Source organism: Mariprofundus sp. NF (assembly GCF_013387455.1).
Taxonomy (GTDB): domain Bacteria; phylum Pseudomonadota; class Zetaproteobacteria; order Mariprofundales; family Mariprofundaceae; genus Mariprofundus.
Window position 1 is genome coordinate 229,973 of the sequence record NZ_VWNC01000003.1, and the last position, 83,800, is coordinate 313,772.

Here is an 83,800-nt window from a genome sequence, read left to right on the forward strand (position 1 = left end):
CCTTCAGTCAAATAGCTATAACCCTGACTCCTCACTGAATCGGCCATTATTCTTCTTATGTTCATTTCGTCTCTCGGACTTATTCGCACATAGAGGTTAGAGCGTGAAATCCTGCGCTTAGAATCCTTCGGGTCTCGCCAAACATTCTTCTGCAAAACAAAACCTTGATCTCTGCTAACTCGTATCGATTGAGTCCATATCTTCCCATCAGGTTGAGTTTGTATCGGTATATGTCTCGAATTCTTCTCTGGCAGATGCCACCACCCTTTTGGAAGTTGATCCGGGACTCTCACGAAAAATGATTTTACATCCTTACTTTTGCCTGCAGCAGCCGCAATCATCTTCAGGTCAGAAGCAACTTTCTCCCATGCACCCTTAATAATCTGTTCACTATCGCGTGCCAGCAGGTCTTTCTGATAACTCGATTCAAACCGTTTGATCCAGAAGTCATCAATCTCTTTCCAAAGACTGGCTTCAAGTTTCTTGCCTATGTGTTCAGGATTATACCCTTTGGCTTTGACCAGTTCATAATACATCTTCGTTTTAATCGGATAATATTTGCCGCTTGCTGTGGCCAGTGTGAATGCCTCATCCGGCGAGGCGGTACTGTAATCGTATCTGCCACCGCGATGATGTTTGAATCGCTCATAAATCGCAGACTCCATGGATGGGATAAAGATAATATCACGTATGGCCTCTAATGAAACTTGATAGAGTTTTACTGAAGATACAAAAAAGACAAATGAAGCGGGATAGGTTTTTTCCATGAATTTATCCACCAGCTTTCCAACTTGCCAGTCATACACTTCTGCCAGTGCTTCTGAATCTTGGGCATGAAATAGAAGATCCACTATTTTAATCGCTGTGAGTGTATCCTTCACAGTATCAAAGAGCGCTAGTTTCTCCTCCAATAGGCCACCTATAATATCGGTCGTGAGTCCGGTTCGGCTGGCAACTTCATCGACAAGTTCCTGATTGGTCGCTTCAACATTCAGATTATCCGCAACCGATGGCACGGGAGCTAGAAACATCCCTGAGGCCAATAATAGTGATGCTGAATAAATACTCAGGCGACTGTTTTTCATCTCGAACTCCTTAGTTGATTTTGGCTGCCACAATACGGGCAAAGTGTTTTGCCATATCTTCGCTGGGAGAGGAGTTGGTGTTGATTTTACCCGACAAGTCCATACTCACATGGAAACCCTTCCTGTAGAATCGGATAAATATTGTTCGATTCTTACCCCTGCCATCTGATTTAATCACTGCCATGTTGTTCTCACTCATGAACTGAAAACCGGATTTCTCCACGCTGTATTGCATGGATTTTTTCTCACGAGCTTCATCTGGCGTTGGACTGATTCGGATATCCAGCTTAACCATTGAAATCTTCCGTTTTGGCTCTTTGGGGTCTTTCCAATAAATACTCGTGTCGCCCTGTTTCACAAAACCTGAATCCCTGCTAATGAAAAAGAACTGTTTCCAGACAGTGCTCTTAGGGTTCATGCGTGCAGCCGCCGTGCTGGTCCAGCTCCCTGTAGGAGAGAACCACCACCCCTTCGGCAGGTCATCTGGCACATGCAGAAAGAAGTTTGCAATATCATTGCTCTTGCCGGCAGCAGCTTTGATCGCTTTCAGTTCAGGCCCCATTTTGGCCCATGCATCATGGATGATCTGCTCTTTTTCCTGCTTGAACAGTTCCTGCTGATATTGCGTCTCCAGTCGCTGCACCCAAAAAGCATCAATCTGTTTCCACAGGGCATCTTCGAGTTTCTTACCTATATGTTTGGGATCGTACCCTTTGGCTTTGACCAGCTCGTCATGCATTTTCTGTTTGGCCGGAAAATATTTACCTCTGGCCGTAGCCTCATCAAAGGCCTCATCGGGCGAGGCATAGCGGAAATCGAGTGCACCACCTCGGGCGGTTTTGAATCGATCATAGATGGCTGCTTCCATTGATGGGATGAAGATGTAGTCCCGGATGGCTTCCAGGGCGTCCTTGTAGAGTTTCACCGCCCCGAAAAACGAGGTCATGGAGCCGGGCAGTATCTTACCGACAAATTTGTCCACATATGCATCCATTTCACGGGTAATCAACTCGGTCAGCACTTCAGCATCCTGAGCACTAAACAGCATATCAACGAGTTTAACGGCGGTGATGGTGTCCTTGATATTGCCAAACAGGTCCGGACTCTCTTTCAGCAATCTGTCCAACACATCAAAACCGAGTCCGGTCTGGCGCTCCACTTCAGCAATGACTTCCTGATTGCCCGGTTCAATATCGCCTTCAGCAGATTGTGCAGAGACAGGTATGAAAAGCAGCCCTGAAAGAAGGATTGGGTATAAAAAAGTTCTCAAATGCCACTTCAGCTTCATCGATAAAACCTCCCTCAGTCGATCTTATCCTCCCGAAATCCGGTACGGTGGAACAGAAGATTATACTTATTGCCAAGAATCAAATCAATTGAGGTGGAAAGCGTATGATGCTTAAGATTTCCCGTGCGGCTGGTTTATGCAACCATAGCGCCCATGAGATATGAAAAAAGTATACGCATCCTGCACATCCTTCTGCTACTGACAGTGCTCAGCCAACTTGCAACCGAGTTGTTCATGCAGGTACCCAAACCGGGGGAGGCAGCTGATCACTTCGCGCTCTTCCTCTTTTCGATCCACTGGGTCATCGGCTTCTTCGTAGTGATCATCTGCCTCGCCTATCTTATGCTGGTTATGGACAAAGTGGAGCATCGCAATCGCCTCTTCCCATGGCTGGAGAAGGATCTGCGTGCGTCTCTACTCATAGAAGCCAAGCGCGACATACCCGGCTGGCTTAAGGGCAAGCTCCCTTCTCCTGATCAGGCTCACTTGATTGCAGGCACAGTGCACGGCTTGGGGCTACTGCTGGCAACAGCATTGGGCATGACCGGTGTAATCATCTATCTCGGCATCAAACATGACGGCAGTATGCCACCGGCCATTCGCGCCATCAGAGAGATTCATGAGGTGTTGGGTATCATGCTCTGGCTGTTTATTGTGGGCCACCTGCTAATGGCTACGCTGCATCAGATCAAAGGACACCGCGTATTGCAGAACATGTTTACAAAAAACGGGGACAGTTAAACGCCCCCCTTTCGCATCAGAGTCGCTGGCGGAGCATAAAAAATGCAGGTGAAAGGGTTCGATCAAGCAGTGGTGATGCCATAATAAGGCTGCCGTAAGCCTCACCCTGTCGGTTCATCGTCTCTACCTCACCCTGCCAGGGGTTATTATCCGCAATGCTTTTGATGACATCATCAACCCAGCCAGAAGACGCCTCTGCAGCAATCTCTGAGAGATGTTTGCCAACCACATCACTGGAATCGAATCCGCTCTGCTCAACATAGGCGGGATTGGCATATTCAATCACCCCTTCAGCACTGAGAATCAGTAGCGGCTCACTGCTCTGTTCGCTGGCCTGCGAGGTGAGATAGATATCGGCCAGACAGTTCTCCTGATCACGATTAAGCTTTCGCCATTTGAAGAAGAGGTAACCGGCAAGCAGGGTGAAGGCGATAAGTAGAAGTAAAAACAGCCTGTGCTGGACGACAAGGCGCTCCTGAAGCAGTGCATGCACCCGCTCATCACAAACCGCTGCCGATCTCATCGCTTCAGCAAAAAGTTCTCCATCAACCATCGAATAGCTGAATGACTGGTAGCCGTCACCCGCCAGCTCCGGCTGCAGATGCGAATCCAGATGCTCAACCATCGTTGCCAGTAGCTCAATGCTACTGATCAGCTCTTCATCACTGATCTGCTCAACTTCAACATTGCTCAGCGTGACTGAACCCATCGTTGTGGTTCCCTTCTGCAGGCTGCTCACATTCGATTTTAATTTCAGCATGGAAGCAAAATAGCCATCGACAAACTCGATAACACGGTCATGAGCTGTCTCAAGCTCTTCCTGATCCCGCTGCACGGTGTGCAGATCTTTAAGCCCCTTATCAATCTGAAAAAGGAGTAGATTGGCATGTTCGAGATCAACCCTGATCTCCATAGCAAGATCGAGAAGCGGCACCTCTTCAACCGTCTGTCGGTTCCATGAAAAGAAGGAGAATGCAATCACTGCAATGGCCAGCATCGAAGGGGCCATCAGCATGGCTCCGGCATGTTTACTCAGTTTAGTCCAGGTTGAAAAAAGTGAATGCATCAGAGCTCCCTAGACCGCTTTCTTATCGCTGCTATCGTCAGGCAGACCCTGATCACTGAACAGCTCTTCAATATCGACCCTCTCGCCCTCATCAAACATCTGATTATCATCATCACCGCTCTCTTCCGCAGCTCTGGCCTGCTCAATATCCACCACGCTCATGCCCAGTTCACGCAGTTCCACGGCAAACTGTGGATTGGAAGAGACTGCTCCCCAGAGCGCATCCACAGGTATCGCAAAGGCAAGCACCATATTTTTGGCAATGACATCGGCGACCGGAAGACTCAGACCAACGGCAGAGACCTCACCGAAAATATCTCCGGAACGCAGTGTTGTAATCGTTTCACCATCACGAACAACCGTAGCTTCACCCTTGGCGAGCAGAAACAGGTAGTAGTTAAACTCACCCTTTTTAATCAGGGCAGCTCCGGGTTCAACCTCCATCACAGTAGATTGATCAGCCAGGCTATGGCGCGTTTCAACAGGAAGTGACTGGAACAGAGAGTGGCCTGTAATCAGGCTACTTAACTCATTCATCGATGTTTCAGCATGCACAATGCGCATCCATTTGGCATCATCACAGCGGGTGATCGATTTGTGATGGGTTGCCCCATCCATCAACAGAAAAATAGCGATGGCGAGGTAGTAGGAGTTGACCAGTATGCCAAATAGTGCGGCGAATACGAAGATACTCAGCCAACGCAGGATATTGGAGTCCGCTTCCTGTTTAAGATAGGTAAAAAACATGCCGATAGCCGGAACAAAAACCAGCGAAGCAAAAGAGAGTTCAATATTAAATCCGAGCTTATAGGCGCCGAATGCGGTAAAGATACCGCCTCCCACCAGCTTGAGAATAAACAGCCGGTCATGCCTGGAGACACCGGAGATATGTTCTTTGGAGAGAAGATCCATTATAGCACCACTACACTTCCATTTTTCAGCCAGCGCTTAGATGTTCATAAACCTGGCTGCAGCTCATTGCGGCGAAGCTACACCCTGAGCAGGCGTTGCAACTGTGGTATCGGTCACAATGATTGATCCGACCATACCTGCATGACCCGAGCCACAAAACTCACCGCATATAACATCAAAGCGCCCCGCCTTGATCGGAGCGAATTCAATCGTCTTGAATTCACCAACCTTAATCCTGTTCTGCAGCCTCAGTTCGCGCACAATAATGGCGTGCTTCATATCCAGTGTGGCCAGATGCAGGCGGTAGGTTACCCCCTTCTCCAGCTCCAGCGTGTATTTGCCCCAATCATAATTCTTGGCCAGCAGATAGATATCGGAGCCAGCCGGCGGATGCACTACAGGCAGTTCATTCTCTACACGTACAGTGTAGCTATTCACCATCTGCTTCACCTTCTCCTGAAAACCAACCAGATCTGCGCGGGTAATCTTCTCTTTGGTGACGATAATATCCGGCTGACTGTTCTTCATATTCAGATAAACAGGTACAACGATTGCTACGGCAAAAACAATGGTTACCAGAAGCAGTTTATAGTTAAGCCCTTTTTTCACAGTTGTTTCACTCATTTCAGGTCAGATCCTTTTTCGATATTGGCTGCAAACTACTATGTAACAGAAGAAAGATAAAAAGAATAAGCTGATCATGCTTTACCGATCAACTTAATCAAAATAACATGCGCGATCCTACAGCGATTAACCCATACTCAACAACAGGATGTGATTAACGATGGCAGAAACCAAGAACAAACCACCAGTATCTCAAAAAATGCTCATTCTGGTACTCATCGGCCTCGTACTTACTCTGGGTGGTGGCGCTTCTGTCATGCTCTATCTGGGTGCATTTAAGGATCCTGAGGTCTATCGCTCGGTTACCCAAGAGTACCATTTTGCCTATATCAGCCATAAAGGTCCCTACACCAACATCGACCCCATTCTGGAAGAGGTCGCCAAACAGCTAAAAGAGTCCGATATTCAAGCTGTTACGCCATGTGCAATGTTTATGGATAGTGTCTCAGCCGTACAGGAGGCGGACCGCCAGAGCAAAATCGGTTATCTGGTCCAGCGCAACGACTATATTGCTGCCCCTCTTGAGCAGATGAGCATCCCGTCACGCGAAGTGGTCGTAGCCACATTTGAGGGTGGCACGCTGCTTGGTTCCCATAAAGCTTATACAGGCATGCGCGACTGGGCTCGGGCCAACGGCTACCAGCTGATGCTGCCAGCCTTTGAGATCTATCACCCGGAAGGCAAGGTAGAGTATCAGCTGCCTATCCAGAAGAAGCAGTACTGATCAGATCAAACTCTTTTCACTAAAGCGTTAATCCTAGAACAAACAGTAACGCATTAGATCTATTTAGATTCCGATGCGTCAGTAATAATTAGCCTGGGATATGAGAAATCAGGTAGTAGAGAAACCAGCCAAATACGATAGCAGTCAGCCCAAGGCCAGCTAAAATCTTCTTCTTCTCTTTGGCCTTCTCTTCTCTGTTCAGGTCGTTCATTTTCTAATCTCCTCTATTATATGTTGGTATAAAACTGTCTATCAGTGAAGGCTGACGCGTTTAAGCTTCAGATCCTGCGGCACCTTTTGCATTAACTCTTTAGACAAAACTTTAGCATCGCCAATTTCAACAGCCGTCAGGCGGGGTGCCACAGTCTTCAGACGTGTTTCAGCAAATCGCTCACCAAGTGTAGTCGCGGTCCAGAACCATGCCATCGCTTTAACATGGTCAACAGGTGTGCCATCGCCATGCACATACATCTCACCAAGATGATACATCGCCTTGGGATGGCCACCTAAAGAGGCTTTTTCCAACAACTGAAATGCCTTGTCGAAATCCTGTGTTACGCCCTCACCGCGCGCATAATAGAGCCCCAGCAGATACTGTGCAGGTCTGTTACCCTGTTCAGCTGCCTGCTGAAAAAGCGCAGCAGCAGCGCCATGTTCACCTTGGCTGGCAAGAACAAGCCCTTGGTCTGCAATCGCCTCACCGGGGTCATTCACACCTGTCACTTGTGGTGCAACAGGTACAACAGGGGCATCGGAACCACATGAGATCAGGGCAAAACAGACAAGCATGAGTGCAATTTTTTTAAACATCATTTCTCCATTGGAAGCGACGAACTAAATGCAACAGACAGATTCATTTGATTGAGGCAGAATTAAGCCACTTACGCAGTGCAATAGCAATATCATCAGGTTCAGTATGATGACTCATTATATCAAGAATTTTACCTTCACTGTTAATCAAGAAAAGCATACTGGTATGGATCATCTCGTAACCCTTGCTACCCTCAGTCACCTGTTTGAAGAACTCTGCATCATATCCGCCAGCTGTACGCTTAATCTCTTCTGGTGAACCGGTAAGGCCAGTGATATTGGGGTGAAAGAAGGCAACATATTTCGCAAGGTGTTCTGCACTATCACGCTCAGGATCAACAGTAACAAACAACACTTTAACCTGAGCAGCCTCTTCTTTAAGGCTACGCAGTGCATTGGCCACGTTATTCATTGTCGCAGGGCAGATATCAGGGCAGTGCGTATAACCAAAAAACAGCAGCACGGCTTTACCTTTAAAGTCAGAGAGCGATACGGGGCCATTGATCGATTGCAGGGTGAAATCTTTAGCATCGGATTGTGGCTCTGAACTACATCCAGAAATCAGTAGTAGAGCAACCGCAACAACGCGTGTTAGCTTTTTATAAAGTAATGATATATCCACGCGCCGAATACTAGCACAGCAACATTAAAGTGGGATAAGTTTTACAGCTTGAATTCAGATCGAGTCGATGATCATGATTCCAAAAAGCAGAATCAGGTAGATGATAGAGAATGCAAACACACGCATATCACTATCACGTTCTGAACGGTAGAAACGAACTGCCGTAAACAGGAACATAGAGCTGAGCATAATAGATGCAGCAAGATAGATAGAACCGGCAATATCAAAATACCATGGTGTCATGGCCACAGGAATCAGTGCAATGGTATAGAGAAGGATGCGGAGCTTGGTGGCATAAACACCACAGGCAACCGGAATCACCGGCACATTGGCACGCGCATACTCCTCGCGATATTTCAGTGCCAGAGCCAGCGCATGCGGCTGCTGCCAGACCACCATAATCGCAAACAGTACCCAGCCAGCTGCACCCAACTCATTGGTTACAGCTGCATAACCCACCATCGGAGGTACAGCACCGGCAATACCACCGAACTGATTCGCCCAGGGAGTCCTGCGTTTCATCCACATGGTGTAAACACCGACATAACCAATAACACCTACTGCAGTTACAGCAGCAGTAAGAGGGTTTACTGTCCAGGCCATCAATGCCAGTGAAGAAGTGGTCAGTAGCATCGCCACAATAAACACACGGTTTGCCGATACAGCACCGGCAGCAAGAGCGCGGTTACTGGTGCGCTTCATCAACTTATCAATGTCGCGATCATAATGGTTATTGAGCATGCAGGAGCCGGCAGTTGCCAGACCAAGCGTCAGAAAGGTCCAACCGATCAGATGCCAGTGTGGCATAACACCATGATTACCGAAGTATATGCCGGTCAAAGCAGCAACAAGAGTCAGGCCGACAATGCCCGGTTTAGACATTGAGACATAGTCCGAAATAACGGAACGGGTAGAAATCTGCTGTTCAGCTAATGATTGACTCATTGGTATAAACCCTCTCCTTGTTTAAACCTGATAAACAAGCCGCTAGCGACCCGCTTACCGCGTTTAAGCAGATAAAAAAGTGACCCCCCGAAGGGGGCCACCATTCATCTTTCTACTTAGTGATGCCCGGAAGTGCCAGGGTGTGGCTCAAACTCAGGCTTAGGATTGTCGATGAAGTTGTATGGATGCCAACCTTCAGGACAAATTACAGGTGTTGGGAAGTTACCCTGACCTGGAATGATAGCAGTAGCTGTGAATTCCAGAGACTGAGAACCCCAAGGGTTCGCAGAGGTAGCTTTCTCACCAGCAATCGCACCATGCAGCCAAACAACGATCATCAGCAGAGCTGATACGAAAGTGATGTAGATACCGATGGTTGACCAGTGCTGAGCACTTACGATGAGCTCGTTATCAGCGTACATCTGGTAGTCCATGTAACGACGTGGCATACCTTCCATACCAGCGAAGTAGAGTGGACCCATCACGATGTTCATACCGATGAAGAAACCAGCAGCAGTCAGCTTAGTCATCAGGCTGTTGCACATACGACCGGTCAGTTTAGGGAACCAGAAGAATACGCCAGCGAAGATCGCCATACCGCCGGATACTGCCATCACATAGTGGAAGTGAGACATGATCACGTAGGAATCGGAGATACCATAATCGATAGCAGAAAGTGCATTTGGAATACCAGTCAACGCGCCGATAATCAGCATGAAGAAAGCACCAACAGCCCACCACATAGGACCAGTGTAGCGAATCGCGCCACGGTACATAGTACCAGTGAGTGACAGCATCAACAGGCCGAATGGCAGAGAGATCAGCAGGGTTGTGAATGTCTGCAGCAGACGCAGCCAGTCAGGCAGACCTGCAACGTATGCGTGATGCACCCAAACGTCAGAAGATACTGGAATGAACGCGATAACAGCCCATACAGTAGCTTTGTAGTTGAATACGTCGTTGCGTGCAGATACAGCGAAGATCTCGAACATAATACCCATAAATGGCAGCAGAATTACATATACAGCTGGATGTGAGTAGAACCAGAAGAGGTTCTGATACAGCAGCACGTCGCCACCAACTTCAGGATTGTAGAATCCGAAGCCGAGGTATTTGTCCAGAGAGAGCAGCAGTACAGATGCAGCCAGTACTGGTACGAAGATCAGCTGAATAACGTTTGCAGTGAATACACACCATACAGTCAAAGGCATCTGGAACCAGCCCATGCCTTTGCAACGCATGAATGCAACAGTACAAGCCAGGTTAACCGCACCGAATACAGAAGACATACCCAGGATGATTACTACTGAAGAGTAGAGTGCAGTGTTACCTACAGCGTCAGTCAGTGAGTAAGGCGGGTAACCAGTCCACATGCCGTTGTATGAATCTGGAATAACCAGGTTCAGCAGAGCAAGCAGGATACCAGACCACAGCAGCCATACAGACATCGCATTCACACGTGGGAACGCCATATCTTTACCGCCAACCATAATAGGCACAGCCCAGTTAGCTACGAAGCCCAGCAGGGCAGGAATCTGGAAGCCCAGAATCATTACGGCACCGTGCATAGTCAGCCACAGGTTGTAGATATCACCATTGTCTGTGATATCCGGACCTACGGAGCCCAGCTCGATACGCATTGCAGTTGCAGCAAGACCTGCAACAACGAAAGATGCGATCGCACCAATCAGGTACCATACACCGATGACCTTATGGTCAAGGGTGAATACCCATTCTTTTACTGTTTTTGGCTGACCCGGCTTACCGTCCGGCTCATGTCCCATAAAACCACTCATAAGTTTTCCTCCTCTATTATTTTAAATTAAATCTGGTCAGCAGCAGTTGCAGCTTTTGCAACGCCGGTTACAGACGGAATAGATGCAGTCTGCTCAGCAACGTACGCATCATAATCAGCAGCAGACTTCACAATGATCTTACCGTACATGCCAGAGTGCATAGTACCGCAGTACTCACGACAGGTCGCAACAGACTCGCCAACCTGATCAGGCATGAACCACTGCCAGGTAATACGACCAGGCATCAGATCCTCAGTTACACGGTAACGAGTCATGTAGTGAGAGTGCAGCACATCGTCAGAAACCATGCGCATTACAACAGGAGTGCCCTGTTTAACTACAAGTTCGTTGTCAGTGTCGATGCCATTGACATCTACATAGTTCCAGTTCCACATAGAACCGGTCAGTTTCACTTCAACAGCGTTGGTAGGAACTTCACGGTAGTGGTTGTGCAGGTCGAAACCTTTCACATACAGGAACAGATCGTCGCCCAAAAACAGCATACAAGGGAGAACAACCCAGCCGATTTTAGCCTGGTTGGTAAGCGTAGGCAGTTTGCCGCGCTCGCCGTGGCCTTTACGTACGTACATAACCATGAACGCAACAGTAATAACAGCAAAGACAATACCGAGAACGGTGATATCCAGCATGGTCTCGTGCCAAACAGCGTCCCAGTGCTCGTGTGGAGTCCAGCCGTTGTAGTCAGCACGATGCGCAGGTGCAGCTTGGAATGCATGCGCCAGTGACGGTATCAGAGGCAGTGCAAGCATTGCCGCCATCACTTTATGCATAAGTGATTTAAATTTCATGTTTTACCCTCCTAAATTTCATATACGAAAAACTTCCAACAATCAGTGATAACCCGAAGATCAGTGCGCCAGCGGCGACGAAAAGCGGGATGTTGACTGTGTATTTACCATCTTTGTAGTTATAGCTGTAACAGGCTCCTACAACAAAATCGATTACATTTGCTGCAGCAATTTTCTCACCCATGGCCTTGGTAATCGCCAGCTCCATATCCAACGGCGTAATCGTGCCACCATACAGGTAACGAGTTACCCGCCCTTTCGGGGACAGCATGATATATACGTTGGGATGCAGGAACATGGCATCACGTGGAGACCAGAAGAAATTAAAACCCATGGAACCCGTAAGTTTCAGGATGTTTTCCTTCTCCCTCATGGTGGTGATTTTCCACCCGTCAGGAAGGTTTCCTTCAAACCCAGCCTCCTTCATGAAGTTCGCAATCGTTGTAGGTGTATCGTTATGGTCGAATGAAACTGTCAGTACATTGTAGTCCTGACCCATCTCCCAGCGGTTTACACCCTTCAGTGTTTCAGCAAGGTTTTTATTGATCACTGAGCAGGCACCATCACAGGTGTAGTAGCTAAATGCCAATATCAACGGCTTACCTATCAACGAACCAAGCTTAAAGTCTGCTCCGCTCTTATCCTGGAGGACAAAATCGTAATCTACTTTTTCACCCAAGAACTTGATCTCTTCGATCTTGAGTATACTTGGATCAACCACTGAATCTTTGGTCACATTACCGTAAGCGGCATATGCACCATTTGCGAACCCCAGCAAAGCAACAGCAGAAACCACCATGGCCGCAGCCAGCTTGCGCAGGCTCAACCATGATGATTTCACTGTGTATGAGGAGGTATGATTCAATTTATTACAGCCAGTATCTACGTTGCTTACCAGAAATAAACCTGGAGCAGTACCCAGAAACCAAGAACGTTCACGAAGTGAACATACATGGTCATAGAACGGGTGTATGAAAAGCTCAAACGGCCTTTAAACGCAGACGGAACACAAGTCAGCATAACCAGAACACCCATGACCAGGTGAGCCATGTGAATACCGGTGAAGCCATACAGTGATGTTGCAAATGCATTCACACCGATGGTGAAGCCCTGTGCAGCCAGATCAGACCAAGAGCCGATCAGCATGTAGGCAAACACGATCCAGATTGCTACTGAGATAAGAGTCCAGGTAGCGAAGCCGGAAGCATCACCATTGATCTCTTTCTTACGTGCAATACCGATTGTGAAGCTCGACACCATCAGGATAAGTGTAGAAATTACCGCTTCGTTAGCGCCAATGTTTGCAGGTGTGCCTTCAGGTGGCCATACAGGTGCGCCCAGACGAGCAACCCAGTAACCAGCAAGAACGCCGCCGATGGTCATGATTTCAGTACCGATGAACATGAACATAGCCGATGGAGACCAGTTCTCGTCGTCAATCACGCCGATGGTTTCAGCCGCCCAGCCAAGACCACCCATAATTGTCATGCCGGCACCTACTGCCAGAATAACCAGTGCCGCAGTGTCCATGTGATAGACGAACTGCGCCATGAAAGCCAATGGTAAAAACAGACCTGCACCGAAACCTACAAGTAACGGATTAGGACTGGTATGCCAATGGGCCGTATAATGTTTTATCTCTTCACTCATTTATACCCTCCTCGTATTGTTAAGCCAAAGCTTAAGTTACTACATATAGTAGTCGTAACATAAGTGGTCGGCATTCTGCATATCTGAAATAGGCATATCAAGTACAATTTTAAATAAAATTTAATGTTTGTTCATGTTGGGTTCATCTTAAATCGCGATCAATAAACATGCATTGTAAACACACCCACAATAAAGCCATGGGAATCTGCATAGTTACAAGATCGAGTACTTTTAAAGCATAAGAGAATCATGAACCACAACAAGTGCCATAAGAGATTGTTATAGGGGCATCATGACAGTTTATTTAATATAGATAGTGCGGAAACAGAGCGTAAAAGAGTCAGAAATCATCTATTTCAATGATAGGTTTGACCGCCATAGGGCGAATAGGTGCATCAGAGAGCACCTTCTCTACAGCCACCTCATCACAATCGGCAAAACGGGCACAGTGCACACAGACCGTCCACACCTTATGAGGCAGGCTCTCTTTCGAAACCACCCGATAACCGAGCTTAAGAAAGAAGCCGGTAACATAGGTCAGAGCAAACAGCTTGGCGACACCAAGACCCAGAGCCCACTGCTCACACCCCTCAACCAGCAGTCGACCCACACCATGCTTCTGGAATTCAGGATCAACCACCAGCGAGCGCACCTCGGCAAGGTTTTCCCCATAGATATGAACACAGACCACACCAGCCAGCTGACCATCATACTCAGCCACCAGAAACTCCTGCAGGTGCTGAAAGATATTATCCCTGTCACGAGCTAATATAATATCCTTTTCGGCAAACGGCTTAAGCAGATGATCAATGGCCTCCACGTCACCAGCGGCAGCACTGCGAACAGATATCTTATGTGTCATAGTGCCCTCACCGCCCTGCCACGTGCCAGCATGATTTCAGCATGGCGGGATGACTCATCATCAATGCCACCAAGCATGCGGGAGATCTCCTGCAGGCGTTGATCCGCCTCCACGGCTCTAAGCTGCGTTACCGTCCGCCCCTCTTGCTCATGTTTGCTGATAACAACCTGATGATTGGCGCAGGATGCAACCTGTGGCAGATGCGAAATAACCAGCACCTGTCGCTCACTGCCCATTGCCGCCAGCAGCTCACCCACACACCACGCTGTTTCACCACCAATACCGGTATCCACCTCATCAAAGACGGCGATATGGGGCATATCTGAGAGCAACCCGCACCCCTTCAGAGCCAGAACAAGACGGGAGAGCTCACCACCGGATGCGACAGCAGCCAGATCACGCCATGGCTCACCGGGATTGGACATCACCTGCATGGTCACACTATCCCATCCATCCACACCCCATGCAGTCTCCTGCTGTGCATTGGCAGTGACACTGAAACGAATCTGCATACCGGCAAGAGACAAACGATCCATAAATGGCCGCAGCGCATCACTAAGCTCAGCACCACAAGCAGTGCGCGCCTCTGTCAGCGCCTGAGCAGCCTTAACAAATTGATTTTTAGCTTCATCCAGAGCTTTGCTTAAAGAGGCTTCATCCCAACCAGCAGTATCAAGCTGTGAGAGCTGCTCCTGCCACTGCTCTATTAATAGAATAAGTCCATCTTCATCGGTGCCATGTCGCCGTTTTGCTTCAAAGAGCTGCATCAACCGCTCTTCATTGCGGCGCAACTGAGCCTCATCAAACGAATCATCCAGCAGTGCACTCAATTCAGGTGTCAACTCACCCAGCAGGGCATCAATCTGGTCGATAAGCTCCGCCGCTGTTCTCAGACCGGCATGATAGGGCGCTGCGGCTGCCACTTCATGGCCAGCTTTGGCAACCAACTGACGTGCACTTGGCTCCGCCTCATCCAGAAGCTGTAGCGCCTGATTGGCAGAGTGCTGAATCTGAGCATGATGCCGCCCCGCCTCGACCTCAGCCTGCAAGGCATCACCAATCCCTGGCTCCAGCTCCAGAAGCTGCAGGGCCTTTAACTGCTCACGCATCCATGCGGCCTGCTGCTCGCTCTGCCCACGTTCAGACTGGAGATCATGAAGGCGGCTCTTCATCTGCCGCCACTGCTCACAGGCAACTTTCACAGCCTGCCGCAGCTGATCACTCACTCTGGCATCCAACAGCGAGCGCTGAAATCCCGGCTGCATCAGAATTTGATGTTCATGCTGACCGTGCAGATCCAGACAGATCGCGCCCAGTTGCTGAAGCAGCTTCAACGCTACCGGGGTACCATTAATATAAGCGCGTGAGCGGCCATCTCTGCTGATCAGCCGCCGCAGTATCAGTTCATCCTCAAGCTCAATCTCCTGCTCATCAAGCAGTGCATTGATTCTGACATCCTCACCATCCCAGATGGCAATCACTTCGGCCTTCTCCGCCCCGTGACGCACCCAGTCGGAACTGGCACGAGCCCCAAACACCGCCCCCAGTGCATCCACCAGCATCGACTTACCGGCTCCGGTTTCACCGGTAAACACGGTCATGCCCGACTCCAGCTCAAGCTGGGCCTTCTCAATCAGTGCGAATTGTTTAACCGTAAGCGAGGTTAGCATTAGGGGCCCTCGTTAGCGCGTCTCAACCTGACCAGCCCACTTCAGTTTGGTCCTGAGTACTTCGTAGTAGTGATGGCGGTCAGGCAGATAAACCAGTGAGATATAGCCATTTTTACGCACCACAATGCGATCATTCTGCTCCAGTCGAAGCATCTCTATGCCATCAAGATTAAGCGCTGCGCCCTGAGATGAAGACTCAACCAGATGCAGTTCGATCTGTTCATCAGCCGGGATCACAACCGGACGATTAGAGAGTGTGTGCGGACAGACTGGAACTACACTGATCGCGTCAACAGCTGGATGAACGATAGGGCCACCCGCCGAAAGCGCATAGGCAGTGGAACCGGCAGGTGTGGCCAGAATCAGACCGTCACCACGCATACGGAATACAAAGCGCTCATTCACACACATCTCAAAACCGATCATGCCACCGCGACGTTCAAGCACGACATCATTCATCGCCCTGCTGCTCATCAATTTTTCACTACCGCGCCACACCTCGGCATGAAGGCTGAAATGGCGCGTGGTTTTCAGGTTGCCGGCAAGAATCTGTTCCACCACATCAAACATATGACCAACTGGCGTATCCGTAAGAAAGCCAAGGCGTCCGAGATTAATACCTAGAATAGGTGTTTCCGAACCAATAAAATCACGCGCAGCGTGCAGCAATGTGCCATCACCACCAAGCACAATCATCAACTCAACCTTGTCAGGCATCTCAGCAACCGGCAGACGATCACAGCCTGTCGCGCAACCTATACAGGTCTCCAGCTTTTGATCGACAAAGACCGTACAGTCCCGCTCAACCAGCCAGCGATGCAACTCACAGAGCAGTGCGCAGGCACGTGCATCATTCGGCTTGATGCTGATGCCGATACGATTCACTTGGCAGCCCCTACCCATTTTTCAGGCTGGGTATGACATAAAAAACATTTATCCACCTTCGTATGTTTTGCAGACTGGGGATAAACACCCTCAGCGCCATGGCAGCTCATACAAGCGGCTCTTGATGTGGAAGTGCGGTGGGCCTCATCATCGGGAACAGGTGTGGTTTTGCGCTCACTTGTGCCCAGCACCAGTGCCAGCACTACGGCAGCTACCATGCCGAGAAAAAACAGGTCTCGTTTACCCGGTTTCCAGGAACCCTTTTGCTGATTTGCCATTCCATCTCCCCGTAGAGGTACAGATTTATCACTGTCTTTGCCGCTTTGGCAAGATCAGAGCAATACTTAACCATCTGCAACGCCGATTCCACCAGCAATTTATCCACTACCGTCATTCATCACAATTACCTCACAAAGGAAAGGGGCAAAAACTGCCGCCATCAACTTTTTATTTATGGCGCTGACTGCTAGGTTGTCGCATAGAGTGTACCGGCAAGGTGCACAAACCGAAGTTTTGAAGTAGAGGATATGACATGAACGTTGATCAACATTTAAAAGTTGCACAGTGGCACATCGAACAGGCTCGCCTGCACGCCACATCACAGCACGCCTGTGGCTGCCCTGCCAACGAGCACTACCAGAAAATCATTGATGAAGTTGAAGCCGGCGCAAAAATCGAAGAAGAACTGGTCTGCTCAACAGAGAAGTAACGCGACGCTAAATCGCTTTCAAAGCCGCCCCGCAAGGGCGGCTTTTTTTATCCCCTTTTAGCCATTTTTCTACCCCAACAAGCAGGCTAATCCGCCACCAACGCACACCTCCACCGCCTCAAATTCCAATCCCCTCAAAAATTAGCACGCTTCTTGCTAACTTATGATAAAAGTAAAACGCCCATCTTATTAGAAGGGCGATGAATCATAAGACGTCTTGTGGGAGGTTACTGTGGATATTGCAACTCTAATCGGCATTGTAGTCGCATTCGGCCTGGTGGTCAGTGCCATTGGTGGGGGTATCTCAAGCTTTATTGACCCCCCTTCTATGCTTATTGTTATTGGCGGTACGGTCGGCGTACTGCTGGTTGGATATCCGCTTAAAAACTGTATCGGTGTTATCGGCGTGGTCATGAAAACCTTCATGTACAAAGTCGACACAGGCTCTGAAGTGATTACCAAACTGGTAGAACTTGCGCAGATCGTGCGCAAAGACGGAATTTTGGCGCTTGAGAGTGAAGTGAAAACCATCGACAACGCATTCATGGCCAAAGGCCTGCAGATGGCCATTGACGGGCAGGAGCCCTCAGCCATCGAAGATATTCTCTACATGGAGATGGATAAGGTTTCCGAACGTCACTCCAGAGGTGCAGATATGTTCACCTCCCTTGGCACCTACGCCCCATCAATGGGTATGATCGGCACACTGGTAGGCCTGGTTTTGATGCTGCAGAACATGAGCGACCCCTCATCGATCGGCCCCTCCATGTCCATCGCTCTGCTGACAACATTTTATGGTGCCCTGATGGCTAACATTCTTTTCCTGCCCATGGCCGGTAAGCTCAAGACACGCAGTAAAGAGGAGCTTCTGATTCATGAGATTGTGCTGGTTGGCATTCAGTCACTGGTTATCGGTGAGAACCCCCGCATCATGGAGTCCAAACTACTGGGTTATCTGCCTCCGAAAGAACGCATCTCCTCCTTCGATTAAGAGTGCCAACGGAAACCACAAGCCATGGCTAAAGATAAAAAACCGGCACCTCTGCCCTTTCCCTCGGATCCGGGCGCCGCTCTGTTTCTGGAACTGATGATGCAGATGCTGGCCTTCTTTATTCTGCTCACCTCCTACGCGGTAATTGTGGAGGATAAACGTCTGGCCGCCATGGGCTCACTGGCCGGCACCTTTAACCCGATGCCGCGCGGCGCCAATCTCTCTGATGGGGAAGGCCCCGCACTGCCAACCCGTGATATTGTCGATGGCTCCACAGCCCCCAAGAGGACCGCCAAAGAATTGACAGATATCTCCAGAGATCTCGGCATGGAGGACTCTGTGCAGGTGCTGCCGCTGGATCAGGATACCGTTAAAGTACGCTTCGATGAACATATCGCTTTTACCTCAGGCGGCGTTGAGTTGGCACCTGAGGCCATGCCGCTGATTGATCAGCTGGCAAGCAGCTTCAAAAAACCGGAAGTCATTGAAATACAGATCGAAGGCCATACCGATGACACACCACTGCGTGGCGGCAGCTACCCCTCCAACTGGGAGCTCTCAGCAGCACGTGCAATGAGTGTATTCCATGCATTCGCAGAGCGAGGTGTACCTGCTGGCCGTATGACTGCAGCAGGCATGGGTGACAAACACCCTATAAAGGATCGACCGGATTTAAGCAGGCGCGTTGATATTACCCTTAAATTCCGACCTGTTACAGATGACTCCCCGGTCCAGAAGGGCAACATCCAGCAGCTGCAACGTCCGGCAATTGCACCACCACGGAGCTCCTTCTAATGGCCCGCAAGAAGAAGTGGCCGGTAGTATACCAGCCCAATACAGAAGCGTGGATGACCACCTTTGCCGATCTGGTCAGTCTGATGCTTACTTTTTTCATCCTGCTGATCTCAATGTCCACGATGGATAAAACGGGCCTTGCCGATATTGAATCCTCATTCACAAAAGCAGTTTCTGTACTTAATGCCGGCTCAAAAACTGAACTGCAGATCATGCCTCCTATCTCGATGCAGAAACTGGTCTCTGCCAAAGAGCTGATGCTGGCGATGCGCCAGAACAGTAAAGCCATGCTGCAGAACAGCACCCTTGAACACAAAGTTAAAGGTGTGATTATCAAGGATCGCCTCTACCTTCGCATTCCTGACACCACGCTGTTTGAGAAGGGCTCAGCCGAACTCAAAGAGGATCATATTGAAGCACTGAAAAAACTGGCGCAAATGTTGGCTATCACCCCCGGAAGCATCCGCGTTCAGGGTCACACCAATGAGAATCTGGACCTGGCTGACAGTCAGTTTGCAGACCCCTGGACGCTCTCACTGGCCAGAGCGGCATCAGTCTTGCATATACTCGAAGATGAAGGGGTCAATCCAAACCGGCTATCGATGGTCGGTTACGGACCTTCGCTGCCGATTTCTACTGAGGCGACCCCCTTCGGGCGCAGTAAAAATCGGCGTGTAGAGATTATGGTTTACAAATAATGGGCGTACCTATCAGTACAACCACACGATGAACGTGGAGGAGCAGCATGGCAGATAAAGAGGAAAAGAAAGAGGAAGGCAAACCATCAGGTGGCGGACTGCTGCCGATCATCAATCTTGTGCTTCTGGTGCTGGTGCTTGCCGTCGGTGGTTTTATCGCATGGAAAATGATCAGTATGGAGTCTGCACCGTCCAGTAGTGATCAAACAGCCGTTGAGCAGACCGATAATACCACAATCCCTGAGGCTGAGGATGATAGTGATGAGCCACCGGTGCTGATCGATATTGAAAACATTACGGTCAATCTTGCCGATACCGACCAGAGTCGTTTTTTGCGCACACAGATCAAACTGGAAGTGCGTAACGAAGCGGCGAAAATGAAGGTTGATGAGAGCATGGTTAAAATCAACGATATGATCATTACCATTCTGGCCAGTAAAACATTTGATCAGATCAGAACACCACAGGGGAAATATGCTCTGAAAGAGGATCTGATCTACCGCATGAACCGGATTGTCGGCGGCAAACCGATCAAAAACCTCTACTTCACCGATTTTGTGTCGCAGTAATGGAAACCACGGTTAAACGAGGTCTGGCATGAGTGAACCCATTCTTGCACCGGAGGAGATCGAGGCGCTGATGGCAGAGGTCGGGACATCTGAACATGCTGATGCGATGTTTGCCGCCCTTCCTCCGATCAAACAACCTGAACAGGTTGAAAAATTCTTCTTCGCAGGCAGTGATGAGGATAGCCCTGAGCGCTACCCGATGTTCGTCAACCTTCAGGAGCGGCTCACCGAGATGCTTGATGAGCAGTGGAAAGAGCTGTTCAGACGTGATATTTCGGTACATGTTCAGGAACTTGCAAGCACCGTTTACAGAGATCTGATTACCACCGATACACCTCAGGTCTATTTCGTATTCGAAGTTGAAGGCAATGGCAGAATGATGGTCACCTTCGATACGGCTACGATTGTCGCCTTCGTTGATGCCATGCTCGGTGGCGATGGCGAGTCCAGTGAGAATCCACAAACCCTATCTCCTGTAGAACTCAGGTTGAGCCAACGTATCGCCGAAAAGATCGGCAACACCCTGAGTAATCTATGGAAACCTGTTCAGCCACTAACATTTGAAATTTATAAGCTGGACTACGATCCACAGTTTCTGGCTGTCACCAGCGCCATGGAGAAGTGTTTCTCAACCAACTTTGATGTAAAAATAAGTGAATCCCAGATTGGCAAGCTAGGCATCCATTATCCACGACCATTCCTCGAGCCAATGCTGGAAAATCTACGTGTAACTGTAAGTGATGAACCGACAGAAACGGATACAGAGTGGACCGATGCCCTGATGGATCGCCTCTCAAGCACACCTGCCTCCCTGCGTTTTGAACTGGATCGTTGCCAGATCAATATCGGCACATTTCTGGCACTGAAACCGGGCGATTTTTTGCCCATCAAAACCAAAGCCAACGACCCCTGTAAGCTGTGGATCGAAGATATCCCCATTTTCAAGGCCAGCCCCGGTGAATCCGATGGTGCACTGGCTGCAGAACTCATTGAACCCATTCACTCCGGAGGCATGTCATGACTGATCAACCACTCACTGCAGATGCAGACAACGCTCAAAAAGCCAACCTTGAGGCCATTATGCATGTGCCGCTTGAGATCAGTGTGGAACTCGGACGCATTCAACTGCCGTTGCATGTCATTGCCCGCATGAACAGAGGCATGGTGATTGAGATGAACAAGGATGCCAATGCAGAGGTGCAGATCCTGGCCAACGGCAGCATCTTCGCAAAAGGTGAGGTTGTTTCGACCGGTGATAAACTTGGCGTACGCATCACCGAAATTGTTCCCGCCTCTGCCCGTATCGACACGCTCTCCTGATTCGGTAACGGCTGAAGCGTGGATACAAACCTCCTTTCGATGGTCTTACAATCGCTGCTGGCTTTAGCAGCGGTTCTCGGTCTGTTTGCCCTGATGGTTTGGGGCATGAAACGTTTTCAACTGCATACAGGCGGCCCGGTTCAGCGTGACTTCAAGGTTGTTCAGCGTATCCATATCGACAATAAAAACAGCATCATCGAGGTGCGTCATCGCGGTGTTCACTATCTGCTCGGCCTCTCCCCCGGCGGCATGACCCAGTTGAGAGCCGAAGATGCCCTGCCTGCAAGCAGCCAGAACAACGAATCCACTGTTGAGAAGAAGGTTTCATGAAAAAAGAGCTGTTGCTACTGCCGCTTATTGTTGCTGCACTGATTCTCCCTAATCTGGTCAACGCTGCCGATATTCCAACCCTCTCCTTAAGCCTTGGTGAGGCAGAGGATCCTGATGCATGGTTTACCGGACTGAAAATCATCGCACTGATGACAGTGCTGACACTGGCTCCCTCTATTCTGGTCATGATGACATCTTTTACCCGAGTTCTGATTGTGTTTGCCTTTCTGCGTCAGGCGCTCGGCACCCAGCAATCGCCACCTAATCAGATTCTCGTTGGTCTGGCTCTTTTTCTCACCCTGTTCATTATGATGCCGGTGTGGCAAAAAATTGACACTACGGCTCTGACCCCCTACCTCAATGAAGAGATCAATCAATCCGTTGCTGTGGAGCGTGGCATAGCACCGCTGCACAATTTCATGATGAATCAAACCCGAGAAGATGACCTGATCCTGTTTCTCAATGCGGCCAAGCTGGAGAAACCGGAAAAGGTAGAGGATATGCCTCTGCACGTTCTGATTCCCTCTTTCGTGATCAGTGAACTGCGCACCGCCTTTGAGATCGGCTTTCTTATCTACATTCCATTTGTTGTACTCGATCTGATTGTGGCCAGTGTATTGATGAGTATGGGTATGATGATGCTGCCCCCCATCATGATCTCATTGCCGCTGAAAATTATCCTATTCGTGTTGGTGGATGGCTGGCACCTGATTACCGCCAACCTGCTGGCAAGCTTCAAATTCTAACCTCTGGAACCAGCATTACCTAACCATAGAACAGTATTTCAGCTTTGGCCCCAGCCTTGCTTTTAAAGTTTATTATGGGACCCGATTCAGTTATTCAGATAGGAAGTGAGGCCATCAAGATGGTGCTGCTAATTGCAATGCCAATGCTTGGCGTGGCACTGGTTGTCGGTATTGCTATCTCCCTGTTTCAGGCCGTGACTCAGATTCAGGAGATGACGCTGACCTTTGTGCCCAAGATCATTGCGGTATTTGTAGCGATTATCATTGCTGCCCCCTGGATGACGGAGAGAATGGTCACCTTCACGCAAAATCTATTTGCCATGATTCCGACGCTCACAAACTGATCGGGCTTTAACGATGAATCTTCCATGGCCTGAAATCGAACAGATTACCGTCGGCCTGCTCATTCTTCTGCGCGTAGGTGCTCTGGTAATCTTCTTGCCTGTGCTTGGTCATCAACTGGTGCCCCAGCAGGTAAAAGTCGGTCTGATCGTACTACTGAGCATTATCATCTATCCGGTTGTCTCAGGCGGTGTGACGCTGATTCCACTTGATCCTGTCGCTTTCGCTGCTATTGCCATTCAGGAGATTCTGATTGCCGGAGCCATTGCCCTGTTCGGACAGCTGATCTTTGCATCAGCACAATTTGCCGGCCAGCTCATCAGCTTCCAGATGGGTATGACCGTAGCCAATGTTTTTGACCCAACCACCCACAGCCAGCAGTCGGTCATCGGCCAGATGGCCATGACACTGGCCATGCTGTTATGGGTGACAGTCGGTGCTCACTACATCTTCATCAGTGCCTTGATTGAATCCTTCCAGCTCTTCCCCATTGATCAGCCATGGTCATTTCCCGGCCTGCTTGCACTCACCGATGCCGCAGCAGCGATGTTTGTGCTCTCCCTGAAGATTGCAGCCCCGATCATGTTACTACTCACCTTTGTCTACATCGCATTGGGTCTGGTCTCGCGTGCCGTACCACAGATTCAGGTCTTCTTCGTCAGCTTTCCGCTTACCGTCGGTCTGGGCCTTTTCGCCTTCGCTCTCGGCATGCCCGCCTTTATCTATCTGATGCACAACGCCTATGAGTCACTCTCCATGCAGATACCCATGTTTTTGCGCCACCTGAGCGGCGTGTAAGGGCCCCCTGATGGCTGACGAACAGGATAAGAGTCAACAAACAGAGGAGGCATCTCCGAAGAAGATCGAAGATGCCCGCAAAAAAGGTCAGGTACCCAACAGCAAAGAGCCATCCACTGCCATTACCTTTCTCACGCTCAGCCTGATCGTTGTCACCGGGCTCGGTAGTTTTCTGGGTAACGCCATGATGGAGATGATGACATTTCACCTGTCGGGAAAATCACACCTTGAAGCAACAGGTGAAGGGGTGCAGACACTGCTGATTATGGCCGGCGCTGATATTGCGACCATTGTACTTCCCATTGCCATCCCCATTGTGATGCTTGGTGTTCTGGTCACCTTCATGGTTGCAGGCCCTGTATTCACCTTTGAAACGATGAAACCGAAGCTGGAGAAGATAAGCCCGATGAAGGGTTTTAAACGCCTCTTCTCCACCAAATCACTGGCTGAATTTATTAAATCAGTTCTCAAGATGGTCGTCATCGGCTTTACCTGTGCGACTGTGGTCAAAGGGTTATTCGACGAAATCCAGCGCTCCTCATTCAAAGACCCTGAAGTGATCGCAGCACTGGCTATCGATGGAGGCATCCAGATTGTGACGCTGGCCGCCATTATTTTCTTCTTCATCGCACTTGCCGACGTGCTCTACCAGCGCTGGGAACATATGAAATCGATGAAGATGTCCAAGAAGGAGATCCGTGACGAGCACAAAGATCAGGAGGGTGATCCGCAGCTGAAATCGAAGATCCGCCAGATCCAGATGCAGCAGGCCCATAATCGCATGATGTCCGATGTTCCCAGTGCTGACGTGGTTATTACCAACCCGACTCGCCTTGCCATTGCCCTCTCATATAAACCCGGAGAACCCGGTGCACCGAAGGTTCTGGCCATGGGTAAAGGCCACATCGCCGCAAAAATCAGAGAAATCGCACAGGAAAATCACATTCCGATGCGCGAAAACAAGCCTTTGGCAAGATCCTTGTTTAAGCAGGTAAAGGTCGGTGATGAAATACCAGAGGAGATGTTTGAAGCCGTCGCCATTCTGCTAGCGGAAATTTTCCGTCTGAAGCAGCCATATTGAGACGTTTGAGACAAACAGAGGAGAGAGAAAACGCATGCAGAAAACAGCAGCATTAACATTACAGAAGATCGGCAGGCAGCCAGACCTGCTGCTGGCCATCGGCGTGCTCGGCATTCTTCTGGTGATGATGGTGCCGATGCCGCTCTGGTTGATGGACGTTCTGCTGGCCGCCAACATCACCATCGGCATCCTGATTCTGCTCACCTCTATCTATGTACTGAAGCCACTTGAGTTCTCTGTTTTTCCATCGCTGCTGCTCCTGACCACCCTCTTCAGGCTATCACTGAACGTTGCCACAACACGACTGATTCTACTGCACGGACAGGAGGGACCTGCCGCTGCAGGCCATGTTATTGAAGGCTTTGGCCACTTTGTCGTCGGTGGTAACACAGTCGTCGGCCTGATCATTTTCATCATCCTTGTGCTCATCAACTTTGTCGTCATCTCCAAAGGCTCCACACGTATTGCCGAAGTGGCAGCCCGCTTCACGCTTGATGCCATGCCCGGCAAACAGATGGCCATTGATGCGGATATGAATGCCGGTCTGATCAATGAGGCGGAAGCGCGTCAGCGGCGTGAGAATGTAGCTCGCGAGGCAGAGTTCTACGGCGCCATGGATGGTGCCTCCAAGTTTGTACGTGGCGATGCAGTTGCCGGTCTGATCATCACCATGATCAACCTGATTGGTGGCCTGATTATCGGTGTTATGCAGCAGGGCATGGATGTCTCCGATGCCATGGCGGTATTCAGCCTTTTGACGGTAGGTGACGGTCTGGTGTCACAAATCCCCGCCCTGGTGATCTCCACAGCGGCAGGTATCATCATTACCCGCGCCAGTAGCAGCAAGGCGCTGCCATTCGAACTTAAAACACAGTTCACCAACCATCCCAAGGTACACTTTGTGACAAGTGGCGCCCTGCTGATGATGAGTCTGGTACCCGGCTTGCCATTTCTGCCATTTCTCATCCTTGCCCTCGGGCTCGGTGCCAGTGGCTGGTATCTGCATCTTGGGCAGCAGCAGCGAGAACTGATGCCGGTGGCTGAAGAGGTCACCGAGGTTGCAGAGCCTTCAGCTGAACAGGTGCTTGATGAGTTGCTCGTTGAAGACCCTATCCGGCTTGAGATCGGCTATGGCCTGATCGACATGGTGGAGAACAGTCGCGAAGGCAATCTTCTTGAGCGCATGAAAAAGGTACGTCGCCAGATCACTCAGGAGATCGGTTTTGTACTACCGCCGGTGCATATCAAGGATAACCTGCAACTGGGCGTATCCGATTATCAGATTCTCATTCGTGGCGCAGTGGTCGGCAAAGGTGAGGTTCGCCCACGCAACCTGTTGGCACTGGAGAGCCAGATTACCGGTCCGGCCGTTGAAGGCATCGCCACTCAGGAACCAGCCTTTGGTCTGCCAGCGGTATGGATTTCAGAAGATAAACGGCAGCAGGCTGAACTCTCCGGTTATACCGTGGTTGAGCCATCCACCGTTATTATCACCCACCTGACTGAACTGCTACGCTCACAGGCTTCTGAGATGCTTGATCGCACTCAGGTGCATGAACTGCTTGATAAATTTTCACAGCGGCATCCGAAAGTGGTGGAAGAGATCGTACCGGCACAGGTATCGGTTGGTCTGCTGCAGAATGTACTGCAACAGCTGCTGGCCGAGTGGGTGCCGATCCGCGACCTGATGATCATCCTCGAATCACTCTCCGATAGTTCCGGCGGCAATAACACGCTGGATGATATGATTGAGAAGGTACGTGTGCGTCTGGGTCGCACCATCACCCAGCGCTATCTCAATGCCCAGGGTGAGCTCAACGTATTCATGCTTGATGGCGAGCTGGAGCAGCGCATGACTGAGCGTGTCATGCAGCAGCCCGGCTGGTCGCTGCCACTGGATATGGCTGAATGGCAGCGTTTCATCTCACGTCTGAATGAGATCACCATGCAGTATGATGTGGATATCCCGGTGCTTCTGACCACGCCTCAGATCCGCTCCCACCTCTCCCAGTCACTGCGTAAGGTGATGACCCGGATCGTTGTACTCTCGATTACCGAAATCCCGCCACAGACCAATGTCCAGTCGCTGGCAAAAGTGAGCCTCTACGATGCGAATTAAGGTTTTCTCCGCCCCTCACCTGCATGAGGCACTGGCCAAGGTGCGCCAGAATATGGGCCCTGAGGCGCTGATTCTTGACCGTCAACAGACCACCGATGCTGCAGGCGGAACACTCTGGCATGTGCATGCGGCACTCGACAATGTGCCACCACCGGCAAAAGAGAGGGTTGAGCTGAAAAAAACGCCCACTGAGAGCGCGCCACAACTGAACCATGCTGATGCCACCATCAAACGGCTTGAACGGCTTGTTGAAGGATTGAGCAACAAGGAGGCTGCAACGCTGCGTACAACCCTGCCAACAGCCAAAGATCAGGAGTCCTTTGATCAGCTGACCCGGCTCGGCGTATCTGCCTCTCACGCTTTTGATATGGCCAATGACTTCTCACATCACAATGCGATCAGCTTTAAAGCCCTGCGCTGGGGTAAGCGTATCAATCCCGAGGAGCAGAACAGCTCCATCCTCTTCACCGGCCCCACCGGCAGCGGTAAAACCACGCTGATCGCCAAGCTGGCTGCCCACTACAGCCTTAAAGGTGTTCGCGTTGCTCTGGTCAGCACAGATACAGAACGTATGGGTGGGCTGGAGATGCTTAAGAGCTACGCCAACACCCTCGGCATCCCCTTTTTCGCTGTTAGAAAAGCAGCCGATATTGAAAAAGTACTACAAAAATCACAATCGGCACAACTCCTGCTAATAGACACTGAAGGTTGGAGTCCACGCCGCGATGTGTGCCTCAAAAGACAAGCGCCTCTGTGGGAGGCATTGAACTGTACACGTCGCATTATGGTTATTCCGGCTAATATGGATGAGGAGGATGGCATGCAGCAACTAACCCATCATGGGAGAACAGCCCTGACGGATATCGCCTTCACCAAACTCGATGAGACCCGTACGCCCGGTAAAGTGGTCAACTGGTCTGTCGCTGGTGATCTGCCGATGAGTTACTGCAGTTTCGGCCCTGAAGTCCCTGAACAGATGGGCTGGCTTACAGCGCAGGCACTGACCACCCTGCTCGGAAAAAATGAGAGGGGCATGGCGGCATGAACGCTCCTGGACTCAAAAGCGCAAGCCCACGTGTCATCTCGGTCAGTAGTGGCAAAGGTGGCGTTGGTAAAACATTCATGACAGTTCACCTGGCTGCACAGGCGGCTCGCAATGGTTTGAAGGTACTGGTCATCGATGCAGATCTGGGACTGGCCAATGTTGATGTGATGCTCGGCATTCACACCACCGGTACGATTCGTGATCTGCTTGCTGATGGTGCTGTTCTTGACGATCTGATTGTTCACTGCCCTCAGGGTTTTGACGTTCTACCAGGTGGCAGCGGCATCTATGAGCTGACCAGCCTTAATACCGGGGAGCAGCAGCTGATTCTTGATACGCTGCGTGATGCAGGCCATCTCTACGACCTGATCCTGATCGATACAGCTGCTGGCATTGGTGACAATGTGCTCTATTTCGCATCGGCTTCAGAGACAGCGCTTGTGGTACTCACCCCTGATCCGACATCACTGACTGATGCCTATGCACTGATTAAAGTATTATCCCAGCAGCGCGATGTGCGCCGCTTTATGGTACTGGTCAATCAGACCGATGAGCTCGAAGGTCATATCACCTTTAAACGCCTGCTCTCTGTGACTGACCGCTACCTTGACGTCTATCTCGATTTTGTCGGTTATGTGCCGCAGCACCCATCTGTACGCAAAGCGATCCAGCAGCAGCGTCTGCTGACCGATATGGACAGCGCTGTCGGCCCGCATCTGAACAAACTTTTCGACAAACTACTGGATCGTCCGCGTGACAACTCACGCTCCAGCGGTCTGCAATTTTTCTGGGAGCATTCACTGGCTTCAACGCTGGATGATAACAGCAGCGAAACAGTGCAGGCACAGGGAGTCTCACAATGAAACCGGCTCACGCCGCCACCTCCGGAGCCCTGATCGGGTTGATGCTCGGTATCGCTATCTGTCTGATTCAGGCGATCCCCATCCCCGATGCACTGTTGCGCATCGCCATTCTCACATTTGTCGGCGCCTGGATGGGAATCCTGCTGGCCTGGCTGAATCAACTGCTGCCGAATAAATCAGATCATGACAACGGACATCGAGACTCAGGAATATGACTGCCAATCCACAATATGCGCACATGGCTGCTCCTACTCCGGATGAACTGCTGGAGGAGTATCTACCTCTGGTGCGTTACCATGCCGATCAGTTGATGCGCCGTACGCCCGACTCCATTGAGCTGGATGATCTGATCAATGCAGGTGTTCTCGGACTACTCGATGGTGCCCAGCGCTTTGATCATAGTCGCGAAGTTCAATTCAAAACATTTGTATCCTATCGTGTACGGGGTGCCATGATCGATTACCTGCGTGCCTTTGACTGGATGCCACGTGGCCTGCGCGATCATGCCAAAGAGATGCAGGCTGCATTTCATGAGCTTGAGCAGCAGTACGGCAGACCCGCAGATGAGATAGAGATTGCCAAACATCTCGGCATTACACTCGATGAGTATCGCCAGCGTCTGAATCAGGTGCGCAGTATGTCTGTGGTTCACTTTGATGATCTGCCTATTACCGGCAATCAGGATGAGGATCTGAGCATTCTTGAGACCCTTTCAGGCGACCCCATGCTGATGCCTGAAGCGCAAAACAGTATGTTACAGTTTGTCGGCATGCTGGCTGAGGCGATCTCAGCACTGCCCGCCCGTGAAAATGTCCTGATCACCCTCTACTACTATGAAGAGCTGACCATGAAAGAGATTGCTCTGATTCTGGGACTAACCGAGTCACGCGTGTCGCAACTTCATTCACAGATGGTACTGCGCTTGCGTAGCCTGATGAATCTCGATTAGGACCTGAAAACAATGGAATCGACAATATCCAGTATCATGAGTGACAATGGACAGATGATTGGACTGCTTATCGACATTGCCGTCATTGCCGGGCTATTTGCACTATGGCTGGTCTGGTACCGAAACGGCAATCGCCAGAAAAAACTCGAACAGCTATTGGGCGAGACAGCGCACCAGCTTGATGAGGCCACTCAGCATCTGAATCAGGCGACCTTGATGATTGAGCAGCTCAAACGCCAGGAAGAGAAACCCCGGACAGAAGAACTCGCCGCCAGAAAAGAACCAGCGCCGAAAACGGTTCGCAAATCCCCGGCCAGAGCGCAGGAACCAGCTGCCAAGCTGCCACCGGAAAACAGTACTCAGGCAACCATGGTGTTGCGCATGCACCGCGAAGGCGAAAAACCGGAAGCCATTGCCGACCGGCTCGATATCCCGCTGGCGCAGGTTAAGCTGCTATTGAAGCTCTATGCCTCTAAATCTGCGACATAAGTTTCCATGATGACAACGTTTCATATGCATAGTTTATACCGGGGCAGGCTTTCGCTTTGAATTCAGCCCACGTCTCCGATTCAGCGGCAGTACTGCTTACTGACAGTAACTCCACAATTATCCGTATCAATCCGGCTTTTACTGCTTTAACAGGATTTACAGCTGATGATGTGGTGGGGCAAAGCTCAGAAAAAATCTATCTACTGGCAGAGAATGAGCCCTCACACAGCTCCGTAGAGCTGGAAGCCCTCAAACATCACGGCATCTGGAGTGGCGCGATCAGCCTGAAACATGCCAATGGTGAGATCATTGTCGGAGTGCAGACCACTGTCTCCATCGAAAATGCGCAGGGCGAGATATCTCACTTCATCCACATCATTCAACCGCCTGAAGTCACGGCAAAGGAGTATCATCAGAAGACGCAGATGCCTAATCGCCAGCTGTTTAAAGAGGTGTTGTCACAGGAGCTTAAAAATGCCCAGCGCAAGAAAACCAAGCTTGGCGTGCTGCTGATTGATGTCGATCACTTTAAGGTGATTAACAATTTCCTCGGCTTTGAAAAAGGTGATGAACTGCTGCAGATGATATCCGAACGGCTAAATGAGCAACTGCGCGGGAATGATCTACTGGCCAGCCTTGGCAGTAACCAGTTTGCCGTACTACTGCCCGAGCTGGCTCATCCTGAAGATGCAAGCACCGTCACCCGCAAGTTGATGCAAACACTGGAGAGCCCGTTTCATGTTGGTGGACAGGATGTTGTCGTCACCTTGAGTACCGGTATCGTCATCTTCCCCGGTGATGGCGAAGATAGCGAATCACTGCTGCAACACGCTGAAAAGTCGATGTACAACGTTAAAGCCGAAGGCCGTAACGGTTATCAATTCTTCGAAGCATCCATTCAGAACTCTGCACTCAATCGTCTAAGCATGGAGAGTGAGATGCGCAAGGCGATCGAACGCGAAGAGTTTGTGCTCTTTTATCAGCCCCAGATCGATATCGAGAGCGGACTGGTTGTCGGCATGGAGTCGCTGATCCGCTGGATGCACCCTGAAAAAGGTATGGTCCCCCCCTTCCACTTTATTCCGATTGCTGAAGAGACCGGTCTGATCGGCCCGATTGGCGAGTGGGTCATTTATGAGGCCTGTCGTCAGACCAAAGCCTGGCAGGAGGCTGGTGTGGGCGGCCTGAAAATCGCCGTCAATCTCTCAGGTCGCCAGTTCACCGACAGGCAACTTCTTGAGAAGATCGCCAAAACGCTTGAGCAGACCGGCCTGATGCCGGGCGACCTTGAACTGGAGATCACCGAAAGCACCATCATGAATGATATCGAAAGTACCATTAAGGTGCTGGAGAAACTCTCGGAGATGGGCATGGCACTGGCCATTGATGATTTCGGCACCGGCTACTCATCACTGAGTTACCTCAAACGCTTCCCCATCAATAAGCTGAAAATCGACAAATCCTTTATCGATGATGTGATCACCAGCGAGGACGATGCAACCATCGTTGCGGCCATTATCGGCCTCTCCCACAACCTCAAACTCAATGTCATCTGCGAAGGCGTGGAAGATGTTGATCAGCTCAACTGGCTGAAAGAGAATAAGTGCAATGAGATCCAAGGGTACTACTTCAGCAAGCCGCTTCCAGCCGATGAGTTCGAAGCCTTCGTCCGCGAAAGAAACGGCCTCTAAACACCCGCACCATTAACGGCTTCTAACGGCCCAGGGTGTGTGAAAACACAGGATTGAGGTCAGGGTTCATCTATTCATTTTACATTTAACAAGTAATTCGACATAAACTAGCTTATGGTAGATTGGAAGCCTGTTTCTATCGACAACGTAACCATTTGGACAAAATTTATATTTCTGCTCGTGTCTAAGGGGTTCTTCAGCAGAATCAAATATCATATTGAAATCACGAGGATCATCTCCGACTAATCCCAGCCTCATGCCCAAGGTCTTGGAACGAACCAACTGTCCTTGATCGTCTTTTGTTAAACCTTGGCCCAAATGCCAAGAGTTCCAGTATTGGGAGTTAGAAGCAGCACACCCTGACAACAGAAGAAGAATGAATGAATGACAATAATACTTTCACTACTTCACCTCCTTTCTAATCATTGACTGGTGTGAGTGTCCGCTTTGGATGAAGCAGTCATTCGACAGATGCCAAGCTAATCGGACAGGAACGATCTGTCTGTCCCCCGAATGGGGGACAAATCAGCAGCAATCAACATCTCACAAACAGGAAAAATTGTTCACTGCAAAGCGGAAAAATGTTCCCCTTTGTCTATATGGAACATTTCTCCATGCCGTGTAAACCATCAATATATAATGCCTTTTTAAGAACTTCGCGAGTGGCAAGCTTTATGCAATAGATAGGACAGGTAATAAAGGTAAAGGCAGGAGAAACAGTAATGAACGTAGGATTTTTCATCTCAGGCATTGCCGGGCAGATGCAGCAGAACAAGCTTGATGGCTTAAGTCATAACCTGGCCAATGTAAATACAGTTGGATATCGCGAGGATAGAACAGCGTTCTCGTCCCAGTTTTCCAGCATGATCGGCCGCGAAGGCCAGCCGGAGAAAACTTCGGCCTCATCTCTCTCAATGAACAAACAGTATATCAGCACACAGGCCGGCACGATTCATCAGACCGGCAACGAGTCCGATTTCGCGATTCAGGGTAACGGTTACTTCCGTGTACAGATGGAAGACGGCAGCGAGGCACTGACCCGGGCCGGTAACTTCAAACTCGGCCCAGATGGGACTCTACTGACTCAGGGTAACCTGCCTGTGCTGGATAACGGTGGTAGCCCTATCACACTGCCAGTCGGAGCCATCAGCGCCACAAAAGACGGTACCATTTTTGTTGATGATCAAGCGGTCTCTCAATTCGGCATCGCATCGATTATCGATGAGCGTCAAATCCAGAAGTTTGAAGGCGTTCTGATCAAGACTCCTGCGGCCAACATCGGTGAGACTGATGCCAATGTATCGATCCACAGCGGCTCAGTTGAAGGGTCAAACGTCAATTCCATTCTGGCGATGGCCGAACTGGTAGAATGCATGCGTGGATACGAATCGATGATGAAAGTTGTCGAACAATATAATCAACAGGCCGGACTGCTTAGCGACAGAGTCGGCGTAGTACAGGGTTAAGGGAGTTTAGTTATGATGCGAGCACTATGGACAGCCTCAACAGGCATGGCAGCACAGAGCCTGAATGTGGATGTGATATCCAATAATATTGCCAACGTAAACACCAACGGCTTTAAACGCGGCCGTGCCGCCTTTCAGGACCTGATGTATCAACAGGTTAAAGCACCGGGTTCCGAGGCCAGTTCTGCCGGCACCCAGCTACCCACCGGTATTCAGGTGGGCTTAGGCGTACGCACAGCAGGTGTTGCCAGTATCTTCTCCGAAGGCAGCTTTCAGCAGACAGATAACCCGCTCGATTTGACCATTCAGGGACGCGGCTTCTTCCAGATTCAGACCCCTAACGGTGATACCGCCTATACCCGGGCCGGATCATTCAGTATCGATTCACAGGGGCAGCTGGTCACCCATAATGGTGATCTGGTACAGCCCGGCATCACTGTTCCCTCCGATGCACAGACTATTCAGGTATCACAGGATGGTACCGTTTCAGCAGTGCAGCCAGGTGGCACACAGACTATTCTCGGTCAGATTCAGATTGCCGATTTTATCAATCCGTCAGGCCTGACTCATCTGGGTTCCAACCTCTTTCAGGTGAGTAATGCCTCAGGTGAACCCACCATCGGCAACCCATCAGAAAATGGTCTGGGCTCTATCGGCCAGGGCATGCTGGAGATGTCTAACGTCAGCATGGTTGAAGAGATGGTCAACCTGATTGCCGGTCAACGGGCATACGAAATGAACTCCAAAGCGATCCAGGCTGCAGACGAGATGTTGCAGACTGCGAATAATGTGAGGAGATAATTATCATGCTTCACCACCCATTGTCTGAAAAATTCTCCAAACTGATGCCTGCGCTGTTTCTGGCTCTGCTGCTTCCTGCCTTTACCTTACCTACCTACACATGGGCAGCTACCGATTCAGCTATGCAGCAATCTCTGAAGAAATTTTTCAACAATGGTGTGGTGCTGCGTGGTGCAACCGCTGAGCTGATCCGCGTAGAGAGCTGGCCTAAGAGTGCCGGTCCGCTGCGCTGGTCGCTGCCAAGCATCAAACGCGGACACCCACATCGTTTCTCTTTGATTGCCGAACAGGGCAGCAAAAAGTGGTATGTGCCTGTACGGGTGCACTGGTGGACAAAGGCCATTGTTATGACAAAGAGTGTTCCGGCACGGACCTTGCTTTTAAAAGATATGATGAAACAAACACGTGCCGATATCGCAGGCCATAATGGTTACTGGTGGGACAACAGTCGCGACCTGACAGGCATGCGCCTGACTCGCCCTCTGGCTAAAGGTGATGTGATCTTTCGCAGCCATGTCAAACAGCCACCGATGATCAAACGCGGAGATATCGTACAGATCATTCTAGATGCAGGACGCATTAGTGTCCGCTCCGAAGGCAAAGCGATGCGCAATGCCAGACGGGGTGATCGCATTCTGGTAAAAAACTTGCGCAGCAACGAAGTAATCCAGGCAGTTGCCGAGAAAACAGGTGTTGTGCGCATCTCATTGCGGGGGAATAACGGATGAAATCCTCTACCTTAATCACACTGTTGGCGCTCTCCTCGTTCACCTTCACCGGCTGCATGCCTCACGCATCCAGTGCATTGAATGAAGAAGAGAAAGCAACAGTAGAACATGCCCTGAATGCACAGCAGGCAGACACCTCACATGCCGGCTCACTCTGGGCCAATGGTGGTGCAGGACTGCTCTCTGACCCGAAGGCAGCACGTCTTGGCGATCTAGTTACTGTACTGGTGCAGGAGACTGCCAAAGCGACGCGCTCACTGGGTTCAAAACAGAGTAAATCCTCAGATCGTTCAACCGGGCTGAATGCCAACATTGCATATGGTGGTGCGCTTGGAAATGCGGATGTAAATCCATCCGGATCTATCGGCATGACCAACTCGAAAACTTTTGATGGCTCAGGCTCCACCAACAACTCGGATACGCTGACTGCCAGCGTCACCTCAGTTGTCACCAAGGTCTATCCAAATGGTAACCTTTACATCGTAGGCAGACGCCAGCTCACCATTAATCACGAACCTCAGGAAATTACATTTTCGGGCATTATCCGTCCGATTGATATCTTACCTGATAACTCCATCTCTTCAGCCAAGGTAGCACAGGCACGCATCAGCTACGGCGGCGCCGGTGCACTGGCAACAGTGGCACATGAAGGGTGGTTGTCTCAGACACTGGATCAGATATGGCCATTCTAAACAGAACCCGACTCCCCATCCTATTCACCATGCTGGCAGCTATGCTTCTGGTATCGACACAGGCTAACGCGGTACGCGTTAAGGACCTTGCCGACATCGAAGGTGTGCGCGGCAATGCTCTGATCGGTTACGGCATTGTTGTTGGTCTTAATGGCACTGGCGATTCCGGAACATCATCACCATTCACCATCAACAGCATTACCGCTCTGCTTGAACGTCTGGGTGTAAATGTGCGAGCCGATATCAGTAAGATGAAACCCAAAAACATTGCTGCAGTTATGGTCACTTCCGAACTTCCTGCATTTGCCCGTCCGGGTCAGCAGCTGGATGTCACGGTATCAAGCATCGGTGATGCAAAAAACCTTCGTGGCGGCACACTGCTGGTTACCCCGCTGCTTGGAGGTGACGGCAATCCCTATGCTGTTGCTCAGGGCGGCCTATCCATTGGTGGTTTTTCTGTCGAAGGTAAAGGGGGAAGCAAGACCAAAGGGCATCCCACTGCAGGAACCATTCCAAATGGCGCTCGCATTGAGAAGGCTGCACCTTATGGTCTCTCACCCGATCAGGATCGCATCACCTTAAGCCTGCGTCGCCCCGATTTTACCACTGCTAAAAACCTGCAGGATTCCATTAACCGTCAACTCGGCCAGGGCATGGCGCGTGCCATTAACCCTTCCACTGTACAAGTATGGAATCCCAACAGTAATACCGTCGAGCTGATCGCTTCACTGGAGCAGATTGATGTACCCATCGATCATGCTGCTGTGGTGATTGTCGATGAGCGCACAGGCACCATTGTCATGGGTCAGGAGGTACGCATCGACACCGTTGCGGTTGCTCATGGTAACATTACCATCAGTGTTTCTGAAAACCCTGAGGTATCACAGCCGAATGCTTTCGCTGCCGGGCAGACGACCACTGTGGATCGCAGTCAGGTAGATGTTGAAGAGGATGAAGCGAAGCTTGTCGTACTACCGAAACAGGTATCGCTTTCTGAGCTGGTCAGCGCGCTCAATGCAGTCGGTGCCACACCAAGCGATCTGATGGCTGTACTGCAGGCGATCAAGGCTGCAGGCGCCCTGCATGCCGAATTGAGGACCATGTAATGAGAGACCTCGTCGAATTCGTCATCGACGGCATCATGCAGCATGAACGCATGCAGGAGCAGTCGCAACGTCAGCAGCAACATAGTGCCCGTTTGAAGCAGCGTCAGCCGGTATCGAATCAACCTTCACATGCCCAGACACATAGCGTTGGCAATCAGGTAGAGGCTTCAGCAAAAGATAAAAATGAAGCACTCTGGAAGGCCAGCCTGCAGTTTGAGGCCATCTTCGTGCAGCAGATGATGACAAGCATGCGTAAAACCGTTCACAAGTCCGATTTTATGCCAAATGGTTTTGCACAGGATATGCACGCCTCAATGATGGATGAGGCGATTGCTCAGGCCAGCACCAAACACAGTAACTTCGGTCTTGCCAAATCGATCTACAGACAGCTTGAAGCAGCTGAGAGTTCACGAGCCCAGTCCATTTCGGCTCAAGAAATTTCCAGAGTTGCCGATAAATTGAAGATGACTGATGAGTTGACTATGGAGGCGACCAGAAATGCGCATTGAACGCTCAGGTGGGCCCGCTGAAATTCAGAAAACCAAAACAGCCGGCAAAGCCAAAGGAAAACAGGCCTCTTCCAGTGGCTCAGGCGACTCGGTACAGGTCTCCGACTCCGCATCACTGCGCGAGAAGGCACTGACCATGCTGGCCGATATGGATGCTGTACGAATGGATCGGATTGAAGAGATCCGTGATGCCCTTGAAAGCGGCACCTACAGATCGGACAGTAAAAAAATTGCCGCGCAGATTGTCAGTAACGCGCTGGCGGAGCACCCATGGTAGTCAATCAAATCTCCTCCACTGTTCTGCAGGAGCTACGTATCATGCTGGAGCATATGAACGTCTGTGCACTGGCCCTTGAAGAGATCAGCAAGCAGGAGCAGAAGGCGATCCATATTCTTGATTCTGAACGTATTATGCTGCTGGCAGACAGACGGGTGGATGCCCACCAGAAGCTGGGCCAGCTTGAAGCCGAGTGCCATGCGCTGTTAAAACAGCAGAACATTCCATCGGATATGACGCTGGAGATGGTCATTGATATGTATGGTGGTGCTGAAGCGAAAGATCTGCAGGCCATTCGTCGTAAACTCTACAACCGCGTTCTCAGTGTTGATAAAGACAGTCAGGAAAATCGTCTGCGTCTGCTGGCTGCATACAGTGTAACATCCACCATTCTACAGTCGCTGGGACTCACCCAACCTAAGAACACCTACAACAGAAGTGGCGTAAAATGATTTTCCCCAGCCTGAGTATCGCATCCAGTTCGCTGCAGGCACAGCAGTCAGCGATCGATGTCGTTGCGCATAATATTGCCAACGCCAACACCCCCGGTTATTCGCGTCAGAGTGCGGAACTGGCCACCCTCTCACCTGAAAAAATTCAGAATTTAACATTTGGCCGTGGCGTAGAGTTGCAGAGTGTACAGCGCATCGTTGACCCGATCATCAACGATGCAATGGTGGTTAACAGCTCCCAAACCGCCTATTGGAACTCACTTAATGATGGTCTGAATGCTGTGGAAAATGTATTCGGCAGCCTCTCCAGCACAGGCCTTGCTTCTGCACTGGATGAGTTTTTCCTCTCCTGGCAGCAGATGAGTAACAACCCACAGGACAGTGGCCAGAAGTTCAATGTACAGGCCAAGACAACCACCGTGATCAATAATATTGTCACCATGAGCAGTCAGCTCTCCAACGCTCAAGCCAGTGCCGATACCAAAATCAATGACAACCTCGCAGCGGCCAATCTGCTACTGACCAATATCGCCTCACTCAACGGCCAGATTACCCGTCAGGAGAATGTGGCTCAAGGTGGCACGGCATCAGCCAACGACCTTCGTGACCAGAGAGATACCGCCATCAGAGAGCTCGCCAAAATCGTGCCTCTACAGGTCGTCAACAGCGGTGAAAATGGTGTTTTGGTACAATCTTCCAACGGTGACCTGCTGGTACAGGATAATGTTGCCCGTCAATTAGGTCGTGGCCCCGTTGGAGCCAATGGTTTCGGCTCTATTATCATTGCTGATACCGGTGCAGAGCTCAGTGGTACGCTGACCAACGGCAGTATAGGTGGCCTGCTTGAGCTCAGAGATACCAAGCTTAACAACTATTTAACACAGATCGACAGTATTGCTGCCAACATGATCTTTGCAGTCAATCAGATCCATGCCAATGGTAACCCTGGTGCCGGACTGACTTCGATCACCTCACAAGAGGCAGGCAATGCAACCATTCCACTGAATGATCCACTTCAAGCCGCTCCTTTTGCGACTCAGATTCAGGACGGTAGTTTTAAGATACACACCTATGATGCTGCAGGTATAGCCACACCGCCGGGTGGTAGCGTGATCAACATTACTGCAGCTACCTCCACGATGACCAGCCTCGCGGCCAGCATCAATACTCATCCTGATCTGGCTGCAGCTGGCCTTACGGCAACAGTGGCAGCCAATGGTCAGCTCACCATTGCTGCAGCAGCGGGCACCACCTTTGCCCTCTCAGATGACAGCAGCAACGTGCTTGCAGCCTATGAGATCAACAACTTCTTTCATGGTTCCAACGCCGGAACAATCGCTCTGTCAGCCAACATTCAGGCCAGTGCAACCAACATTAATACGGGAAGAGCTGTATCAGCCACATCGGAAATTCAGGTGGGTGACAGCAATACTGCCCTCGCTATTCTGGCACTGCAGAATCAGTCGATCACTGTCGATGGCACCACCTCCGCCAGCCTGCATGATCGCACAACCCTGATCTCTTCCACCTACGGAACAGATGTAACCATCTCGACCCAACAGCTGCAGTATCGAACTGCGGAGGCATACTCACTCAATAGCCAGCGGGAGGCAATTTCAGGCGTGAATATTGATGATGAGCTGGTTACCATGATCAAATTTCAACGGGCCTATGAGGCCTCTGCCAAGGTCATCACCACATCTAATACGATGCTTGATTCACTGCTGGGGCTGATACGATGAGAATTACAAGCGCACAACTCTATAACAACCTGCTGGCAGGCGTGCAGCAGCAGATGGATATTCAGGCAAAAGGTGATGCCAAGATCACCTCCGGAACCCGCTATCAGACACCCGCTGAGGCTGCACTTGATTACCGCACATCACTGGATATCCGCCATGCCCAAAGAGGTGTTGACGGTGGCCTTGAAGCACTGGCCATTGCCGAATCCCGACTCAGCGTCAGCCAGAATCATCTGATGAGCATGAACAACGTATTTTCACGGGCTCAATCATTGGCGATTCAACAATCTTCGGCTCAGGTCTCCGCGACAGAACGGCAGGCAGCCATCTCGGAGATCACCCATCTGACCACTGCGCTCATCAACAGCGCCAATCAGCAATGGCAGGGACAGTCACTATTCTCCGGTGCTGCAGTAGACAAAGTTGCGTTTATAGCCAACCCGTTCAGTGCCGGCACCGCTGTTTACGCAGCTGGCAGCAATGGCTCTATCACCAATGTGACGCAAACGGCAAATCCTGCAGCCGTCAATGATGCCTACACCATCACCCTGGATGGTACCGGCACAAGTATCATCAGCATTACCAACGGCGCATCTGTCGAGCAGCTGGCTGCACCAGTTGCACTTGCAACAGGTGCAAACAGTGTAACGCTGAACAACAATGTACAGTTAAGTGTAACCTACAGCGGCACACCTGTAGCCGATCCTGTAGCCGGAACCATCACAGTGAGCGGTGCCATTCAGGATGGTAGTGTCACCTATAATGGCAGCAGCCAGGATCGACTCGTCAATATTGATCCGGCCCTTCAGATCGTCAGTAATGCGCGCGGCGATGATCCGGCTTTCACCGCCGCTTTCCAGGCGATTGTGGATTTCAAGGCGGCACTTGTAGCCAATGACACTGGCGCAATTTCAGCATCGGTCGCATCATTGAACAGTGCAGGCAATGGCATGATCGACCTTACTGCCGATATTGGCGCAAGACTTGATGCATTGTCGATCACCAGAACAACCTATGAGGAGATGAAGGCTCACTTTGAAATACGCCTGAACACCCACGAAGGGGTGGACCTGGCTGCCGTAGTCACAGAGATGAAACTCTCGGAGATCTCTCTACAGGCGTCATACAGTCAGATTTCCCGCCTGTCGAACCTCTCGCTGATCAACTTCCTGCGATAGAATCATATGCTGATTCTGCGCAGAAAGATCGGTCAGGTGATTACGATCAACGATAATATCCGGATTATTATCCAGGATGTGCAGAACGAGCATATTGTCCGTATCGGCATTGAGGCTCCCCCCGATATACCGGTGCATCGCATGGAGATTTACAACATTATTCAGCAAGAGAACGCATCTGCCGGCGGCGCAGGGGCACTAAACTGGTTAAAAGGAGCGTCGAATGATGGCAGCAGCAGCGACGAAAACAGTGATGAAACCTGAAACTATCTCCAACGAAGCTTTCTTTTTTCCACAGGGGCTGGCTGGTTTCAGTGATGCCCATGAATTCGGATTCATCTACGAAGGGCATGGCGATATTGTCTGCCTGCAGTCTATTGATAGCCCGGAAGCTGCATTCCTGCTTACACCGTGGGATGAAGAGCGCCTTGGTCATGTGCCGAAACTTCCCAACGAGCAGTGCAGCTGCATCAGCATCGACGATCAGAGTCATATTATGTGGATGGTGGTGCTCAACCCCTTTGCCGATAAAGAGTGGGTTACCGCCAATCTAAGGGCCCCTATCGCCCTGAATCTGGAGGCGCGTCTGGGTCTGCAGTGCATCCGTGCTGATTCAGAACTTGAAATCCGCTATCGCTGGATGAAACAACCCTCCTGAATCCAGGACTTCAAATATCCGGACCGGATCATGTTGCCTCTTTTTTTCTCCTGACAAAACATTAAGCTGGGGAACTGAAGTAGATTGAGGAGCGACCATGGCCGGTTCCACTAAACCGACAATTACGAAACAGCTATCCAAACTTCTGGAGATGGATGTGGCAGATATTGCCAGTCTGCCTTCGCTCTATCGCCATGCCACCCACCTGCTCCGCCTCTCCTACCGGGTACTCGGACGTTTTATTGCTGACAAATGTATTCAGCGCGCTTCGGCTCTGGCCTATGCCTCACTGCTGGCGATTGTTCCGATGGTGGCTCTGGGTTTCTCGGTATTCACCAGCTTTCAGGCTTTTGATGCCGTCGCCGGCAGCGTCAGTGATGCCCTGCTCGATTACCTGATGCCTACCAGTCAGAAAGCTGTGCAGGATTATCTCGGTACAGTGGCTGATAAAACCACGGCAATCTCAGTATTCGGTGTTATCGGTCTGCTCTTTACCGCCACGGCACTGCTCAACACCATTGAAGAGGCCTTTAACGACATCTGGCGCATCACCCGTGCACGCGCCTGGCTCTCAAAATTCATCACCTTCTGGGCAACACTGACGCTGGCACCTATCCTGATTGGTGCCTCCATCAGCATCACATCCTACTTCACCGCACTACCGGTCATTAAAGAGGTGGCAGAGGGTGCATCCTATATTCGTGAAGCGCCTTTTCTGGTGCCCTGGCTGATGTCATCACTGGCCATGGCAACGCTGTATACCGTACTACCCAATACCTCTGTTCCCTTCCGCTTTGCTGCCATCGGCGGTCTGGTTGCCGGAGCCCTGTTTGAGTGGACCAAGACAGGATTTGCTTATTACGTCACAGAGGTTGCCAACTATGAGCAGCTCTACGGTGCACTCTCCACCCTGCCTATCTTCCTGATCTGGATCTATCTGATCTGGGTGATTGTGCTTCTGGGATCTGAAATCGCCTTCTGTGTACAACATCCTGAGCAGTCAGACAGGAAGAAAAGCAGCTTCCAGAAGTCGGGTATCCGTCAATTCTATTCACACCTGATTCTGCTGCGCGCAGCTCAGGCTCAACATGCGGGATCAACACTGAAAATCCATGATCTGATCGAAGAGACCGAGCTGCCCAATAATATCCTGCAGGAGTGGCTGGATAAGCTCTGCAGCAATAAACTCTTACGTTATACCGAAGCCAACGATGAGGCGTCAGGCTGGCTGCCCGGTTTTGATGCCGATCAGATGAGTCTTTATGAGATATTCCATCGTCTCAATGAGGCGCCTATGGAGGTGCCTGAAGAGTGGCAGGAGAGTGCGCTGGGCAGACAACTTGTCGGCCTCTACTTCCGCCTCAGCAGAGAACGCTCCGAACTGCTAAAGAGCATGAATATCCGTGATATTATGGAACGCGAACAGGAGAGAGATGCCGCAAGGGACGATGTTCTGAAAGATACAATACATGACTGATTCAACAGCTTCTGCCCGCCTTATCATTGCCGATTCTGAACATGATGCCGACATGCTCTATGTCAGCGGCATGTTTGTGCCCGATGCCTTTATCGCCATTGCACTCAATGGTCAGTGGCATGGCCTCTTCTCCCCGCTTGAGGTGGATCGCGCCCGTAAAAACTCAAAGTTTTCACAGGTACATCTCGATGCGCCATACAGGTTAAGTGCCGAAACCAATAACCGCAGTGGTCTGGCAGCAGTTGCAGCGGCATTCTTGGAAGAACATGCCGTCACCACGCTGGAGGTTCCACCCCACTTCCCCTTCGCCTATGCCGAACAGCTGAAAACGTGGGGGTTTGAGGTCAAAGCCAGTGATGGAGCCTTCTTTCCTGAGCGCGCCATCAAAAGCGAGACAGAGATCCGGCATCTGGCCCATGCAGAGAAGTTGACCCGGCAATCGATGCAGCAGGCAGAGCACTATCTGGCCGCATGCAGCATTGGCAGTGATGGTATCCTGCGTGATGGTCTGTCTGGTAAAAAGGTGAAAGCAGCCGATCTGCGTCGTGCCATTGAGACCTTCCTGATCGGCAACGGTGCCATGCCCGCCCACACCATTGTCGCCTGTGGCAGAGAGGGTGCTGACCCGCACAATATCGGCGCAGGTTTCATCCGCGCCCATCAACCGATCATTATCGATATCTTCCCGCGTGTACTGGCTACCGGTTACTGGGGAGATATGACCCGCACCTATGTCAAAGGCAGAGCTACACCTGAGGTCAAAAAAATCTATAACACTGTTCGCGAGGGACAGGATATCGGCCTCTCCATGGTTAAAGATGGTGCAGACGGCACACTCATTCACCGAGCTATCACCGACCACTTTGATCAACAGGGATTTCCAACAAAAATGGTGCGCGGCAAACAGACCGGCTTCTTCCACGGCACCGGCCACGGTGTCGGCCTGCAGATTCATGAAGCTCCAGGCATCTCCACCCGACCGGGAGTCTTAAAAACCGGACAGGTGGTGACCGTTGAACCGGGCCTCTACTATCCGGGTCTGGGCGGTGTGCGCATCGAAGATATGGTCGTCGTTCGCGACAACGGCTGTGACAATCTCACCAAACATAAGCGACAATTAGAAATCGCATAGCGATTCAGACTTTTATGCTTTGTCCTTTTTCAAGGCTTTAGTGCCTCCGAGCTTCCAGAGCACAATACCGCCGGGAATAGCCGCAATGATAAGAACAACTATCCAGAGCGAAGCCATAGCAGCTGCAGCTTCGCTTGATGCGCCGAACCAAACTGCAATTCCGACATAACCTGCCTCACGTATGCCAAAACCGTTAAATGAGAGCGGCAAAGCCGATGCTAGCGCTACCAAACAGACCATGAAGCCGTAAACAAACCACGAAAGCTCCAAACCCACAGCAAGCCCCAGAAAAACATGTGACTGTACAACCAGCGCCTGAAACAACAATGAAACAGGAATACTGCGCCACCAGGCAGTAGCAAATTCAGGACTGGTCAGCGGCAGACTCTTCCAACCGGATAGTTTTCCCTGCCTCCCTGAATCCTGAAGTTTAGGCCACCAGAGCTTGGTCGTAGCAATGACGATGAAACCCACCAGAAGACCTACATTCCAGAGCCATATCCACAGTGACGGAACTTCGAGAAAAAACATGCAGAAAGAAATAACAATCGCAAGCCCTGCCACACCATTCAACCGTTCAAGGATAACACTGGCAGCTGCTAGCCAGCCTGCTTTTTCTTTGCCTTTCGCCAAAAGCCAGCCTCGCGCCACATCACCACCTATTATTGATGGCAAGAACAGACTTAAAAACATACCCAGAAAATAGAGCTGTACCTTTTTGGAGATAGAAACAGTAAGCCCCAAGCCTCTGGCCAGCCATGCCCAACGGATAGCGGAGAACACCTGACCTATAATCAAACATAAACAGGCTGCAATCACCAGCGACCAATCTGCTGTTTTAAGCAAACCGAGAATCGCACCCAAATCAAGCGCCCATGCCAGATAGCCCAGAAGGATCACCGAGAGGATTAGCTTAATCCAGATCATAAATTCCTGGTCTCAAATCTAAAAGTAGAAAGGTAGACTTACTCTTCATCCCGCACACTATAGTGCTTGCGACCGGTAGCTTCGTAGTAGGTGCGTGCCTGCATCTCCAGCATCAAACCGATACCGAAGAGCAGAATACCTGTGACAATTAACAGCGAACCCAAATGCAACATGGGACGAGAGGCGAGATCTGCACCGAAAATAATCTTATCCATAGTCAGCCAGATATCGATGAACATACCTGCTGCCAGTGAGATCAGACCGGCAGGGCCAAACAGTTGCAACGGGCGATCGGTAAAGCGTTGAAAGAAGAGCACCAGCAGCAGATCAACCAGCACACGTACTGTGCGCCCGATGCCATATTTACTCTCACCAAACTGGCGTGCCCGGTGGGTGACCACCTCTTCGCCGATTTTGGCACCATACATCGAGGCAAGCGCAGGCAGGAAGCGGTGCTGTTCACCGTAGATACGCAGATTTTTGGCTACATCGGCACGCATCAGTTTCATCGGGCAACCGTAATCGTGCATGCGCACATTGGTGGAGCTGCGGATCAGGGCATTGGCAATCTTGGAGGGGAAGTTGCGTGACAGGCTGGCATCCTGTCGATCCTTTCTCCAGCCATTGACCATATCAAGATCATCTTCCAGCAGGCGTTCCAGAAGTCGTGGAATATCAGCAGGATCGGTCTGCAGATCACCATCCATATAGACAATATATTTACCGCGAGCCGCGTCAAAACCGGCACTCATGGCCGCAGTTTGACCAAAGTTGCGACGCAGCTGTACCAGCACCACACGCGCATCTTCTGCCCGCGCCTTTTTCGCCGCAGCAACAGTGCCATCGTCAGAGCCATCATCAATCAGAATCAGCTCATAATCGAGATCGGGAAGTTTTTCGGCCATTTCGGCTACCAATAGTGGAACATTCTGCTCTTCACAGTAAACCGGTACGACAATCGAAATCAGTGGCTCGGCCATGGAATCTCCTCTCCCTCATCCACTGGTCTTAAACTGACCAGAAGCAACCATCTGCGCGCATACATGCCAAAAACGCGCTCATGCACGACAAGATAGGGTATAATCTCTTTGGGTAACAGTTCCAGTGCCGACTGCGCAAGCACAAGCCCCCTGCCCTGACTCAACCACTGCCCCACCTCTTTTACATTTTTCAGCATCGGCAGACGCCCGCCGTGGTAGTAGAGCAGAGTGGGCTGAAAATAGTAAAATGTGGCCAGATTATTGCCGTCAAAACCGGCCGCATCAGCTTTAGCTGCAAGCACGCGACTCACCTTATGATGTTCGATATTGGTAACCGACCAGCCTGAGAGCAGGACTATCGAGAGCAGCATCGAGAGTGCCAGCGGCAGCCACAGCTCACCCCGTTTACTGTAAATCCACCATGCAGAAGCAAGCACAACCGGCAGCATAGCCACGATATAATGACCCTCTCCGGGCCACATCTTCTCAAGCGCCAAACCACCACCGATCACGATGGCCAGTGAAAGTATCAATGCTGACCAGCCGAGCCAGAGTCTGGCCCGCTGACGAATGGCATCTGTCGCATCGGCCCAGCCAAAAGCCATCAGCATCGCTGCAGCGGGAAACAGAGGTAACACATAGTTGGGCAATTGTGTTCTGGCGATACTGAAAAAGAGAATATAGACACCGATCCAGCAGAGCATAAACAGACGGATCGGATCTTCACGCAGCGCTTTTAGTCGCCAGGCGCCAAAGGCAAGCATCGCAGCCAGCAGCCCGCTCCATGGGAACCAGCCCAGCAAAACTGTAGCGATATAGAGACCGGGGAAACCTTTATGGCCCTGCAGCGGATCGGTAAAACGCTCGATATTGTGGCGGAAGATGAAACCCTCTAACCATTCACCCTGGGTCAGAATCCCTACGGCGATATACCAGGGAGCTGCCACCAGTAGCGCAATCGCAGCCCCCTTAAAGGGGCGGAAAAGCACCCAGCTCTTCCAGTCTTTCATGACGATCAGGAAGCAGACCATAATCAGCAGCGGCATCAAACCGGCAATCGGCCCCTTAGCCAGTACACCCAGACCAATGGCTACATATGCAGCAATCAACAGCTTAGGCATCGATTTGGATCGATTTTTCTTCTCTTCGAGATAGACAATCAGCAGCGCCGGCAGGGTAAAACCGAGGCTGAGCATCAGTAGCGGGTCAGGAACCGCAGCGCGAGCAATAACAATGATATGCAGTGAAGTAGCAAACAGACCCGCCGCCAGCAGCGGAATCAGTTCGCGCTCATCCTCTTTCAGTTTCACTACAGCAGCAACAATCAGCCTGCGGCTCATAAACCAGATCACAGCAACCAGTCCGGTCATCGCCATGGCCGATGGCAGACGCGCGCTCCACTCGTTGACACCGAAGAGCGCATTCAGCGGTATCATCAGCCAGTAGATCAGGATCGGTTTATCAAATCGGTAGTCGCCATTGAACATCGGCACCCACCAGTTTCCAGCCAGCCACATCTCTCGTGCACAGACCGCGTTATTGGGTTCATCAACATCCCACAGGCTATGGCCTCCGAGAAATGCAAAGAAATTAACAGCGCATATCAGCAGCAACCAGAACAGCGGCTGCCTGTAGATCGGATCATTAGCAGCCATTAATGCAGCTCCAGCTCTCTAGCAAACAGGGATCAGCCACCCTGAATCATCTGATGGGCGATACGTTGTAGCGTAGGCACAAGGAAGTTATTCAAAAACATGATAATCAGCAGCACGATAAGCGGCGAGAGATCGATACCACTAATATAGGGCACTCTTTTACGAACAGGAAAGAGCAGCGGTTCAGAAAACTGGTTAATGATCCGCACCACCGGATTATAGGGGTCAGGAGAAACCCATGAGAGCACTGCTCTGGCGATAACCACAATCATTGCCATGGTCAGCACGACATCGACCACAGCCGCCAGTGCCTGTAAAAAATAACCGAGAATATACATTATATGGCCCTTCCAGCACGAATTACGAACGTAGCGACGTGATTGTTTTTGTTGCTCAGCAAGGCTTTTCGAACGCATTGTGCTGGCTGCACATCAGTGAGAAATAACGAAGCTGAGTGCAAAAATGATCCGTCCCGATGGGCTGGTCCCCAAATGGGGCCATTCTGCGTTGCTCGTCGTTTATTTGGAATCACCAAATCTCTCTCCTCGCGCCTTGACTCGCCCCCTTTGGGAAGCAGCGCTTCGTTCTTACTTCGTGCTGGCAGGGCCACTCAACTCCTCACTTCGTTTACTGGCTGCCACAACACCCTGTCGCACGGCTGCAGGAAGCCCCATCTCATACATCATATCCAGCGCAGCCTGAGTGGTACCACCCGGACTGGTTACCCGATGTCTGAGCTCTTCTGACGTACAATCACTCTCAACCAGCATTTTTCCAGCCCCCAGCGCAGTCTGTGCCGCCAGCTTGGCCGCCAGCTCGGTGGGAAGTCCCAGTTTCTCACCGGCCGCCTGCATCACCTCGGCCAGCAGAAAGAAGTAGGCAGGACCACTACCGGAGAGTGCAGTAACTGCATGCATCTGTGACTCTTTCTCAACGCGTACGGATTCACCGCAGGCCTTAAGAAGATATTCAGCACGCGCTTTATGCAGTTCATCAGCATCGCTGAACAGCACCGACATACCAGCCCCCACCAACGCCGGTGTATTGGGCATCACCCGCACGATATTGGCGCTGGCACCAAGCCACGCCTGCATCGCTGCGGCGCTTACACCTGCAGCTATACTGATCACACTGGCATCGGCTTTAAGATGATCACTCAACCCTGCAAGCGCATCTTTCATCTGTTGAGGTTTCATCGCCAATACCAGCAGGTCAGCGGCAGCGGTAGCCACACTGTTATCCTCGGTAGTTCTGACAGCGTACTGCTCTGTCAGAAACTGACGGCGCTGCTGCTGTGGATCAGCAACAATAATTTGCTCACCGGCATGACCGGCACGCCGCAATCCGGCAATGAGTGCCTCGGCCATGTTGCCGCCGCCAATAAATGCGATTGTTAAATCCTGCATGGTCATTCCTCAGGTCCTGAATCTGTCATCTGGAAGCAAACAGTGTTGAGCCCAGTCGTACAATCGTTGCACCCTCTTCAACAGCAATTTTATAATCACTGCTCATCCCCATACACAACTCGGCAAAGCTCCCACCGAAAAGATTATCCCGCAAGCCTCGCAAATTTCTAAATGCCTGCCGCACATCACCCTCTCGCGGTGCCATGCCCATCAAACCTTCAAGTTTCAGCCCTTCTATACCGTTAATGGCATCGGCTAAAGCACCCGCCTCATGCTGAGCAACACCGCGCTGGTTCTGGTTATCGGCGATATTGACCTGAATCAGAACAGGTAGCTCTCTGCCAGCAACATGTTGTGCCACTGCTTGTGCAGTCTCGATATCATCACAGCTGTGCCACATCGCAGCATGGCGTCCGATATATTTGGCTTTGTTTTTCTGCAGAGGCCCGATCATATGCCAGTGACACTCCGGCCACTGCTGACAACGATCACGCAGTGACTGAGGGCGGGACTCTCCGAAGTTCATCTGCCCGGCATCCATCACTATCTGCACCAGTTCATCCGTTGTGTATTTACTGACTGCCAGCAGCTTCACATCAGCCAATTCAGTGACCAGCCCCTGCCAGCGATTGATCAACTCCGTTTGCGAAATCATTGAATCGGCATCAACCATTGTCCCAGGCGATACGCTGATCCACGGCTCGACTCAGGGTGTGTTCATCCAGATACTCCAGCTCACCGCCCTCCGGAACACCACGCGCAATACGTGAAATACGAATCTCACAATCATGGTAACGACGGGCAAGGTAGTGGGCTGTGGCTTCACCATCCACGGTAGCACTGGTAGCCAGAATCAACTCTTTGATGCCACCCTGCATACGCTTATCCAGCGATGTCAGGTTCAGCTGCTCAGGGCCAATACCATCAACCGGGCTCAGGCGTCCATGCAGTACATGATAGAGGCCGCGAAAACCCTGCCCACGCTCCATCATCAACACATCCACCGGCTGCTCAACCAGACAGACTGTATGCAGTTCGCGCCGCGTATCATCACAATACTGACAGAAGCCTGACTCGGCAAAACAGCCGCACTTCTCGCAAAAACCGACCAGTTCGTGCAGTGATTTCAGTGCATCAGCCAGTGCCGCCGTCTGCTCGGCCGGTCGCGACAGCAGATTAAGCCCCAGCCGCATGGCGGTTTTGGGCCCCACACCGGGCAGTGATGAGAGCATTTCAACAACCCGACCAAGAGGGGCTGGCATACCCGGAAAATGGATCATATAATTATTTACCTGTTGCGACTTAGAGAGAGAAACCAGGAGGCAGCGGCATTCCGGCCATCAAAGACTGCTGCTTCTGCTTGGCAAGCACCTCTACTTTCTGTGATGCACTGTTGAAAGCGGCGGCCACCAGATCTTCGATCAGCTCCTTGTCCTGCTCTTGCCAGAGTGACGGATCGATCGTAACACGGCGTACAGTGCGATCCCCTCCCATCAACACTTCAACCATGCCACCACCGGCCTCGCCGCTGATCTCCATGGCAGCAAGCTCCTCCTGCATGATCTTCATGTTCTCCTGCATCTGTTTCGCCTGCTGCATCATTTTTGCGATATTCATTTTTCTGCTGCTCCGTTCATGTTTTTAATAATCAGTAATGAGAGTGAATCGTCAGCCAGCTTCATCAGGCTGTACTCCGGCAGGTAGAACCTTGACCAATTGTGCGTCCATTTCACGCATCAATGCCTGTATATGGGGATCATCCTCGGCCTGCTTGCGCAGGCGAGCGGTCTCCGCTCTGGCCTGACGATCCCGCTCCTGTGAAAGCGATTCGCCGGCATGATCCTTCTGGGATTCCCAGAACACTTCGCGACCCAGCCACTCGGCAAAGGCCATGCGGTCTGCAGTGGCAAGTGCGCGCTCCTGATGTTTATCCAGTGCCAGCCTTACCTTACCGCCAAACTCGACGCAGAAAACATGCTCCAGCATGGCCGACACACCCGGTTTAACCTCATGAAACGCATCTACCACCTGCTGCCAATCGGTGAATTTTTTTCCCGGTGACTGGTCCTGCATAGGCAGATCCGGCTCAGGTGATGCAACTGTTTCAGGCGCTACATGTGCCGCTTCAATGGCTTCTACCTTCTCTTCAACCTCTGGTGCAGCGGTAAACATCATGGCTGCATGCGGCTTCTTCACCTCGCTCTGCACAGGTTTTGGCAGTGGCTCAACCATCACCTCAGCCAGCGGAGAAATCAGATTCAGGCCGCTAAGGCGCATCAGCACCATCTCAGCACCCATCCGCTCATCGACAATCGCCAGATCACGAATACCACTAAGCAGTACCTGATACCTCAAATCCAATGCCTGCAGATCGGCCACGGCTGCATGTTTTTCCAGCCAGTCGCGGTACTCGGCATCGATCTCTTCAGCCAGCAGGCTGCTATCGACTTTCAGGCAGGATAGCTGATGCCACAACAGGCTCAGCTCAAGTAACAACGTACGTGGCCCATGGCCTCGACTCACCGCGGAGCGCAATACCTCAACGGCTGCCAGCGCATCACCGGCAAACAGCGCCTGAGAAAGCCTGCAGACCAATTCAGAGCCCACCAGCCCGAGTGCTGACTGCACATCAGCGATAGAGAGGTTTTCGCTACTGTAGGCCAGCACACGCTCAGCCAGTGAGAGTGCATCACGCACACTGCCATCGGCGGCTGTGGCTATCGCGGCAACAGCATCCTGATCGGCTGCAATTTTTTCTGAACTGAGTACATGTTCCAGATAAGCGCTGATTTCACTCTGTCCAAGCCGGCGCAGATCAAAGCGCTGGCAGCGGGAACGTACGGTAATCGGAAGTTTGTCCGACTCTGTCGTAGCAAGAATAAACAGCACCCGCGCGGGTGGCTCTTCCAGTGTTTTCAACAGTGCATTAAAGGCGCTCTTGGAGAGCATATGCGCCTCATCAATGATATAAACTTTGCATTTTAGACTGGTTGGCGGATAACGCACGCCATCTAGAATCTCCCGCACATCATCGACACCGGTATGACTGGCGGCATCCATCTCCTGCACATCCAGATTGGAACCATCGGCAATACCGCGACATGCAGCACAACTGCCACACGGTTCACCATCAGTAGAGTTTTCGCAGTTCACCGCCATCGCCATCAATCGGGCAATGGTGGTTTTACCCACCCCGCGAATTCCGCACAACAGATAGGCGTGAGCAAGGTTGCCACTGCAAAGCGCATTCTTCAGTGTACGCACCACCACATCCTGACCAACCAGATCAGAGAATTTTTGTGGGCGCCAGCGGCGTGCCAGTACAAGGTAAGACATGAGGGCACTCTACGGTTTGCTTACCGCTCTGCAATGGCTGCGCTCGCGCTGAATCAGGTGATGACAAGGCTGATAATAAACCCTTTGACAATTAGGTTTATTAATTCAGTATGTGCTAATATTATTAATGAGGATAGATCATATGCAAACGAACTCAACGAGCAGATCAGCCATCTTAATCATCGCTATAGCAGCCATGCTATCTCTGGCCGGTTGTGGCAACTCTGAATCCGATTCGCAAGCCACCGGTATTGGTGCCGAGAATATGGCCAAAGGCAAAGCATTCCTTGCAGAGAATGCAACCAAAGAGGGGGTCATCACCCTGCCTAGTGGTGTGCAGTACAAGGTTATTCGTGATAATTACGAAGGTAAAGTACCCAAGCTGACTGACAATGTGCATCTCCACCTGAAAATGTCTCTCATTGATGGCACTGTGATCAACGACTCCAATCCATCCGGAAAACCGGTAGAACTGTATATCAAACATACCATTGGTGGCTGGAAGAAGGTACTGACAAGGATGAATGTAGGCAGCAAATGGATAGTCTATATTCCACCCCATATGGCATTCAGCAGCCGTGGCAATGAGAATGTTGGCCCCAATGAGACGCTGATCTGCGAAATAGAACTTCTCGATATCATATGGTAAACAAACCGAACCAAGCATAAAAAAAGCCCGCTATTAAGCGGGCTTTTTTTATGCAAACATTTTTATCTCTATCAATCCAGACGTGTGCGCTCTTCCTGCTCCTGCGCAGTCTTACACTCAATGCAGAGCGTGGTTACCGGACGTGCATGCAGCCGCTTCACACTGATATCACCACCGCACGATTCACACTCACCGAACTCACCATCTTTGATGCGAACAACCGCCTGATCAATTTTCTTGATCAGCTTACGCTCGCGATCCTTGATGCGCAGATCGAAGTTGCGATCAGTCTCCATACTGGCCTGATCGGTTGGATCAGGAAAAGAGGTCTGCTCCAGCTCGGTCATAGAGTGAACATTGGCGCTCTGACCCATTTCCAGCTCAGCTTTCCAGTCGGTCAGTTGCGTTTCAAATTCAGCCAATTGTTTCTTATTCAGTGCCATTCTAATTCCTCCAGCAAGCGGAAAACTCCAAACCGGTTTTCCAAAAGGGCGCGAAAGATAGCCATTCTGTAGATGAGTGTAAATAAAGCCCATCCACAATTGTATTATAGCAACTACAGAGCTGCCTTACGACAGTTAATTACGACGCCGATAGCCGCCCTCTCTTTTTCTTTCTATGATTCCGGCATGTTCAAAGCAGAACAGCATATCGATACGCTGATCATCGGTCAGGGATTGGCCGGTTCCATACTTGCCTGGCAGCTGATGCAGCGCGGTCAACGGGTTTTCATCGTTGCTGACGAAACCTCACCTTCAGCCTCACGTGTGGCTGCCGGCCTGTTCAATCCGGTGACCGGACAACGACTGGTGCTGCAAGCCAATGCTGAAACAGTCATCCCTGTTGCCATCAATTTCTACCGCCAGCTGGAGCAGCGCTTTAAGCAGGTATTCTTCTATGAAAAAGAGATGTTACGCATATTCAGAAATGAAAAAGAGCTCCTGAAATTTAATCAGCGATCGCAAGATCCTGCTTATACTCAATACCTTGGAGATGGCTGCACAGACCACCCTCTTCTAAAAACCACACATGGTATATTCGTACAACGCAATACAGGTTATCTTGATACCAATGCCCTACTTGACTGCTTTAAGACGTTCTTCACTGCACATGCGAGTTATATCGCATCCTGTTTCAACCACGCTGAACTCGTCATCAAAGAAAAAAATGTTTCATGGCGTGGTGTAGATGCGCAGCGGGTGATCTTTTGCGAAGGGTTCATGGCAAAGGAGAACCCCTGGTTCAACTGGCTGCCCTTTCAGCCCGCCAAGGGTGAGATCCTCAGTTTCACAACCGATCAGCAACTGCCCGAGCAAATTATCAATGGTGGAAAATGGATGCTTCCCGTTGCTGATGGCAGTTTTAAAACCGGTGCCACTTACGATCATGACCTCACCAATATAGAATCCTCAGAAGCTGGTGAAACCGAACTGATGAATGGTATGCAAAATCTCCTGAGCTCCCCTATCGACTTCAAACTGTTGGATCATCAGGTAGGAGTAAGGCCCAACACGCTGGATAAACAGCCCTTCCTCGGCTGCCATCCATCACAACCGCGCCTGGCTATCTTCAACGGCTTTGGCTCCAAAGGGTCGATGTTGATCCCTTATTATGCGGAACGCTTTGCCAGCCACCTCACAGAGGGCTCACCTATCCCGGATGAGGCGGATATAAGCAGGATCAGTTATGACTAGAATATCTTTGACCGGGCAGGTACACGCTCACCTGCTGCCCCATCTCGGCAGTGACACCATTGCTATTGATGCCACCGCAGGCAATGGCCATGACACCCTGTTTCTCGCTACAAACATTGGCGAAAACGGCCACGTCTACGCCTTCGATATTCAGGCGCAGGCGATTGAGAACAGCCGCAACAGATTATCAACCGCAGGTCTCTCTAATCGGGTAACCATGATTCATAGCGGTCACGAAAACATGACTGCTCAGATACCAGATATCCATCGCGGCAGCGTCGATATCATCATGTTTAATCTGGGTTATCTTCCCAGTGCAGATAAATCTCTGATTACCACCACAGCAACCACCATCAAAGCACTGGATGCTGCAACAGAGCTGTTAGCCGGAAACGGCATCATCTCTATTCTCGCCTATCCGGGACACCCCGGTGGCAAGGAGGAGACAGCGGCAGTGATTCAATGGGCAAACAGGCTATCGCAACAACTATTCACGGTACGTATGCACAACCCGGATCAGGATCCGCACACCTCACCGCAATGGATTGAGATCATCGCCTGTTAATCGTTGGAAGAGGCTTTTCTTCCCGACTGGAATATCTCCATCGTCTGATTCGAAAGCTCCTCCTGCTCCACATCGCGACCATGCGAAAACGGTATCGAGACAGCAATATGCATACCCTTGCCCGGGGAACTGATAAAATCACATTTGCCATTCAGCGATCGAACACGTTCATGAATACCGATCATGCCAAGTCCCATCATATCCAGACTACTCACATCTGCGCCGACACCATCATCCTGGACATCCAGTTTAAGCAGTGGCCCACCATCGCGAACCACCGCAACGTCAATGGTCACTGAACTGGCTTTGGCGTGCCTTGAAATGTTGGTGAGGCTCTCCTGAATCAATCGATAGGTGGCCACCTTCACCATATCCGGCAGCTGATTCAGTGCGCCTGAACAGTTAAATGAACAGGCGATATTATTGTTTCTTTGCCACTGCTTAATCACATCCAGCAGACCATCCTGAAGATTGGATGCATCCAGCATATCCGGCCTGATGCGCTTAAGGATACGGCGAACATTCCTGAACAGCCTGTCGATCATCAGCTTGATCTCTCCGGCATCAGTAATCACCTGTGGATCTTCTGACTGCTTAGCCAGTAGCGTGGCAATGGTCTTCACCGCAGTCAGGGGCTGACCCAGCTCATCATGAAGTTCACGGGCAATATAACTTCGCTCATTCTCGGCAGCAGTGATAAGCCTGCGAGAGAGATGACGACTCTTCTCAGAGAGATGCAGGAGCTGTGTTTCGGCATGCTGTCGCTCACCGATCAGCCTGTTAAATGCTCTGGCTAATTGGCCGATCTCATCACCTCTGGACTCATTCAATAACAGCTCGTAGTTCTCCTGATGGGTGGCTGATTGCAACGTTTCTGCCATCAATGTGAGTGATCCAGCCACATGCCTGATGAGGTAGTAGGCCGAGTAGAGCGTAATGATAAGCAGCAGCAGACTCAAAAGAAGGTAGTAGAGCATGGATCGGTAAGCGGCCTGCAACTGCTGACCAATGCCCCGATGGATATCCTGCTCCAGCGCTCCGGCAACCTCGAAAATATGCTGCATGCGCTCTGAAGTTGAAACCCACCAATCTGTCGAATCGATTTTAGTAATGTGTAATCGCAAAAACTCAATCGCATCCAATGCAGGGCGATCATCCACTCTGACCCGTTTGTCGATTTCAGAGATGCTCCTGCCCTGCCCCCGCATCTGGCCAATGGTATCGATATAGCCGTGATACTGCTCTACCGTAGCCTCAATAATTGCAATCCTGTCAGCGATCTCACCACCAAGATTCAGGTGCTTAATATCACTGGACAACAGTTTGAAGAGCTTCATCTGCTCATGAAACAGCTTCTCGTAATCGCTATCCCCCCTGATTACATAGTTCTTGAAAGCGTGGATCAGGCCGCCATAACCCACTGTCGCATGTAACCTGTTGAGCAGGTCATTGAGTTGTACCTGCTCTTTTAGAGCTGCTCTTAACTGCTCGGCATGATGCACAACCGGCTCATCAAACCTTGCGTTAAGCATGGTGACAAAACGAGTCTCACCAACACGCTTAAATCGATCAATCAGCTCATTTTGGTGGCTGATATAGTTATCAACTTTCAACAACTCCGAGACAGAAAATGTGCCTCCTTCAATCATTTCGTAGGTAATTCCACGCTCCTGCCCCGACTCCTCAATCAGCCACATGAGCTTCATATAGGCATCGAACCTGTCTCTTAGCTCAGCGCTTATACTCATGCCGGTGATATCTCCAGCCTGTTGAATAAGGCTGTCGGTATAATCTGAATAACTGTCGAAAGATCCCTGCTTGCCAGCGCTGCGTAGCGCGATAACCCCCTGTAGAGACTCCACCATACTATCGATACTCTTGAGTTTGACTGAACCTTGCCATTGTTGACGGTAACTGGAGAGCAGAGTGGTAAGCTTCTCTACTTCATCATCACTTTTCTGCTGCTGCTTAAGCATTTTAATGCGCAGGGGCTCTTTTGAACCCGCTAAAAATCCAGCCGTAAGAGCGAACTCCTTCTCAAGCTCATAAACGAGCAGGTTAACATGACGAGTAACCTCAAAAGCATCCTGTGAACGACTAATCTGCGTGAGCTCACCCCAACGATGACTGAAGTGATAAACCGTAAAAGCCAGCAACATAAACACAAACAGGCTTACAATCAGAATGACTCTGTTTTTGATAGAGAATGATGCTGGCTTTAAGGTGACAGAATTCATTGGCTCATCAACCGGTTGAAGTGGTCAGACCAGCGAGAGGCCAGTTCAGGTAGAGCAAGCGGCTCGATAAACGACGAGAGAGAGACCACCTTAGATTGCAGGCCACACGGATTGATCGCAGCAAACCACTTCTCATCAACATCCACATTCAGTGCCATACCGTGGTAAGCCACGCCACCACTGACTCGCACGCCAAGTGCAGCAATCTTACCCTCTGCCGTCCATACACCTGGAAAACCACACCTGCTCTCTGCAGTGATGCCCAGTTCTCTGAGCAACGCAATGCATGAGACTTCAAGCAGATGCACATACTGCTTTACGCCAAGCTGACGATTTTTAAGATGAATAATGGGGTAGAGCATAAGCTGGCCGGGACCGTGAAAGGTCATCTCGCCACCCCGATCACTCTTCACAACTGCTGCAGGCAGAAGCTCTTCCAGACGGTTGTCCACGCCACGGCGGCCAGTCGTATAGACCGCTTCGTGCTCGCAGCAGAAGACAATCTCTTCATCCGCACCTTTGCCAACTGCACCGGCACGCGCCGATAACATCTGCCAGAGCGGTTCATACGCCTGCCGCCCCAGCCAACTGTAGATAAGATCCCGACTGCCCATTCTTCGCATACTACAAGGGGGCTTCCTACTGTATATGCTCTTTTTATCACTGCATAAAATATGGCAACAGCAACAGTACCCCCAATAAAACGGGGGATACCCAAACCTAAGAAAAATCCTAGGGTATGCGCCGTTATGATTTTGACGGTTGTGGGGACCCAAAATCATAATTTAAAATAATATCGGGGAAATTGGAGGAGATGATGGAAGGTCTTCCTATCGTTGGGATTGGCATAGTCGGCATTGCGCTACTGTGCGGAATTCTGGTCTATGTCGTAGTCATTGCACAAAAAAAACAGGACCAACAACAGAAGATGGATTAGAAGTAACAGGCAAAGATATCTGGCCGACCTGTTAAGGCGGTCAGTTTTCTTTGGGGTAGAGATCCCGGATCAGATCGCTATAGAGCTCACATATTTTTCGACGTTTCAGCTTCAGGGTCGGTGTCAGTAGACCTGAATCCTGACTCCACTCCTGCCCAACAAAAGCAAAACGTTTGACCTGCATAAAGCTGGAAAGATCGTGCTCTTCACTGCGCATCTGAACCAGCATCCAGTTATGTACCCTGTCATCCTCCTGCCAGTGATCCGGCAGCTCTTCATTCATCGTCTGCTGCCACAACCTGCGCAGGCCATCACCATCGGGCACAATCAGCGCCACCACATCAGGCCTGTTATCGGCCACAACCATGGCCTGCAGAATAGCCGGTGACTGGGTCAGATGCTGCTCAATCACAGCAGGTGCAACATTCTCACCATTGGAGAGCACCATAATCTCCTTTTTCCTATCCACGATTTTGATATAACCATCAGCATCAACCTCAACGATATCACCGGTTAACAGCCAGCCATCAGCATCAAACATGGCGGCACTCTCCTCCTGCCTCTGCCAGTAGCCCTGCATCACCATCGGCCCTTTCACCAGCAGCTCTCCATCCTCAGCCACCTTGATTTCAACACCGGGCAGGGCTGGACCTACCGTTTCCGGTTTAATGGCACCAAAACGATTTACTGAAAGCACGGGGGAGGTTTCAGTCAGCCCGTAACCCGGCAACACCTTGATACCGGCAGCCAGCAGGAAACAGGCAATATCAGGATGCAGGGCAGCACCACCAGAGATAAAAGCACGAATAGAGCCACCCATCTTTTCACGCAGTTTGGCATTAACAACATTATCCAGGAGAGACCAGATCACTGCTTTACCAACGCTTAAGGAGCGTCCCTGCTGCTCCAGTTCGAACTGTTCCATACCCAGCTTTTGAGCCAGCTTGAACAGCTTCTGTTTGATAGCCGGCCCATCAGCCAGCTTGGCCTGCACACCGGCATAGATCTTCTCATACAGGCGTGGCACAGAGATCATCACTGTGGGTTTTACCTCCGGCATATCCCGCAGCAACGTGGTCACTGCTTCCGCATAAGCGATCTCTGAACCGCATACGGTAGGCAGAAAATGGCCGACAGTACGCTCAAAGGCGTGGGATGCAGGCAGAAAAGAGAGGAAAACATCATCGGAAAAAACAGCCACCCCGCCAAGGCCCGCGGCCACATCAGAGAGCAGATTATCATGGCTTAACATCACCCCTTTGGGAAAGCCGGTTGTGCCGGAGGTGTAGATCAGTGTCGCCAGCATATCACGCTCAGGACTACAGGCTTCAAGCCGATGATCCCAACTCTCATCCAGAGCAATCGCACTGATCGAGTCGGACTCACCATGAAATGGCAGCAGAGGTTTATCTATCCCCTCCAGCTTCTCCAGCTGATCCCCCTCCTCAACAAAGATGGCCGAGACACCTGCATCTGCAAAGACATACTGCACTGCCTCAAGTGGGTCAGTGAAATAGGCCGGAACGGTTACCGCCCCCAATCTTAAAATAGCGAAATCGGCAATAAACCACTCCGGGCAGTTATGGCCGAGAATGCCGACCCGATCACCGGCTTTTACACCGCTGGATTCCAGCCATGCCGCCACACGCAGTACCGCCTGCTGTACCCGGATACGACTCCACTGTTTCCATGTTCCATCAGCCTGGCGAAAACGCAGCATCGGTTTATCAAGCCAGTCAGGCGGTGATGCCAGCAGAAGATCAGAGAGGCAATTCGCCTTCTCCACCTGAACCAGGCCGGGACAACTACTCTCCGTTGAATCCATCCAGCACCTCCAGATTTGCAGGCAGTTCATAACCGGCCTGCTCAATCCTCATTTTCAAATCTGATCGTTCACATCCTGCGAAATAGCGCAGTAGCCCGCCTCGAAATGGCGGGAAGCCGATGCCGTAGATAAATGCAGCATCCAGATGAACCGGATCATCCACCACCTTCTCACTCAGGCAATTCAGTGCTTCAATCAACATCGGAATAAGACAGGCATCAACCACACTGCTATTGCTCATCGTCGATGACTCCACAGTGATATCAGCATCTGTTTCATGTTCCCTGACCTTAAAACCGGGCAGATAGTTGCCAAGTTCAGGATTCAAATTCCCCTGTTTTCCCTTCTCATAACTGAAGAAGCCTTTGCCGGATTTCTCACCCAGCAGGCCATCACTGACCATGGACCCGAACCAGTGCGGCATGGCAAAGCGTTCAGGCTGCTCTGCCCCCAGTGTTTCACCGAGATGGGCTCCGACATGGAAACAGATATCCAGACCAACCCTGTCGGCCAGCTCAATCGCACCCATCGGCATACCGAAGTTTTTCAGCGCCCCATCCACATGTTCGGGTTTCTGACCCGCCTCAATCAGTTTAAGAGCCGCCACCATAAATGGCATCAGACAACGGTTGACAAGAAAACCGGGGCGATCTGCCACGATGATCGGGTATTTACCCCACGATGCTGCCAGTGCACAGGTTTTATCGACGCACTCACTTGTGGTTTTCTCGCCCGCAATCACCTCCACCAGTGGCATCTTCGGTGCCGGATTAAAGAAGTGGAGACCGGCAATACGACCGGCATTGGCACGCCGATGCTGCATATCGGTCACAGCCAGTGAGGAGGTATTGGAGAGCAGCAGTGCATCTCTGGATACATGTTTGCCGACTTCCAGCCAGAGTTTTCGTTTCACTTTGATATCTTCAACCACCGCCTCAATCACCACATCGGCATCGGCCAGACCACTGCTATCAAGCACGGTGCGTATACGTGAGAGACGACGTTGATCAGTTCTACCTCTGCGGGTGGCCAATCTGCCGATCCCCTGCATGCCACGAGCCAGCGGTTCTGCCGCCACCTCATGCAGATCAACAGCCATCGTTTTTGCTGCCACCCAGGCGATACCGCCACCCATCACACCGGCGCCATAAACAGCTGTCTTCTTAAAACCTGCCACCGCTTCGCGACCGCGTGCTGCCGCGGGCTGTTTTTTTAGAGAATCGCCGAGATGGAATACCCGAATAAGATTTTTACAGGTGGGTGTGACAGCCAGTTTGCCGAGTGATTCAGCCTCACGGGCCAGCGCCAGACCATCGGAGATGCCGATGATCTCCTTAAGCAGGGTTATAGCAGCCGGTATGGCCGGATAGGCTGTAGCTACATCAATATGTTGAAGTCGTGCATAGGTGCGTTTCTCCACCTGCTGAAAAAACAGTTCTTTTGCAGGCCATAGCTTTAACCACCATGGATTGAATTTTCGCGCTTTCACCTTGCCTTTGCCAGCCAGATAAAAGATCGCCTTCTCCTGTAGTTCAGGTTGAGTGATCAACGCAGCAAGTCCGATGCGTTTGGCCCGTTTGGCATCCACAGCAGAACCGCTGAGAATCATCTCCACCGCTTTGATCCAGCCAACCCGTTTGGGCAGGCGGATACAGCCGCCAAAACCGGGATGGATGCCAATTTTAATCTCCGGTAGCGCGAGCTGGGTTTTCTTGCTCTCGACTGCCACGATATAGTCACAGGCCAGTGCTACCTCTAGACCGCCACCCATACAGGCACCATGCACCAGTGCAATCGATACTGAAGGCAGCACCTCAATACGGCGACAGAGCGATTGCCCCCGCTCAGCTAAGCGTGTCGCCTCCTTCTGATCGGTTACAGCAGCAATAATCTCCAGATCGGCACCGGCGATAAAACAGCCGCTAATACCGCTCTCCAGTACTAATATTTTCGGCGGACTCTTCTCCAGCGCCTCAAGATGCGCCTCCAGTTGCGAGATACACAACTCATCGAGCACATTGACCGATCTATCCGTGCGTGAAAAATGAAGACGGGCCTCATGGCCCTGTTGAATCAGCGTTACGACTTCCATGGTTCACTCCTGATCAGCACAGCACCACCCTGCCCGCCGCCAATGCAGAGCGAGGCAACACCCAAACCACCATCGGTATCTTTTTTCAGCTGCCTTAACATCGTCAGTATCAATCGCGCTCCGCTCATGCCAACCGGATGACCCAGTGCAACAGCACCACCATTCACATTGAGCAGATCCATATCGGGAGCTCCCATCGCTTTGCTCATGCCCAGCTTCTGGCTGGCAAAGGATTCGGAATCCATCGCTTTCATGCAGGCCAGCACCTGCACGGCAAAGGCTTCATTGATCTCCATGCGGGTCAGATCACTCACTGCCAACCCATATCTTGAGAGCAGTTTATGGGTTGCATACACCGGCCCCAGCCCCATGCGCTCGGGATCACAACCTGCATAAGCCCAGTCATCGAGATACCCCATAATCGGCCACCCTTCTGCCTCGGCTTTAGCACGACTGCTCAGAATCAGCATGGCGGCACCATCGGTGATCTGTGAGCTGTTACCTGCTGTCACACTGCCCAGAGGCCTGTCAAACACCGGTTTCAACTTCTCCAGCGCCTGCATGTTCTGAGCAGCGCGAATGCCCTCGTCACGGTGCACAGAGGCGTAGGATGGTGGCGCAAACAGATGCATCACCTCATCATCATACCAACCCCTATCCCAGGCTGCTGCAGCCCGCTGATGGCTCTGTAGTGCAAAGCTATCCTGTTCACTGCGAGAAACTGCAAATTCACGGGCCAGAAGCTCTGCTGTTTGGCCCATGCCCATATTCACCGTTGGATCGGTCAACCCTTCCATCAATGCAATACGCGGTTTCCACGGTGCCCGCGCAAGCTCGGTAAAAACAGCCAGTTTCTGCTGCATATTTTTCGCTCTCGGAAGTTTAGCCATTGCGGCTCGGAACTGATCATGAAATAGCAGTGGCGCATGTGTCATCGACTCGACACCACCGGCCAGCACTACATCCGCACGCCCTGCCTGAATCTTCTCTGCGGCATCGGTGACCGCCTGCATGCCTGATGCACAGTTACGATGTACGGTATGGGCAGGCGTAGCGCGAGCTATGCCGGCATTGAGTGCAATCACACGGGCGATATTGGCGGCATCTGAAGGTTGAATCACATTACCGACAATCACCTGATCAATCTCATCACTGCTGACCGGTGAGCGGGCCAGAACCTCACGCAGAGCGATTGCACCGAGCTCAACCGCACCGAGCTTATCAAAGGCACCACCCATCTTGCCCATCGGAGTTCGAATACCGGCAACCACTACCACTTCGGTCTTTCTGTTCTGCGTCACACCTCGTCTAGCCATACGAACTCCTTCGCCGGTCGAAAAAAGCCTATACCCTATGTGTAGCTTACACACATTCTCTACGCAAGTAAGTCGGCAAAGTCTGATCTCACTTACAATGAAGGATTATTTGTTCAACAGTAGCAATCGTTCTCTCTCCAATGAGCAGCAGTGACTGTGATTTATGGCACATCTGTATTTTAACTATCCAATTAGCATCATCTACAGGAAAAGCAGGCAACAGAAGATTGTCACTCATATTCCAAGGAGGATGCAGATGAGAAACTTCAACAACATCAGACTCGTATCACTTCTCTTTGCCATCGCAGCGATGATTGGTTTAACAATCAGTACTGCTTATGCAGATAGAGACCACCACGATCATAAAGCGGTCATCTGCCACATCCCTCCAGGCAACCCTGACAATATGCACACCATTGAGGTGGGTGAGCCCGCAGTTGATGCACACATGGCCCATGGCGACATGATGGGTAGCTGCGCCGGTGAATCCGACAAGTTCGCAGAAACTGACGAGCACGAAGAAGCTGAGGAGCATGAAGAGAGTGCTGGCGGCACTCCCCCAGCAACCTCATCAGCAAGTGCTTACAGCATGCGCTCCATCTACGGACAGTAAATAAACCGAAAACAAAAAAGAGGAGGCTTCGCCTCCTCATTTTTTATCAGTCAAAATTAATTCTCTATCTCTCAGTAACTAAACCGGTAGTACCAACCCAATCGGATTACGGTGACAGTTTACTAAATACACTTAATTCCCTTCTCCATGTTTGGGCTTAGGCCCCCGTTTCTTGGGCTTCAGATCCTTCCCAAGCCTGGATGAGACCTCATCCATCCAGGCATCATCCCCCAATGGCCTGCCAGTTGTTTCAGACTGCCGAAGACTCCTGAATGCATCAGATTCATCACCATTCTCTGCGAGAAACTTTGCAAAGTCTCCATAACGCTCAAGTACAGGTGCCACCTTAACCAGCTCATCATCGCGCTCTGAAAGGTGGCTCGCCACACTCGACCAGCGCCAATCCTCCGCTCGCTCCACTAACCTTGCACGGACAGGATTCATCGATACATAGCGTACAGCGTGCATCAGATGTTCTTCATCCATCACAACCGAACCAAACCGACCTTGCCACAAATGCCCTGTCTCCCGCAGACGAGCATTGATGTGACCCGTATAGCGACGGTGAGCATCGGCAAAGGTGCGTCGTAATCCGTCTTCATCCGATGGAACAATGATCATGTGAACATGGTTTGGCATAAGACAGTAGCACCATATCTCTGCATCTGCCTTTCTCGCTGCGTCACTTACGAGTGACTTGTAGAATTCATAGTCGCCTGCTTCGAAAAATGTCTGCGCACGACGATTTCCTCGTTGCGTAACATGATGGGGATAGCCGGGTACAACAATTCTGGGTAAGCGTGCCATTACCTTTAATTAGCATAATTAGTGCATTTAGTAAACTGTCACCGTAATTCCTGCATCTGATGGTTGAATCACATTGCCAATAATCACCTGATCAATATCATCACTGCGAACAGGGGAGCGGGCCAGAACCTCACGCAGAGCAATGGCACCGAGTTCAACCGCACCGAGCTTATCAAATGCACCACCCATCTTGCCCATCGGCGTTCGAATACCGGCCACCACTACCACTTCGGTCTTTCTGTTCTGCGTCGTGCCTCGTCTTGCCATACGAACTCCTTCGCCGGTCGAAAAAAAAGCCTATACTCTATGTGTAGCTTACACACATTCTCTACGCAAGTAAGTCGGCAAAGTCTGATATCACTTACAATGAAGGATTATTTCAATAATCAGCGGCTTTAGTTCTCTCGGAAAAGCGCAGCAGTGACTGTGATTTATGGCACATCTGTATTTTCACTATCCAATTAGCATCATCTACAGGAAAAGCAGACAACAGAAGATTGTCACTCATATTCCAAGGAGGATGCAGATGAGTAACTTCAACAGTAACAGCATCAGATTCGTATCACTTCTCTTTGCCGTCGCAGCGCTCTTTGCTCTTACAGCCAGCAACGTTTATGCAGATAGAGACAAACACGATCATAAAGCGGTCATCTGCCATATCCCTCCAGGCAACCCTGACAATATGCACACCATTGAGGTGGGTGAAGCTGCAGTTGATGCACATATGGCCCATGGCGACATGATGGGCAGCTGCGCCGGTGAATCAGACGAATTCGCAGAAGCTGATGAGCATGAAGAGGATGAGGAACACGAAGAGAGTGCTGGAACCATTTTCCCAACACCTTCATCTGCAAAGGTTTACAGCATGCGCTCCATCTACGGTCAGTAATCCAGCATAAAAAAGAGGAGGTTAGCCCTCCTCTTTTTTATATAAAATTATAAATATCTTAACAACTAAAGCGGCAGAACCAACCCAATCAGCCAGTAGGAGCTACCCATAACCATCGGGCCGATCACACTCTGGAATACTCCTAGGAACAGCAGCGCCACAATGATCATGAATCCGTACGGTTCAATGCGGGATAGCTGCCATGCCAGTGGCCCCGGCAGCAGACCAACAGCAATGCGACCACCATCCAGTGGTGGCAGTGGAATCAGATTGAAGATAAAGAGCACCATATTGATGATGATCGAGGCCTGACACATCAGCGCCAGTGGTTCGATGATCCAGAACAGGGAGGTCGGCAGTTGAATCACCAGTGCTAAGAGCAGTGTGGAGGCAAATGCCAGGAGAAGATTGGTGACCGGACCTGCCAATGCCACCCAGATCATATCCCGCTTGGGATTATTCAGTTTACGGAAATCGACAGGTACAGGTTTGGCATAACCGAAGAGAAACGGTGAGCCGACAATTGCCAGCCCTAATGGAATCAGGATCGTACCAAAGGGATCGATATGTTTGATGGGGTTGAGTGTGATGCGCCCCATCCAGCGGGCGGTATTATCACCCAGCTTCTCAGCCACCCAGCCGTGCGCCACCTCATGCAGGATAATCGCCAGCAACACGGGCAGAGCCCATATACTTATTTTCTGAATGATCGCATCGATATCCATGCCGGTAACTTCTCTCCCTTTAGTTTTGAGCAGGCAGTAGACCAGAAAAGAGTCGGAAATTCACGCTTTTCAAATCAGCAGAGAAATTTTTGCCATTGCCTATAGTATCAGCGCTATGAATAGGGTCGTTCGTATCGCACTTCTACTGCTGCTTGGTTTAGCTGCAATCCTGATCTGGCAGAAACCGGCATCAGCGCCCACCCCTGCCAAAGTGCGTCTGGCTGTGCCCACGCAACCATCTTCTGGTGATACTCTGAGTAATCGCACAGATGAACTGTGGCGTGTGGTAACGCGCCGGGTGGTATCCAAAGCTGCTATCTACGAACTCACACGCCAGCTCAAGTCGATGGGGCTGGATGCGATTACAATCCAACATCAGGAAGAGGTGACGATGCACGCCTTTGATGATGCCCAGCTCTATAAAACACACAAAGAGGCGTGGTTTGCCAGTAAGATATGGCGAGACCATGGCATTGAGATCAGCATCATTGAAGCGCAAAAAGATACATTTCTAATCGGCCTTGGTCGCTTTCATCAGGAGAACTATGCACTGGGCATGCAGAAGCGATTAAACAGAGTTGATAAGAAGTTTCGCTATCAGCAGCGCACCGTGCCCATTCCAACATGGCGATTCACCTTCCCTCCCATGCAGAAGGCAGATGCTGAAAAGTTATGGCAGAAGCTGAACAACAGCGGTGTGATGATGCCGGTACAGATACCTGAGATGCAGTTTCAGAAGTTGTATGGAGATGGAACGTGAGGGGAAAGGAGTGTGGGTGAGGCCCAATAACTCCTAACTCCTAACACTTAACGAATCAGATCAGCAAAACGGTCGAACAGGTAGTCTGCATCCTGTGGGCCGGGACTGGCTTCCGGATGATACTGCACGGAGAAGATTGGCTTACCTTTAACCCGCAAACCTTCGACAGTTCCATCAAACAGTGAGCGATGGGTAATCTCAACAGAGTCGGGAACATTATCATCAGCCACAGCAAAGCCGTGGTTCTGACTGGTAATCTCAATCTTGCCGGTTGTCTCATCCTTAACCGGATGGTTGCCACCGCGATGACCGAACTTCAGTTTAAAGGTGGAGAGGCCAAGCGCCTGCGAGAGCAGCTGATGACCCATGCAGATACCGAAGATCGGCACATCCGAGTCCAGTAGTTTACGAATCTCTTCAACCGCATAACCGACAGCAGCCGGATCACCCGGGCCGTTGGAGAGGAAGATACCATCAGGATTCATGGCCAGAATATCCTCCGCAGAGGTCTGGGCAGGAACCATACTTACCTTCAGTCCACGATCAGCCAGTTTACGGTAGATATTACGTTTGCAGCCGAAATCAAAAGCGACCACATGTTTGTCTGTTGCAGGAGAGGTGAACGCAGCTGCTTCCAGATCATAGCTGCCACCCTGCTGCCACTGACTCACCGCATCACAGCTCACCTGACCAACCAGATCACGACCCTCAAGGCCATCCCAGCCATTGGCCATCGCCACAGCATCAGCATCAGACATACCATCGGATGCAATCACACCATTCTGGGCACCATTGTCACGCAGGTGACGAACCAGAGCACGGGTGTCGATATCAGCAATACCAACGATACCCTTCTCCATTAACCAGCTGTTAAAATCATGTTCGGCACGGTAGTTGGAGGTAGTCCGGGATGGTGCACGTACAATACAGCCGCGCACAGAAACGCCATCAGACTCCATATCAGAATCGTTGATACCAACATTGCCAATGTGGGGGTAAGTAAACGTAATAATTTGATCGGTATAGGATGGATCAGTAAGAATTTCCTGATAACCCGTCATCGAAGTATTAAAACATACCTCTCCAACTGTATTGCCTGTCGCACCGAATGCTTCACCGCGAAAAACTCGTCCATCTGCCAGTGCCAGAATCGCCTTTGCCATTGCTAAAACCACCTCACTGTTAAGCCCGCCGCAGGGTACAAAAAATCGAAATCAAAGTCGAGCCAAACTGCCATCACCTTACGCCAGCGGTGAGAAGAGCATGTCGAAATCTTCCGGTGTCCACAACGCCCGATGCTCGCCCTTGTTGGCATGAAGCCCTTCAGCCAGTTGCCGTTTCCTATCCTGAAGTTCGAGAATCTTCTCCTCCACCGTACCCTCGGTGATCAATTTATAGACAAATACGGCTTTATCCTGCCCGATTCGGTGTGCACGATCGGTCGCCTGCGCTTCAGCAGCAGGATTCCACCACGGATCATAATGGATCACGGTATCAGCAGCGGTCAGGTTCAGGCCTACACCACCGGCTTTCAGACTGACCAGAAACAGTGGCACCTCACCATTCTGGAATGCTTCAATCGGCGTTTCACGATCACGTGTCTGACCGGTCAGCTTCACATATCCGATCTTGCGTTTGATCATCTCCTTCTCGATCAGTGCCAGCATGGTGGTGAACTGCGAGAAGAGCAGCACCTTGCGCCCCTCCTCAATCATCTCCGGCAGCATATCAAGCAGCATCTCCAGCTTGGCCGATGGCGGTGCTGTATCATGTTCAATGCCGGATACAAGGCGCGGATCACAACAGACCTGACGCATCTTGAGCAGTGCATCGAGCACCACTATCTGACTCTGTGCCAGCCCCATGGCCGAGACAGCATCGCGCACCCGCTTCTGCATCGCCAGTCGCACGCTCTCATAGAGTTCGCGTTGCGCTCCCTCAATCTCAATGCTGCGAATCATCTCTGTCTTCGGAGGCAACTCCAGTGCCACCTGCTCCTTGGTACGCCGCAGCATAAACGGGCGCAGGCGCACATTCAGCGCATCCTGACGCGCCTGATCACCCTGTATCTCAATCGGTTTCCTGAACAGACGCGTAAAACCGCGCTGATCATGCAGATAACCGGGCATGAGAAAATCAAACTGAGCCCACAGCTCACCCAGATGATTTTCCATCGGTGTGCCGGTCATGCATATCTTGTGCGTGGCACTAAGTTTACGCACCAATTGTGAGCCTTTGGCACGGGGGTTTTTAATATTCTGTGCCTCATCAAGAATCAGCAGATGCCACGACTGCAGCACCAACACATCAAAATCACGTGCCAGCAACGGATAGGTGGTAAGTACCAGATCATACGATGCCAACTGTTCAAAATGTTGTGCACGGGTCGGGCCATGCACCACCAGCACCGACAGATCGGGGGTAAACTTTTGCGCCTCTCGCCGCCAGTTGTGCATCAGACTAGTCGGAGCAATCACCAGTGCCGGAGTCTGTAGCCTGCCCTCCTCTTTCTCTTTGAGGATGTGAGCCAGCGCCTGCACCGTTTTACCCAGTCCCATATCATCAGCAAGGATTCCACCCAGCTGCATCTGGCGCAAAAACTGTAACCAGCTCAGCCCTGCCAACTGATAATCACGCAGCTCCGCCTGCAGTCCCACAGGCACTACACATTCTGGTATCGAATCGATATCAGCCAGCTGTTTCATATGCTGCAGCCATGCGCTACTGCTGATCTGAACCGGCAGCTCCGAGCTGCTGATACTCTCCTCCAGCGCCAGCAGTTGCGGTGCACTGAGCAGTGTGTTTTCCGCTTTGTCACCGGCAAACAGGTCAAGCATAAAGTGGAGAATATTGGCTACCATCTCACCCGGTGCCGAAAGGAACCGGCCATCAGGCAGTGGCAGCGGCACGTGCTCTTTCTCTTTCAATCCGGCCAGTGATTCACGCCCCAGAAGTTCAGGCTGTTTACCTACCCAGCGACCCATAGCGGAGATCAGGTCAACCTCTTCGCCATCGGCAAGTTTGACAGTCAGTGATGCCTGTCCCATCAGGCCACTACTGGCCTTCTTGCCCTCACCCTGATTGATATCAAGTTTCCAGCCCGTGGCATGCTCAACATGAAAAGAGAAATTGTCGGCGATATCGATCTTAAAACCCTTATCCTGCAGCTCAGGAATCTCATAGAGCATCCATTCAGGCCAGTAACTCTCATTTTCAAGGGTGAACATCTGCGTTTCGAAATCATAGAGTTCAGCCAATCTGTGATCGGGTAACGAGATCAAACCTGCTGCATCCAGGGCTTCGAAGGCATCCTGTTCAACCGCCAGATCACGATGGTAATCGATCACCCGATCACCCCTGATGGCACGGATCGATTCAGGACTACTGCTCCACGGCGCCTTTTTGCCATCGTAATCGAAAATAAGCTCCACGATATGGCAGACATCCGGCGTACGGTGACCCCAGCGCTGCGCCAGTTTTTTGGTGTGTAGTTTCACAATCGGCAATGGTTTTACCTGTCGCTGCTCGTGAATCAGACGCACCGGTCCGGGCACATCTTCAGGCAGCTGTTCAGCTACTCTGCGCATCACATCATCGTCACAATCAAGCTCTACAGCTTGCATATTCAACAGGATTTCAGCCACCACCGATGGCTGACCGGTCTCGATCTGGCCGGAAATATTCGACTGCACATCAATATACCACGGCGGTGAGGTCGGTATAATCACCTCATCCTGAGGCAGTTGCAGTGAGAGATGCTGATCACCGCGAGAGTTGAGTTTCCACTGCCACTTACCACCACGTTTATCACCGCGTTTCAGAGCCTGATGATCTTTATCCCGCCAGTGACAACGGCCGGTAGAGAGTGCCCGTTTGAGCACACTCAAGCCCGTTTCACCTTTAATGCGATAACCGCGCAGGGAGGAGAGGGAGCGATCGGTAGCCACATCCCGTAAAATCTTCTCATCAACAGAGAGGATATATTGCGGCACACTGTACTGCAGAATATTAGCAGCATCATAAGCCACTGCTTTGCCGTAACCGCCAGATTTGAGAAGCCTGGCGGTAACAAAATGCAGGCGAATATCCTGATCCCCATCCGGCTCAAGGATATAGATCAGTCGCTGTTTAATACTATCGGCATACTCGGTACTCGGCGCTGATCCGTCTTTAACATTCTCCAGCGCACCCAACCACTGCCCAAAGGCAAAGGGGCCGATCGGGGCGGCAACAGCTTCACTTTCTTCAGCCTCCAACTCATCCATCCACGCATAGAGGACAGCAGCCACATGTTTACAATTTTCACCCATCGGGCAACTGCACTGACTATCAATCAGATCTGCGTCAGAGCGTTTGATCTGCACCTGACATGGTAGTCGATCATCACCGCGCACACTTGCGAGCACACTTAGCCCCTCATCATCGAGGTCGAACTCATTAATGCGTCCCTGCTCAAAGAGCTCTTTGCCCTTTTTAGCAGTCGTTCTGCCAACCCATCTACGGATCTCTGTTTCGGTCATTTCCGGCATTTCAGCCATAGACATGTTGCTCCTTTAACCAGATAAATTCATCGCGATATTTCGCTGCATCTTCAAAGCGCAGGTCGGCAGCGGCTTCGGTCATCAGCCGCTCCAGCTCAAGCATGCGCATCTTTTTATCAGCCGCTGTTGTCGGCTCAGCCTCGGCCACCACTGGAATCTGAGCGTAATCGAGCTCATACACCGAACCGAGAATATCCTTGATCTCCGACTTGACGGTGGTTGGCGTAATGCCATGCTCGGCATTGTAAGCCAGCTGTTTTTCACGCCTGCGTTCGGTCTCATCCATGGCCCGTTGCATTGAGCGGGTCACTTTGTCGGCATAGAGAATCACCCGCCCCTCAACATTGCGCGCTGCGCGGCCAATGGTCTGGGTCAGTGATCGTTCAGAGCGCAAAAACCCCTCTTTATCGGCATCGAACACCGTCACCAGAGCCACCTCCGGCAGATCAAGCCCTTCGCGCAACAGGTTGATACCGATCAACACATCAAATACCCCGAGCCTGAGATCACGCAGAATCTCCATGCGCTCCACGGTATCAATATCGGAGTGCAGGTAGCGCACCTTCATATCGAGATTATTCAGATATTCAGTCAGATCCTCGGCCATACGTTTGGTCAGGCAAGTGGCCAATACACGGAAGCCGGACGCTATCACCTCACCCGCCACGGAGATGAAATCATCCACCTGTCTCGTTGCAGGCCGCACCTCAATCTCAGGATCAACAAGGCCGGTCGGTCGGATAATCTGTTCTACGATCACACCCTCACACTTCTCCAGCTCATAGTTGCTCGGCGTGGCCGATACATAGATCGCCTGCGGCACCACCGCCTCAAACTCATGAAACTGCAATGGCCTGTTATCCAGTGCCGAAGGCAGCCGGAAACCGAAATCAACCAGAGTCTGTTTACGCGAACGGTCACCTTTGAACATGCCACCGATCTGCGGCACGGTGACATGCGACTCATCCAGCATCACCAGTGCATTGTTGGGCAGGTAATCAAGCAGCGTCGGTGGTGCTTTACCCTGCGGGCTACCGGTGAGATGGCGTGAATAGTTCTCAACACCCGTGCAGTAACCCACCTCCTGAATCATCTCCAGATCAAAGATAGTTCGCTGCTCCAGCCTTTGCGCCTCCACCAGCTTGTTCTGGTCATAAAGCTCGGCCAATCGCTCTGCCAGCTCATCGCGAATCGCATCCATCGCTTTGACCAGCTGATCACGCGGTGTGACAAAGTGGCTTTTGGGGAACACGGTGTATTTATGAAGGCTTTCGATGCGCCTGCCGGTCAACGGATCAAAGCTGCTGATCGCATCCACCTCATCGCCGAAAAATTCAACACGCACCGCAAAATCTTCGGCATGAGCCGGAAACAGTTCGAGCACATCACCACGCAAACGGAAGGTGCCGCGATGAAAATCGGTATCGTTGCGCTGGTACTGCAGCTCAACCAGTTTATTGATCGCAACACGCTGATCCACTTCTCGCCCCACCTCGAAATAGAGCAACATGCCTGCATAGGCTTCGGGACTGCCAAGGCCATAGATGCAGGATACCGAGGCGACAATAATCACATCCTCGCGCTCCAGCAGTGCCCGCGTAGCAGCATGGCGCATGCGGTCGATCTGCTCATTGATCGCACTATCCTTCTCGATATAGGTATCACTCGATGGCACATAGGCTTCAGGCTGGTAGTAGTCGTAGTAGGAGACAAAATACTCCACGGCATTATTGGGGAAGAACTGTTTAAATTCACCGTAGAGCTGCGCAGCCAAGGTCTTGTTCGGAGCCATAATCAGGGTCGGCTTCTGGGTTCTCTCGATCAGGCAGGCCATGGTATAGGTCTTGCCCGAACCGGTCACACCCAGCAGCGTCTGATGACGACTGCCAGCTTCGACACCCGTAACAAGCTCTGCAATCGCCTGTGGCTGATCACCACGTGGCTCAAAATCTCCGGCAAGTTCAAAACGCATCAGGCAACTATAACCCCGAAGATAGAGGACGCCAGCCCCGTTTTAAGAAACGCATAAAAAAGGGGCTTTGCGAACAAAGCCCCTGATCATTTGTAGCGTTTCAGCGCTATTGTTACAGCACTGTTTATCGACTGGTTGGACGGTTGCGCTTTTCTGCCGCTCTTTTCAGGCGCTCAGCATACGGACTACTTTTTGCAGCTTCCGGCTTGGCATATTCAGCGTGCGTATTGGATTTTGACCCTTTGCTAGCGTGGTCACGAGAATCACTGCTTTTATCATCACTACCGTGATCCCTTTTGACCTGTTTCGTTTTGTACTTGTTACTCTTCTCGTAGTGTTTTTGGCGATCCTTATCCCTATTGTTCTCATGTTTCATCATCTCTTTGTATTTATTGCTGTTCTCGAAACGGCTCTTGTCAGGATCAGCCATAGAGGGGGCTGCGTTGACACTAATCGCAAACACCATCGCCAGCATGCTTAGTAAATATTTCATTCTAAATCTCCTTGTTATTGCAAACATCTCTCATTCGGTCGCATTAATCTAAGCGAGTAAGTGCAAAGCTGTAATGCTTTTTCTCCACCCCATAGTGCATATAACGCAACCCGTGACCGTGAATAAGGTCACGATATAGCAAGAAAAAGGCCCTGCGTTAGCAGAGCCTCTTTATAAATATTGAATATCTTCAGATCAGTAAAACGGCCACCAATCTGGAAAGGTGCGGTCTGCAGGGGCATTACGATTGTCCGGACGACGCACGTCGCGGGTATCGACACCACTGCGCTGATAATCGCGCCGGTCAGATTTAACCTTGCTGCGGCTATCACTGCTGCTGTCATCACTTCTTTTATCTTTGCTGCGGCTATCGCTGCTGCGGGAGTCATTGCTCTTGGAATCAGCCATAGCCGGTGCCACATTCAGCGACAACGCAAACACCATAGCCAGAACCATTGAAAATATTTTCATTATTTCTCCTCCTTCCTGTTCAACAACTGTCCCAAAACCCTGGTGCAGTCACTGTTATCGACGGCGATACTCGATCACACCACCACCAACTACAACCCTTTAAAACTCACTGCAAAGGGTGAATTTCACCCTTTAACGTAGTGCAGAAACTGACTGATACGACCGGCTTTGATGCCGCGCTGTTCAAACTTGGTCTCTGGACGATCCGCGTCGCGCTCGATAAAACCGCCAACACCGGCCACATTGGTTAACTCCGGTGTGGCATCAAGAATATCACGCATCCACTCAGCCAGATCAGGTTTGTCGGTCGCCAGTTTGATAAAACCACCCGGCTTCAGACGCGTCACCATCAGGGCTGCAAAATCTTTCTGGATAATACGCCGTTTATGGTGGCGTGCTTTCGGCCATGGATCGGGATGATTGACAAAGATTCCGTCGAGCTGCCCCTCTTCCACCTGATTGGTCAATACAAACTGGGCAGGCAGCTGGGTAATACGACAGCGCTCAATAAAACCGGCATCATCCATACGACAGACCGCTTTAGCGACACCCGGCAGATAGATCTCCACTCCGATCAGCAGCCACTCCGGATGGGTTTGGGCCAGATGCACCAGAAAATCACCATTGCCAAAACCGATCTCCATCACCAGTGGTGCATTCTCGGGAAGATCAGCATCAGCCAATGTCTTCTCTTTGGGCAGACCGATCACAGGCAGCCACTTGAGCAGTCGCGCCTCCTGACCATCGGTCACAAAGCCATTTTTGCGCCCGTGTGTACGCATCTCATGTTGAATAAATTGATCACGGAACTCTTTGGACAATCGCATGCGCCGCATGGTACGGCCTGAAAAGCGTTAGCCAATAGAAAACTGTCTTGGGGATGTCACATTAATGTGTAATATACGAAAAAAACTGGGAGAACGTTCATGTTGAGAAAAATTCTATTGGCAGCCACAGCCCTGCTTTTTACCGCCACAACTGCATCCGCAGCCGAGTACGCTTATGTCATTGATCACGGCACACCGGGTGTGATCTCCAGCGAGAGTAAAATGGCCCGTATTGTTCTGGTCGGCTCCGGTGACTGCTCTAAGATTCCCTATGAGGTAATTACCGACGGTGTAAAATCACTTTCGGGCACCATGAATCTCAGCAAACCACTCTCGCTACCGCTGGATCTGACCACTGTAGGCCTCTCCTGCTCAGCTGAAGGGGTAAAAGCGGTAATCAATCGTAAGGGTGACGGGCTGTTTTAACCTGAAACCATCTCCATCATAATGATGGAAAATGACACGGTGATAACATCTAAATTTGAAAGATTTAAAATTAAAGTAACTGTTCAATTATATGATAGAAAGGAGCGACTATGCTGTTAAGTACCACCCCCACCATCGAAGGAAAAACCATCAGCGACTACAAAGGTGTTGTTGTCGGTGAAGCGATTCTCGGTGCCAATATCTTCCGTGACCTGTTTGCGAGCGTCCGCGACATCGTCGGTGGCCGTTCAGGTGCCTATGAGAAAGAGATGGCCAAAGCCCGTGAAATCGCCTTTAGCGAAATTGAGGCACGTGCCACAGAACTGGGTGCTAATGCCATTGTCGGCATTGATCTCGACTATGAGGTGGTCGGCAAGGATGGCAGCATGATGATGGTCAGCATCAGCGGCACAGCAGTTTCACTTAGTTAAAAGCAACTCACCACAGAGATCACGAAGAGATAATCCCCTGAGGAACGAAGAAAGCGTTGAGTAAATTAATTCTTCGTGCTCTTCGTGTACTTCGTGGTGAATAAATCAAGCTACAATTGAAACGCTTATCTCTTCGGCTTTTGCCTCACCGCACAGCCGTGCAATCAGGCGCAGGGAGAACGCCACTGCGGTTCCCGCACCTCTACTGGTGATGAGAAAGTCATCCTCAACCACAGCGTCATTCACATAAACCGATGAGGGCTGCAGCGCCTCCATCTCAGGCTGACATGCAGGATAGGATGTAACCCGTCGTCCGCCGGTGATGCCGTAAGCAGCCAGTGCAGTCGGTGCGGCACAGATCGCGGCAATGGTTTTGCGCTCAGCCCTTAAACGCTCAACCAGAGCTTTTACATTGGCATCATCACGCAACAGATGTGCATTGGGCAGTCCTCCCGGCAGCACCACCATATCCCAATCCCGGTTTATCACATCAGACAGTGCGGCATCAGCCGCCATGGTAATATTGGAGCGACCAACCACCGCTTTGCCATCCAGACTTGCAGTACAAACCTCAACACCGGCACGTCTGAGCAGATCTACCACCGCGACAAACTCAACCTCTTCTACACCTGTAGTAAATGGAACCAGTACATTTATCATTACCTACTCCTCCTCTCTCCAGCCATCGGGAAATTCACCTGATGATGCCCAGTTCATCGCCTCCAGCATACGTGCTACAACAACTGCCTCTCGTCCTTCCAGCGGTTTGTGTAACATGGTGATGGACTCCTTGTGCAGAAGATTGAGATCCATCACCTCTTTCGGATAGGGGAGCAGACCAGCCTCTGCAAAAGAGATTCGACTGATCTGATCACCCTGCTGTTTTACAACCACCTTCTGGCGATCGGCATAGAGTTCAGGCTCCCCCTCCGCGCCCATAAAGATCAGTGATCGATTTTGTCCGAGCAGAGTGTTGGCACCTGCCATATAATCGGCATAAGGGGTATGAAAGAAACCGTTGAGCTGGCCTGCACAGCGCAGCGGATTCAACAGTCGTGCCACACTGTTGGCGAAAGAACGAACGCCAAGCCTTGGCCGCAGGCCATAGATGCGCATCAGATCAGGGCAAAGCTCTGCCAGATCAGTGTAAACAATGCCGTCAGCTGCCAACAGATCGGCAGCTTCAACCAGTGAACCTGCTCGTTGCACACCTGCATCTCTAAGCACCTGCCATGCCGTAATACGCCCATCAATCGCTTCAACACCGTGCACAAACACAGGAATACCGGCATCACGCGCCTGCAGTGCGGCCACCAGATAGGCGTGCCCCGCCCTGCGTTTGCCCGCATAACAGGGCAGATCAACCGCCCCTGCCGGTGCTACCGTCGTGCCAAAACCATCCATATGCAGACGTGCCGCTTCAACAAAACCGGCCAGCTCATCCGAGCACTCCCCTTTCATGCGCTGGGCAATCAGGAATGCGCCGAGCTGCAGCTCATCGGCATCCACAGCCAGAAGCTGATCAAAGACAAGCGTCGCCTCCTGCTGAGTGAGGTTTTGTGAGCCGTTTTTACCGCGTGCCACGCGAGAGATCAGGGGTGAAATATCCATATGCGACTTGTACCACATCACCCAGTTGCTATGCTAGCAACATGCACTTTCTCGTGATTCAACATCTCGATATCGAGCCACCCGCCCTGATCGGTGAGGTGATCAGAGCAGCAGGCCACAACCTGACCACAATTCATCTCGATCAGGGAGAGCAACTGCCCGCTTCGCTCGCCGACTTTAACGGCTGCATCATCATGGGTGGCCCGCAATCGGCCAATGATCAGAGTGATTACATCCGGGCTGAACTTGCATGGGTTAAACAGGCCCTTGCTGAAGAGCTGCCGATGCTCGGCATCTGCCTTGGCGCACAGATCATGGCCAGAGCTGCCGGAGCTCAAATCATACCCTCCCCTGTTCGTGAGCTGGGCTGGTTTCCGGTTTATCACACGGTTGAGAGTGAAGGTGATGCCCTCTTCGCTGCCATGCCGGAAGGGCTGGCTGTGTTCCAGTGGCACGGAGAAACATTCTCACTGACCGATGCCATGAAGCTTGTCGCCAGCCACCCGCAGGTGCCCGCACAGGCTTTCCGGCTGGGCAGAGGCCAGTACGGCCTGCAGTTTCATGTTGAAGTGGATGAATCGATTATCGAGGCATGGATTGCGCACGGTGAAAGTGAATGTGAAACCCTCGGCATCGAAGGTATCAGCCTGCTGCACAGAGAGACATCGCTCTACCTGGAATCGATGCAGCACTACTGCAGAGATATGGTCAGCAGCTGGTTAAAAGAGATCCGGGTTTAACTGCCAAGACCATCCCCTGTTTCACCATCTCATGCTTTAGCTTTTGCTATTTTCACCGATATTTACTTTTTAGGCATATATCCTGCTTGTAAGAATACGAGTACAGATTAAATCAGGGGGAAGGCTCTGCAATCGAAAATGAAACAGACGGCGCAATTTGCCGCCATGGTCAATGCGCTGAAAGCGATTCTCGGCGACGAGCATCCGTTGGCTATTGCTCAGTTGGCGCGCCATATCTGTCGGCAGGAGACCAAGCAGCCACTGGATAAAACGGTGGCTAACCTGTTGCACTGTGGCTACAGCATCGCCCAGCTTCTCTCTGCGCTGTTGCAGTGCGAAAGCAGGCGCATGAAAACACTCTTTTCCGGTCACTCTGCACTGCCCCTGAAGGTTCAGCTCGATGATCTGCGTCAAACTATCCACGCCTTTAATGAGATTCAGGATACGGTCATGGAGGTTGGCGAGCACTATCTGACAGATGCACAGGCACGCAATATTCGCGGTGCAGCACGTCTTCCCGACAATAGTGAAGATCGCATCTCCGAATATGATGGCATGAGCAGTGAAGAGATCGAAGCAATTCGCCAGCAGGCAATCACAGAATCGCTGGAGGTATGGTGCAAAAGCCGCAGCATTCGTCTGTTCAACCAGTTCCGGGGTATCCCGATTAACGCCTCAGCACATCTGCTGGGTAAAGGAAAAGATAAAATCCGAATCTCACTGGATCGTGAGGTGGCCAAGGTGTATGCCAGCCATCCCGAAAAAAACAGGGCATTCCTGAGCTGCCCCAATGGTGAGCAGCAGATCACCACCTCTATTATTAAATATGAACCCGGCAGCATCACCTTGCAGATGGAAGATGTCTCCCCCTCTTATGTCGAAAAACGGCGCAATCTGGGTGTTCAGGTTGCTGAAAACATCCGGGTTAAACTCTCCTATAAAGGCCGAAGCAGAGGCAAGGCACAACTGTATGATGTATCAATCAGTGGCTTTGGTTTTATTGTCCAACAGAGCAGTGATACACCTGTACCCAATAGTGGTGAAGAGCTCGATTGTGAATTCATGTTGAGCGGTGAGAGGATCAGGGCAAGCGGCTGGATACGCTGGCAACAGAATCATGATGGCATGTTGCGTCTGGGCATGGAGTTAAAATCAGACCGGGGCCTGCAACAGATTCTTCAACAGGAGATTTTCCGGCTGCAGCGCTCCATTATCGTGGCCATGAACGAGATCGATATCCCCAAAGAGCTGCGTGATGCACTGCCATCAAGTAGTACTACTCCTATTCCGGAAGCGTAAAAAGGTTCGTTACTGATTATTGGGAACAAGTTTTTTGATCCCCTCGCTAGCAGTCTGCCGAAACCAATATTCAAAATAATTGAGGCCCCTTAAACCTTGGCCCTCCTGTTCATTTCTTTTGATTCGGGCCGTCCAATGGCCCTCACCCTGCGGGCGGCTATTCGCCGTCCAAATCTACTATCCTGTAGCTTTGTGATTCAGGGCATCCATGGCCCTCACCCTGTGGGCGTGCTTCACACGTCCCAATCGACACTCCTATCGATTGGTGCCACCAAAGAAAGGACAAGTGAATAGTATTTCACTTACAGTGCCTTTGGTTTACTGCACTTCAATTTCAATGAACAAAAAAAGGGGCTCCCGATGGGAACCCCTTTTGCATGTAACGTATGAATCGACTTAAAACGGGATATCGTCGTCAATCGGTACATCGCCGAAATCAGGGGCACTGGCAAAGGGGTCATTACCCTTAGGCGCAGCATTGCCGCCACCGCCGCCACCATGCGTCGGGAAGCCGCCACCCTGATTGCCGCCGCCCTGTGAAGGGTTAGATGGACGAGGAGCACTGCCACCACCAGCGCCGCCGCCGGCACCACCGCCGAGCATTTTCATCTCGTTGGCACGGATCTCTGTGGTGTACTGATCCTGTCCCTCTTTATTGGTCCATTTGCGGGTCTCAATCTTGCCCTCAATGTAAACACGGGAACCTTTGGTCAGGTACTGGTTGGCAATTTCACCCAGTCGACCCCACAGTGTGACACGGTGCCACTCGGTCTTCTCCTGCTGCTCACCCTGTCTGTTCTTAAACTTCTCAGTTGTCGCCAGGCGCAGGTTGCAGACACAGGTACCATCCTGTGTATAACGTGTTTCCGGGTCAGCACCCAGATTTCCAATCAAAATCGCTTTATTCAGCATATTATCCCTCTCCAAAATTGAAGGTGTCACACTAGGCAGAGACCCATCAATTTACAATATAGACATGCCCACTTCCAGGACGGAAGTGCAAATCAAAAGTGCGCGAAGCAAACGATTGATTTGTGAGCCGCGCAAAAACCACGCTTTTTGTGCAGCGCCAGCTGAGAAATGCAGGAAGCATTTATTCAGCTTTCAATCAATTTCCTTCCACTTGATTGAACAGCCGATGGTCGGATGCTGCGGCTGTGGCGCATTCTCACCGGCCACCAGCAGCTCGGCTGCTGCAATAAGCTCCTCACGGGTCACCTGCTCCTCACTCTTCCAGTAGTCATCGATGCGACCGTGGTAGTAGAGCCGCCCATCTGCATTAAACATATAGAGATCAGGCGTACACTGGGCATCAAAGGCACGGGCTGCATCCTGAGTCTCATCGGCCAGATAGGGGAAATCGATCCCCCACTCGGCAATCTTCTCAGCCATGGCTGGTAAGCCATCAGCCGGATAATCGGGATGGATATTGGGATTCACTGCAACAGTGTTGATGCCCATCTTTCTCAGGGTAGCAGCATGCCGGATCAGGCGCGGCCAGACGGCAATGGCGTAGGGGCAGTGGTTACAGGTAAAAGCCACCAGCAACCCTTTTTCACCCAGCTGTGATGCCAGTGAAACATCACTGCCATCCACATCCTTAAGATTGATCTCCGGCATCTGCCAACCGGAATCCACATGTATTGAAGCAACCAGAGCCATCATTCACCTCTTATCGTTATATTAGTATCAATCATAAATTCAGGGACACCCAAAGTACCCAGTTAAACCTTACCAACTTAAAACGGCACCGCCACCATACCGCGTGCCAGCATCATCAGATAGGCAAATGTAGCAACTGCGGCAATAAAACAGCCCCGTTTCACCACTCTGCTACGCCCATACTTCAGCGCCACAGCACCGAGCACGATATAGAGCAGCAGGCCGCCAATCTTGGCTGCCAGCCAGTGCGAATCAAGAGGCGATATCTCCAGTAGAAATGCCATGATAATGCCGGAGGCAAGAAAAACCGTATCGATCGTGTCGGGCAGCGTGCGGCGCAAGAAACGACGCTTCAGCGGCCTGCCGACCCACATCATCAAACCGCGCCAGATGAACAGCGAAATCGAGATCAGCGCGCAGCCTGCATGAATTGGAAATAGTATAGAGATCAAATCTGCCCCATTTTATCGGTGTAATTTTTCCGCCCTAAAGCATCTTGCGGATTGAAAGTGCTGGACTATATTACAACCTTGCCGGCATTTCAGCCGGTTTAATCGAATTTCTGGGAGGAAACAATTATGAAACGCATTGCAATCGCAATGGCTGCAAGCGCTATGCTGGCAGCTCCGGCATTCGCTGGTGATCACGGTGGACACGCAAAATCTCACGGTGACGCACATGCCACTGCTGCACACGGCCCTGTTGCTGACAAAGTAATCAAAGCTCAGCGCAAAGCGCTGGCAAAAAGCACCAAAGGCGCAGGTTTCGGCCCGCAGTCACCACGTGACATTGATGCGCCAGCCGGTAACAACAACCGCATCTTCAACGAGGCTCCGGCTTCTACAGCGATGAACCTCTGCAACATCCACTTCCACAAAAATGCTGAGCATAAAGGTGGCGAGTTCACCACTTATGCAGGCAATGGCGATGGTCATGGTTACCTGAGCGGCTACAAATACAACGGCACCCTGACTGCTGCTGAGCTGGCTCCAGCCAAGCATGAGATCTGCCCGAGTGCACACGGTGCCCTCTCATCAGGTGATACCATTGAAGTTCACTACGTTCACTCTACTGCTGACATCAAACCTGGCCCGACGCTGGGTTCCTGCCTGAGCGAGTCTATCGGTAACCCGCAGCTGCGTGTTGAGACTCAGGTTTATGTTCTGGTTAACGACAAACATGCACTGGACTTCGGCAAGCTGACCAAACACAAAAAGGTTAACGGTCTGCATCAGCCAACCGGTATCCCATCCAACACCGGTACCCCTGTTCAGTACGAAGGTTCTACCACCGGTCCCGGCTACAACGAGAAAGGTTCTCCGTATCAGGTATCATGGAGCGTTCGCCCACAGGTTGCCAAAGTCGACATCAACACTGTTGGCAAGTGGTGCAAAGGCAACACCTTCAACGAAGATCATGCACACGGTGTACGTAACCTTGTACAGAACAAGAATCTTCTCTCTACCATCGACTGATCAGCGTTACATCGATCTGGTTCATAAGATCAAAGCCGTCTCCCTCGGGAGGCGGCTTTTTTATTACCACTGTCCCGTCCTGAAATAAGTTGACACAAAAAGGACTTATTATGGGAAAGGAAGAAACAGCAAGGCGCAGACGAAGTCAGCGTGATTATACATTGGGCTTTAAATTGAGCATTGTCGAACAGGTTGAA

General features: G+C 51.0%; 93 protein-coding genes (1 of these 93 only partly in view). 46 read left to right on the plus strand and 47 right to left on the minus strand.

From position 1 onward, the window contains the following. Window positions 1-1,085, minus strand: partial view of a hypothetical protein gene (locus F3F96_RS06370; protein ID WP_176962414.1) — the 5' portion only. It extends 187 nt beyond the left edge of the window; the window shows 1,085 of its 1,272 coding nt (coding positions 1-1,085); it begins with the start codon at window positions 1,083-1,085; the stop codon falls past the left edge of the window. A gap of 10 nt (window positions 1,086-1,095) precedes the next feature. Next, window positions 1,096-2,373, minus strand: a complete 1,278-nt coding sequence (locus F3F96_RS06375; protein WP_176962415.1) for a hypothetical protein — start codon at window positions 2,371-2,373, stop codon at window positions 1,096-1,098. 153 nt (window positions 2,374-2,526) lie between these two features. Between F3F96_RS06375 and F3F96_RS06380 the strand changes: the two genes are divergently transcribed. Beyond that, window positions 2,527-3,114, plus strand: coding sequence for a cytochrome b/b6 domain-containing protein (locus F3F96_RS06380; protein WP_176962416.1), 588 nt, complete (start codon window positions 2,527-2,529; stop codon window positions 3,112-3,114). A 16-nt stretch (window positions 3,115-3,130) separates the two neighbouring features. Here the strand turns inward: F3F96_RS06380 and F3F96_RS06385 are convergent, their stop codons facing one another. The 3 genes from F3F96_RS06385 to F3F96_RS06395 all read right to left on the minus strand — a co-directional run bounded on the left by F3F96_RS06385 (window position 3,131) and on the right by F3F96_RS06395 (window position 5,716). Continuing rightward, complete coding sequence (locus tag F3F96_RS06385) at window positions 3,131-4,180, minus strand: PAS domain S-box protein (protein ID WP_176962417.1); 1,050 nt, start codon at window positions 4,178-4,180, stop codon at window positions 3,131-3,133. Window positions 4,181-4,189: 9 nt separating this feature from the next. Continuing rightward, window positions 4,190-5,092, minus strand: a complete 903-nt coding sequence (locus F3F96_RS06390; RefSeq protein WP_176962418.1) for a cyclic nucleotide-binding domain-containing protein — start codon at window positions 5,090-5,092, stop codon at window positions 4,190-4,192. A gap of 63 nt (window positions 5,093-5,155) precedes the next feature. Continuing rightward, a complete protein-coding gene (locus F3F96_RS06395) occupies window positions 5,156-5,716 on the minus strand; it encodes a hypothetical protein (protein WP_176962419.1) in 561 nt (186 codons plus the stop codon). A gap of 160 nt (window positions 5,717-5,876) precedes the next feature. Here F3F96_RS06395 and F3F96_RS06400 point away from each other — a divergent pair, with 160 nt between their 5' ends. Then, complete coding sequence (locus tag F3F96_RS06400; RefSeq protein WP_176962420.1) at window positions 5,877-6,440, plus strand: GyrI-like domain-containing protein; 564 nt, start codon at window positions 5,877-5,879, stop codon at window positions 6,438-6,440. A gap of 88 nt (window positions 6,441-6,528) precedes the next feature. Here F3F96_RS06400 and F3F96_RS12560 read toward each other — a convergent pair whose 3' ends face one another. From F3F96_RS12560 to F3F96_RS06455, 12 genes are all read right to left on the minus strand, one after another. Then, entirely contained in the window at window positions 6,529-6,651 is a 123-nt protein-coding gene (locus F3F96_RS12560; RefSeq protein ID WP_255461236.1) for a hypothetical protein, read from the minus strand. A gap of 41 nt (window positions 6,652-6,692) precedes the next feature. Further along, window positions 6,693-7,250: a tetratricopeptide repeat protein gene (locus tag F3F96_RS06405; protein WP_176962421.1), complete on the minus strand. Its 558-nt coding sequence runs from the start codon at window positions 7,248-7,250 to the stop codon at window positions 6,693-6,695. Between the two features lie 43 nt (window positions 7,251-7,293). Next, entirely contained in the window at window positions 7,294-7,872 is a 579-nt protein-coding gene (locus F3F96_RS06410) for an SCO family protein (protein ID WP_176962422.1), read from the minus strand. Between the two features lie 54 nt (window positions 7,873-7,926). Next, window positions 7,927-8,817, minus strand: coding sequence for a heme o synthase (gene cyoE / locus F3F96_RS06415; protein WP_176962423.1), 891 nt, complete (start codon window positions 8,815-8,817; stop codon window positions 7,927-7,929). 116 nt (window positions 8,818-8,933) lie between these two features. Next, the gene (locus tag F3F96_RS06420) at window positions 8,934-10,613 is read right to left on the minus strand and encodes a cbb3-type cytochrome c oxidase subunit I (protein ID WP_176962424.1); all 1,680 of its coding nucleotides are present in this window, start codon (window positions 10,611-10,613) and stop codon (window positions 8,934-8,936) included. Window positions 10,614-10,639: 26 nt separating this feature from the next. Beyond that, window positions 10,640-11,422, minus strand: coding sequence for a cytochrome c oxidase subunit II (locus tag F3F96_RS06425; protein ID WP_176962425.1), 783 nt, complete (start codon window positions 11,420-11,422; stop codon window positions 10,640-10,642). Beyond that, window positions 11,412-12,263, minus strand: a complete 852-nt coding sequence (locus F3F96_RS06430) for an SCO family protein (RefSeq protein WP_176962426.1) — start codon at window positions 12,261-12,263, stop codon at window positions 11,412-11,414. The genes F3F96_RS06425 and F3F96_RS06430 overlap by 11 nt, the downstream gene beginning before the upstream one ends. A 50-nt stretch (window positions 12,264-12,313) precedes the next feature. After that, entirely contained in the window at window positions 12,314-13,072 is a 759-nt protein-coding gene (locus tag F3F96_RS06435; protein WP_176962427.1) for a cytochrome c oxidase subunit 3, read from the minus strand. Between the two features lie 340 nt (window positions 13,073-13,412). Next, on the minus strand, window positions 13,413-13,934 hold the full coding sequence (locus F3F96_RS06440) for an N-acetyltransferase (protein WP_176962428.1): 522 nt from the start codon (window positions 13,932-13,934) through the stop codon (window positions 13,413-13,415). Next, the gene (locus F3F96_RS06445) at window positions 13,931-15,604 is read right to left on the minus strand and encodes a DNA repair protein RecN (RefSeq protein WP_176962429.1); all 1,674 of its coding nucleotides are present in this window, start codon (window positions 15,602-15,604) and stop codon (window positions 13,931-13,933) included. Before F3F96_RS06445 ends, F3F96_RS06440 begins: the two co-directional genes overlap by 4 nt. A gap of 12 nt (window positions 15,605-15,616) precedes the next feature. Beyond that, on the minus strand, window positions 15,617-16,489 hold the full coding sequence (locus tag F3F96_RS06450; RefSeq protein ID WP_176962430.1) for an NAD(+)/NADH kinase: 873 nt from the start codon (window positions 16,487-16,489) through the stop codon (window positions 15,617-15,619). Continuing rightward, complete coding sequence (locus F3F96_RS06455; RefSeq protein ID WP_176962431.1) at window positions 16,486-16,767, minus strand: hypothetical protein; 282 nt, start codon at window positions 16,765-16,767, stop codon at window positions 16,486-16,488. The genes F3F96_RS06450 and F3F96_RS06455 overlap by 4 nt, the downstream gene beginning before the upstream one ends. Window positions 16,768-17,021: 254 nt before the next feature. On the opposite strand from F3F96_RS06455, the gene F3F96_RS06460 reads away from it, so the two are divergent. The 33 genes from F3F96_RS06460 (at window position 17,022) to F3F96_RS06620 (ending at window position 44,242) form a co-directional block, all read left to right on the plus strand. Next, the gene (locus F3F96_RS06460) at window positions 17,022-17,198 is read left to right on the plus strand and encodes a hypothetical protein (protein WP_176962432.1); all 177 of its coding nucleotides are present in this window, start codon (window positions 17,022-17,024) and stop codon (window positions 17,196-17,198) included. Between the two features lie 232 nt (window positions 17,199-17,430). Next, window positions 17,431-18,189 (plus strand): MotA/TolQ/ExbB proton channel family protein, encoded by a 759-nt coding sequence (locus F3F96_RS06465; protein WP_176962433.1) that lies wholly within the window; start codon window positions 17,431-17,433, stop codon window positions 18,187-18,189. A 24-nt stretch (window positions 18,190-18,213) separates the two neighbouring features. After that, the gene (locus F3F96_RS06470) at window positions 18,214-18,984 is read left to right on the plus strand and encodes an OmpA family protein (protein ID WP_176962434.1); all 771 of its coding nucleotides are present in this window, start codon (window positions 18,214-18,216) and stop codon (window positions 18,982-18,984) included. Then, window positions 18,984-19,682: a flagellar motor protein MotB gene (locus F3F96_RS06475; protein WP_176962435.1), complete on the plus strand. Its 699-nt coding sequence runs from the start codon at window positions 18,984-18,986 to the stop codon at window positions 19,680-19,682. Before F3F96_RS06470 ends, F3F96_RS06475 begins: the two co-directional genes overlap by 1 nt. A gap of 47 nt (window positions 19,683-19,729) precedes the next feature. Continuing rightward, a complete protein-coding gene (fliL, locus tag F3F96_RS06480; protein ID WP_176962436.1) occupies window positions 19,730-20,251 on the plus strand; it encodes a flagellar basal body-associated protein FliL in 522 nt (173 codons plus the stop codon). Between the two features lie 28 nt (window positions 20,252-20,279). Next, a complete protein-coding gene (locus tag F3F96_RS06485) occupies window positions 20,280-21,272 on the plus strand; it encodes a flagellar motor switch protein FliM (RefSeq protein WP_176962437.1) in 993 nt (330 codons plus the stop codon). Further along, window positions 21,269-21,571, plus strand: a complete 303-nt coding sequence (locus tag F3F96_RS06490) for a FliM/FliN family flagellar motor switch protein (RefSeq protein WP_176962438.1) — start codon at window positions 21,269-21,271, stop codon at window positions 21,569-21,571. The genes F3F96_RS06485 and F3F96_RS06490 overlap by 4 nt, the downstream gene beginning before the upstream one ends. Before the next feature lie 39 nt (window positions 21,572-21,610). Continuing rightward, window positions 21,611-21,901, plus strand: a complete 291-nt coding sequence (locus F3F96_RS06495; RefSeq protein ID WP_186338915.1) for a flagellar biosynthetic protein FliO — start codon at window positions 21,611-21,613, stop codon at window positions 21,899-21,901. Next, window positions 21,898-22,647, plus strand: a complete 750-nt coding sequence (fliP, locus tag F3F96_RS06500) for a flagellar type III secretion system pore protein FliP (protein ID WP_176962440.1) — start codon at window positions 21,898-21,900, stop codon at window positions 22,645-22,647. The genes F3F96_RS06495 and fliP overlap by 4 nt, the downstream gene beginning before the upstream one ends. Window positions 22,648-22,721: 74 nt before the next feature. Beyond that, window positions 22,722-22,991 carry a flagellar biosynthesis protein FliQ gene (fliQ, locus tag F3F96_RS06505; RefSeq protein ID WP_176962441.1) on the plus strand — a complete coding sequence of 90 codons (270 nt, stop codon included), beginning with the start codon at window positions 22,722-22,724 and terminating at the stop codon, window positions 22,989-22,991. Window positions 22,992-23,004: 13 nt separating this feature from the next. Next, the gene (gene fliR / locus F3F96_RS06510; RefSeq protein WP_176962442.1) at window positions 23,005-23,787 is read left to right on the plus strand and encodes a flagellar biosynthetic protein FliR; all 783 of its coding nucleotides are present in this window, start codon (window positions 23,005-23,007) and stop codon (window positions 23,785-23,787) included. Between the two features lie 10 nt (window positions 23,788-23,797). Beyond that, the gene (gene flhB, locus F3F96_RS06515) at window positions 23,798-24,868 is read left to right on the plus strand and encodes a flagellar biosynthesis protein FlhB (RefSeq protein ID WP_176962443.1); all 1,071 of its coding nucleotides are present in this window, start codon (window positions 23,798-23,800) and stop codon (window positions 24,866-24,868) included. Window positions 24,869-24,902: 34 nt separating this feature from the next. After that, window positions 24,903-26,987, plus strand: coding sequence for a flagellar biosynthesis protein FlhA (flhA, locus tag F3F96_RS06520; RefSeq protein WP_176962444.1), 2,085 nt, complete (start codon window positions 24,903-24,905; stop codon window positions 26,985-26,987). Further along, window positions 26,977-28,032: an AAA family ATPase gene (locus F3F96_RS06525; RefSeq protein ID WP_176962445.1), complete on the plus strand. Its 1,056-nt coding sequence runs from the start codon at window positions 26,977-26,979 to the stop codon at window positions 28,030-28,032. The genes flhA and F3F96_RS06525 overlap by 11 nt, the downstream gene beginning before the upstream one ends. Beyond that, window positions 28,029-28,895, plus strand: a complete 867-nt coding sequence (locus F3F96_RS06530; RefSeq protein WP_176962446.1) for a MinD/ParA family protein — start codon at window positions 28,029-28,031, stop codon at window positions 28,893-28,895. Before F3F96_RS06525 ends, F3F96_RS06530 begins: the two co-directional genes overlap by 4 nt. After that, complete coding sequence (locus tag F3F96_RS06535) at window positions 28,892-29,110, plus strand: hypothetical protein (protein ID WP_176962447.1); 219 nt, start codon at window positions 28,892-28,894, stop codon at window positions 29,108-29,110. Before F3F96_RS06530 ends, F3F96_RS06535 begins: the two co-directional genes overlap by 4 nt. Beyond that, entirely contained in the window at window positions 29,107-29,844 is a 738-nt protein-coding gene (locus F3F96_RS06540) for a FliA/WhiG family RNA polymerase sigma factor (protein ID WP_176962448.1), read from the plus strand. Before F3F96_RS06535 ends, F3F96_RS06540 begins: the two co-directional genes overlap by 4 nt. 36 nt (window positions 29,845-29,880) lie before the next feature. Next, a complete protein-coding gene (locus F3F96_RS06545; RefSeq protein WP_241697687.1) occupies window positions 29,881-30,333 on the plus strand; it encodes a hypothetical protein in 453 nt (150 codons plus the stop codon). 56 nt (window positions 30,334-30,389) lie between these two features. Further along, on the plus strand, window positions 30,390-32,024 hold the full coding sequence (locus tag F3F96_RS06550; protein WP_241697688.1) for a bifunctional diguanylate cyclase/phosphodiesterase: 1,635 nt from the start codon (window positions 30,390-30,392) through the stop codon (window positions 32,022-32,024). 722 nt (window positions 32,025-32,746) lie between these two features. Further along, a complete protein-coding gene (locus F3F96_RS06555) occupies window positions 32,747-33,490 on the plus strand; it encodes a flagellar hook-basal body protein (RefSeq protein WP_176962450.1) in 744 nt (247 codons plus the stop codon). A gap of 12 nt (window positions 33,491-33,502) precedes the next feature. Next, complete coding sequence (flgG, locus tag F3F96_RS06560; RefSeq protein WP_176962451.1) at window positions 33,503-34,291, plus strand: flagellar basal-body rod protein FlgG; 789 nt, start codon at window positions 33,503-33,505, stop codon at window positions 34,289-34,291. A 5-nt stretch (window positions 34,292-34,296) separates the two neighbouring features. Beyond that, complete coding sequence (gene flgA, locus F3F96_RS06565; protein WP_241697689.1) at window positions 34,297-35,019, plus strand: flagellar basal body P-ring formation chaperone FlgA; 723 nt, start codon at window positions 34,297-34,299, stop codon at window positions 35,017-35,019. Then, window positions 35,016-35,711 carry a flagellar basal body L-ring protein FlgH gene (locus F3F96_RS06570; RefSeq protein ID WP_176962452.1) on the plus strand — a complete coding sequence of 232 codons (696 nt, stop codon included), beginning with the start codon at window positions 35,016-35,018 and terminating at the stop codon, window positions 35,709-35,711. The genes flgA and F3F96_RS06570 overlap by 4 nt, the downstream gene beginning before the upstream one ends. Further along, window positions 35,699-36,817 carry a flagellar basal body P-ring protein FlgI gene (locus F3F96_RS06575; RefSeq protein ID WP_176962453.1) on the plus strand — a complete coding sequence of 373 codons (1,119 nt, stop codon included), beginning with the start codon at window positions 35,699-35,701 and terminating at the stop codon, window positions 36,815-36,817. The genes F3F96_RS06570 and F3F96_RS06575 overlap by 13 nt, the downstream gene beginning before the upstream one ends. Further along, on the plus strand, window positions 36,817-37,326 hold the full coding sequence (locus F3F96_RS06580; RefSeq protein ID WP_176962454.1) for a rod-binding protein: 510 nt from the start codon (window positions 36,817-36,819) through the stop codon (window positions 37,324-37,326). The genes F3F96_RS06575 and F3F96_RS06580 overlap by 1 nt, the downstream gene beginning before the upstream one ends. Then, window positions 37,316-37,603 carry a flagellar biosynthesis anti-sigma factor FlgM gene (gene flgM / locus F3F96_RS06585; RefSeq protein WP_176962455.1) on the plus strand — a complete coding sequence of 96 codons (288 nt, stop codon included), beginning with the start codon at window positions 37,316-37,318 and terminating at the stop codon, window positions 37,601-37,603. The genes F3F96_RS06580 and flgM overlap by 11 nt, the downstream gene beginning before the upstream one ends. Next, the gene (gene flgN / locus F3F96_RS06590) at window positions 37,597-38,055 is read left to right on the plus strand and encodes a flagellar export chaperone FlgN (protein ID WP_176962456.1); all 459 of its coding nucleotides are present in this window, start codon (window positions 37,597-37,599) and stop codon (window positions 38,053-38,055) included. The genes flgM and flgN overlap by 7 nt, the downstream gene beginning before the upstream one ends. Further along, a complete protein-coding gene (flgK, locus tag F3F96_RS06595; protein ID WP_176962457.1) occupies window positions 38,052-39,797 on the plus strand; it encodes a flagellar hook-associated protein FlgK in 1,746 nt (581 codons plus the stop codon). The genes flgN and flgK overlap by 4 nt, the downstream gene beginning before the upstream one ends. Next, window positions 39,794-40,975 (plus strand): flagellar hook-associated protein FlgL, encoded by a 1,182-nt coding sequence (gene flgL / locus F3F96_RS06600; RefSeq protein ID WP_176962458.1) that lies wholly within the window; start codon window positions 39,794-39,796, stop codon window positions 40,973-40,975. Before flgK ends, flgL begins: the two co-directional genes overlap by 4 nt. Window positions 40,976-40,981: 6 nt before the next feature. Next, complete coding sequence (locus F3F96_RS06605) at window positions 40,982-41,239, plus strand: carbon storage regulator (RefSeq protein ID WP_176962459.1); 258 nt, start codon at window positions 40,982-40,984, stop codon at window positions 41,237-41,239. Continuing rightward, window positions 41,199-41,633 (plus strand): flagellar assembly protein FliW, encoded by a 435-nt coding sequence (fliW, locus tag F3F96_RS06610; protein WP_241697691.1) that lies wholly within the window; start codon window positions 41,199-41,201, stop codon window positions 41,631-41,633. Before F3F96_RS06605 ends, fliW begins: the two co-directional genes overlap by 41 nt. A 97-nt stretch (window positions 41,634-41,730) precedes the next feature. After that, window positions 41,731-43,110 carry a YihY family inner membrane protein gene (locus tag F3F96_RS06615; RefSeq protein ID WP_241697692.1) on the plus strand — a complete coding sequence of 460 codons (1,380 nt, stop codon included), beginning with the start codon at window positions 41,731-41,733 and terminating at the stop codon, window positions 43,108-43,110. Beyond that, a complete protein-coding gene (locus tag F3F96_RS06620; protein ID WP_176962460.1) occupies window positions 43,103-44,242 on the plus strand; it encodes a Xaa-Pro peptidase family protein in 1,140 nt (379 codons plus the stop codon). The genes F3F96_RS06615 and F3F96_RS06620 overlap by 8 nt, the downstream gene beginning before the upstream one ends. A gap of 12 nt (window positions 44,243-44,254) precedes the next feature. Here the strand turns inward: F3F96_RS06620 and F3F96_RS06625 are convergent, their stop codons facing one another. The 9 genes from F3F96_RS06625 to dnaX form a co-directional block, all read right to left on the minus strand. Beyond that, window positions 44,255-45,169: a lysylphosphatidylglycerol synthase transmembrane domain-containing protein gene (locus F3F96_RS06625; RefSeq protein WP_176962461.1), complete on the minus strand. Its 915-nt coding sequence runs from the start codon at window positions 45,167-45,169 to the stop codon at window positions 44,255-44,257. Between the two features lie 38 nt (window positions 45,170-45,207). Continuing rightward, window positions 45,208-46,149: a glycosyltransferase family 2 protein gene (locus tag F3F96_RS06630; protein ID WP_176962462.1), complete on the minus strand. Its 942-nt coding sequence runs from the start codon at window positions 46,147-46,149 to the stop codon at window positions 45,208-45,210. Further along, the gene (locus F3F96_RS06635) at window positions 46,134-47,804 is read right to left on the minus strand and encodes a glycosyltransferase family 39 protein (RefSeq protein ID WP_176962463.1); all 1,671 of its coding nucleotides are present in this window, start codon (window positions 47,802-47,804) and stop codon (window positions 46,134-46,136) included. Before F3F96_RS06635 ends, F3F96_RS06630 begins: the two co-directional genes overlap by 16 nt. Before the next feature lie 32 nt (window positions 47,805-47,836). Beyond that, window positions 47,837-48,142 (minus strand): YggT family protein, encoded by a 306-nt coding sequence (locus F3F96_RS06640; protein WP_176962464.1) that lies wholly within the window; start codon window positions 48,140-48,142, stop codon window positions 47,837-47,839. Window positions 48,143-48,391: 249 nt separating this feature from the next. Continuing rightward, window positions 48,392-49,210 carry a pyrroline-5-carboxylate reductase gene (proC, locus tag F3F96_RS06645; RefSeq protein ID WP_176962465.1) on the minus strand — a complete coding sequence of 273 codons (819 nt, stop codon included), beginning with the start codon at window positions 49,208-49,210 and terminating at the stop codon, window positions 48,392-48,394. A gap of 25 nt (window positions 49,211-49,235) precedes the next feature. Then, window positions 49,236-49,865 carry a YggS family pyridoxal phosphate-dependent enzyme gene (locus F3F96_RS06650; RefSeq protein WP_241697693.1) on the minus strand — a complete coding sequence of 210 codons (630 nt, stop codon included), beginning with the start codon at window positions 49,863-49,865 and terminating at the stop codon, window positions 49,236-49,238. Window positions 49,866-49,875: 10 nt separating this feature from the next. Then, window positions 49,876-50,472, minus strand: coding sequence for a recombination mediator RecR (gene recR, locus F3F96_RS06655; RefSeq protein WP_241697694.1), 597 nt, complete (start codon window positions 50,470-50,472; stop codon window positions 49,876-49,878). A gap of 40 nt (window positions 50,473-50,512) precedes the next feature. Further along, the gene (locus F3F96_RS06660) at window positions 50,513-50,827 is read right to left on the minus strand and encodes a YbaB/EbfC family nucleoid-associated protein (protein ID WP_176962468.1); all 315 of its coding nucleotides are present in this window, start codon (window positions 50,825-50,827) and stop codon (window positions 50,513-50,515) included. A gap of 51 nt (window positions 50,828-50,878) precedes the next feature. Then, window positions 50,879-52,546: a DNA polymerase III subunit gamma/tau gene (gene dnaX, locus F3F96_RS06665; protein ID WP_176962469.1), complete on the minus strand. Its 1,668-nt coding sequence runs from the start codon at window positions 52,544-52,546 to the stop codon at window positions 50,879-50,881. A gap of 142 nt (window positions 52,547-52,688) precedes the next feature. On the opposite strand from dnaX, the gene F3F96_RS06670 reads away from it, so the two are divergent. Then, window positions 52,689-53,195 carry an FKBP-type peptidyl-prolyl cis-trans isomerase gene (locus F3F96_RS06670; RefSeq protein WP_176962470.1) on the plus strand — a complete coding sequence of 169 codons (507 nt, stop codon included), beginning with the start codon at window positions 52,689-52,691 and terminating at the stop codon, window positions 53,193-53,195. A gap of 71 nt (window positions 53,196-53,266) precedes the next feature. Here the strand turns inward: F3F96_RS06670 and dksA are convergent, their stop codons facing one another. Together dksA and F3F96_RS12445 are read right to left on the minus strand one after the other, a co-directional pair. Beyond that, on the minus strand, window positions 53,267-53,638 hold the full coding sequence (dksA, locus tag F3F96_RS06675; protein ID WP_176962471.1) for an RNA polymerase-binding protein DksA: 372 nt from the start codon (window positions 53,636-53,638) through the stop codon (window positions 53,267-53,269). Between the two features lie 135 nt (window positions 53,639-53,773). Beyond that, a complete protein-coding gene (locus F3F96_RS12445; RefSeq protein WP_241697708.1) occupies window positions 53,774-53,917 on the minus strand; it encodes a hypothetical protein in 144 nt (47 codons plus the stop codon). Between F3F96_RS12445 and F3F96_RS06680 the strand changes: the two genes are divergently transcribed. Further along, complete coding sequence (locus tag F3F96_RS06680) at window positions 53,903-54,889, plus strand: FAD-binding oxidoreductase (protein WP_241697707.1); 987 nt, start codon at window positions 53,903-53,905, stop codon at window positions 54,887-54,889. The genes F3F96_RS12445 and F3F96_RS06680 overlap by 15 nt on opposite strands. Further along, window positions 54,882-55,454 carry a class I SAM-dependent methyltransferase gene (locus F3F96_RS06685; protein WP_176962473.1) on the plus strand — a complete coding sequence of 191 codons (573 nt, stop codon included), beginning with the start codon at window positions 54,882-54,884 and terminating at the stop codon, window positions 55,452-55,454. The genes F3F96_RS06680 and F3F96_RS06685 overlap by 8 nt, the downstream gene beginning before the upstream one ends. Here F3F96_RS06685 and F3F96_RS06690 read toward each other — a convergent pair. The 5 genes from F3F96_RS06690 to F3F96_RS06710 form a co-directional block, all read right to left on the minus strand. Beyond that, window positions 55,451-57,691, minus strand: a complete 2,241-nt coding sequence (locus F3F96_RS06690) for a nitrate- and nitrite sensing domain-containing protein (RefSeq protein WP_176962474.1) — start codon at window positions 57,689-57,691, stop codon at window positions 55,451-55,453. The genes F3F96_RS06685 and F3F96_RS06690 overlap by 4 nt on opposite strands. Continuing rightward, window positions 57,688-58,305 carry a lipoyl(octanoyl) transferase LipB gene (gene lipB / locus F3F96_RS06695; protein WP_241697695.1) on the minus strand — a complete coding sequence of 206 codons (618 nt, stop codon included), beginning with the start codon at window positions 58,303-58,305 and terminating at the stop codon, window positions 57,688-57,690. The genes F3F96_RS06690 and lipB overlap by 4 nt, the downstream gene beginning before the upstream one ends. 363 nt (window positions 58,306-58,668) lie before the next feature. Then, a complete protein-coding gene (locus F3F96_RS06700) occupies window positions 58,669-60,453 on the minus strand; it encodes a long-chain fatty acid--CoA ligase (protein WP_176962476.1) in 1,785 nt (594 codons plus the stop codon). Then, the gene (locus tag F3F96_RS06705) at window positions 60,434-62,545 is read right to left on the minus strand and encodes a 3-hydroxyacyl-CoA dehydrogenase NAD-binding domain-containing protein (protein ID WP_176962477.1); all 2,112 of its coding nucleotides are present in this window, start codon (window positions 62,543-62,545) and stop codon (window positions 60,434-60,436) included. The genes F3F96_RS06700 and F3F96_RS06705 overlap by 20 nt, the downstream gene beginning before the upstream one ends. Continuing rightward, entirely contained in the window at window positions 62,533-63,861 is a 1,329-nt protein-coding gene (locus F3F96_RS06710) for a thiolase family protein (protein WP_176962478.1), read from the minus strand. The genes F3F96_RS06705 and F3F96_RS06710 overlap by 13 nt, the downstream gene beginning before the upstream one ends. Before the next feature lie 256 nt (window positions 63,862-64,117). On the opposite strand from F3F96_RS06710, the gene F3F96_RS06715 reads away from it, so the two are divergent. Then, window positions 64,118-64,474 (plus strand): hypothetical protein, encoded by a 357-nt coding sequence (locus F3F96_RS06715; RefSeq protein WP_176962479.1) that lies wholly within the window; start codon window positions 64,118-64,120, stop codon window positions 64,472-64,474. Between the two features lie 132 nt (window positions 64,475-64,606). On the opposite strand, the gene F3F96_RS06720 is transcribed toward F3F96_RS06715, so the two are convergent. Then, window positions 64,607-65,281 (minus strand): transposase, encoded by a 675-nt coding sequence (locus F3F96_RS06720; protein ID WP_176962480.1) that lies wholly within the window; start codon window positions 65,279-65,281, stop codon window positions 64,607-64,609. 27 nt (window positions 65,282-65,308) lie between these two features. Then, a complete protein-coding gene (locus F3F96_RS06725) occupies window positions 65,309-65,548 on the minus strand; it encodes a hypothetical protein (RefSeq protein ID WP_241697696.1) in 240 nt (79 codons plus the stop codon). Window positions 65,549-65,807: 259 nt separating this feature from the next. Here F3F96_RS06725 and F3F96_RS06730 point away from each other — a divergent pair, with 259 nt between their 5' ends. After that, window positions 65,808-66,170 (plus strand): hypothetical protein, encoded by a 363-nt coding sequence (locus tag F3F96_RS06730; protein WP_176962481.1) that lies wholly within the window; start codon window positions 65,808-65,810, stop codon window positions 66,168-66,170. A 65-nt stretch (window positions 66,171-66,235) separates the two neighbouring features. Here the strand turns inward: F3F96_RS06730 and F3F96_RS06735 are convergent, their stop codons facing one another. Next, complete coding sequence (locus F3F96_RS06735) at window positions 66,236-66,895, minus strand: site-2 protease family protein (RefSeq protein WP_176962482.1); 660 nt, start codon at window positions 66,893-66,895, stop codon at window positions 66,236-66,238. A gap of 115 nt (window positions 66,896-67,010) precedes the next feature. On the opposite strand from F3F96_RS06735, the gene F3F96_RS06740 reads away from it, so the two are divergent. After that, a complete protein-coding gene (locus F3F96_RS06740; RefSeq protein WP_176962483.1) occupies window positions 67,011-67,655 on the plus strand; it encodes a hypothetical protein in 645 nt (214 codons plus the stop codon). A 47-nt stretch (window positions 67,656-67,702) separates the two neighbouring features. Here F3F96_RS06740 and carA read toward each other — a convergent pair whose 3' ends face one another. From carA to trmB, 6 genes are all read right to left on the minus strand, one after another. Next, entirely contained in the window at window positions 67,703-68,818 is a 1,116-nt protein-coding gene (gene carA / locus F3F96_RS06745) for a glutamine-hydrolyzing carbamoyl-phosphate synthase small subunit (RefSeq protein ID WP_176962484.1), read from the minus strand. A 78-nt stretch (window positions 68,819-68,896) separates the two neighbouring features. Next, complete coding sequence (locus F3F96_RS06750; RefSeq protein WP_176962485.1) at window positions 68,897-72,193, minus strand: DEAD/DEAH box helicase; 3,297 nt, start codon at window positions 72,191-72,193, stop codon at window positions 68,897-68,899. Next, window positions 72,186-74,168, minus strand: coding sequence for an excinuclease ABC subunit UvrB (gene uvrB / locus F3F96_RS06755; protein ID WP_176962486.1), 1,983 nt, complete (start codon window positions 74,166-74,168; stop codon window positions 72,186-72,188). The genes F3F96_RS06750 and uvrB overlap by 8 nt, the downstream gene beginning before the upstream one ends. Window positions 74,169-74,292: 124 nt before the next feature. After that, on the minus strand, window positions 74,293-74,661 hold the full coding sequence (locus F3F96_RS06760) for a hypothetical protein (RefSeq protein WP_176962487.1): 369 nt from the start codon (window positions 74,659-74,661) through the stop codon (window positions 74,293-74,295). Window positions 74,662-74,856: 195 nt separating this feature from the next. After that, window positions 74,857-75,132 carry a hypothetical protein gene (locus F3F96_RS06765; RefSeq protein WP_176962488.1) on the minus strand — a complete coding sequence of 92 codons (276 nt, stop codon included), beginning with the start codon at window positions 75,130-75,132 and terminating at the stop codon, window positions 74,857-74,859. A 125-nt stretch (window positions 75,133-75,257) separates the two neighbouring features. Further along, a complete protein-coding gene (gene trmB, locus F3F96_RS06770; protein ID WP_176962489.1) occupies window positions 75,258-75,959 on the minus strand; it encodes a tRNA (guanosine(46)-N7)-methyltransferase TrmB in 702 nt (233 codons plus the stop codon). Window positions 75,960-76,058: 99 nt separating this feature from the next. Here trmB and F3F96_RS06775 point away from each other — a divergent pair, with 99 nt between their 5' ends. Both F3F96_RS06775 and F3F96_RS06780 read left to right on the plus strand, forming a co-directional pair. Next, on the plus strand, window positions 76,059-76,385 hold the full coding sequence (locus tag F3F96_RS06775; RefSeq protein ID WP_176962490.1) for a hypothetical protein: 327 nt from the start codon (window positions 76,059-76,061) through the stop codon (window positions 76,383-76,385). Window positions 76,386-76,495: 110 nt separating this feature from the next. Continuing rightward, a complete protein-coding gene (locus F3F96_RS06780) occupies window positions 76,496-76,816 on the plus strand; it encodes a heavy metal-binding domain-containing protein (RefSeq protein ID WP_176962491.1) in 321 nt (106 codons plus the stop codon). Between the two features lie 105 nt (window positions 76,817-76,921). Here the strand turns inward: F3F96_RS06780 and F3F96_RS06785 are convergent, their stop codons facing one another. Next, window positions 76,922-77,476 (minus strand): DJ-1 family glyoxalase III, encoded by a 555-nt coding sequence (locus F3F96_RS06785; protein ID WP_176962492.1) that lies wholly within the window; start codon window positions 77,474-77,476, stop codon window positions 76,922-76,924. A gap of 3 nt (window positions 77,477-77,479) precedes the next feature. Continuing rightward, window positions 77,480-78,427: an anthranilate phosphoribosyltransferase gene (locus tag F3F96_RS06790; protein ID WP_176962493.1), complete on the minus strand. Its 948-nt coding sequence runs from the start codon at window positions 78,425-78,427 to the stop codon at window positions 77,480-77,482. A gap of 41 nt (window positions 78,428-78,468) precedes the next feature. Here F3F96_RS06790 and F3F96_RS06795 point away from each other — a divergent pair, with 41 nt between their 5' ends. Both F3F96_RS06795 and F3F96_RS06800 read left to right on the plus strand, forming a co-directional pair. Continuing rightward, window positions 78,469-79,167 (plus strand): type 1 glutamine amidotransferase, encoded by a 699-nt coding sequence (locus F3F96_RS06795; RefSeq protein ID WP_176962494.1) that lies wholly within the window; start codon window positions 78,469-78,471, stop codon window positions 79,165-79,167. A 138-nt stretch (window positions 79,168-79,305) separates the two neighbouring features. After that, window positions 79,306-80,466 carry a PilZ domain-containing protein gene (locus F3F96_RS06800; RefSeq protein ID WP_176962495.1) on the plus strand — a complete coding sequence of 387 codons (1,161 nt, stop codon included), beginning with the start codon at window positions 79,306-79,308 and terminating at the stop codon, window positions 80,464-80,466. 396 nt (window positions 80,467-80,862) lie between these two features. Here F3F96_RS06800 and F3F96_RS06805 read toward each other — a convergent pair whose 3' ends face one another. The 3 genes from F3F96_RS06805 to F3F96_RS06815 all read right to left on the minus strand — a co-directional run bounded on the left by F3F96_RS06805 (window position 80,863) and on the right by F3F96_RS06815 (window position 82,580). Next, window positions 80,863-81,378: a single-stranded DNA-binding protein gene (locus F3F96_RS06805; RefSeq protein WP_176962496.1), complete on the minus strand. Its 516-nt coding sequence runs from the start codon at window positions 81,376-81,378 to the stop codon at window positions 80,863-80,865. A 192-nt stretch (window positions 81,379-81,570) separates the two neighbouring features. Beyond that, window positions 81,571-82,128 carry a thioredoxin family protein gene (locus F3F96_RS06810; protein WP_176962497.1) on the minus strand — a complete coding sequence of 186 codons (558 nt, stop codon included), beginning with the start codon at window positions 82,126-82,128 and terminating at the stop codon, window positions 81,571-81,573. Between the two features lie 77 nt (window positions 82,129-82,205). Continuing rightward, a complete protein-coding gene (locus F3F96_RS06815) occupies window positions 82,206-82,580 on the minus strand; it encodes a SirB2 family protein (protein WP_176962498.1) in 375 nt (124 codons plus the stop codon). A gap of 126 nt (window positions 82,581-82,706) precedes the next feature. Here F3F96_RS06815 and F3F96_RS06820 point away from each other — a divergent pair, with 126 nt between their 5' ends. Beyond that, window positions 82,707-83,603: a delta-class carbonic anhydrase gene (locus tag F3F96_RS06820; protein WP_176962499.1), complete on the plus strand. Its 897-nt coding sequence runs from the start codon at window positions 82,707-82,709 to the stop codon at window positions 83,601-83,603. The last annotated feature ends 197 nt before the right edge of the window (window positions 83,604-83,800 follow it).

What these genes read in the sequence shown, in the direction of transcription:
- F3F96_RS06670 (WP_176962470.1), top strand. Translation starts at nt 52,689, where the DNA reads ATGCAAACGAACTCAACGAGCAGATCAGCCATCTTAATCATCGCTATA.
- lipB (WP_241697695.1), bottom strand. Translation starts at nt 58,305, where the DNA reads ATGGGCAGTCGGGATCTTATCTACAGTTGGCTGGGGCGGCAGGCGTAT.
- F3F96_RS06735 (WP_176962482.1), bottom strand. Translation starts at nt 66,895, where the DNA reads ATGGATATCGATGCGATCATTCAGAAAATAAGTATATGGGCTCTGCCC.
- F3F96_RS06485 (WP_176962437.1), top strand. Translation starts at nt 20,280, where the DNA reads ATGAGTGAACCCATTCTTGCACCGGAGGAGATCGAGGCGCTGATGGCA.
- F3F96_RS06445 (WP_176962429.1), bottom strand. Translation starts at nt 15,604, where the DNA reads ATGCTAACCTCGCTTACGGTTAAACAATTCGCACTGATTGAGAAGGCC.
- cyoE (WP_176962423.1), bottom strand. Translation starts at nt 8,817, where the DNA reads ATGAGTCAATCATTAGCTGAACAGCAGATTTCTACCCGTTCCGTTATT.
- F3F96_RS06580 (WP_176962454.1), top strand. Translation starts at nt 36,817, where the DNA reads ATGAGAGACCTCGTCGAATTCGTCATCGACGGCATCATGCAGCATGAA.
- dksA (WP_176962471.1), bottom strand. Translation starts at nt 53,638, where the DNA reads ATGGCACTGAATAAGAAACAATTGGCTGAATTTGAAACGCAACTGACC.
- F3F96_RS06685 (WP_176962473.1), top strand. Translation starts at nt 54,882, where the DNA reads ATGACTAGAATATCTTTGACCGGGCAGGTACACGCTCACCTGCTGCCC.
- F3F96_RS06810 (WP_176962497.1), bottom strand. Translation starts at nt 82,128, where the DNA reads ATGGCTCTGGTTGCTTCAATACATGTGGATTCCGGTTGGCAGATGCCG.
- F3F96_RS06780 (WP_176962491.1), top strand. Translation starts at nt 76,496, where the DNA reads ATGCTGTTAAGTACCACCCCCACCATCGAAGGAAAAACCATCAGCGAC.
- F3F96_RS06555 (WP_176962450.1), top strand. Translation starts at nt 32,747, where the DNA reads ATGAACGTAGGATTTTTCATCTCAGGCATTGCCGGGCAGATGCAGCAG.
- F3F96_RS06615 (WP_241697692.1), top strand. Translation starts at nt 41,731, where the DNA reads ATGGCCGGTTCCACTAAACCGACAATTACGAAACAGCTATCCAAACTT.
- F3F96_RS06525 (WP_176962445.1), top strand. Translation starts at nt 26,977, where the DNA reads ATGCGAATTAAGGTTTTCTCCGCCCCTCACCTGCATGAGGCACTGGCC.
- F3F96_RS06630 (WP_176962462.1), bottom strand. Translation starts at nt 46,149, where the DNA reads ATGGCCGAGCCACTGATTTCGATTGTCGTACCGGTTTACTGTGAAGAG.
- F3F96_RS06715 (WP_176962479.1), top strand. Translation starts at nt 64,118, where the DNA reads ATGAGAAACTTCAACAACATCAGACTCGTATCACTTCTCTTTGCCATC.
- F3F96_RS06620 (WP_176962460.1), top strand. Translation starts at nt 43,103, where the DNA reads ATGACTGATTCAACAGCTTCTGCCCGCCTTATCATTGCCGATTCTGAA.
- F3F96_RS06625 (WP_176962461.1), bottom strand. Translation starts at nt 45,169, where the DNA reads ATGATCTGGATTAAGCTAATCCTCTCGGTGATCCTTCTGGGCTATCTG.
- F3F96_RS06420 (WP_176962424.1), bottom strand. Translation starts at nt 10,613, where the DNA reads ATGAGTGGTTTTATGGGACATGAGCCGGACGGTAAGCCGGGTCAGCCA.
- dnaX (WP_176962469.1), bottom strand. Translation starts at nt 52,546, where the DNA reads ATGTCTTACCTTGTACTGGCACGCCGCTGGCGCCCACAAAAATTCTCT.
- F3F96_RS06820 (WP_176962499.1), top strand. Translation starts at nt 82,707, where the DNA reads ATGAAACGCATTGCAATCGCAATGGCTGCAAGCGCTATGCTGGCAGCT.
- F3F96_RS06765 (WP_176962488.1), bottom strand. Translation starts at nt 75,132, where the DNA reads ATGAAAATATTTTCAATGGTTCTGGCTATGGTGTTTGCGTTGTCGCTG.
- F3F96_RS06720 (WP_176962480.1), bottom strand. Translation starts at nt 65,281, where the DNA reads ATGGCACGCTTACCCAGAATTGTTGTACCCGGCTATCCCCATCATGTT.
- F3F96_RS06490 (WP_176962438.1), top strand. Translation starts at nt 21,269, where the DNA reads ATGACTGATCAACCACTCACTGCAGATGCAGACAACGCTCAAAAAGCC.
- F3F96_RS06540 (WP_176962448.1), top strand. Translation starts at nt 29,107, where the DNA reads ATGACTGCCAATCCACAATATGCGCACATGGCTGCTCCTACTCCGGAT.
- F3F96_RS06530 (WP_176962446.1), top strand. Translation starts at nt 28,029, where the DNA reads ATGAACGCTCCTGGACTCAAAAGCGCAAGCCCACGTGTCATCTCGGTC.
- F3F96_RS06760 (WP_176962487.1), bottom strand. Translation starts at nt 74,661, where the DNA reads ATGAAATATTTACTAAGCATGCTGGCGATGGTGTTTGCGATTAGTGTC.
- F3F96_RS06790 (WP_176962493.1), bottom strand. Translation starts at nt 78,427, where the DNA reads ATGGATATTTCACCCCTGATCTCTCGCGTGGCACGCGGTAAAAACGGC.
- F3F96_RS06705 (WP_176962477.1), bottom strand. Translation starts at nt 62,545, where the DNA reads ATGGAAGTCGTAACGCTGATTCAACAGGGCCATGAGGCCCGTCTTCAT.
- F3F96_RS12560 (WP_255461236.1), bottom strand. Translation starts at nt 6,651, where the DNA reads ATGAACGACCTGAACAGAGAAGAGAAGGCCAAAGAGAAGAAGAAGATT.
- recR (WP_241697694.1), bottom strand. Translation starts at nt 50,472, where the DNA reads ATGCCAGCCCCTCTTGGTCGGGTTGTTGAAATGCTCTCATCACTGCCC.
- fliL (WP_176962436.1), top strand. Translation starts at nt 19,730, where the DNA reads ATGGCAGATAAAGAGGAAAAGAAAGAGGAAGGCAAACCATCAGGTGGC.
- trmB (WP_176962489.1), bottom strand. Translation starts at nt 75,959, where the DNA reads ATGCGATTGTCCAAAGAGTTCCGTGATCAATTTATTCAACATGAGATG.
- F3F96_RS06660 (WP_176962468.1), bottom strand. Translation starts at nt 50,827, where the DNA reads ATGAATATCGCAAAAATGATGCAGCAGGCGAAACAGATGCAGGAGAAC.
- F3F96_RS06605 (WP_176962459.1), top strand. Translation starts at nt 40,982, where the DNA reads ATGCTGATTCTGCGCAGAAAGATCGGTCAGGTGATTACGATCAACGAT.
- flgG (WP_176962451.1), top strand. Translation starts at nt 33,503, where the DNA reads ATGATGCGAGCACTATGGACAGCCTCAACAGGCATGGCAGCACAGAGC.
- F3F96_RS06495 (WP_186338915.1), top strand. Translation starts at nt 21,611, where the DNA reads ATGGTCTTACAATCGCTGCTGGCTTTAGCAGCGGTTCTCGGTCTGTTT.
- flhA (WP_176962444.1), top strand. Translation starts at nt 24,903, where the DNA reads ATGCAGAAAACAGCAGCATTAACATTACAGAAGATCGGCAGGCAGCCA.
- F3F96_RS06570 (WP_176962452.1), top strand. Translation starts at nt 35,016, where the DNA reads ATGAAATCCTCTACCTTAATCACACTGTTGGCGCTCTCCTCGTTCACC.
- fliP (WP_176962440.1), top strand. Translation starts at nt 21,898, where the DNA reads ATGAAAAAAGAGCTGTTGCTACTGCCGCTTATTGTTGCTGCACTGATT.
- F3F96_RS06730 (WP_176962481.1), top strand. Translation starts at nt 65,808, where the DNA reads ATGAGTAACTTCAACAGTAACAGCATCAGATTCGTATCACTTCTCTTT.
- F3F96_RS06725 (WP_241697696.1), bottom strand. Translation starts at nt 65,548, where the DNA reads ATGGCAAGACGAGGCACGACGCAGAACAGAAAGACCGAAGTGGTAGTG.
- F3F96_RS06690 (WP_176962474.1), bottom strand. Translation starts at nt 57,691, where the DNA reads ATGAATTCTGTCACCTTAAAGCCAGCATCATTCTCTATCAAAAACAGA.
- F3F96_RS06475 (WP_176962435.1), top strand. Translation starts at nt 18,984, where the DNA reads ATGGCCCGCAAGAAGAAGTGGCCGGTAGTATACCAGCCCAATACAGAA.
- F3F96_RS06385 (WP_176962417.1), bottom strand. Translation starts at nt 4,180, where the DNA reads ATGCATTCACTTTTTTCAACCTGGACTAAACTGAGTAAACATGCCGGA.
- F3F96_RS06740 (WP_176962483.1), top strand. Translation starts at nt 67,011, where the DNA reads ATGAATAGGGTCGTTCGTATCGCACTTCTACTGCTGCTTGGTTTAGCT.
- F3F96_RS06800 (WP_176962495.1), top strand. Translation starts at nt 79,306, where the DNA reads ATGAAACAGACGGCGCAATTTGCCGCCATGGTCAATGCGCTGAAAGCG.
- carA (WP_176962484.1), bottom strand. Translation starts at nt 68,818, where the DNA reads ATGGCAAAGGCGATTCTGGCACTGGCAGATGGACGAGTTTTTCGCGGT.
- F3F96_RS06805 (WP_176962496.1), bottom strand. Translation starts at nt 81,378, where the DNA reads ATGCTGAATAAAGCGATTTTGATTGGAAATCTGGGTGCTGACCCGGAA.
- flgK (WP_176962457.1), top strand. Translation starts at nt 38,052, where the DNA reads ATGATTTTCCCCAGCCTGAGTATCGCATCCAGTTCGCTGCAGGCACAG.
- F3F96_RS06575 (WP_176962453.1), top strand. Translation starts at nt 35,699, where the DNA reads ATGGCCATTCTAAACAGAACCCGACTCCCCATCCTATTCACCATGCTG.
- F3F96_RS06535 (WP_176962447.1), top strand. Translation starts at nt 28,892, where the DNA reads ATGAAACCGGCTCACGCCGCCACCTCCGGAGCCCTGATCGGGTTGATG.
- F3F96_RS06750 (WP_176962485.1), bottom strand. Translation starts at nt 72,193, where the DNA reads ATGGCTGAAATGCCGGAAATGACCGAAACAGAGATCCGTAGATGGGTT.
- fliQ (WP_176962441.1), top strand. Translation starts at nt 22,722, where the DNA reads ATGGGACCCGATTCAGTTATTCAGATAGGAAGTGAGGCCATCAAGATG.
- F3F96_RS06405 (WP_176962421.1), bottom strand. Translation starts at nt 7,250, where the DNA reads ATGTTTAAAAAAATTGCACTCATGCTTGTCTGTTTTGCCCTGATCTCA.
- uvrB (WP_176962486.1), bottom strand. Translation starts at nt 74,168, where the DNA reads ATGCGTTTTGAACTTGCCGGAGATTTTGAGCCACGTGGTGATCAGCCA.
- F3F96_RS06680 (WP_241697707.1), top strand. Translation starts at nt 53,903, where the DNA reads ATGCAGCGCGGTCAACGGGTTTTCATCGTTGCTGACGAAACCTCACCT.
- flgN (WP_176962456.1), top strand. Translation starts at nt 37,597, where the DNA reads ATGGTAGTCAATCAAATCTCCTCCACTGTTCTGCAGGAGCTACGTATC.
- F3F96_RS06650 (WP_241697693.1), bottom strand. Translation starts at nt 49,865, where the DNA reads ATGATTTCGCAAACGGAGTTGATCAATCGCTGGCAGGGGCTGGTCACT.
- flhB (WP_176962443.1), top strand. Translation starts at nt 23,798, where the DNA reads ATGGCTGACGAACAGGATAAGAGTCAACAAACAGAGGAGGCATCTCCG.
- proC (WP_176962465.1), bottom strand. Translation starts at nt 49,210, where the DNA reads ATGCAGGATTTAACAATCGCATTTATTGGCGGCGGCAACATGGCCGAG.
- fliW (WP_241697691.1), top strand. Translation starts at nt 41,199, where the DNA reads ATGATGGCAGCAGCAGCGACGAAAACAGTGATGAAACCTGAAACTATC.
- F3F96_RS06470 (WP_176962434.1), top strand. Translation starts at nt 18,214, where the DNA reads ATGGCTAAAGATAAAAAACCGGCACCTCTGCCCTTTCCCTCGGATCCG.
- F3F96_RS06390 (WP_176962418.1), bottom strand. Translation starts at nt 5,092, where the DNA reads ATGGATCTTCTCTCCAAAGAACATATCTCCGGTGTCTCCAGGCATGAC.
- F3F96_RS06775 (WP_176962490.1), top strand. Translation starts at nt 76,059, where the DNA reads ATGTTGAGAAAAATTCTATTGGCAGCCACAGCCCTGCTTTTTACCGCC.
- F3F96_RS06545 (WP_241697687.1), top strand. Translation starts at nt 29,881, where the DNA reads ATGAGTGACAATGGACAGATGATTGGACTGCTTATCGACATTGCCGTC.
- flgA (WP_241697689.1), top strand. Translation starts at nt 34,297, where the DNA reads ATGCTTCACCACCCATTGTCTGAAAAATTCTCCAAACTGATGCCTGCG.
- F3F96_RS06375 (WP_176962415.1), bottom strand. Translation starts at nt 2,373, where the DNA reads ATGAAGCTGAAGTGGCATTTGAGAACTTTTTTATACCCAATCCTTCTT.
- F3F96_RS06440 (WP_176962428.1), bottom strand. Translation starts at nt 13,934, where the DNA reads ATGACACATAAGATATCTGTTCGCAGTGCTGCCGCTGGTGACGTGGAG.
- F3F96_RS06425 (WP_176962425.1), bottom strand. Translation starts at nt 11,422, where the DNA reads ATGAAATTTAAATCACTTATGCATAAAGTGATGGCGGCAATGCTTGCA.
- F3F96_RS06400 (WP_176962420.1), top strand. Translation starts at nt 5,877, where the DNA reads ATGGCAGAAACCAAGAACAAACCACCAGTATCTCAAAAAATGCTCATT.
- F3F96_RS06395 (WP_176962419.1), bottom strand. Translation starts at nt 5,716, where the DNA reads ATGAGTGAAACAACTGTGAAAAAAGGGCTTAACTATAAACTGCTTCTG.
- F3F96_RS06460 (WP_176962432.1), top strand. Translation starts at nt 17,022, where the DNA reads ATGAACGTTGATCAACATTTAAAAGTTGCACAGTGGCACATCGAACAG.
- fliR (WP_176962442.1), top strand. Translation starts at nt 23,005, where the DNA reads ATGAATCTTCCATGGCCTGAAATCGAACAGATTACCGTCGGCCTGCTC.
- F3F96_RS06640 (WP_176962464.1), bottom strand. Translation starts at nt 48,142, where the DNA reads ATGTATATTCTCGGTTATTTTTTACAGGCACTGGCGGCTGTGGTCGAT.
- F3F96_RS06710 (WP_176962478.1), bottom strand. Translation starts at nt 63,861, where the DNA reads ATGGCTAGACGAGGTGTGACGCAGAACAGAAAGACCGAAGTGGTAGTG.
- F3F96_RS06380 (WP_176962416.1), top strand. Translation starts at nt 2,527, where the DNA reads ATGAGATATGAAAAAAGTATACGCATCCTGCACATCCTTCTGCTACTG.
- flgL (WP_176962458.1), top strand. Translation starts at nt 39,794, where the DNA reads ATGAGAATTACAAGCGCACAACTCTATAACAACCTGCTGGCAGGCGTG.
- F3F96_RS06700 (WP_176962476.1), bottom strand. Translation starts at nt 60,453, where the DNA reads ATGGATTCAACGGAGAGTAGTTGTCCCGGCCTGGTTCAGGTGGAGAAG.
- F3F96_RS06785 (WP_176962492.1), bottom strand. Translation starts at nt 77,476, where the DNA reads ATGATAAATGTACTGGTTCCATTTACTACAGGTGTAGAAGAGGTTGAG.
- F3F96_RS06635 (WP_176962463.1), bottom strand. Translation starts at nt 47,804, where the DNA reads ATGGCTGCTAATGATCCGATCTACAGGCAGCCGCTGTTCTGGTTGCTG.
- flgM (WP_176962455.1), top strand. Translation starts at nt 37,316, where the DNA reads ATGCGCATTGAACGCTCAGGTGGGCCCGCTGAAATTCAGAAAACCAAA.
- F3F96_RS06455 (WP_176962431.1), bottom strand. Translation starts at nt 16,767, where the DNA reads ATGGCAAATCAGCAAAAGGGTTCCTGGAAACCGGGTAAACGAGACCTG.
- F3F96_RS06795 (WP_176962494.1), top strand. Translation starts at nt 78,469, where the DNA reads ATGCACTTTCTCGTGATTCAACATCTCGATATCGAGCCACCCGCCCTG.
- F3F96_RS06435 (WP_176962427.1), bottom strand. Translation starts at nt 13,072, where the DNA reads ATGAGTGAAGAGATAAAACATTATACGGCCCATTGGCATACCAGTCCT.